Source organism: Streptomyces sp. NPDC034049 (assembly GCF_055575575.1).
The window spans coordinates 167211-281700 of record NZ_JBVISJ010000003.1 but is presented as its reverse complement, the minus strand read 5'-3'; the positions used below and the strand labels follow the sequence as shown (position 1 = coordinate 281700).

Annotated in this window: 90 protein-coding genes and 3 pseudogenes (2 of these 93 only partly in view); 39 read left to right on the top strand and 54 right to left on the bottom strand. The window is 72.6% G+C overall.

The window, feature by feature from the left end:
* A protein-coding gene (locus ACZ52C_RS10850; RefSeq protein WP_469074398.1) for a hypothetical protein crosses the window boundary here: on the bottom strand, nt 1-542 show its 5' portion. It extends 127 nt beyond the left edge of the window; only the first 542 of its 669 coding nucleotides appear in the window; the start codon lies at nt 540-542; the stop codon falls past the left edge of the window.
* Nucleotides 543-717: 175 nt separating this feature from the next.
* On the opposite strand from ACZ52C_RS10850, the gene ACZ52C_RS10845 reads away from it, so the two are divergent.
* On the top strand, nt 718-1299 hold the full coding sequence (locus ACZ52C_RS10845) for a DM13 domain-containing protein (RefSeq protein WP_469074397.1): 582 nt from the start codon (nt 718-720) through the stop codon (nt 1297-1299).
* Between the two features lie 27 nt (nt 1300-1326).
* On the opposite strand, the gene ACZ52C_RS10840 is transcribed toward ACZ52C_RS10845, so the two are convergent.
* The 3 genes from ACZ52C_RS10840 to ACZ52C_RS10830 all read right to left on the bottom strand — a co-directional run bounded on the left by ACZ52C_RS10840 (nt 1327) and on the right by ACZ52C_RS10830 (nt 5359).
* Nucleotides 1327-2718, bottom strand: a complete 1392-nt coding sequence (locus ACZ52C_RS10840; protein ID WP_469074396.1) for a glycoside hydrolase family 43 protein — start codon at nt 2716-2718, stop codon at nt 1327-1329.
* Entirely contained in the window at nt 2715-4715 is a 2001-nt protein-coding gene (locus tag ACZ52C_RS10835) for an RICIN domain-containing protein (protein ID WP_469074395.1), read from the bottom strand. The genes ACZ52C_RS10840 and ACZ52C_RS10835 overlap by 4 nt, the downstream gene beginning before the upstream one ends.
* Before the next feature lie 305 nt (nt 4716-5020).
* Nucleotides 5021-5359 (bottom strand): winged helix-turn-helix transcriptional regulator, encoded by a 339-nt coding sequence (locus ACZ52C_RS10830; RefSeq protein ID WP_469074394.1) that lies wholly within the window; start codon nt 5357-5359, stop codon nt 5021-5023.
* Between the two features lie 98 nt (nt 5360-5457).
* Between ACZ52C_RS10830 and ACZ52C_RS10825 the strand changes: the two genes are divergently transcribed.
* Nucleotides 5458-6339: an NAD(P)-dependent oxidoreductase gene (locus tag ACZ52C_RS10825; protein ID WP_469074393.1), complete on the top strand. Its 882-nt coding sequence runs from the start codon at nt 5458-5460 to the stop codon at nt 6337-6339.
* A gap of 106 nt (nt 6340-6445) precedes the next feature.
* On the opposite strand, the gene ACZ52C_RS10820 is transcribed toward ACZ52C_RS10825, so the two are convergent.
* Nucleotides 6446-10429, bottom strand: coding sequence for a glycoside hydrolase family 2 TIM barrel-domain containing protein (locus tag ACZ52C_RS10820; protein ID WP_469074392.1), 3984 nt, complete (start codon nt 10427-10429; stop codon nt 6446-6448).
* A 297-nt stretch (nt 10430-10726) separates the two neighbouring features.
* Here ACZ52C_RS10820 and ACZ52C_RS10815 point away from each other — a divergent pair, with 297 nt between their 5' ends.
* The 5 genes from ACZ52C_RS10815 (at nt 10727) to argG (ending at nt 15800) form a co-directional block, all read left to right on the top strand.
* The gene (locus tag ACZ52C_RS10815; protein WP_469074391.1) at nt 10727-11662 is read left to right on the top strand and encodes a hypothetical protein; all 936 of its coding nucleotides are present in this window, start codon (nt 10727-10729) and stop codon (nt 11660-11662) included.
* Nucleotides 11663-11837: 175 nt separating this feature from the next.
* Nucleotides 11838-13166 (top strand): serine hydrolase domain-containing protein, encoded by a 1329-nt coding sequence (locus ACZ52C_RS10810; RefSeq protein ID WP_469074390.1) that lies wholly within the window; start codon nt 11838-11840, stop codon nt 13164-13166.
* Nucleotides 13167-13196: 30 nt separating this feature from the next.
* Entirely contained in the window at nt 13197-13793 is a 597-nt protein-coding gene (locus ACZ52C_RS10805; protein ID WP_469074389.1) for an exonuclease domain-containing protein, read from the top strand.
* 54 nt (nt 13794-13847) lie between these two features.
* Complete coding sequence (locus ACZ52C_RS10800) at nt 13848-14255, top strand: VOC family protein (RefSeq protein WP_469074388.1); 408 nt, start codon at nt 13848-13850, stop codon at nt 14253-14255.
* A 90-nt stretch (nt 14256-14345) separates the two neighbouring features.
* Complete coding sequence (gene argG, locus ACZ52C_RS10795; protein WP_469074387.1) at nt 14346-15800, top strand: argininosuccinate synthase; 1455 nt, start codon at nt 14346-14348, stop codon at nt 15798-15800.
* Nucleotides 15801-15864: 64 nt separating this feature from the next.
* Here the strand turns inward: argG and ACZ52C_RS10790 are convergent, their stop codons facing one another.
* The 3 genes from ACZ52C_RS10790 to ACZ52C_RS10780 form a co-directional block, all read right to left on the bottom strand.
* The gene (locus tag ACZ52C_RS10790; protein WP_469074386.1) at nt 15865-17571 is read right to left on the bottom strand and encodes a HEAT repeat domain-containing protein; all 1707 of its coding nucleotides are present in this window, start codon (nt 17569-17571) and stop codon (nt 15865-15867) included.
* A 63-nt stretch (nt 17572-17634) separates the two neighbouring features.
* On the bottom strand, nt 17635-17829 hold the full coding sequence (locus ACZ52C_RS10785) for a hypothetical protein (RefSeq protein WP_086804419.1): 195 nt from the start codon (nt 17827-17829) through the stop codon (nt 17635-17637).
* Between the two features lie 150 nt (nt 17830-17979).
* Nucleotides 17980-18168, bottom strand: coding sequence for a hypothetical protein (locus tag ACZ52C_RS10780; protein WP_469074385.1), 189 nt, complete (start codon nt 18166-18168; stop codon nt 17980-17982).
* Nucleotides 18169-18315: 147 nt separating this feature from the next.
* On the opposite strand from ACZ52C_RS10780, the gene ACZ52C_RS10775 reads away from it, so the two are divergent.
* The 4 genes from ACZ52C_RS10775 (at nt 18316) to ACZ52C_RS10760 (ending at nt 22550) form a co-directional block, all read left to right on the top strand.
* Nucleotides 18316-18960: a hypothetical protein gene (locus ACZ52C_RS10775; RefSeq protein ID WP_469074384.1), complete on the top strand. Its 645-nt coding sequence runs from the start codon at nt 18316-18318 to the stop codon at nt 18958-18960.
* 218 nt (nt 18961-19178) lie between these two features.
* A complete protein-coding gene (locus ACZ52C_RS10770; RefSeq protein ID WP_469074383.1) occupies nt 19179-19442 on the top strand; it encodes a hypothetical protein in 264 nt (87 codons plus the stop codon).
* Nucleotides 19443-19692: 250 nt separating this feature from the next.
* Nucleotides 19693-21780: a TerD family protein gene (locus tag ACZ52C_RS10765; protein WP_469074382.1), complete on the top strand. Its 2088-nt coding sequence runs from the start codon at nt 19693-19695 to the stop codon at nt 21778-21780.
* Between the two features lie 74 nt (nt 21781-21854).
* Nucleotides 21855-22550 carry a TetR/AcrR family transcriptional regulator gene (locus tag ACZ52C_RS10760; RefSeq protein WP_469074381.1) on the top strand — a complete coding sequence of 232 codons (696 nt, stop codon included), beginning with the start codon at nt 21855-21857 and terminating at the stop codon, nt 22548-22550.
* A 16-nt stretch (nt 22551-22566) separates the two neighbouring features.
* Here the strand turns inward: ACZ52C_RS10760 and ACZ52C_RS10755 are convergent, their stop codons facing one another.
* Nucleotides 22567-22767 (bottom strand): ferredoxin, encoded by a 201-nt coding sequence (locus ACZ52C_RS10755; protein ID WP_469074380.1) that lies wholly within the window; start codon nt 22765-22767, stop codon nt 22567-22569.
* A gap of 28 nt (nt 22768-22795) precedes the next feature.
* Nucleotides 22796-24100 (bottom strand): cytochrome P450, encoded by a 1305-nt coding sequence (locus tag ACZ52C_RS10750; RefSeq protein WP_469074379.1) that lies wholly within the window; start codon nt 24098-24100, stop codon nt 22796-22798.
* 157 nt (nt 24101-24257) lie between these two features.
* Here ACZ52C_RS10750 and ACZ52C_RS10745 point away from each other — a divergent pair, with 157 nt between their 5' ends.
* Nucleotides 24258-24731, top strand: coding sequence for a MarR family winged helix-turn-helix transcriptional regulator (locus ACZ52C_RS10745; protein ID WP_469074378.1), 474 nt, complete (start codon nt 24258-24260; stop codon nt 24729-24731).
* 128 nt (nt 24732-24859) lie between these two features.
* Here ACZ52C_RS10745 and ACZ52C_RS10740 read toward each other — a convergent pair whose 3' ends face one another.
* Nucleotides 24860-25984, bottom strand: coding sequence for an SCO2400 family protein (locus tag ACZ52C_RS10740; protein WP_469074377.1), 1125 nt, complete (start codon nt 25982-25984; stop codon nt 24860-24862).
* A gap of 417 nt (nt 25985-26401) precedes the next feature.
* Between ACZ52C_RS10740 and ACZ52C_RS10735 the strand changes: the two genes are divergently transcribed.
* Complete coding sequence (locus tag ACZ52C_RS10735; RefSeq protein ID WP_469074376.1) at nt 26402-28204, top strand: lysyl oxidase family protein; 1803 nt, start codon at nt 26402-26404, stop codon at nt 28202-28204.
* A gap of 114 nt (nt 28205-28318) precedes the next feature.
* Here ACZ52C_RS10735 and ACZ52C_RS10730 read toward each other — a convergent pair whose 3' ends face one another.
* From ACZ52C_RS10730 to ACZ52C_RS10710, 5 genes are all read right to left on the bottom strand, one after another.
* Nucleotides 28319-29812 carry an MFS transporter gene (locus tag ACZ52C_RS10730; RefSeq protein ID WP_469074375.1) on the bottom strand — a complete coding sequence of 498 codons (1494 nt, stop codon included), beginning with the start codon at nt 29810-29812 and terminating at the stop codon, nt 28319-28321.
* Between the two features lie 110 nt (nt 29813-29922).
* A complete protein-coding gene (locus ACZ52C_RS10725; RefSeq protein ID WP_469074374.1) occupies nt 29923-31209 on the bottom strand; it encodes a sensor histidine kinase in 1287 nt (428 codons plus the stop codon).
* 360 nt (nt 31210-31569) lie between these two features.
* Nucleotides 31570-44460: an amino acid adenylation domain-containing protein gene (locus ACZ52C_RS10720; protein WP_469074373.1), complete on the bottom strand. Its 12891-nt coding sequence runs from the start codon at nt 44458-44460 to the stop codon at nt 31570-31572.
* 144 nt (nt 44461-44604) lie between these two features.
* Complete coding sequence (locus ACZ52C_RS10715) at nt 44605-45177, bottom strand: AMIN-like domain-containing (lipo)protein (protein WP_469074372.1); 573 nt, start codon at nt 45175-45177, stop codon at nt 44605-44607.
* Between the two features lie 134 nt (nt 45178-45311).
* Nucleotides 45312-46052 carry a hypothetical protein gene (locus ACZ52C_RS10710; protein ID WP_469074371.1) on the bottom strand — a complete coding sequence of 247 codons (741 nt, stop codon included), beginning with the start codon at nt 46050-46052 and terminating at the stop codon, nt 45312-45314.
* Between the two features lie 251 nt (nt 46053-46303).
* Here ACZ52C_RS10710 and ACZ52C_RS10705 point away from each other — a divergent pair, with 251 nt between their 5' ends.
* Nucleotides 46304-49252 (top strand): SpoIIE family protein phosphatase, encoded by a 2949-nt coding sequence (locus tag ACZ52C_RS10705; RefSeq protein WP_469074370.1) that lies wholly within the window; start codon nt 46304-46306, stop codon nt 49250-49252.
* Nucleotides 49253-49383: 131 nt separating this feature from the next.
* Here ACZ52C_RS10705 and ACZ52C_RS10700 read toward each other — a convergent pair whose 3' ends face one another.
* Both ACZ52C_RS10700 and ACZ52C_RS10695 read right to left on the bottom strand, forming a co-directional pair.
* The gene (locus tag ACZ52C_RS10700) at nt 49384-49989 is read right to left on the bottom strand and encodes an ArsR/SmtB family transcription factor (protein WP_469074369.1); all 606 of its coding nucleotides are present in this window, start codon (nt 49987-49989) and stop codon (nt 49384-49386) included.
* Nucleotides 49990-50160: 171 nt separating this feature from the next.
* Complete coding sequence (locus tag ACZ52C_RS10695) at nt 50161-51819, bottom strand: alpha/beta hydrolase (protein ID WP_469074368.1); 1659 nt, start codon at nt 51817-51819, stop codon at nt 50161-50163.
* Between the two features lie 255 nt (nt 51820-52074).
* Between ACZ52C_RS10695 and ACZ52C_RS10690 the strand changes: the two genes are divergently transcribed.
* The 4 genes from ACZ52C_RS10690 to ACZ52C_RS10675 all read left to right on the top strand — a co-directional run bounded on the left by ACZ52C_RS10690 (nt 52075) and on the right by ACZ52C_RS10675 (nt 54703).
* The gene (locus ACZ52C_RS10690) at nt 52075-52575 is read left to right on the top strand and encodes a signal peptide protein (RefSeq protein WP_469074367.1); all 501 of its coding nucleotides are present in this window, start codon (nt 52075-52077) and stop codon (nt 52573-52575) included.
* Between the two features lie 163 nt (nt 52576-52738).
* Nucleotides 52739-53272 carry an RNA polymerase sigma factor gene (locus ACZ52C_RS10685; protein WP_469074366.1) on the top strand — a complete coding sequence of 178 codons (534 nt, stop codon included), beginning with the start codon at nt 52739-52741 and terminating at the stop codon, nt 53270-53272.
* A gap of 25 nt (nt 53273-53297) precedes the next feature.
* On the top strand, nt 53298-54116 hold the full coding sequence (locus tag ACZ52C_RS10680; protein ID WP_469074365.1) for a hypothetical protein: 819 nt from the start codon (nt 53298-53300) through the stop codon (nt 54114-54116).
* A 113-nt stretch (nt 54117-54229) separates the two neighbouring features.
* Entirely contained in the window at nt 54230-54703 is a 474-nt protein-coding gene (locus ACZ52C_RS10675; protein ID WP_469074364.1) for a carboxymuconolactone decarboxylase family protein, read from the top strand.
* Between the two features lie 97 nt (nt 54704-54800).
* On the opposite strand, the gene ACZ52C_RS10670 is transcribed toward ACZ52C_RS10675, so the two are convergent.
* From ACZ52C_RS10670 to ACZ52C_RS10635, 8 genes and pseudogenes are all read right to left on the bottom strand, one after another.
* Nucleotides 54801-54995, bottom strand: coding sequence for a hypothetical protein (locus tag ACZ52C_RS10670; protein ID WP_469074814.1), 195 nt, complete (start codon nt 54993-54995; stop codon nt 54801-54803).
* A 62-nt stretch (nt 54996-55057) separates the two neighbouring features.
* Nucleotides 55058-56600: pseudogene (locus ACZ52C_RS10665) on the bottom strand (nuclease/transposase family protein).
* A gap of 196 nt (nt 56601-56796) precedes the next feature.
* Nucleotides 56797-57002 (bottom strand): annotated as a pseudogene (locus tag ACZ52C_RS10660) (hypothetical protein); the annotation flags it as partial.
* Nucleotides 57002-57352, bottom strand: a complete 351-nt coding sequence (locus tag ACZ52C_RS10655; protein ID WP_469074363.1) for a hypothetical protein — start codon at nt 57350-57352, stop codon at nt 57002-57004. The gene ACZ52C_RS10655 and the pseudogene ACZ52C_RS10660, both read right to left, overlap by 1 nt.
* Nucleotides 57353-57381: 29 nt before the next feature.
* On the bottom strand, nt 57382-58419 hold the full coding sequence (locus ACZ52C_RS10650; protein WP_469074362.1) for a Rieske 2Fe-2S domain-containing protein: 1038 nt from the start codon (nt 58417-58419) through the stop codon (nt 57382-57384).
* 189 nt (nt 58420-58608) lie between these two features.
* Nucleotides 58609-59862, bottom strand: a complete 1254-nt coding sequence (locus ACZ52C_RS10645) for a serine hydrolase domain-containing protein (RefSeq protein WP_469074361.1) — start codon at nt 59860-59862, stop codon at nt 58609-58611.
* Between the two features lie 90 nt (nt 59863-59952).
* Nucleotides 59953-60840 carry a response regulator gene (locus tag ACZ52C_RS10640; RefSeq protein ID WP_469074360.1) on the bottom strand — a complete coding sequence of 296 codons (888 nt, stop codon included), beginning with the start codon at nt 60838-60840 and terminating at the stop codon, nt 59953-59955.
* Nucleotides 60837-62129: a sensor histidine kinase gene (locus ACZ52C_RS10635; RefSeq protein WP_469074359.1), complete on the bottom strand. Its 1293-nt coding sequence runs from the start codon at nt 62127-62129 to the stop codon at nt 60837-60839. Before ACZ52C_RS10635 ends, ACZ52C_RS10640 begins: the two co-directional genes overlap by 4 nt.
* 203 nt (nt 62130-62332) lie before the next feature.
* On the opposite strand from ACZ52C_RS10635, the gene ACZ52C_RS10630 reads away from it, so the two are divergent.
* Nucleotides 62333-62566 carry a hypothetical protein gene (locus ACZ52C_RS10630; protein WP_469074358.1) on the top strand — a complete coding sequence of 78 codons (234 nt, stop codon included), beginning with the start codon at nt 62333-62335 and terminating at the stop codon, nt 62564-62566.
* 4 nt (nt 62567-62570) lie between these two features.
* Here the strand turns inward: ACZ52C_RS10630 and ACZ52C_RS10625 are convergent, their stop codons facing one another.
* Nucleotides 62571-63602 (bottom strand): LacI family DNA-binding transcriptional regulator, encoded by a 1032-nt coding sequence (locus ACZ52C_RS10625; RefSeq protein WP_469074357.1) that lies wholly within the window; start codon nt 63600-63602, stop codon nt 62571-62573.
* Between the two features lie 402 nt (nt 63603-64004).
* On the opposite strand from ACZ52C_RS10625, the gene ACZ52C_RS10620 reads away from it, so the two are divergent.
* Nucleotides 64005-66065, top strand: a complete 2061-nt coding sequence (locus tag ACZ52C_RS10620; protein WP_469074356.1) for an RICIN domain-containing protein — start codon at nt 64005-64007, stop codon at nt 66063-66065.
* A gap of 380 nt (nt 66066-66445) precedes the next feature.
* Here ACZ52C_RS10620 and ACZ52C_RS10615 read toward each other — a convergent pair whose 3' ends face one another.
* Nucleotides 66446-66937: a DUF5990 family protein gene (locus ACZ52C_RS10615; RefSeq protein ID WP_469074790.1), complete on the bottom strand. Its 492-nt coding sequence runs from the start codon at nt 66935-66937 to the stop codon at nt 66446-66448.
* A 175-nt stretch (nt 66938-67112) separates the two neighbouring features.
* Between ACZ52C_RS10615 and ACZ52C_RS10610 the strand changes: the two genes are divergently transcribed.
* The 6 genes and pseudogenes from ACZ52C_RS10610 to ACZ52C_RS10585 all read left to right on the top strand — a co-directional run bounded on the left by ACZ52C_RS10610 (nt 67113) and on the right by ACZ52C_RS10585 (nt 71239).
* Nucleotides 67113-67604: a DUF2975 domain-containing protein gene (locus ACZ52C_RS10610; RefSeq protein WP_045558686.1), complete on the top strand. Its 492-nt coding sequence runs from the start codon at nt 67113-67115 to the stop codon at nt 67602-67604.
* The gene (locus ACZ52C_RS10605; RefSeq protein WP_469074355.1) at nt 67604-67825 is read left to right on the top strand and encodes a helix-turn-helix domain-containing protein; all 222 of its coding nucleotides are present in this window, start codon (nt 67604-67606) and stop codon (nt 67823-67825) included. Before ACZ52C_RS10610 ends, ACZ52C_RS10605 begins: the two co-directional genes overlap by 1 nt.
* A 184-nt stretch (nt 67826-68009) precedes the next feature.
* Nucleotides 68010-68159 (top strand): annotated as a pseudogene (locus tag ACZ52C_RS10600) (GntR family transcriptional regulator); the annotation flags it as partial.
* A gap of 434 nt (nt 68160-68593) precedes the next feature.
* Entirely contained in the window at nt 68594-69139 is a 546-nt protein-coding gene (locus ACZ52C_RS10595) for a hypothetical protein (RefSeq protein WP_469074354.1), read from the top strand.
* A gap of 155 nt (nt 69140-69294) precedes the next feature.
* Complete coding sequence (locus ACZ52C_RS10590; RefSeq protein WP_469074353.1) at nt 69295-70605, top strand: helix-turn-helix domain-containing protein; 1311 nt, start codon at nt 69295-69297, stop codon at nt 70603-70605.
* A gap of 31 nt (nt 70606-70636) precedes the next feature.
* The gene (locus ACZ52C_RS10585; RefSeq protein WP_469074352.1) at nt 70637-71239 is read left to right on the top strand and encodes a hypothetical protein; all 603 of its coding nucleotides are present in this window, start codon (nt 70637-70639) and stop codon (nt 71237-71239) included.
* A 9-nt stretch (nt 71240-71248) separates the two neighbouring features.
* Here the strand turns inward: ACZ52C_RS10585 and helR are convergent, their stop codons facing one another.
* Together helR and ACZ52C_RS10575 are read right to left on the bottom strand one after the other, a co-directional pair.
* Nucleotides 71249-73555 carry an RNA polymerase recycling motor ATPase HelR gene (helR, locus tag ACZ52C_RS10580; RefSeq protein WP_469074351.1) on the bottom strand — a complete coding sequence of 769 codons (2307 nt, stop codon included), beginning with the start codon at nt 73553-73555 and terminating at the stop codon, nt 71249-71251.
* A gap of 176 nt (nt 73556-73731) precedes the next feature.
* Entirely contained in the window at nt 73732-74445 is a 714-nt protein-coding gene (locus ACZ52C_RS10575) for a nucleotide disphospho-sugar-binding domain-containing protein (RefSeq protein ID WP_469074350.1), read from the bottom strand.
* A gap of 710 nt (nt 74446-75155) precedes the next feature.
* On the opposite strand from ACZ52C_RS10575, the gene ACZ52C_RS10570 reads away from it, so the two are divergent.
* A complete protein-coding gene (locus tag ACZ52C_RS10570) occupies nt 75156-76712 on the top strand; it encodes a carbohydrate-binding protein (RefSeq protein ID WP_469074789.1) in 1557 nt (518 codons plus the stop codon).
* Here ACZ52C_RS10570 and ACZ52C_RS10565 read toward each other — a convergent pair.
* Together ACZ52C_RS10565 and ACZ52C_RS10560 are read right to left on the bottom strand one after the other, a co-directional pair.
* Nucleotides 76699-77544, bottom strand: coding sequence for an alpha/beta fold hydrolase (locus ACZ52C_RS10565; RefSeq protein WP_469074349.1), 846 nt, complete (start codon nt 77542-77544; stop codon nt 76699-76701). The genes ACZ52C_RS10570 and ACZ52C_RS10565 overlap by 14 nt on opposite strands.
* 123 nt (nt 77545-77667) lie before the next feature.
* Entirely contained in the window at nt 77668-78081 is a 414-nt protein-coding gene (locus tag ACZ52C_RS10560; protein WP_469074348.1) for a VOC family protein, read from the bottom strand.
* 601 nt (nt 78082-78682) lie between these two features.
* Between ACZ52C_RS10560 and ACZ52C_RS10555 the strand changes: the two genes are divergently transcribed.
* The 3 genes from ACZ52C_RS10555 to ACZ52C_RS10545 are packed head-to-tail and all read left to right on the top strand — an operon-like array spanning nt 78683 to nt 82195.
* On the top strand, nt 78683-81124 hold the full coding sequence (locus ACZ52C_RS10555) for a sensor histidine kinase (protein WP_469074788.1): 2442 nt from the start codon (nt 78683-78685) through the stop codon (nt 81122-81124).
* Nucleotides 81121-81804, top strand: a complete 684-nt coding sequence (locus ACZ52C_RS10550) for a response regulator (protein WP_469074347.1) — start codon at nt 81121-81123, stop codon at nt 81802-81804. The genes ACZ52C_RS10555 and ACZ52C_RS10550 overlap by 4 nt, the downstream gene beginning before the upstream one ends.
* A gap of 49 nt (nt 81805-81853) precedes the next feature.
* Nucleotides 81854-82195, top strand: coding sequence for an SCO4225 family membrane protein (locus ACZ52C_RS10545; RefSeq protein WP_469074346.1), 342 nt, complete (start codon nt 81854-81856; stop codon nt 82193-82195).
* An 18-nt stretch (nt 82196-82213) separates the two neighbouring features.
* Here the strand turns inward: ACZ52C_RS10545 and ACZ52C_RS10540 are convergent, their stop codons facing one another.
* The 4 genes from ACZ52C_RS10540 to ACZ52C_RS10525 form a co-directional block, all read right to left on the bottom strand.
* Nucleotides 82214-82810, bottom strand: coding sequence for a tellurite resistance TerB family protein (locus ACZ52C_RS10540; protein ID WP_469074345.1), 597 nt, complete (start codon nt 82808-82810; stop codon nt 82214-82216).
* Between the two features lie 134 nt (nt 82811-82944).
* Nucleotides 82945-84663: a DEAD/DEAH box helicase gene (locus tag ACZ52C_RS10535; RefSeq protein WP_469074344.1), complete on the bottom strand. Its 1719-nt coding sequence runs from the start codon at nt 84661-84663 to the stop codon at nt 82945-82947.
* A gap of 96 nt (nt 84664-84759) precedes the next feature.
* Complete coding sequence (locus ACZ52C_RS10530; protein ID WP_005483357.1) at nt 84760-84963, bottom strand: cold-shock protein; 204 nt, start codon at nt 84961-84963, stop codon at nt 84760-84762.
* 318 nt (nt 84964-85281) lie between these two features.
* Nucleotides 85282-86070, bottom strand: coding sequence for a hypothetical protein (locus ACZ52C_RS10525; RefSeq protein ID WP_469074343.1), 789 nt, complete (start codon nt 86068-86070; stop codon nt 85282-85284).
* A 165-nt stretch (nt 86071-86235) separates the two neighbouring features.
* Here ACZ52C_RS10525 and ACZ52C_RS10520 point away from each other — a divergent pair, with 165 nt between their 5' ends.
* Nucleotides 86236-87183, top strand: coding sequence for a hypothetical protein (locus ACZ52C_RS10520; RefSeq protein WP_469074342.1), 948 nt, complete (start codon nt 86236-86238; stop codon nt 87181-87183).
* A 184-nt stretch (nt 87184-87367) separates the two neighbouring features.
* On the opposite strand, the gene ACZ52C_RS10515 is transcribed toward ACZ52C_RS10520, so the two are convergent.
* The 3 genes from ACZ52C_RS10515 to ACZ52C_RS10505 all read right to left on the bottom strand — a co-directional run bounded on the left by ACZ52C_RS10515 (nt 87368) and on the right by ACZ52C_RS10505 (nt 89920).
* A complete protein-coding gene (locus tag ACZ52C_RS10515; RefSeq protein WP_469074787.1) occupies nt 87368-88804 on the bottom strand; it encodes an APC family permease in 1437 nt (478 codons plus the stop codon).
* A 247-nt stretch (nt 88805-89051) separates the two neighbouring features.
* Entirely contained in the window at nt 89052-89342 is a 291-nt protein-coding gene (locus ACZ52C_RS10510; protein ID WP_469074341.1) for a hypothetical protein, read from the bottom strand.
* 62 nt (nt 89343-89404) lie between these two features.
* A complete protein-coding gene (locus ACZ52C_RS10505) occupies nt 89405-89920 on the bottom strand; it encodes a TetR/AcrR family transcriptional regulator (protein ID WP_469074786.1) in 516 nt (171 codons plus the stop codon).
* A 257-nt stretch (nt 89921-90177) separates the two neighbouring features.
* Between ACZ52C_RS10505 and ACZ52C_RS10500 the strand changes: the two genes are divergently transcribed.
* Both ACZ52C_RS10500 and ACZ52C_RS10495 read left to right on the top strand, forming a co-directional pair.
* Nucleotides 90178-91200, top strand: coding sequence for an aldo/keto reductase (locus ACZ52C_RS10500; RefSeq protein ID WP_469074340.1), 1023 nt, complete (start codon nt 90178-90180; stop codon nt 91198-91200).
* Nucleotides 91201-91354: 154 nt separating this feature from the next.
* Nucleotides 91355-93934, top strand: a complete 2580-nt coding sequence (locus tag ACZ52C_RS10495; protein ID WP_469074339.1) for a SpoIIE family protein phosphatase — start codon at nt 91355-91357, stop codon at nt 93932-93934.
* Between the two features lie 35 nt (nt 93935-93969).
* On the opposite strand, the gene ACZ52C_RS10490 is transcribed toward ACZ52C_RS10495, so the two are convergent.
* Nucleotides 93970-94632, bottom strand: coding sequence for a DUF2637 domain-containing protein (locus ACZ52C_RS10490; RefSeq protein ID WP_469074338.1), 663 nt, complete (start codon nt 94630-94632; stop codon nt 93970-93972).
* A 285-nt stretch (nt 94633-94917) separates the two neighbouring features.
* Between ACZ52C_RS10490 and ACZ52C_RS10485 the strand changes: the two genes are divergently transcribed.
* The 4 genes from ACZ52C_RS10485 to ACZ52C_RS10470 all read left to right on the top strand — a co-directional run bounded on the left by ACZ52C_RS10485 (nt 94918) and on the right by ACZ52C_RS10470 (nt 99699).
* Nucleotides 94918-96168, top strand: coding sequence for a serine hydrolase domain-containing protein (locus ACZ52C_RS10485; protein ID WP_469074337.1), 1251 nt, complete (start codon nt 94918-94920; stop codon nt 96166-96168).
* A gap of 56 nt (nt 96169-96224) precedes the next feature.
* The gene (locus tag ACZ52C_RS10480) at nt 96225-97397 is read left to right on the top strand and encodes a YihY/virulence factor BrkB family protein (RefSeq protein ID WP_469074336.1); all 1173 of its coding nucleotides are present in this window, start codon (nt 96225-96227) and stop codon (nt 97395-97397) included.
* A gap of 85 nt (nt 97398-97482) precedes the next feature.
* Nucleotides 97483-98547: a right-handed parallel beta-helix repeat-containing protein gene (locus ACZ52C_RS10475; protein ID WP_469074335.1), complete on the top strand. Its 1065-nt coding sequence runs from the start codon at nt 97483-97485 to the stop codon at nt 98545-98547.
* Nucleotides 98548-98589: 42 nt separating this feature from the next.
* On the top strand, nt 98590-99699 hold the full coding sequence (locus ACZ52C_RS10470; RefSeq protein WP_469074334.1) for a methyltransferase: 1110 nt from the start codon (nt 98590-98592) through the stop codon (nt 99697-99699).
* A gap of 67 nt (nt 99700-99766) precedes the next feature.
* On the opposite strand, the gene ACZ52C_RS10465 is transcribed toward ACZ52C_RS10470, so the two are convergent.
* The 9 genes from ACZ52C_RS10465 to ACZ52C_RS10425 form a co-directional block, all read right to left on the bottom strand.
* Complete coding sequence (locus ACZ52C_RS10465; RefSeq protein WP_469074333.1) at nt 99767-100099, bottom strand: TcmI family type II polyketide cyclase; 333 nt, start codon at nt 100097-100099, stop codon at nt 99767-99769.
* Nucleotides 100100-100118: 19 nt separating this feature from the next.
* Nucleotides 100119-100598, bottom strand: coding sequence for an SRPBCC family protein (locus ACZ52C_RS10460; protein WP_469074332.1), 480 nt, complete (start codon nt 100596-100598; stop codon nt 100119-100121).
* 1 nt (nt 100599) lies between these two features.
* Nucleotides 100600-100857 carry an acyl carrier protein gene (locus ACZ52C_RS10455; protein WP_469074331.1) on the bottom strand — a complete coding sequence of 86 codons (258 nt, stop codon included), beginning with the start codon at nt 100855-100857 and terminating at the stop codon, nt 100600-100602.
* A gap of 95 nt (nt 100858-100952) precedes the next feature.
* The gene (locus ACZ52C_RS10450; RefSeq protein ID WP_469074330.1) at nt 100953-102212 is read right to left on the bottom strand and encodes a beta-ketoacyl synthase N-terminal-like domain-containing protein; all 1260 of its coding nucleotides are present in this window, start codon (nt 102210-102212) and stop codon (nt 100953-100955) included.
* Nucleotides 102209-103477, bottom strand: coding sequence for a beta-ketoacyl-[acyl-carrier-protein] synthase family protein (locus tag ACZ52C_RS10445; protein WP_193379421.1), 1269 nt, complete (start codon nt 103475-103477; stop codon nt 102209-102211). The genes ACZ52C_RS10450 and ACZ52C_RS10445 overlap by 4 nt, the downstream gene beginning before the upstream one ends.
* Entirely contained in the window at nt 103474-103929 is a 456-nt protein-coding gene (locus ACZ52C_RS10440; protein ID WP_086803349.1) for a cupin domain-containing protein, read from the bottom strand. Before ACZ52C_RS10440 ends, ACZ52C_RS10445 begins: the two co-directional genes overlap by 4 nt.
* Before the next feature lie 41 nt (nt 103930-103970).
* Nucleotides 103971-105125 carry a SchA/CurD-like domain-containing protein gene (locus ACZ52C_RS10435; protein WP_045558721.1) on the bottom strand — a complete coding sequence of 385 codons (1155 nt, stop codon included), beginning with the start codon at nt 105123-105125 and terminating at the stop codon, nt 103971-103973.
* 259 nt (nt 105126-105384) lie between these two features.
* On the bottom strand, nt 105385-105798 hold the full coding sequence (locus ACZ52C_RS10430; protein WP_469074329.1) for a hypothetical protein: 414 nt from the start codon (nt 105796-105798) through the stop codon (nt 105385-105387).
* A 216-nt stretch (nt 105799-106014) separates the two neighbouring features.
* A complete protein-coding gene (locus tag ACZ52C_RS10425; protein WP_469074328.1) occupies nt 106015-107712 on the bottom strand; it encodes an FAD-dependent oxidoreductase in 1698 nt (565 codons plus the stop codon).
* Nucleotides 107713-108021: 309 nt separating this feature from the next.
* Here ACZ52C_RS10425 and ACZ52C_RS10420 point away from each other — a divergent pair, with 309 nt between their 5' ends.
* On the top strand, nt 108022-108444 hold the full coding sequence (locus ACZ52C_RS10420) for a hypothetical protein (RefSeq protein WP_469074327.1): 423 nt from the start codon (nt 108022-108024) through the stop codon (nt 108442-108444).
* On the opposite strand, the gene ACZ52C_RS10415 is transcribed toward ACZ52C_RS10420, so the two are convergent.
* A complete protein-coding gene (locus tag ACZ52C_RS10415) occupies nt 108417-110015 on the bottom strand; it encodes a flavin-containing monooxygenase (protein ID WP_469074326.1) in 1599 nt (532 codons plus the stop codon). The genes ACZ52C_RS10420 and ACZ52C_RS10415 overlap by 28 nt on opposite strands.
* Nucleotide 110016: 1 nt before the next feature.
* On the bottom strand, nt 110017-111093 hold the full coding sequence (locus ACZ52C_RS10410; RefSeq protein WP_469074325.1) for a patatin-like phospholipase family protein: 1077 nt from the start codon (nt 111091-111093) through the stop codon (nt 110017-110019).
* A gap of 142 nt (nt 111094-111235) precedes the next feature.
* On the opposite strand from ACZ52C_RS10410, the gene ACZ52C_RS10405 reads away from it, so the two are divergent.
* A complete protein-coding gene (locus ACZ52C_RS10405; RefSeq protein ID WP_469074324.1) occupies nt 111236-111841 on the top strand; it encodes a TetR/AcrR family transcriptional regulator in 606 nt (201 codons plus the stop codon).
* An 80-nt stretch (nt 111842-111921) separates the two neighbouring features.
* On the opposite strand, the gene ACZ52C_RS10400 is transcribed toward ACZ52C_RS10405, so the two are convergent.
* The 3 genes from ACZ52C_RS10400 to ACZ52C_RS10390 form a co-directional block, all read right to left on the bottom strand.
* Nucleotides 111922-113199: a sugar ABC transporter permease gene (locus ACZ52C_RS10400; RefSeq protein WP_469074323.1), complete on the bottom strand. Its 1278-nt coding sequence runs from the start codon at nt 113197-113199 to the stop codon at nt 111922-111924.
* On the bottom strand, nt 113190-113966 hold the full coding sequence (locus tag ACZ52C_RS10395; RefSeq protein WP_469074322.1) for an ATP-binding cassette domain-containing protein: 777 nt from the start codon (nt 113964-113966) through the stop codon (nt 113190-113192). Before ACZ52C_RS10395 ends, ACZ52C_RS10400 begins: the two co-directional genes overlap by 10 nt.
* Nucleotides 113967-114048: 82 nt before the next feature.
* A protein-coding gene (locus ACZ52C_RS10390; RefSeq protein WP_469074321.1) for a sugar ABC transporter substrate-binding protein crosses the window boundary here: on the bottom strand, nt 114049-114490 show its end. It continues 680 nt past the right edge of the window; the window shows 442 of its 1122 coding nt (coding positions 681-1122); its start codon lies off the right edge, out of view; its stop codon occupies nt 114049-114051.

The following is a 114490-nucleotide window of genomic DNA, read 5'->3' as shown; positions in this document are numbered from 1 at the left end:
CCGTCCAGGCCGACCTCGCGCAGGGCGAAGGTGCCGTCCCAGCGGCTCATGTCCTCGCTGACGCGGTCGAGGAGGGCGTTGAGGTCCTTCTCGTTGATGTCGCGGTCGTGGAGGCGCACGGTCACGCCCTGCTCGGCGGCTTCGCAGACGGCCTTGTCGAAGGGCGGCGAGGGGATGCGGTAGACGTCCAGGGAGGTCGAGTCCTCGTCCACGGCCATGCCCGTGTAGATCGAGGCGTGGCGGCCGGTGGCCAGTTCGTCCACGTAGCTCAGGGTGCGTTCGAGCGGCGTGTCCTCAGGGACGCCGTACCTCGCGTGACCGGCGAGGCTGCCCTTCGGCTGGGTGCCGTGGCAGGTCCTCGACGGATTCGACACGGCCTCCACCGTCTGGGCGCCGGCCGCCGATCCCTGGATGCCGCCGAGCACGACGACGGCGCCCAGCACGGCTGCGGCGGCTCCGCCACGGGTACGGGTGCCCGAGCCGCTCCAGGTCCTGGTCCACGTCCAGGTCCGGGTCCACCCGCGCTTGTCCGGCTCCCCCATGAGACCCTCCGCCTTCCGCTCGTCCGACCGCACGATCGCACGATCGCACGATCGGTACTGAGACGCAGGGGCCCGCCTGAACGTTCGATCCGCCCCCTTCGGTCCGCTGGTTTCGCCTTCTCCCCGTACCGGAGTTGAATCGAGGCCGACGAAGACCGACGAGGAGGACCGGGCCATGGGGCGACTGCGGCGGACACTGACCAAGCCGGTGGTGATCGCGATCCTGGTGGTGGGAGTCGTGGTGGCCGGCCTCGGGCTCTACTGGTTCCAGCCGTGGAAGCTGTGGACGGACGAGACCGTGCGAGAAACGCTGCCGTCGGCATCGCCAACGGTGTCGGTCTCGGCGTCCGCACCACCGTCCGCGCAACAGACGGAGACAGGGACAGGGACAGAGACACAGACCGTCGCCCGCGGTGAGTTCCTCAGCCACGAGCACGCGACCTCCGGGGACATCCGGCTGTTGCGGCTCGCGGACGGGTCGTACGTCGTTCGGCTGGAGGACTTCGACACCAGCAACGGGCCCGATCTGCGGGTGTGGCTGAGCGACGCGCCGGTGAAGGAGGGGAAGGACGGCTGGCATCTCTTCGACGACGACGCGTACGACCACGTCAGCCTCGGCGGGCTGAAGGGCAACAAGGGGGACCAGAACTACCGGGTGCCCGGCGGTGTCGATCCCGGTGACTTCGGCAGCGTCACCATCTGGTGCGACCGCTTCAACGTGTCGTTCGGTGCGGCCGAGCTGGTCCGGGGCCGCTGAGGCTCCGGACCAGCCGGGGCATGGGTGTCAGTAGCCCACCCGGAACGTCGCGTCCGCCCGCTCCGTCGCCGTCGAGATCGGGTCGATGCGGAGCAGGTAGTCGCTGTGCCGGATGTAGCGGGTCGGGTTGTTGTACGAGCGGAACGAGGACCATGTCGAGTCGGCGAGGCCGGCGACGCGGGTGAACGTGGCGTCCGCGGCGAACGTCGACGTGCCGTCGTTCGCGTCGAGGCGGAGCGCGTAGTTGTAGTGGCGCAGGTAGCGGGTCGGGAAGTTCACGGACTGGAAGGAGACCGCCGAGGAGTCCGCCAGGCCCGGGACCAGCTTCCACTGGGAGTCGGTGAACGGGTCGAAGGGGTACTCGTCGATACGGCCCACGTAGGAGCTGTGGCGGACGTAGCGCGACGGGAAGTTGTACGACTTCAGGCGGTTCCAGGTGGGGGCGCCCCACTTGGCCAGCAGGTTGGTGTACTCCGTCGACGTGATCGGGTGGATGCCGCAGTGCTTGGAGTTGAGCGGCTGGGTGTAGAGCTTCTGGTCGAGGGCCGTCCAGGTGCCGGAGGCGAGGTCGCCCGACTGCCAGACGTAGAAGACGCCGTTGGGGGTGTAGGTGTCCCCCCAGAGGTACCAGGCGGAGGACGTCAGGGACTTCACCACCGTGGGGGCTTCGGTGCCGCCGTGCGCGACGCCCGTGCTGAACGGGGTGAAGCTGCCCGGGTTGAGGGTGGTGGAGCGGGCGCCGACCAGGGTCTGGTTGACCTTGTAGTAGAGGTAGTTGACGCCGTTGACGCCGACCGTGAGGTTGCCGTCGATGATGTCGTAGCCCGGGTCGAAGAAGACCTGGGGGTTGGTCGACGTGACGAAGTCCGTGGTGTAGCTGACCATGATCACGTTGTGGCCGCTGCTGTTCACGGAGGAGTAGAGGATGCCGTACTGGCCGCGTGAGGCGTCCCAGTAGGCCTCCGGCGCCCAGCTGTGGGTGCTGGTCATGTCGTGGAGCTTCAGCCGCCGGTAGCCGGTGAAGGTCCGCAGGTCCGTGGAGTCCCAGACATGGATGTACGTGCTGTTGTAGTTCCAGTCGGTGCCCTTGAGGTCCGTCGCCAGGACGACGAACGTGCCGTCCTGCTTGCGCATCAGGAACGGGTCGCGCAGGCCGCCGGCGCCCTGGGTCGGGGTGACCAGGGGGGCGTTCTGGTTCAGCGGGGTCCAGTTCAGGCCGTCCTGGCTGACGGCCAGATGCAGGCCGTAGTCGGCCTCCAGCATCGTGTTCGACTCGGTGAAGTAGACCATCGCGTACGCGGAGTCGGCGGCGTGGGCCGTGCCGGCGCCGAGGGTGAGCACTCCGGTGGCGGCCAGCGGCACGGTCGCCGCCGTGCCGAGGAACATGCGGCGGGAGAGGCCGCTGGTCATGTCGCTCATGCCCGGCTCCACTTCTGGTTGTTCTGGCCGTTGCAGGACCACAGGACGAGCTTCGTGCCGTTGGTGGTCGCGGCGTTGTAGGCGTCCAGGCAGAGGCCGGAGTTGACGTTGACGATCGTGCCGTCGGCGTTCACGTTCCACTGCTGGTTGGTGCCGCCGTGGCAGTCCCAGATGACGACGCGGGTGCCGTTGGAGGTGCCGCGGTCCCAGGCGTCGAGGCACTTGTTGCCGTACACGACGAGTTCCTTGCGGGAGGTGTACTGCCAGACCTGGTTCTGCCCGCCGGAGCAGTCCCACAGCTGGGCGTCGGTGCCGTTGGTGATCGTGTTGTCGTTGATGTCGGCGCAGCGGCCGGAGCCCGTGCCGGTGAGCACGGTGCCGTTGGTGCCCGGCAGCGGCCGTACGACGATGCCTTCGAGGGTCGGGGCGCCGGAGAAGGTGATCGTGTTCGCGCTGCCCTTGGTGAGCGACATGGCGACGGAGATGGTGCCGGGGGAGGAGCCGGTCGGCGGGAAGGAGACCTTCGTGGAGGTCTGGCCGTTGACGGTGAGGGTGCCGACGCGGGCCGTGGAGGTGTTGTTGGTGTAGGAGACGTCGACCGTCTTCAGGCCGGTGTTCCCGGCGACCACGCCGGAGAAGCTCGACGTGCCGGTGTACGTGCTCGACGCCTGCTCGGTGCCGTCCTTGACCGTGAGCATCACGGAGGCGCCGGCCGGGACGCTGGTGGTGTAACTCGTGCCGGGCGTACCGACGTCGGTACGGCTCCACAGGTCACGGACGGTCGCGGAGGCGTTCGTCAGACCGAGGTCGGACCAGCGGACGGTCATGTTCTGCGTGGTGGAGGTGCGGTTGAGCAGGACGACCGCGCGGTTGCCGCTGCCGGAGAGGACCTTGCCGTACACCTGGAGACCGGTGGTGTCCTCGGCGACCTTGACGCCCTGGAGGCCGCGGGGGTCCTGGTCGACGGCGATGACCTCGGGGTTCTTGAGGATGTTCGCCGTGGCGGCGGTCATGGTCGAGAGGTCGTTGCCGGCGAGCAGCGGGGCGCCGGAGATCGCCCACAGGTTCATGTGGGTGCGGTCCTGGGCGGCGGTGAGGCCCATGCCGATCATCAGCATGTCGGGGTCGTTGTAGTAGCCGGTGTGCTGGGCCGTGGGGTGCACGTTCCGGTCGTAGTTGGTCAGCATGCCCGCGTACGTCAGGCCCTGGCCGTGGTAGAAGATGTCCGTGTTCGTCCGCCACATCGGGCCCATGCCCGGCGCCCAGTTCCAGGGGTTGGAGTAGCCCCAGTTGCACAGGGAGAGGGTGAGGGGGCGGCCGGTGGTGGCGGTCGCGGTGGCGACGGCGTCGCTGATCGCCTGGTAGGTCGTCTTCGGGTCGAGGCCCTCGGCGTCGCCGCCGCACCAGTCGACCTTCACGAAGTCGAAGCCCCACTTCGAGAACTGCGTCATGTCCTGGACGTAGTGGCCCTCGCTGCCGCTGCCGGGAGCGGCCGGGCGGCCGGTGGGGAAGTAGTAGCCGCAGCCGTCCTTGCCGGCGTCGGTGTAGATGCCCGCCTTCAGGCCCTTGCTGTGGATGTAGTCGGCGATGGCCTTCATGCCGCCGGGCCACTCGGCCTCGTCGATGGTGATGTTGCCCGCGCTGTCGCGCGTGCCCTGCCACCAGCCCTCGTCGATGTTGATGTACTCGTAGCCGGCCTCGGGCAGCCCGGCCGCGACGAACGCGTCGACCTGCTGCTTGATCACGTTGTAGTCGACCTTCGCGGCGAAGGCGTTCCAGGAGGCCCAGCCCATCGGGGCTTCGGGCACAGGTATCTGACGGTCCGTCACCGCTACGGTAGCGGCGTCGAGTTCGGTGACGGGTGACGCCGGCGCGGTCGTCGGCTGGGCGAAGAGCAGGGCGGCCGTCGCGGTCGTCGCCAGGGCGAGGGCGCGTACGGCGGCGGATCTGCAGCGGCGCCCGAGCGTGGCGGAGTCGGTGCGGGGAGGGGGGTACATGCGGCTCCTTCGATGGATATCGCCGTCGATATCTCGAACAAGGATCGGCTCGCCGAACGTATCGGCTGGCCGAAACTAGAGCCGGAGGGGGCGGAAGTCAACGGGTGTGACACGGGCGGTTTTTGAACCGGTCACATCGCCCCGGCGCCGAGGGGCAGACGGGGGTCAGCCCCTGCGGCCCGTCACCTTCCCACCCGTTCACGCGTGGGTGGCATCACGATCACGTTCCTGCGCCCGACGGCCCTGAGCTTCGCCGACGCACAGCGGTTCACAGGGACGCGCGGGCGCGCGAGGCGCCGGGTCACCTACCGCGTCGACCGCTCCCGGACCCAGGAGGCCAGCGGTTCGAGCGCGGTGTTGAGGCGCGTCCCGTCCTCGGTCAGCGAGTACTCGACGCGGGGCGGCACCTCGTCGTAGGAGACGCGACGCACGATCCCGTCCGTCTCCATCTCGCGCAGATGGGAGGCCAGCACCTTCTCGCTGACGCCCGGAAGCAGCCGGCGCAGCTCACCGAACCGGCGACTGGGCTGCTCGTGCAGCGCCCACAGGATCAGGACCTTCCACCTGCCGCCGATCACCTCCATCGCGGTGTCGATCCCGCAGATGTGCCCGTCCGGTGCGCCCGGCCGGTTCAGCGTCGCCATGTCCCCCACCCCTCCGACGTGCATGCTCACCTCAGGGTAACCACCCACTCCGAAGTACGTACTTGATCGATCTCGCGCCCGTGACCAGCCTGTTCGGCATGACACAGAACCCTTCCGAGAAGACCGCCGTCACCTTGCTGGGCCTCGGCGCGATGGGCACGGCGCTGGCCCGCGCGTGGCTGGCCGCCGGCCATCCGCTCACCGTCTGGAACCGCACCCCGGCCCGTTCCGCGGTGCTCGCCGCCGAGGGCGCGACGGTCGCGGACAGCGCCGCCGAGGCGGTCGCGGCGAACAGCCTCGTCGTCGTCTGCCTGTTGGACGACGCCTCGGTGGACAAGACACTGGCCGATGTCGACCTCACCGGCCGCGACCTGGTGAACCTGACCACCAGCACTCCTGCCGAGGCTCGCGCCCGCGCCGAGTGGGCCCATGGTCGGGGCGCCCGTTACCTGGACGGCGGCATCATGGCCGTCCCTCCGATGGTCGGCGTCCCCGAGGCCGGTGGCTACGTTTTCTACAGCGGCTCGCGGCAGCTGTTCGAGCGGCACAGGGCGACCCTGGGCGTCCCGGTCGGCACCACCTACGTCGGCGAGGACGCGGGCTTCGCGGCCCTGCACGACGTGGCCCTGCTCAGTGCGATGTATGGCATGTTCGCCGGGGCCGAGCACGCCTTCGCCCTGATCCGGAAGGAGGACATCGACCCGGCGTCGTTCGCGCCGCTGCTCGCGGACTGGCTCGTCGCGATGGCCCCCGCCGTGCACCGGACCGCCGAGCAATTGCGCGGCGGCGACCACACCACGGGCGCCGACTCCAGCCTGGCCATGCAGGTGGCCGGCATACCGACCTTCCTGGCCACCGCCGAACAGCAGGGCGTCAGCCCCGAGTTGCTCGCCCCCTACTTCGCGCTGATGCGCCGCACCCTGGCCGAGGGCGACGGCGAGGAGGGCCCGACGGGGATGATCGACCTGCTGGTGCGATGACCGGCGCACGGGGGCGGGGAGCGAACGGCGCCAGGGAGGGACGACCGGACGCTCGGCCGGGAGGGCCCGGTCGAACGTCCGGTCGTGTCGGCGGCCGCGTCAGGGGTCACTCCGTCGCCGTCGGCCTCCTCGACAGCTTGGTGGCGAGGTCCACGTCCGTCAGCGGGCGCAGGCGGTACGTGTACGCGTAGTCGCGGTTGGCGAAGAGCTTGTACTCGTCGTGGGTGTGGGCGCCCCAGCTGTTGTCGCCGCCGACGCCCATCTGGCGGTGGTTGACGCGCAGGACGACCGTGTCGCGGGGGGTGAGGTGGTAGTCGTGGCGGAGGCCCGTCGAGAGGTCCTCCGGGGTGAAGAAGGAGGCGTTGACCTCGATCAGGGAGTCGCCCGAGATCAGGAGGCCCTCGCCGTCGCGGTCGGTCAGGGCGGCCCAGCGGACGTCGGTCTTGTTGCCGTTCTCCTGGGGGCGGATGTACCCGGACCACTGCTCGGCGACGCTGCCCGAGTAGAGGCCCACGTCGGTGCCGTTGTTGCGGTCCCAGTGGTTCTCCTCGGGGCCCCGGCCGTAGTAGTGCAGCCGGTCGAGGCGGCGGGGGAGGTGCAGGAGGGTGCCCACCTCCGGGATGTACGGGAGGGAGGCCGCACCCGGGTGCAGGGTGTTGTCGACCTTGATCTCGCCGTTTCCGAAGACCGTGTAGGTGGTGGTGTACGACGACTCGGTCGTCGTCGGCAGGGTGCCGGTGATCTTGATCTCCACCGCCCGGCCGTCACCCAGGGCCCGCACGGTCACCTCGGTCACCTTGCGGTTGGCGCCCGCGTCCCGCCAGGTCTGGTTACGGGTGTGCTGCCCGTTGCCGTGGTCGTTGTCGGTGGGGGCCCGCCAGAAGTTGGGGGCCGGGCCGGAGGTGATCAGCCGGGTGCCGGCCGCCTTGTAGGAGGTGAGGACGCCGCTCCTCCGGTCGACGGTGACGGAGAAGCCACGCCCCTGCACACCCTTGCCGGTGACCGTGATCTCCTTCGGGCCGTCCGTGTAGGTCAGCTTCGGGACGGTCGCCAGCGGGGCCGGCGCCACCGCCGGGCTGCCCGCGTCCACCGGCAGTTGCTGCCGGGCCACCTCGAAGCCGGACCTGGCCCAGGGGGTGCGCTCCTTGGTGGTGAAGGAGAGTTCGAGGAAGTACTCGGTGCCGGGCGCGGGGGAGGAGGGCAGCCGGAAGGGGACGGTGATGTCCTTGGTGGAGAGGGGGGCGAGGTCCAGTTGGGCGCGGGTGAGGCGGCCGTGCTGGATCTCCTTGCCGTCGGCCACCAGGGTCCAACTGCCGTCGAACTCACGGAGGTTGGTGAAGAGATACTCGTTGGTGAGGGTGATCTTCTTCGAGGTCGGGGCATCGGTCGCGGCGCCGGAGGCCGGGGTCGCGTGGATCGCCTGGTAGATGCGCTTGACCTCGGCCGCCTTGCCGGTGTGGCCCCGGTCGGCCTTGACGATGCCGTCCGCGACGAAGGCCCCGTCGTTGGGGTTGTCGCCCCAGTCACCGCCGTACGCGAAAAACGAACGTTCCTTCGCGAAGCCCTCGCGCTTGCGCTCCCCCACCTCGACCGTCGCCGCGTCGAACCAGAACCGCACCCCGTCGTCCCCGGGCCCACGCCCCCCGGATGCCAGCTCGGCCCCGCTCAGGGCGCGCGCGTATACCCCGGCCCGCCGGATCGTGCCGCTGAACTCGCGCGTCGGGTTGTCCGTGTCCGTGCCGAGGGCGAGCGGCGCGGTGTTGACGCTCGGGCGGCGGGTGGTGGTGCGGGTGGCCTTCGCCTCGCCGTCGACGTAGAGGGTGAGGGACCCGGCCTCGGCGTCGAAGACACCGGCGACATGGTGTTCGCGGCCGGTCCAGCCGTCGGCCGGGAGGCCCCAGCTCACGCTGACCCACTGGCCGCCGCCGTAGATGAAGAACTCGACGCTGCGGTCGGTCTGCTTCAGCGCGTACTGGGTGTCGCCCTTGGCGACGATCGGCTGGTGGCCGCCGGTGACGTGCGGGGTGATCCACGCCTCCAGGGTCAGCGAGCCGGTGAGGTCGAGGGCCGGGTCGCGGGTGAAGCCGGTGGCGCCGGAGAGCCCCTTGCTGCGGCTGAACGTTCCTGCGGCGGTGAGCAGTTGGCCCTTCAGCCCGCTCGGACCGGCATCCGTGAACACCCTCAGCTTCGGCACCGGCCAGGTCAGCGACTGGTCGACGAAGTCCCAGATCCAGCCGCCCTGGAGGACCGGGTAGCGGCGGATGAGGTCCCAGTACTTCTTGAAGTTGCCGGTCGAGTTCCCCATGGAGTGCGAGTACTCGATCATCACGTACGGCCGGGTGTCGGAGGTGTCCTTGGCCCGCTGCTCGACCCGCTGCGGGCTGTCGTACATCTCCGAGCGGATCTGGCTGATCGTCGGCCGGTCGTCGCCCTCGTACTGGATGACGCGGGTCTTGTCGTACGACTCGATCCAGTCGCGCATGGCGACGAAGGTGGAGCCGCCGCCCGCCTCGTTGCCGAGGGACCAGATGACGACGGAGGCGTGGTTCTTGTCGCGGTGGACCATGGCCCGGGCGCGGGCCACGCAGGCCGTCGTCCACTCCGCGTGGTTGCCGGGGTAGCGGTCGCGGATGCCGTGGGTCTCCAGGTTCGTCTCGTCGACGAGATAGAGGCCGTACTCGTCCGCCAGCTCGTACCAGAGCGGGTTGTTGGGGTAGTGCGAGGTGCGGACGGTGTTCATGTTGAGCCGCTTGATGATCCCCATGTCCTTGACCATGTCGGCGCGGGTGAGCGCCATGCCCCGGTCGGGGTGCATCTCGTGGCGGTTGGTGCCCCGGAGGGAGACCGGCTTGCCGTTGATCCGCATCAGCCCGTCCCTGAGCGCGAACTCGCGCAGGCCGACGCGGTGGGAGAGGGTCTCGACGACCTTGCCGCGCGGGTCGCGCAGCCGGAGCACGGCCGTGTAGAGGGTGGGGTGTTCGGCGGACCACAGCTCGGGCGAGGGCACGGACTTCTTCGCCTGGACGGTCACGTCGCTGCCGACATCACCGGCTCCCCCGCCGACGGCGACGGACTGCACCAGCGGCCGTGACCAGACGGCGTGCCCCCGGGCGTCGTAGAGCTGCGTCTCGACCGAGTACGCCCCCGCGTGCCCGGCCGCGTAGGCGCGCACGCTCGCCGTGACCGACAGTTCGGCGGCCGTGTAGCCGTCGCTGAGCGGGGTGTCCAGCTTGAAGTCGCGCAGGTGCACGGCGGGCGTGGAGTAGAGGTAGACCGAGCGGAAGATACCGCTCAGCCGGATCATGTCCTGGTCCTCCAGCCAGTCGCCGTCCGAGTAGCGGTAGACCTCGACGGCTATCCGGTTCTTCCCCGGCTTGAGGTGCGGGGTGATGTCGTACTCGGCCGGGTCGTACGAGTCCTCGTGGTAGCCGACGAGTTCGCCGTTGATCCACACGTAGTGGGCCGACTTGACGCCCTCGAAGTGCAGGAAGGTGCGGCGGTCGCCGGCCGTCCAGTCCTTGGGGAGGTGGAAGGTGCGCCGGTACTGGCCGACGGGGTTGTAGCGGGTCGGCGCGGTCGGCGGCTGGGCCTCCTCGCCGAGGCCGTTGGGCCCCCACCACGGGTAGGTGATGTTGATGTAGATGGGGAAGTCGTAGCCGTGCAGCTGCCAGTTGGAGGGCACCGGGATGGTGTCCCAGCCGCTGTCGTCGAGGTCGGTCCGGTAGAAGTCCTCGTCCCGGTCGCCCGGGCGGTCGACGTACGCGAACTTCCATGTCCCGTCGAGGCTCAGCCGGTACGGGGAGCGGGTGCGGTCGCCTGCGAGGGCCTGTCTGACGTCCGCGTACGGCATGAGGGTGGTGTGCGGCGGCTCCGCCCCGACCTGGAAGAGCGCCATGTTGCCGGACCACTCGGGGCTGTCGGCGTCCGCCGTCCCGGCGCGGGGGGCGGCGTACGCGTCGCCGCCGGAGAGAGCGAGGGCGCCGAGGAGCGCGGCACCGCCCTCCAGCAGCCGGCGGCGGCTCACGACGGGGCGGACTGCGGGGGTGCCGGTGTGCGGCTGCGGAGGGGGTTGCGGGTGCGGGTGCTGCATTGCCGGGGCCTTCCTCGCGGTGACAGGGGGGTGCACGTACGGAGTGACGTGTGGGACGAGGAGCGTCGGATGCTGTCCGATTTTTGTCTGATGTTGTTGAAAACCGGGCCCACACTAGGACTTCGAACAGAAGCGGATCAATAACTCTGTCGGACTTTGTGCGGTCGTGAGGGTGGGAGTGTGACCTCACCGGGCGGGCGCCCACTTGGTTCGAAGGGGCAACCTTCTTGGGTGCCGGCGGCGACGGAAGGGTGAACTGAAGGCACGTGAAATCCCGACCCCACAGGGGAGTTCACCATGCACACCAAGCGCACCCGCATCGCAAGACTGCTCACCGTGCTCGTCGCGGTCCTGGCCGTGCTGCTCGCACCCGGTCTGACCACCCCGTCCGTCGCGCAGGCGGCGAACGACCGGGCCGACCGGGCACAGGCACAGGACAGGGCGGTGGCGGCCGCGGTCGCCACCGCCGCCGCACCCGCCGCCTGGAACCCGCCCTCGAACCTGGTCCAGCCCCTGAACGAGGTCTGGAGCCACGTCGAGTCCACGTACGGCGACCTCTACGGCTTCCGCAACTACGGCTGGGACCAGATCATGGCCAACCGGGGAAGCGTCAACTACTGCGTCCGCTGGGAGTCGGACCAGCCGGTCAGCGTGGCCCTGCGCGACCAGATCCACGCCGCGCTGAAGAAGCAGTTCGGCAAGTGGATGGCGGCGATGGTCGACAACGGCGTCGGCCACAACGCCTGGCCGTACACCAGCGTCCCCGTCAACGTCGTCGGCTGGGCGGTGAAGAACCGCTCGACCCTCCAGTGGAGCGACAACTCCGTCGACATCTACACCAACATGCTGGACGGCGGCGGAGCGCCGCAGTGCAACCCCGACTGCGGCCGCTTCTTCCACCAGGACGGCAACTACTCCCGCTGTCCCGGCGGCGCCGCCCGCCACTACGACCAGTCCCTCTGGCTCACCGAGGGCTTCGGCGGCGGCGCCGGCGGTGACTGGGGCCAGCGCGTGGGCCGCTCCTACTTCACCGGCGCCCTGAACCAGGAGAACATCCACATCTATCTGCACGAGGTCGGCCACACCTTCGGCCTCGACGACTTCTACGACTGGACCCCGACCGGCCAGTGCTGCTTCCTCATGAAGGCGGGCAGCGCCACCCAGATCACCGAGTTCGACAAGTGGATGTTCCGGGACTTCTGGCGCCATATGAAGTCCCGGTACGGCCTCTGACACGCTTCGTCCGGTGATGTGCGCGGGACCATGACGGATGTCATGGTCCCGCTGTGAGAGTGATCATCCATGGGAAGGATGTAGTGCGCACCGGTTGGTCGTGACAATTGCCTGACAGAGCGCCGGAGTTGACCGTCCGGGGCCGTCGGAACGTCAGGATCTAGGGGGACACGTCGTGCGTATGCAACGTCTCGTCGGGACCGTGCTGGGGACCACACTTCTACTGGGCGCGGCGGTACCCGCCGCCGAGGCGGCCGACCCGGCGGCGCCGGGGGAACGGCTGGACCGGGCCGAGTTGCGTGAGACGCTCGACGCCGTCCACGAGGCCGGGATGTACGGCACGTACGCGTCCGTGCGGGACGGCCGGGAACGCTGGACCGGCGCGGCCGGGCTGGCCGACGTGGACACGGGCCGTGAGGTCACCCCGAACATGCGGCACCGCGTCGGCAGCATCAGCAAGACGTTCACGGCCGTGGCGATCCTGCAGCAGGTGGAGCGGGGCCGGATCCGCCTCGACGCCCCGGTCACGGACTACGTCCCCGAGCTGTTCGAGGGCACCGGCACCGACGGGGACGCCCGGGAGCGCGGGGACGCCGTCACCGTACGGATGCTCCTCAACCACACCAGCCACATAGGTGACTACGTCGTCGGCGCGTTCCCCTCCCTCGCCCAGAACTCCACCGCCAGCCTCGACGAGAACCGCTTCCGCTCGATCAGCCCGCGGGAGCTCGTGCGGCTGGGCCTCGCGGCCCCGGCCACCGGCCGCTCCGGCGCGCAGCCGGGCAGGTACTCCAACACCAACTACGTGCTGGCCGGCCTGATCCTGGAGAAGGTGACCGGCCAGAAGGCGTCGACGTACATCACCCGCAACGTGATCGACCGCGCCGGGCTGCGCCACACCTCGTACCCGCGCACCGCGTACATCAAGGGCCCGCACTCCCGGATGTACGAGTCGTTCTACGGGCTCATCGACCCGCCCCGCGACTACAGCGTCTACGACATGTCCTGGGCTTACACGGCCGGCGCGATCGTCTCCACGACGGACGACCTCAACCGGTTCTACCGGAAGCTGCTCACCGGTGACCTGCTCCGCCGCTCGTCGCTCGCCGAGATGCGGCGCACGGTCCCGGTGGAGGTCGGCCCGGGTGCCTCGATCGACTACGGCCTCGGCATCTACGCCCTCGACGTGCCCGGCTGCGGGCGCTTCTGGGGTCACGACGGCGCGGTCTTCGGCGCGGGCACCGTCAGCCTCACCAGCGCGGACGGCGACCGTCAGCTCTCCATGGGCTGGAACCTGATGAAGTACCAGCGCCTCAACGCGGACGGCACCGCGCTGGAGCCGAGCCCGATCGACGACGCGATCAACGAACACATCATCGAGTCGCTGTGCCCGACGCCGGAGGGCCCGGGGGCGGGTTCGGGGGCCGGGGCGAAGTCGCGGTTGGCGGCGGGGGACACGTGGCGGTTCCTGCCGGACGGTCTGCTGGGTAGGACGCTTCCGTAGCCGTCCTCGCACACCAGGGAGCGCAGCGCCTTGTCCACCTTCGTCATCTTCGACCTGGAGTTCACGACCTGGCCGGGGGCCATGGAGCAGGACTGGTCGGCCCCCGGCCAACTGCGGGAGATCGTGCAGATCGGCGCGGTGCGGGTGAACGAGGAGTACTCCGTCGTGGAGGAGTACGAGACGCTGGTCCGCCCGGTGGTGAACCCCCGGCTCTCGCCGTTCTTCACCACCCTCACCGGTATCGACCAGCGCGACGTGGACCGGGACGGCCTCCCGCCGGCCCGGGCCCTGGGCGACTTCCTCGCCTTCTGCCGGGGCGGGGCGGTCCTCTCCTACGGCAACGACATGCTCGTCCTCGGCGAGAACGTCGGCTGGGCCCGGGCCCGGGGCGAGACGATCGAGCACCGCGTGTTCGCCCCGGGCTTCCTCAACGTCCGGCCGTGGCTGAACGCCGTCGCCCCGGCGACGACCGGCGTCAACTCGGGCCGCCTCTGGCAGGCCCTGGGGCTCGCCCGGCCCGCCACCCCGGGCGACGAACACTCGGCCCTCTTCGACTGCCACTCCATCGCGGCGGCCCTGCGGCACCTTGCGGGGACGGGGATCGCCCTGCCGGAGGGCCTCGTCTAGCCGCCCGGCCGTTCCCGCGTTCCGTCCCGACCCCGAAGTCATCCAGGAGCTGTCATGTCCGACGAAGCCACCCCCGTCCGCGAACTCCGGCTGGTCGTCACCGCCGCCGACTACGACGCCGCGCTGCACTTCTACCGTGATGTGCTGGGGCTGCCCGAGCGGGCGGCGTTCTCGTCCGACGGGGGGCGGGTGTCGATCCTCGAAGCGGGGCGGGCGACGCTGGAGATCACCGACCCGAAGCACGCGGAGTTCATCGACGAGGTGGAGGTCGGCCGCCGGGTGGCCGGCCACATCCGGGTCGCCTTCGAGGTGGACGACTCGACCGCGACCACGGCGAAGCTGGCGGCGGCCGGTGCCGAGGTGATCGCCGAGCCGACCCGCACTCCCTGGAACTCCCTGAACTCCCGCCTCGAAGCTCCCGGCGCACTCCAGCTGACCCTCTTCACCGAACTCGACGCGTGAGGGGGCCGGCGGACGCATCGGGTCGGGCGTGAGGGCCGTCACCGGACGGCCGCTTTGCATGATCATGCATTGCCATGCATAATAATTTCTATGTCCAAGGTCCTCACCTCTCTTCCGGCCGGCGAGCGCGTCGGCATCGCCTTCTCGGGCGGGCTCGACACCTCGGTCGCCGTCGCGTGGATGCGTGACAAGGGTGCCGTCCCCTGCACCTACACGGCTGACATCGGCCAGTACGACGAGCCCGACATCGCCTCGGTGCCCGGCCGCGCGAAGACCTACGGTGCCGAGATCGCGCGCCTGGTCGACTGCCGGGCCGCGCTGGTCGAGGAGGGCCTGGCCGCGCTGACCTGCGGCGCGTTCCACATCCGCTCGGGCGGGCGGGCGTACTTCAACACCACCCCCCTCGGCCGTGCCGTCACCGGCACGCTGCTGGTCCGGGCGATGCTGGAGGACGACGTCCAGATCTGGGGCGACGGCTCGACCTTCAAGGGCAACGACATCGAGCGGTTCTACCGCTACGGTCTGCTCGCCAACCCGCACCTCAGGATCTACAAGCCCTGGCTGGACGCCGCCTTCGTCACCGAACTGGGTGGCCGCAAGGAGATGTCCGAGTGGCTGGTCGCGCACCAGCTGCCGTACCGGGACTCGACGGAGAAGGCGTACTCCACCGACGCCAACATCTGGGGCGCCACCCACGAGGCGAAGACCCTGGAGCACCTGGACACCGGCGTCGAGACGGTCCAGCCGATCATGGGCGTCCGGTTCTGGGACCCCGAGGTCGAGATCGCCACCGAGGACGTGACGATCGGCTTCGACCAGGGCCGTCCGGTCACCATCAACGGCAAGGAGTTCGCCTCCGCCGTCGACCTGGTGATGGAGGCCAACGCCATCGGCGGCCGCCACGGCCTCGGCATGTCCGACCAGATCGAGAACCGCATCATCGAGGCCAAGAGCCGCGGCATCTACGAGGCCCCCGGCATGGCCCTCCTGCACGCCGCGTACGAGCGCCTCGTCAACGCCATCCACAACGAGGACACCCTCGCCCAGTACCACACCGAGGGCCGCCGTCTCGGCCGCCTCATGTACGAGGGCCGCTGGCTGGACCCGCAGGCGCTGATGATCCGGGAGTCCCTCCAGCGCTGGGTCGGCGCTGCCGTCACCGGCGAGGTCACCCTCCGCCTGCGGCGCGGCGAGGACTACTCGATCCTCGACACCACGGGCCCGGCGTTCTCGTACCACCCGGACAAGCTGTCCATGGAGCGCACCGAGGACTCGGCCTTCGGCCCGGTCGACCGGATCGGCCAGCTCACCATGCGCAACCTCGACATCGCCGACTCCCGCGCCAAGCTGGAGCAGTACGTGGGCCTCGGCCTGATCGGCACCGGCAGCCCCACGATCGGCGCCTCCCAGGCCGCCGCGACCGGGCTGATCGGCACCATGCCGGAGCTGCCGCAGGGCGGCGCCGAGGCCATCGCCTCGCGCGGCGAGGTCTCCGAGCAGGACGCGCTGCTGGACCGCGCCGCGATGGAGTCCGGCACGGACTGACCGCCGGCGCACGGCGAAGGATGTGACAGAGGCCGGCTCGACGGGGTACGTCGAGCCGGCCTCCTCACGTCAGTCTGCCGAGGACCCGGTTCGCCGCGTAGCGGATGTGGCGGGGGGAGGGCGGCTGCGCGAGCGCGGTGATCACCGTGAGCGGGTCTTCAGGGGCATCAGGGGCCACTGGGTGCTCACCCGCTTGGGGCAGCTCGCCGTACGCGTCGACGTAGCGGTCGATCCCCCACAGGGCCTGGTGGCGGGCTGACTCGTGCGGGTCGTGGAGGTGGGCGAGGAACAGGGCGACGTCGGCGTCGTCGTCCTCGTCCAGGAGCCGCAGCACGGTCGCCCTGACCTCGCCGGACGGGTGGTCGATCAGCCGGCGTACGGCGGGGAGGGTCTCCGGATACCCGGCGAGCGCGCTGCCGGTGTGCCAGAGGACCGGCTCGTCGGTGGTGAGGAGCCCCAGCAGGGCTGCGGCCGCCGCCTGCCGCTCCCGGTCCGGCAGCCCCCGCCGGCCCAACTGCCCCAGCCCGTCCACCGCCCCGATACGTACGCGCCGGTCCGGCTCGCGCAGGAGCGGCAGCAGCGACTCGACGGCGTCCGGAGGCGCCAGCCTGCCGTACGCGGTGGCCGCGGCCGCGCGGACGGACGGGTCCCCGAGTCCCGGCCCCGGGTCGGGGCCGGGCGCGGAGACGAACACGGCCCTGATCCAGCGGACCGCCGTCGGCGTCCCGATCTCGGCGAGCGCGTGGACGGCGCTGCCGCCCGCATCCGGGTGGTCCAGCCACCGCACGGCCGGGGGCACGGCACGGACGTCCCCCCACCGCCCGAGCACGCCGAGGAGCCGGGCGGCGACGTCCGCGTCGGTCTCGGCCTTCAGCGCCGCGAGGAGCGCGTCGGCCGTCGCGGACGGCCGCAGCGACGGCAGGAGCGCCAGCAGCGGCTCCGCCGCCCCGGAGCGCCGTAGCGCGGAGAAGAGCGAGTCGACCGCGCCGGACAGTCCCAGCGGCGACAGCAGTGCCTCGGCGGGGCCGCCGAGATCCCTGGCGAGCAGCCCGGCCGACACGTGCCGGACCTCGGGGCACGCGTCGCGCAGACCGTCGAGGAGCGAGTCGCGCAGGTCGCGGGTGTGCCGCTCGGGCAGCATCTCCAACGCCCGTGCGCGGGCGAGCCCATGACCCTGCCGGGCGGTGCGTCTCACCTCGTCCAGTACGCGCTGCCGGCCCAGGGAGGCGTGGAGGGCCATCCGCGCGTGCCCCCAGACGTGCGACTCGGGGTCCCCCAACAGCCGTACGAGCACCGCCGGTTCGATGTCGCCGTCCCGGCCGCGCACCCTCAGCAGCCCGTTGAGCCGCAGATGCCGGTCGGCGTCGTCCAGCAGCCGCCGGAACGCCTCCGTGACGTCCGGACCGGTCAGGTCCAGCCGTTCGGCCGCGAGGGAGGCCCGCCGCCGTACGCGCGTGTCCGCGTCCCCCATCAACGCGACGACCACACGGCCGGCGTCGTCACCGCCGAGCGGCCCCAGCCACCCGAGCGCGTCCGCCACCGCGGCCCGCACCAGGGCGTCGGTATCCCCGGCCGCGCCGAGGACGGCCGGACCCACCCCGGCGACGATGTCCCCGTGCTCGGCGGAGGCCCACCGGCCCACCCGCCCGAGGCCCTTCACGGCGGCGGCCCTGCGTCCGGGCTCCCCCGCCGCCAACTCCCGTAGGAAATGGGCGATCTGATGCGCCGCACCGCTCGCACCCCCGCCCCGGACACCCCGAAGACCACGCACGCGCTCCCCCTTCGCATCCCTCGGGGAGAACGACTCCTCGGACGTCCGGGGAGTTGTGCGGCCTCAGTCGTTGTCCACGGAGTTCTGGGAGCCGGACCTGTTGGACTTGCTGGCGCTGAGCAGGATGCCGCTCGCGACATCGGTCGTCCTGGCCACACCGCGTGCCCAGCGGGGGGCGTCGCCTCGCGCCGTCCAGTACACGCAGACGACGCCACCGAGCGCGAGGAGGAGGACGACGGACAGGATGAGGATGAGCACGGTCTTTGCTCGCTCTCTGTGGTGGGAGCCGAGGACGGCGTTTCTGCGCGACGGACGCGACGAAGGGGACGCCTGCGAGCGGGTATTGGTTGCGTCGAGCGGAGTGCGACGGTGCGACGGTGCGCCGGTCCGCCGGAGTGCCCGTGGTGGTCAGGCGCGCTGCCGGTGTTCCCGTCCGCGCAGCAGGCTGATGCCCGCGCCGAGCGAGACGACGCCCATGCCGACGGCGGTGGCCAGGCCCTGCGCGCCGTCGACGGCGAAGGGGGCGGCCGCGGCGACGAGGAGGTTGAACAGGAACAGGAACCACAGGACGGGCTTCGAGCCGAGCAGGGCCTTCATGGGGAGTCTCCTTTTTCGCGGGGTCCGGTTGACCTCTGCTTCGACGATCCCGTCCGGCGGGCCGCGCCACGAGGGAGCGTCCTCCCGGATCGGGGGTGTAGCCCGCTACACCCCCGGCTGTCAGTGGGGCGCAGTACGTTCCGGGCCATGGGCATCTACCTGGTGAGCGTCGACGCGGAGGACTGGTTCAGCGCGGACGAGGAGGAAGGGCGCACCCGTGCCGCCACCGCGCTGAACGACGAGCTGGGGCGGCGCGGTCTGCCGCCCTACCCGTCGGTGCCCGGGCGGAAGGCGTTCGTCCGGGGCTCCGGGCCGGGCCCCGAGACGGGGTCCGAGCCGGGCTTCGAGCTGGGCTCCGGGCTGACCTTCGAGGAGAAGCTGGTCCCGCCGATGGACGGGTTCGCCAGGCTGTGCGAGGCCCACCTCAGCCGAGAGGAGACGGAGACCCTGTGCGGCTGGACCCTCCTGGTGCCGGTGTCGCTGGAGGAGGACATCCGGCTCGACGACATCGAGTCCGCCTACACGGACTCGACCATGGTCGCGGGCGCCCCGCAGGTGCTGGCGCTCGCCGAGCGGCTCGCGGCGGCCGTCGAGCTGCCGACGGCCGAGGTCCCGGCGATGTGCGACAACCTCGACCTGACCATGTGGTTCCTGGACGGAGCGGCGGAGGAACTGGCGGCGACCCGCCCTGGCCCCTGGGCCGACGACCTCGACACGGCCTTCTACGTCGCCCTGTACCTGCGCGCCGCCCAGCACTCGATACGCCGCGGCTGCCCGATCGTCTACACCTGAGACTCCTGCCGGCGCTCCACACCTGAGACTCCTGCCGGGCGTCTACGCCGGAGACTTCTGCCGGCCCTCTACGCCGGAGACTTCCGCCGGTGCCCTGACGCTCGCCCCGGCTACGGCGTCAGCGTCGCGAACGCCTCGTCCAGGAGGGCGACCAGGTCGAGGGCGCCGTCGGACGCCGTCCAGTGGTCCAGTGCGACCACGCGGCGGCCAAGGCGGAGGTGACCCGTCTGCTCGATGTGCTCGGCTACGACACGGTCGACATCGGCATCCTCGCCGACAGCTGGCGCAGCGAGCCCCGTACGCCGGTCTACGTTCAGACGTACCTGGCGGAACGCCCTCCCGCGCTCGGACAGGAGGAGGCGCGGCGCTGGTTCTTCGAGACCCCGGGTGCGCCGGTCCCGGCCGCCCGGGTGGGGGAACCGGTCGCCTCGGCCACCCGGGCAGAGCCGGGCGGCGCCCGCATGGTCCTCGCCGACGACTGAGCAGAAGTCGGCCCACCACCCCGGGGCTCGCCACCGACGGGCCTCCGCACCGCGCCAACTCGCCCTACGGACAAGGAGCGCGGGGAGACCGACGGGGCCTCGGGAAGGGCCGGTTTCCGACGGATCGGCGTATGTCGGCGCGTGGCGCACTAGAGTTTCGCCTGCGCTGAATGTGCGGCATGTCACATGGGGAGTGGGTGACGGGCGCAGGGGGCCCGGCATGCCCGTGTGCGGGGATTGGGGGGTTTCGATGCACGAGATGGTCAAGGGCGCCAACGTGGGGTTGGCGGCGTTGAGCGACCACGTCGACTCGGTGAGCGTGACGCTGGGATGGGCCAGTTCGACCGGTGAGGGCGACGCGGACGTCTCGGTGATGCTGTTGGGCGGGCACGGAAAGGTGCGCGGCGACGGCGACTTCTACTTCTACAACAACCCGGTGGCCGCCGACGGCAGCGTGCAGCTCCTGGGCAAGAAGCCCGCCGGGGAGGGCAGCGAGGACCAGATCGTCTTCGACCTCACGGCCATCCCGGACGACGTCGAGCGCATCGTCGTCGCCGCGAGCCGGTACGAGGACGCCCACTTCGGTGAACTCGACGACCTGCGCATGACGTTGGCCGACGGCTCCGGCGAGGGACTGCTCCGGTTCGCGATCGACGACGCCGGATCGGTGAGCGCGTTCATCTTCGGCGAGCTGTACCGGCGGGCGGGGGAGTGGAAGTTCAGGGCCGTCGGGCAGGGCTACGACACCGGTCTGGCCGGGCTCGCGACGGACTTCGGCGTCGACATCGACGACGACGCGGGTGCCGACGACACGGGTGACGACCTCGCGGCCGGGGCGGAAGCGGTGGGGACGACGCCCTCGGCCGTGGCGGTGGAGCGGGAACCGCAGGCAGCCGCCCACTCCGCCCTTCCCGCCGTCCCCGCACCGCGGCAGCCGGGCGGGGACACCGCCCCGGCGGAGCCGTCGGCGCCGACGACATCGGCAGCGCCCCCCGAACCCAAGAAGGCGTCCGCGCGGCCCCGTACGGCCAAGAAGAAGGTCACGCTGCCCAAGGTGGTGCGCAAGTCCCTCGCGGAGAACGAGTCCTGGAAGGAGGCCCGGCTCTTCCCGGTCTCCGCGCTGAAGAGCGACCGTGACCGCGAGATGCGGGCCACCTCGGTGCTGCTGTCGGTGATGGCGCAGGTGCCGGAGTTCGGCCGGAGGCTGACCGCCGCGTTCGGGGCCCCGGCGGGCCGGACGGAGACGTTCACCGAGGTCTCGCTGCCGCACGGGGAGACGCCGAGGCGCCCGGACGGGGTGATCCGGGTCGAGCGGGCCGGCAAGCTGTGGACGGCGCTGGTGGAGACCAAGACCAACGGCAACGCCCTGAGGCCCGAACAGGTGCAGGCGTACATGGACATCGCCGCGCGTCGCGGCTACGAGGCCGTGATCACGCTGTCCAACGATGTCGCCCTGGAGGGCAGTCCGCTCGTCGACGTCAAGGTCGACGGCCGGCGCAAGCACAAGGTGGCCCTCTGGCATCTGTCTTGGGCCGAGGTCACCCACCAGGCGCAGATGCTCATCCGGCACGAGGGTGTCGGCAACAGCGCGCACGCCTGGCTCCTCCAGGAACTCCTCCACTACCTCCAGCACGAGAACTCCGGCTGCCACGGCTTCCAGAACATGGGCGCGGCCTGGGTCCCCGTACGCAACGGCATCGACGACGAGACGCTCTGCCAGGGCGACCCGCGCAGCCTGGAGGTCGTCGAGAGTTGGGAGCGGCTGATCCGGCAGGTCTGCCTGGGGCTCGGCGGTGAACTCGGGCAGAAGGTGCTCCCCGTGCGCCGGGCCAGGCGTGGCACCGATCCGGCGGCCCGGCGCGCGCAGATGGCCGACGAGCTGTGCCTCCGGGGGACGTTGCGGTCGGAGCTGCGGATCGAGGGCACACCGGGTGTCCTCGCGCTCAGTGCCGATCTGCGGACGGGCAAGCTGCGTACGTCCATCGAGATCCCGGCGCCCGAGCAGGGCTACCCGCTGAACTGGGTCAAACGCCTGGTCAAGCGGCTGGCCGAGGCACCGGCGGACCTCCATGTGGAGACCCTCGTCGAGGGCGAGACCGGTGGCCGCCGGGGCACGCTGGAACGGCTTCGCCCCGAACCGGCGGACCTGCTCCCGGTGAACGGCGCGCAGATCACCGGCTTCCGGCTGTCCCTGTTCAAGGGCATGGGCAGCACCCGGGGCAACGCCGAGTCCGGTTTCATCCGCAGTGTCGACGACGCCGTGCACCGCTTCTACGCCTCCGTCGTGGTCCACCTGGACCACCCCGCTCCCCGCAGGGCGTCGTCCCCCGCCGCGTAGCGGCTGCTGCCCCGCCCGGCGACAGGCCCTAGCATCGTGGACGCGGAGTGGCGGGTTCTGGGTGGAGGAGCGGGATGGGCGTCGGTGCGGAACGTGGGGCGCCGCCGCCTCGGCGGCGGGATGCGCGGCGGAACCGGGAGTCGCTGGTGGCCGCGGCCCATGAGGTGTTCACCGAGCAGGGGCTGGAAGCGCCGCTGGATGTGATCGCCCGCCGGGCCGGGGTGGGCAACGCCACGCTGTACCGGCACTTCCCGACCCGCGCCGCCCTCATCGACGCCGTCTTCCACGATCAGCTGGCCGGCACGATGGCGGTGGGGGACCGGGTGCGCGACGCGCCGGACGCCTGGACCGGGCTGACCGAGTACCTCGGCGCGGTCTTCGACACGCTGGCCGCCGACCGGGGCACGAACGACCTCATGACCACGCGGGTGCGGGGGGTGGACGTTCTGGAGGGCGTCCACGAGCACAATCGGCGGACCGTGGAGCTCCTGCTGCGGCGCGGTCGTGAGGAGGGCACGGTGCGGGCCGATGTCACCACCGAGGACGTCCTCTTCGCCCTCGCGGCCCTCGGCCGCGCCGTTCCCGCCCTCACCGCCGTCACCACCGCCGACGCCTGGCGCCGCCCCCTCACCCTCCTCCTCGCCGGCCTCCGCCCCTCCGTCTCCCCGCCGGCCCCGCAGCCACCCCTGCCCGGGCCCGCCCTCACTGCCGAGCAACTCCACGCCGTACTGGGGGAGTTGGGGCCGCACCGGGCTGCTGCTAGGGGGTAGTCCCTGCTCGGTCCCTTCACTCCGCCTCGTCGAGGGTGATCGCCGCCGTCGGGCAGACCGCCGCCGCCTCGCGGACGGCCGGACCGTGCGGTGGGGAGGGCGCCCGGTCGAGGAGTACGACGATGCCGTCCTCGTCACGTTGGTCGAACACGTCGGGGGCGAGGAGGACGCACTGGCCCGCCCCACAGCATTTCGTCTCGTCCACATGGACCTTCATCGGGACACCACCTCCTGGGGAGAACCCGTCACCAGCGGACCGGAACCTCGCGCAGACCGCCGACCAGCAGTCCCTCGACCTTGCGCAACCCGGCTGCGGGCACGGCCAGTTCGAGGGTGGGGAGTCTGCGGAGTAGGACCTCGAGGACGACCTGCAACTCGGTGCGCGCGAGGGCCTGGCCGAGGCAGGAGTGGGGCCCCGCGCCGAACGTCAGGTGCGGATTGGGGCTGCGGGTCAGGTCCATCTCGTCGGGCGCGGCGAAGACCCGGTCGTCCCGGTTGGCGGAGGACATCCCGCAGAACACGGTGGTGCCGCCCGGCAGCAGCTCCCCGTCCAGCTCCACGTCCTCGCTCAGATAGCGCCGCATGCCGAACGCGCCGAGGTTCGCGTCGAAGCGCAGTACCTCCTCCACCGCCGTACGCACGAGGGAGGGGTCGGCGAGCAACTGTTCCCAGCGGCCGCGGTCGGCCAGCAGCAGCGCGACCATCTTGCCGATCATGTTCGCGGTGGTCTCGTGGCCGGCCACCAGCAACCCCATGCCGGTGGCGAGGAGTTCGGCGGCGGTGAGCCGTTCCTCCTCCGGCAGCGCGGCGCTCTCCACGATCAGCGTGCTGAGCAGATCCTCGCCCGGCGCGGCACGCTTGGCCTCGACCAGGGCGGACATGTAGCCGGTGAACTCGGTGAACGCCGTCCGGGTCTCCTCCTTCGTGAAGCGGCTGACGTTCAGGAACGCGTCCGACCAGTGCGAGAAGCGGTCGCGGTCGTCGGCCGGCGCGCCGAGCAGGTCGCAGATGACGTAGACCGGGAGCGGGAAGCCGAGGGCCGCCTTCAGGTCGGCGGGTTCACCGGGCTCGGCGCGCGCGATCATCTCGTCGAGCAGGGACTCCGCGATCCGCGCCATGCCGGGGCGCAGGGCCGCCATGCGTTTCGCGGTGAAGTACCGGCCCACCTGGCGTCGCCAGCGCAGGTGCTGCTCGCCGTGCTCGGGGATCGACAGCGTGTACTCGGGGCTCGCGTCGGCCGCGACACCGCCGGAGCCGTCGGCGGAGAGCCGCGCCGCGTCGTCGCCGGCGCGCGGGCGCGAGAAGCGGGGGTCGGAGAGGAGGGCGCGGACGTCGTCGTAGCGGCTCACGAACTTCGCCCGGTCGCCGCTCGGGAGTTCGACCGTGGCCACGGGGCACCGGGCGCGCAGCCGCTCCCATGCGGCGGGCGGGTCCAGCGGTCCGTCGGCGCGCATCGGCAGCCGGACCACCTCGCCGTCGTCACCGCCCGTCCCGGCCGTGTGCGTCCCGGCGTCGCCCGTGCCCGTGTCGCCTGTATCGGCCTTGTTCATCTCGGCATCTCCTAGTGGGGGGAGGGAGGGAGATGGACATGCACGCTACACAGGTAGTGCATCGTGCATCAATGGTGCATCATGCACTCTCCATGCATGGCGCAATCTCGACGTAGGGTGAGGGGCCCATGGAGGCCAGAGAGGCAGGAGGAGACCGGTGGATGCCCGAGAGGCGGGGGAGCGCATCGAGCGGGAGCTGCTGATCCTGACGCGGAACCGCGAGACGTCGACGCCCCGCGGCGTCCGTGACGGCGGTGCCCTGGACCGCAGCGCCTACGTCCTGCTCACCAGACTGGAGGCCCAAGGGCCCATGTCCATCCCGGACTTCGTGGAGGCGTTCGGGTTCAACGCGTCCACGTTCACCCGGCAGACCTCGGCGCTCCTGCGGGAGGGCCTGGTGGAGCGGACCCTCGACCCCGACGGGGGAGTGGCCCGCAAGTTCCGGATCACCGACAGGGGTTCGGCGCGCCTCGCCGCGCAGCGCGAGGAGTTCGTCACCGGTCTCACCGGCGTCATCGCCGACTGGCCCGCCGAACGCCTTCGGCGCTTCGTCGCGGACCTGGAGCAGTTCAACACCGACATCGAAAGGGTCAGCGGACGTTCTTGGCCACGCCCGATGGCCGAGGGCTGACCGCCGAGCGCCTGACGGCGGTCGACGGCCGGCCCTGCGATGCGCGCGTACACGCATGAACGCGCGCATCACACGCATCACCTACGGCCACGCATCACCTACGGCCATGCATCACATACAGCCGTGCGTCAGTTCACGCACACGATCCCGAGCAGGCAGAGCCCTGAGGGGGACGTCGTCGCCGTGTCGGAGCTGGAGCCGTCGGATGCGCCCGTGTCCGAGCCGGAGCCGGAGCCCGATCCCGTGTCCCCGCCCGAGCCGCTGCCCGCTGCCGAGCCGGTGTCCGCGCCGGAGCCCGATCCCGTGCCGGTGCCCGCGTCCGACGAGGCGCCGGGGTCGTCGGCGGCCGGCGGCGTGGTCGTCCCGTCCGACGGGGTGGCGGCGGTGTCGTCGGCGGCCGACCTGCCGGCGCCGGAGGACCCGGTCCGCGCCTCCTGGACGGACGGCGTGGCCGAGTCCGTACGGGGGGAATTGGGCTGCTCCGCGCGGGAGTTCGACCGGTTCGCGGCGACGCGGTCGCGTGCGGGGTCGCCGGACGGGGTCCATGAGGGGGAGTCGTCCGGGGTGCGCCGGGCGTCGTCGGTCTCCGTCGCCGACGTACGGCCGCGCTGCGAGCCCTGTTGCTCGACGGAGCCGAGGCTCTCGGCGTCCGGGGCCGTGGCCGCCTGGGTGCGGTCGGTGGACTGCCGGTCCATGCCCATGACGGTCAGCCCGCCGCCGACCAGTGCCACGGCGGTCGCGACGACGGCCCGGCGCTGGTTCTTCTTCCACCGGGCCATCTGACGCCGCCGCGCGGCCCGCCCCCGCGGCGCCGCCGGGACGCCCTCGACGTCCATGTCGGGGGCGTCGTCCACATCGCGGGCGTCGTGCATGTCGGCGGTTCGGTCGACACCGTCGTAGTCATCCACGACATCCACGACATCCACGCCGTCGATGCCGTCCATGCCGGACGCTCGTGCGAACGGGGCCGTGCTGTCCAGCGCCTCGTCCGTCGCGAATCCACCTGCCGGCGCCCCGCCGGGCCACCCCTCGTCCGTCGCCCCGTACTCCCACGTCGGCGCGGGCAGCACCGGCGCCGCCGGTGTCGTCTGCGGCATGGGGATCATCAGCGGCGCGGTCGTCGTCCCGGCGGGCCCGGACGGGGCGACACGGCTGTCGATCGCGGCCGGGGCTATGTCGGGCGCGTAGGCGCCGCAACCGGGGCACACGAGAGCGCCGTTGAGATGTCGGCGACATGAGGAGCAGTAGTCCATCGAGGTCTTCCTGTGTTGGCATGCCGTCGACCCGCCGGGCCGCGGCCCGGTACCTCACGTTCGCACGTGGGATCGAGCAGATCGAGCGGTCAGCAACGCTAACGAGCCATTCTCAGGGCTGTGTGCAGGCTGTGTGACGCTCCTGCGCGGATTCCCCGGGGACTTGGAGCCGGTTCCGCAGGGATGTGCGGGCGTGTGTTTGAGCCGTGCTCATCACCCGTTTCGTGGATTTCCGTCCCAACAGGCAACCCGGGCGCGGCATTTACCAATCTCTCAGGTTGCTCACAGGATGAGCGACCGAGCCCGGTCGGCCGATGCGTGGGGGTGCATCCACAGGACCGGGCGGGGGATCGGCCGTTCGTCCGTGGGCTGTCCAGTCCGATGCCCCTGACCAGGGCACTCGCAGACGAGGAACCGATGACCAGCCAGATGACCAGCTCCTCCAGCCCGACCGACGGGACCGCTCCGGCGGGCTCGACCGGCGCGACCGGTGGCACGGACCGCCGCCGGCGCCTGAAGCGTCCGGGCCTCGCCGCCCTGGCGTCGCTCACCGTGGTCGCCGCCGTGGCCGGGGCCGCCCCCGGCGCCGGTGCCGCGCCCGCCGCGAAGCCCGGGACGCCGCAGATCAAGCTGATCGCCGCGTCGAACTCCGTGACGCTCACCCGCTCCGAGTGGATGGGCGGCGTCAGCCTTCAGCTCGGGACCTACCTGTCGGTCGACAACGCGCCCCTGGAACTCCAGGTGACGCGGAAGTCGTACAAGGACCCCGTCGTCGTCAAGCAGTTCCTGCGCGACGGCAAGACCACGAAGACGAAGACGCTGCCGAAGGGCGTCGTCGACGACTTCTCCGGGCTCAAGGGCTTCCTGGAGATGTCGATCAAGAACGCGGCGGGCGAGGAGGTCCTGAAGAGCGAGAGCACCTTCTGCCCGAACAACGCCTCGGGCCGCATCCGTCCGGACGCTCCCGACCTCAACCACTATCCGCAGAGCTGCTCCACCAACCCGTGGACGCTGGGCTCGGTGTGGGGTATCGAGAAGGGCTGGGCCACCAACACCACCCAGTTCGACTACGACAGGGGGGTGGACCTGCCGGCCGGCGAGTACACCGCCCAGGTCGGGGTCGCGAAGAAGTACCGCGACCTGTTCGGCATCCCCGACGACCGGCCGACCATCAAGGTGACGGTGCGGGAGGCGCCCCCCGAGGAGGGCGGCGGGGAAGGCGGCGTGGGCCTGGCCCCGTCGAAGTCGTCGTCCTCCGCCCACCACGGCGGCGGGCACGGCGCAGGTCACGGCGGTCACGACGCGCAGTCCGCCCCGGCCGGACAGCCGGCCCCGGACAACCACCACTACGGCCCGCGCGGCGCCGACGCACCGACGCCGCCCGAGCTGTCCTACGCCCTTCAGGACCGGGGCCTGGCCAACCACCTGGGCGACGGCAAGGGCCACACCGACGGCTCCCGCATCGCGCCCGCGCTGCAGGCCGCGCCCAAGCGTCCCACCGGCAAGGCGGGCGCCCCGGCGAACACCCCCAAGCCGGATCTGCGCTCGCTGCCCGCCTGGGACATCGCCATCACCGACGGCGAGGACGGCGACGCACCCGGCAAGGACTACCTCGCCTTCAGCGCCAACGTCTGGAACGCCGGCCCCGCGCCGCTCGTCGTCGACGGCTTCCGCAAGCCGGGCGCGGACCTGATGGACTCGTACCAGTACTTCTACGACGCCAAGGGCAAGCAGGTCGGCTACGCGCCCGCCGGCACCATGGAGTGGGACCCGCGCGAGGGCCACGAGCACTGGCACTTCACCGACTTCGCCAGCTACCGCCTGCTCAGCGAGGACCAGACCAAGGAGGTGCGCTCCGGCAAGGAGGCGTTCTGCCTGGCCAACACCGACGCCATCGACTACACGGTGAAGAACGCCAACTGGCACCCGGAGAACACCGACCTGTCCACCGCGTGCGGTTCCGAGGACGCCATCAACGTCCGTGAGGTCCTCGACGTCGGCTCCGGCGACACGTACACCCAGTACCGCCCCGGCCAGTCCTTCGACATCACGGGCCTGCCGAACGGCACGTACTACATCCAGGTCGTCGCCAACCCGGAGAACCGTCTCCAGGAGTCCAACCACAAGAACAACATCGCGCTCCGCAAGGTGATCCTCGGCGGCACGGAGGGCGCCCGCACGGTCCAGGTCCCGCCGCACGACCTGATCGACGCCAAGTGACAGCGGTCTGATCCGCCCCCGGCGGCAACGAACCCCCAGGCCCAGGGCCTGGGGGTTTCGCCGTATGCGGAGGGTGAGTGGGGGGTGTTGGTGTGCGGTGGCGGGACGGGGGCGTCACGCCTTCGCCGCGGCCACCTGCCCCTCCGCCTCTACCGATGACGCGGGGCCCTGGGCGTCCGGTGCCGGGACGGCCGCGCGGCGCTTCGGGATGAAGGAGGCGAGGAGGAAGGCGAGGAGGGCGGCGCCCGCGCCGATGGCCATGACGACCTTGAAGCCGTTCTCGGAGGGCAGCGCGTAGCCGCCGAAGTCGGTGGTCATCTGGGCGAGGATGACGCCGGCGAGGGCGCTGGCGAACGACGTGCCGAGCGAACGCATCAGCGTGTTCAGGCTGTTGGCGGCGGCCGTCTCGGACTCCGGCACGGCACCCATGATCAGCGCCGGCATCGCGCCGTAGGTGAAGCCGACACCGCCGCCGATGACGCAGGAGACCAGCACGAGGTGCCAGACCTCGCTCATCAGCACGATGTTGAGCCCGTAACCGGCGGCGACGATCAGCGCGCCGATCATCAGCGTCACCTTCGGGCCCTTGGCCTTGGTGAGCCCCGCGGACACGGCGGACATCACCATCATGACCAGACCCTGCGGGGCCAGCACCAGACCCACGGTCATCATGGACTTGCCGAGGCCGTAGCCGGTCTGCTCCGGCAGCTGGAGCAGCTGCGGCAGGACCAGCGACATCGCGAACATCGAGAACCCGAGCGCCACCGAGGCCAGGTTGGTGAACAGCACCTGGGGGCGGGCCGTGGTCCGCAGATCGACCAGCGGCTGCTTCGCCCGCAGCTCGTAGAGGCCCCACGACGCGAGGACCACGACGGCCGCGGCGAACAGCCCCAGCGTCGTCCCGCTCGTCCAGCCCCAGTCGGCGCCCTTGGAGACGGCCAGCAGCAGCGAGACCAGCCCGGCGGACAGCCCGAGCGAGCCGACCAGGTCGAAACGGCCGCCGGTGCGCACCTTCGACTCCGGTACGACGGTCAGGACCAGCAGGAACGACAGGGCGCCCAGGGCGGCGGAGGTCCAGAACAGCAGGTGCCAGTTCCAGTTGTCGGCGATGAACGCGGCGGCGGGCAGTCCGAGCGCGCCGCCGACGCCCAGCGAGGCACTCATCAGCGCGGTGGACCCGGCGAGCCGTTCGGCGGGCAGTACGTCCCGCATGATGCTGATGCCGAGCGGGATCACGGCGGCGGCCAGCCCCTGCAGACCCCGGCCGATGATCATCGGGACGAGCGAGTCGGCCAGTCCGCAGACCACCGAGCCGGACACCAGCAGCACGATGCTGAGCAGCAGCATCCGCCGCTTGCCGAACATGTCGCCGAGCCGTCCCACGACCGGCGTGGCCACGGCCGCGGCGAGCAGGGTGGCGGTCACCGCCCAGGCGGTGTCGGACGCCGGCGCGTCCAGCAGTTTCGGCAGCTCCGGAACGATCGGGATGACCAGCGTCTGCATCAGCGCGACGACGATCCCGGCCAGCGCCAGCACCGCCACCACGGCGTTCGGCCGCGAAGGGGTACCGGCCCCCGCGACGGCGGGTCGGGGATGGGCGTGGGACATGGCGGGGCCTTTCGTGGGAGGAGAACAGGGCGGGGAACGGGGAAGGTGGCGCCAAGCTGGGATTTTGCTTGACTTAGTCAACCGTATGTCTATTGCTTGACTTACGCAAGTTAAATCTCGTGGCCCGGGTCAGGGCCGGGGAGCGGCAGTTCGGCGACCACCTCGAAGCCGCCGCCGGGACGGGGCCCGACGCGGAGCTGCCCGCCGGCGGAGCGGGCGCGCTCCCGCATGCCGAGGAGGCCGTATCCGCCGGGTCCGGGGGAGGAGGGTCGGAGGGTTGCCGTGCCCGGGTCGCGGGCCCCGCTGTCGCTGTCGCTGTCGCTGTCGCTGTCGTTGGAGACGGTGAGGCGGAGGTGCGTCGAGGTGTAGGCGAGGTGGACGTCCGCGGTGCGGGTGGACGCGTGTTTCGTGACGTTGGTGAGGGCCTCCTGGGCGATGCGGTACGCGGTGAGATCCGCGCCGGCGGACAGCGGCCGGTGCTCGCCCTCGCCGGTGACGGTCACCGTGAGGCCGGCGTGCGCGAACGAGGCGGCCAGTTCGGGGAGCCGGGTGAGTCCCGGTGTGGTGTCGGGGTCCTTGTCCTCCTCCCCTTCCGCCCGCAACAGCCCGACGGTGGCCTTGAGTTCGCGCATCGCCGAGGCGGTGGTGCCGGAGAGTTCGGAGACGAGCCGCTCGGCCTCCTCGGGCCGGGTCCGTACGAGCCGGCCCACCGTCGTGGCCTGGAGGTTGGCCAGGACGAGGTGATGGGCGACCACGTCGTGCAGATCCCGGGCGATCCGCATCCGCTCCTCGGCGACCCGCCGCTTGGCTTCCTCGTCCCGGGTCCGTTCGGCGTGCTCGGCCCGCGCCCGCACCGCCTCCAGATACGCGCGCCGCAGCCGGGTCGCCGTGCCCAGCGAGGTCGGCAGCAGCAGCCAGGCCGCGGGTCCGAGCAGCTTCAGCACCAGGGGTTCGCCGGCCGGCCCGGCGATCAGACCGGTCAGGACCAGGGCCGCGACACCGGTGAGCGTGAAGGAGTTGGCGGTCCTGCGGTTCGACCGCACCGCCAACGCGTACAGCGCGACCATCGACGGCGCCAGCAGCAGCACGGTGGGCAGATAACCGAGCGCGCACGCGGCGACGGCGCACGCGAGCGTCGCCGCCACCGTCGTACGGGGGCGAGTGCGCCGCCCGAGCAGGGCGAGGCAGGACGCGCCCGCCAGCAGCACTCCCGGCCACCAGGGCGCCTCCAGCCCCTGGCCGGGCAGCGTGATCAGGCTGCCGGAGAGGAAGCAGGCGAAGAGCGTGGGTGTGAGGGCCGCGTCGGCGGCACGACGGAGGGTTTCGGGGGCCATGGGGGAGGACTTGAGGGCGGGGTCGGTGGTGCTGAGGGTGAGGGTGGTTCTGGAGGGATCCATGGGTGGGGTCCTGTCCGGGGCGACTGGGTGCCTGGGCCGGCGTCGAGGAGTGGGGGAGGGAGAGGGGGAGGGCGGCGTACCGGTGGCCCGGCGGTGGAACGGGGGGAGGGTTCCGGCCGCCGGGCCGCCGATCGCGCCGTGCCCCGTCCCCACGGGTTCGGCGCGCTGGGGTCGCTCTCCGCTTCGGGCGACCCCGGTCCCAGGGCTCCTGATTACTTGACTTAGGCAATCATAGGGACTTACTTAAGTCAAGCAATCTTTCCCGAGGGTCGGGCAGGGGCCGGGGCCGAGGCCAGGGACCGGATGGCCGTGGCCGGGCCGTCGGCGTCTGCCTCGGCCCGCCCGGTCAGCGTCCTGTACCTACCCGGCGTCCCCGCCCGCGTCGGCCGCCCCGCCCGGTCGGCGAACGTTCCCACGCCGTGACGGTGGCGGCGGCAGGGCCGCCGGCGCCTCCGCGGGGACGGTGTGGTCGAGGAGGTGGAGGGGCGCCGGTCGGACTCCGGCGGCCTCGGCGGCGTGCCAGTGGGCGAGGGCGCGCGGGAGGTCGACGAGGCCGTGGATCAGGGGGAGTTCGGTACGGGTGCCCGAGCCGCCGTCGGGGGCGGAGTCGGTGAGATGGGCGTGGAGGAGGGACTCCAGGCGGCAGGAGGCGAGGGTGCCGGGGAGGTGGAGGGCGAGGTGGTGCTGGGTGCGGGCGGTGGCGTGGCCGGTGAGGGCGGCGGCCGGGAGATCCGGCGACAGGTGGGTCTCGGTGGAGTCGAGGGCCAGCAGGCCGCCTCCCACGATCAGTACGTCCCGCTCGCGCCTCATCCGCTCCAGGGCCCGCGCGGTGTCGAAACAGTGCGGGAAGGAGTCGTCCACGACGATCGTGCCGGGGCGCAGCCGGTCCACGTCCAGCAGGGCCGTGGAGCCGCCGCTGACCGCCGTGACGATGAGGTCGGACGACTCGTAGACCTCGGTGGGGAGGGTGCGGGGGTCGGTGGACTCGACGACCCGTACGGCCGTCGTGGGGTGGTCGGCCGACAGTTCCGCCGCCAGGCGGTGCAGGCGCGGGGCGCTGCCGGGGACGTCGCAGAGCAGGAGGCTGGTCGGCGGGTGGGGGCTGAGGGCGAGCAGCAGGCGCAAGGACGACGTGCCGATCGAACCGAGGCCGACGACGGTGAGCGTCAGCTCGGCCAGGTCGCGGCGGGTCGCCCGGAGGGCGGCGCGGACGGTCTTCACCACGGCGACCGTGGTGGCCGCGTGGCCGGTGGTGAGGGTGGGGCGGGCGGACGGCGTGGGTGGAGTGGCCGGGGTGGGTGGAGTGGCTGGGGTGGCGGAGAGTTCCCGGAGGACGTCGTAGCCGTAGCCGGTGAGGGACGGGATCATGCCGGCCAGGGAGACGCAGCGGGCGCCGAGGGACGCGGCGTGGTCCACGGCGCGGGCGGTCAGGGCGGCCAGTGTGCTCGGCGTGGGCGGAGCGGACGGCGTGGACGGGGCCGGGGGGAGGTCGGTGGGGAGTGGGCCGGTCAGTTCGTCCGCGAAGAGGGGGAGGGAGACGAAGCCGGATCTTCCGAGGGGGGTGGTGATGCTCTCCAGGACTCGGGGGCGGCCGTCCGGGAAGAGGAGCGCGCGGAGCTGGGCACGGCTCGGGACCGCGTGGGCGGGGAGCCCGGCGAAGGCGGCCAGGTGGTGGGGGGCCGGGAGGTAGCCGATGAGGGCCGCGTCGAGGGCGTGGTCGCGGCGGAGGGATCCCGTCAGTTCTTCTTGCAACTGCCGTGCGAAATGGGCGAGTTGATCGGCGGTCACGGCCTTCGACGACGCGCGCGCGGTGATGCTCAGGCCCTCGCCGTCCGGGGAGGGGCGTACGGCCAGGAAGACGTCGGTGCCCACCGGCGGCGGGGCGAGTGCGGTGTCGCCGTCGTCGGCCCGGAGCGACAGCGTGGTCTCGGGTGGTGCGCCGAGGGAGCTGAAGTCGAGGAACGTGAAGAAGAACTGCGCGGTACGGGGCAGGCCTTGGGCCGTACGGAGGTTCAGGGGGCCGGCGGCGCGGGCCGCGATCGTCTCGGCGGCGATACGGCGGAGATCCTCCTCGAAGCGCGGGGCGGGGCGGTCGCCGTCGGACGGTGGCACCGGGCGCAGCGCCACCGCCTCGGCGAACGGGCCGAAGACGCGGTGGGCGTCGTCGACGGTCTCGTCCCTGCCGGTCACGGCCAGGCCGAGGACCAGGTCGCGGTGGCCGGTGAGGGTGGCGAGGGCGCGGTAGTACGCGGTGAGGACGGGCGCGTGGAGCGTGGTGCCCGCCGTCCGGGCGAGGTGGCGCAGGGCCTCGGTGCGGTCGGCGTCCAGGGTGAGGGTGGTGGTGTGGAAGGCGGCCGTGTCCCCGCCGGGGTGGGCGTGGAGGGCGGGTGGGGTGTACGGGGCGTGGTGGCGGGCGCGGTAGTCCTCGTCCGTCCGTGAGCCCGGGGCCGGTGTCCGGGCGGCGGTGGTTCGGCGCAGGACGTGGTCGCGGAAGGTGGCGGTCAGGGGTTCCAGGCCGTGGGGGAGGCCGCGCTCGAAACGGCCGTACACGGTGAGGAGTTCGCGGGTGAGGAGGGCCGCGCTGTAGCCGTCGCCGATGAGGTGGTGGGCGTGGACGAGGAGGACGTGTTCGTCCGGGGCGAGCGTGAAGAGGCGCAGGCGCACCAGGGGCCAGGCCCAGGGCTCGAAGCGGCGGTTCGCCTCCTCGGCCGTCCGTTCCTCCAACAGGTCGGGGTGGGCGAGGGTCTCCGTCAGGACGGGAAGCCGTAGCGAGACGGGGAGTTCCTGCTGCACGGCTGGGCGCGCGCCGGACGGGAAGACCGTGCGGAGCATGGGGTGCCGGGCCATGAGGACGTCGACGGCCCGTTGGAACAGGTCCGGGTCCAGGCTGCCGTGGATACGGAAGCGGGCCAGCCAGGCGGGGTTGGGGCCGACGCCGGAGGCGAGGGTGTCGGCGAGGAGGAAGCCCTGTTGGGAGGGGGTGAGGGGGTAGGGAGTGGGGGCGAGGGCGGTGTGGGGATCGGTGTGGTGTGCCTCGGCCGGAGCCTCAGCGTCGGTCGCGGTGGTGTCGATGGCTGTGGCCAGGGCGGTCAGGGTGCGGTGGGTGTAGAGGGCGGTCGGGCGTGGCAGGGCGGGGCGTTCGGGGCGCAGGCGCGCGAACAGTTCCAGCACGGTGATGGAGTCGCCGCCGAGGGTGAAGAAGTCGTCCTCGCGGCTGATCTCGGACGCCGGCAGGTCCAGCAGCGCCGACCAGGTGCGCGCCAGCAACTGTTCGGTGGGGGTCGTGGGCGGTGTGCGCCGGGGGTCGGGGAGCGCGGTCGCGCCACGGGGAGCGAGACGGTTGCGGTCGATCTTGCCCGTGCCGGTCAGCGGGAGGGCCGGGAGGGAGTGGACGCGGGCCGGGAGCATGTACGGGGGGAGGGTGCGGGAGAGGAAGCCGCGCACCTCTCTGGGGTCGAGGGCGCGGGGGTCCACGGCGGCGTGCGGGGCGCTGGTGTCGGGGGTGTGCGGGGCGCCGGTGTTGGGGGTGTGCGGGGTGCTGGTTCTGGGCTCCACGTACGCCTCCAGGCGGCCGTCGCGCAGCAGTACGGCCGCGCGGGACACGCCCGGGTGGGTGAGCAGGGCCGCCTCGATCTCGCCGAGTTCGACGCGGTGACCGCGCACCTTGACCTGGTCGTCGAGCCGGCCCAGGAACTCCAGTACCCCGTCGGCCGTACGGCGGACGCGGTCGCCGCTGCGGTACCAGCGGCGGCCGTCCCGTTCGGTGAAGGCGGCGGCGGTGAGGTGGGGGTCGCCCAGGTAGCCGGGGGTGAGGCCGGTCCCGGCGATGAGGAGTTCGCCGGGTTCGCCGGTGGCGCACTCGTGGCCGTCCTCGCCGACGACGGTCAGTTCCGTACCGGTGAGCGGGCGGCCGATGGGGAGGTGGCGGACGTCGTCCGCCGGGCGGGTGTCGATGATGTGGCAGGTGGCGTTGATGGTGGCCTCGGTGGGGCCGTAGAGGTTGGCGATCCGGCCGCCGGTGCCCGTGAGGTCGAACCAGCGGCGGACATGGGCGGCGGGCAGGGCCTCGCCGCCCACGTGGATCCAGCGCAGGGCGGAGAGGTCGGGGGCGGTGCCGCCGTTGCGGCGGGCGTGTTCCTCGGCGGCCGTGAGCAGGCGTTCCCACAGGGTGGGGACGGAGCTCCAGACCGTGATCCGGTCCGCCACGACCCGGTCGAGCAGTGCCTCGGGGTCGCGCAGCAGGTCGCGGGAGAGGGTGTGCACGGTGGCGCCGACCAGCAGGGGCGCCAGCAACTGCCGTACGGAGGCGTCGAAACAGGCCGATGCGGTCTGCGCGAGCCGGTCGCCGGGGCCGTAGCCGAACGTGGTCAGTGACCAGTCGAGGTAGTTCGCCATCGACCGGTGGGTGATGGGGACGGCTTTGGGGCGGCCCGTCGAGCCGGACGTGAAGATGACGTAGGCGATGGCGTCGGGATCGGGATCGGGATCGGGATCAGGGGCGGGTTCGGGGGCCGGGGCCGGTTCGGCGGCTGTGGCGGGTTCGGGGGCCCGAGGGGAGTCGGGGTCGGGGTCGGGGTCGGGGACCGGGACGAGGGTGATGTCGTCCAGGGCGGTGGCCGTGGCACGGGTCGTCGGGGCGCAGACCAGTACGCGAACTCCCGTACGGGACAGCTGATCCCGGTGTCGGGCGGTGGGGTGGGTGGGGTCCAGCGGCACCCAGCCGGCGCCGGCCCGCAGGATGCCGACGACTCCGGTGACCGTGGCCGTCCCGCCCGGTTCGGTGAGGAGCCCGACCAGGTCGCCGGGGCGTACGCCGTGCGCGCGCAGCCGGGTGGCGAGGGCGGCGGAGGCGGCGTCGAGGGCCGCGTAGGTGAGGGTGGTCCCGTCGTCGGCGGTGACGGCGAGGGAACCGGGGGTGGCGTGGAACTGGGCGCGGAGACGGTCCACGATCCCGCCGCGGCCGCCGCGCTCTGTGTCGGCCGGCGTGGTGGAGGCCGGGGCGGCCGCGGCGGGGGGTGTCGCGGTGGCGGCCGCCCGCAGTTCCGTGACGTACTCCTCGGCGAGGCGTCGTACGGTCTCCGGGCGGAACAGGCGGGCCGGGTGGTTCCACGACAGGCGCAGGGCGGCGTCGGCCTCCCAGCAGAGGAGGCCGAGACGGGTCGCGGCGGAGGCGGTGGCCGCGGCCGTGGGTGTGACGGTGACGGGCCAGTCCGGGCCGTGGACCACCGGGAAGCGGGCGAAGCTGAAGCCCGCCTCGGCGACCGTGCGCGGTGCGGGGCCCGTGGTGGGGCGCACCTCGGACAGCAGTCGGGCGAAGTCCGTGCTGCTCAGGGTCGCGTGGGCCTCGGCCTCCCGCCATGTCCGGCTCAGCCGGTCGGCGAGCGCGGTGACCGGTTCGGTGGGGTCGACGTCCACGAACACCGGCAGGGTGTCGGCCAGCGGCCCCACCAGACGGTCGATGCCGACGAGCGGCACCTCCCGTCGTGCCCGGGCCACATTGACCGCGACGGCTCGCCGCCCGCTCCACCGGGCCAGACAACGGCCGTACACCGCCAGCATCAGGTGGAACAGCGAGACCTCGTGCCGTGCGGCCGTCTCGCGGAGCGCGGCAGTCAGTTGTTCGTCGATCTCCGTGCGGTGGTGGGTGAGGGGTGGGGCGGGGGGTGCCTCGGGGTCGCCGTCGTACGGGAGGGAGGGGAGGGACGGCGGGTGTGCGGCCAGGTGGGTGCGCCAGTGGTCGAGGTCCCGCGCGTACGCCGGGGACTGGCGTTCGGCGGTGAGGGTGGCGGCGTAGTCGGTGAACTCGGTTGTGGGTGGGGGTGGTTGAGCGGCCGCTTCGTCGTGGCCGTAGGTCAACGCCGTGTAGAGCGACCAGAGTTCCTCGGCCATGAGCTTGAGGCTGTAACCGTCCGCTGCGGCGTGGTGGACGACGAGGAGCAGGTGGGTGAGGTGGGTTGTTTCGTGGTCGTGGACGTGGACGACGACGGCTCGTACCGGGTCCTCCGTTCTCAGGTCGAACGGGCGGTTGCAGAGGTCGTGTTCGAGCTGGTGCAGGTTGTGCGGGGGGAGGTGGTCCTGGATCTCGTACCAGCTCGGTGCCGTGTCGAGAGGGCCCGCAGGGGCGGCGTACTGGCTCGGGCGGGCGGTTCCGTCGTCCGTGATCCGCATACGCAGCATGGGGTGGCGGGCGGAGAGATGGGCGAAGGCCCGGCCGAGGAGGGCCGTGTCGAGGGGGCCGCTGATGCTCTGCCGTACGTAGCCGTAGGCGGTGAGGCCCTCGTGGAGGGTTTCGGTGGTGTGGAAGGCGAGTTGGAGGGGGGTGAGGGGCGTCAGGGGGGTGAGGGGGGACTCGGTGGCGGGTGTGGGGGGCGGCTGTGGGGCCGGGTGTGGGGTCGGCTGTGCGGGTGTGGCCAGGTGGGTGGCCAGTTCGGCGATCGTGCGGTGTTCGAAGAGGAGGGTGGCGGGGAGGGGGCGGTCGAGTTCGCGTTCCAGGCGGCGGGCGAGGTCGACGGCGCTGAGGGAGTCCAGGCCGAGGGTGAGGAACGGTTCGTCGTCGCCGATCTCCTGCGGGGGGCGGTGCAGGGCGTCTCCGAGAAGGCGGCGTATCACGGTGGTGATGTGGGGGGAGCCGGGTGTTCGCGGCTGCGGGATCGTGGTGGCTGGTCGCGCGGTTCCCCGCGCCCCTATGGGGCCTGCGGCCTCCATGAGGCCTGTGGCCGTCGTGGGGACTGTGGCCTTCGTGGGGTCCGTGGCCCTCGTTGCTTCTGGGGTCCCTGCCGGGGGTGTTGTCGGCTCGGCTGTGATCAGGACGTGAGGGGCGTCCAGGGTGAGTGCCCTGTGCAGGCCCGTCAGGGCATCCCGGGCGGTCATGGCCGTGAGCGGGGGCGGGGCGGTTCCGCCGGCCAGGCCCGTGTCGGTGACGGGGCCGAAGGCGATGCTCTGCCAGGGGCGGCCGGCGGCGCGTTCGGCGCTGGCGAAGGCGTCCAGGAAGGCGTTGGCGGCGGCGTAGTCACCGAGGGCGCCGGCCAGGCCGGGCAGTACGGCGGAGACGGACGAGAACGCGACGCGGACCGCGTCCTCCTGGCCGTGCCGTCGCAGCGCCTCGGCGAGCAGCCGCGTTCCGCGCACCTTCGCGCCGAGTACGGCCTCGATCTCGTCGTCCGGCTTGCCCCGCAGGCTGCCGGGGCGGGCCGTGCCCGCCGCGTGGAACACGGCGTCCAGGGGCGGCAGTCCGGCCACGAGTTCGTCGACGGCGTCCGCGTCGGTGACGTCGGTCGCCTGGTAGCGGGCGAGGGCGCCCAGCGCGCGGAGTTCGGTGAGCAGGGCGCGGGGCGGGGTGGGGGTGCGGCCCGTGAGGACGAGGGTGGGCGTGCCGCGTTCGGCGAGGTCACGGGCGAGCGCGGAGCCGAGGCCGCCCGCGCCACCGGTGATCAGGTAGGTGCCGTTCGGGGGGAGAGGGGTGGGGGCGGGAGGAGGGGCGGGGGTGCCGGTGGTCGTCGCCGTCGTACGGGTGAGACGGCGGCCGGTCCTCCAGGCGACGGTGCCGGTCGTGTTCGCGTCGGCGGTTATGTCTGCCCACAACTCGCTGTGCAGTGCGTCGAGTTGGGCGTCCCGTCCGTCTCCGGCCGACACGTCGACGCTCAGGGAGATGAGGCCCGGATGTTCCTGGGCCAGGGCCAGGGCGAAGCCGTGCAGGAGGGCTTGTTCGGGGCGGGCGTGGGGGGAGGGGGCGCCTGAGCCCGTGCTGTACGCGTCCTCCGTGACGAGCAGCAGGCGGGTGGGCCGGGTCAGGGGTGTGTCGAGCGCGGCCAGCACCTCGCGCAGGGCGGAGACGGCCGTGCGGGTCTCCGACCCCGGCGACTCCGGGCTCGTACTGCCGTCGGTGCCGTCGGTGCCGCCGGCGAACCACAGCACGGTCTCCGGGGCGATCGTCCGCGCCGGGTTCTCCATGGTCACCCCGCGCTCCGTGAGCCGCTCGGCGAGGGAGCGGCGCAGCGGGGTGTCGGCGCCGGTGAGGCGTACGGCACGGGGGCCGGGAGCGGCGGTGAGCGGGGCGTCGCGCCAGAGGAGGGGCTGGGGGGTGGGCGGCTCAGAGGGTGCGAGTGCGGGTTCCGGCGCGGGTGTGGCTGCGGATCCCGGTGCTGGTGCCGGTGCCGGCGTGGTGTCGAGGCGGTGCGGCCAGTGGTGGTCGCGCTGGAAGGGGTACGTGGGGACGGGGACCCGGCGCCGTGTCGTGGTGCGGGCCGGGGATGCCGGGGACAGCGGGGCGCCACGGGTCCAGAGCCGTCCGACGGTTTCGAGCAGGGCGCCCGCTCCCTGGGCCGTACCTTCGCCGGCCCCCGACGCGGACAGGACGGTCAGCTCGGCGGAGGCCACGGCGGGGTGGGCGGCGGCGACCGCGTGGATCGGAGCGGCGAGGGTGGCGCCGGGGCCCAGTTCGACGAACGTGTCGTAGCCCTCGTCCAGCAGCCGGGCGACGGCCGGGCCGAAGCGGACGGGGCGGACGGCGTGGTCGCGCCAGTAGCCGGAGCCGGGGGTCAGGTCGGGGGCCCAGTGGCCGGTGACCGTGCTCAGCATCGGCACGGTGGCCGGGTGCACGGTCAGGGCCTTCGCCGCGCTGTGGAGGGGGTCGAGTACGGGGTTCAGCAAGGGGGAGTGGAAGGCGTGGGAGACGCGGAGGCGCCGGGCGGCCACGCCACGGGCGGTGAGCGCCGCGACCGCTCGCTCGACGGCCTCGGCCTCGCCCGACAGCACGACCTGCGTGGGTGAGTTGACGGCGGCCACGGTGAGGGTGCCGTCGGAGTCGGCGACCAGGGCGGCGACGGTCTCCTCGTCTCCCCGTACGGCCGCCATCGCGCCCGGCGTGGTGAGTCCGCCCATCAGACGTCCGCGTTCGGCGGCGAAGCCGACCGCCTCGGCCAGGGGCAGGGCGCCCGCGACGCACGCGGCGGTGAGTTCGCCGACGCTGTGCCCCACGACCGCGTCCGGCTCCACACCCCACGCGGCCAACTGTCCGGCCAACGCCACGCCGAACGCGACCAGCAGGGGCTGCGCCACCTCCGTCCGGGCCAGGGAGTCGGGCTCGACGCCCTCGTCCAGACACCAGGCGGCCAAGCTCCGCCCCAGCACGGGACCCGTGAGGGAGGAGGCCTCCTCCAGAAGGTCCCGGAAGACGGGCGCCGAACGCCACAACTCCCGGGCGAGCGCGACCCGTTGGGCTCCCTGGCCGGGCATGACGAACACGGTCTGCGCCCGCCCCCGGACGAGCCCGGCGGCGGCCCGGCCCGGCCGACCCGGACGGCCCGGACGCCCCGCGCCGCCCTCGCCACCCGCGCTGCCCTCGCCACCCGCGCTGCCCGCGCTGCCCTCGCCACCCGCGCTGCCCTCGCTGCCCGCGCTGCCCTCGCCACCCGCGCTGCCCTCGCTGCCCTCGCTGCCCTCGCTGCCCGCGCTGCCCGCGCTGCCCGCGCTGCCCGCGCTGCCCGCGCTGCCCTCGCCACCCGCGCTGCCCGCGCTGCCCTCGCCACCCGCGCTGCCCGCGCTGCCCGCGCCGCCCTCGCCACCCGCGCTGCCCTCGCGGTCGTGGCCCCACGCCTGCCCTGCCGCCTCGAGTCGCTCCGCGAGGTCCCCCTCCGCCACCACGGCCAGCCGGTGCGGCCCCTCGTCGCGGGCGGTGTTGACGGTGGCGCACACGTCGCCCTCGTCCAGTTCGGGGTGGGCCCGCAGATGCGCGGCCAGCTCGGAGGCGGCCACGCGCAGCGCGTCCTCGGTCCGGGCGGAGAGGGTCAGCAGGTGCGGCCCGTCGGCGACGGGCGCCGCCGTCTCGTCCCGTGGCGCCTCCTCCAGGATCGCGTGGGCGTTGGTGCCGCCGAAGCCGAAGCTGTTGACGCCGGCGGTCAGGGGGCGGCCGTCCGGGCTGGTCCACTCCTCCTGGTCGGTGACGAGACGGAAGCCCGGCGCGGTGTCGGCGAGGAACGGCGCGGGCGTGACCGCGTGCGGCGACGGCGGGAGCGTGCGGTGCGCGAGGGCGAGGGCGACCTTCACCAGCGCGGGCATCCCGGCCGCGTTGAGCAGGTGCCCGACGTTCGTCTTCACCGAGCCGAGCCCCCGCGCGACCCCGTCCGCGCGGGGCGGAAACGCCTGCCCGAGCGACCGCGCCTCGACCGGGTCACCGATCGGCGTACCCGTGCCGTGCGCCTCCACGTAGGACACGTCGGCCGGATCGACACCGCACTCCGCGTACGCCCGGTCGATCACCTCGCGCTGCCCGCGTGGGGTCGGCGCGAGGAGGCCGAGCGAGCGGCCGTCGTTGTTCACCGCCGTCCCGCGTACGAGAGCGAGGACCGGGTCGCCGGCGGTGCGGGCGTCGTCGAGGCGGGCGAGGACCAGCGCGCCACCGCCCTCCCCCGGCACGAAGCCGTCCGCGTCGACGCCGAACGCACGGCAGCGGCCGGTCGGCGACAACGCGCCCGTCGCCGCGAGGAGACGCCGGCCGGTCGGCGTCAGGCCCAGGTTGACGCCGCCGACCACGGCGAGGTCGCACTCGCCGGACAGCAGGCTGCGCCGGGCCAGGTGCAGGGCGACGAGGGCGGAGGAGCAGGCCGTGTCGACGGCCAGGGCGGGGCCGTCGAGGTCCAGCAGCTGGGAGACACGGGCGGCGATCAGGTTCGGCAGGTTGCCGGTGAGGGCGGCCGGGTGGCGGGCGAGGTCCCCGTCGGCGGCCTCGGCGAGAACCTCCCGGTACCCGCTGTCGCCGGCCGCCGCGAACACCCCGACCCTGCGGGCGGCCCGCCGGGGTCCGGCGTACCCGGCGCGTTCCAGCGCCTCGTGCGCCAGTTCCAGGAATATCCGCGCCTGTGGATCGGTCGCCCGCGCCTCCGCGTCGTCCATCCCGAAGAAGCGGGCGTCGAAGGCCCCGGGATCGGCCAGACGGCCGACGGCGTCCCCGCCGGACACGAGCAGCTCCCAGAAGTCCTCGGGCGTCTCGCCGCCGGGAAACCGGCAGGCGACGGAGAGCACGGCGAGGGCGCGGTCGTCGACGCCGTCGCCCCCCGGGCTGGCCACCGCGCCGCCGGCCGTGCGGGGAGTCCCGCGACCGGCCACCCCGTCATGGCCGTCGCCGTCGCTCTCGCCCGACCCCCCACCTTCACCCTGGCCGTGGCCCCCACCCCGGCCCTCGTCCTCCGCCAGCAACCCCCACACATGCCCGGCCAGCGCCACCACCGTGTCGTGGTCCCGCAGCGCGCCCGGCTCCACCGTCACCGCGAACACGTCCTCCAGCCCGGCGAGCACGGCCATCGCCTTGAGCGAGGAACCGCCGAGGTCGAAGAACCGCTCCCGCAGCCCCACCTCGGACACGGGCACGTCCAACACCCGCGCCCACACCGCCCGCACGGCCTCCCGGACCTCCCGCGACGAACGGGGAACGCCCCGGTGCCCCCTGCCCTCAGCCCTGCCCCCGTCCTTCGCGGCGCCGACCGCCTCCCACGCGCCGGTGGTGGACCAACGCCCCTCCACCGCCGCGTACTTCCCGGCCTCGAACCGCTCCCGCAGCACCCCCCGCCGCAGCTTCCCGCTGGTGGTCCGCGTGAACGCCCCCGGCGGCAACGGCAGCACCCGTACGTCGTCGTGCCCGAGGACCTCCCGCAGCCGGCCGGCGGCGGCACGGAGCACCGGCGCCGCGGCCGCGCGCCCGGGCCGGGCCCACTGCACGAACGCGACGACCCGCTCGCCGCCGCCGTCCGGATCGGTGGACCCCACGACGGCCACGGCCCCCGGCGGCAGCCCCGGCGTCGCGGCGACCGTCTCCTCCAGGTCGGACGCGTGGAACGTACGGCCGTTGACGAACACGACGTCCTTGTGGCGCCCGGTGACGCACAACCGCCCGCCCCGCAGGAACCCCAGGTCGCCCGTGCGCAGCCAGCCGTCGGCCCCGAACGCCGCCGCGCTCGCCTCGGGCGCCCGGTGGTACCCGCGTCCCAGCTGCGGGCCCCGCACCTCCACATGTCCGACCCGCGACTCGCCCACCGGGGCCCCGGTGTCATCGGTGATACGGATCTCGCATCCCGCCACCGGTCGCCCGAGGTCCATCAACTCCACGGCGTGCGAGCCGGGTCGTGTGTCCACCACTCGCCCCGCACCGAGCGCGGCCCGGTCCAGCACCAGCGGCGTGGCGGTCTCGCCCAGCGGCGGTACGGTCACCGCGAGGGTCGCCTCCGCCAGGCCGTACACCGGCAGCGGGGCGCGCGGGTCGAGGCCCGCCGGGATCGTGTGAGCCGTGAACTCCCGCCAGACACGCGGCGCGATGGGCTCCGCGCCGACGAGCATCAGGCGTACGCAGCCGAGGTCGAGCCCGGCGAGCGCGGTGGCCGGGACGCGGCGTACGGCGAGGGCGAGGGCGAAGTTCGCGGCCGAGAGGAGCGTCGCGCGGTGGCGGTCCACGGCCTCGAACCACAGGGCGGGCCGCTTCGCGAAGGACAGCGGCTCGATCCGTATCTGCTTCACCCGCGCGGCCATGGGGACCAGGTGGGTGCCGATGAGGCCCATGTCGTGGAAGTACGGCATCCAGGTCGCGATCACGTCGTCCGAGGTGATCGCCATGGCGGTACGGATCTGACGGAGGTTGGCGAGGACCCCGGCGTGCGTCAGCTCCACGCCCTTCGGGGCGCCCGTGCTGCCGGAGGAGAACTGGAGGAAGGCGATGTCGTGGGGGGCGGGGCGGGCGAGACGCCGGGGCGGACGGCCCTGCCGCAGGTCGTCCAGCCGCAACACGCGTAGAGAGCGGGCCGGTTGGTCCGCGGCCCGCTCATCCCCGACCGCCCCGTCGTCGGTCACGGCGGTCACGGCGGTCACGGCGGTCAGGGCGGTCAGGACCGTGGGCGTCGACTCGGCGTCCGCCAACACGGGCGGTCTGCCGAGGAGTTCCCAGACCGGGCCGACCCGGCGGGGCTCCGGGGCGAGCGGGACGGGTACGGCGCCCGCCGCCAACGCGCCCCAGAACAGGGGCTGGAAGGTGTCGCCCCGGTCGGCGACCAGGGGCAGCGGGGTGCCCGGCGTCACGCCCGCCGCGAGCAGACCGCCTGCCACGCGCAGTGCCTCGTCGCGGAGTTCGGCGAAGGTGACCGTGTGTTCGCCGCCGTCTCCTCGGACGTGCACGACGGTCTGGTCGGGAGTCTCCCGCGCGGCGTCGAGCAACACGTCCAGCAGAGTCGAGTCCGCCCCGCCGTACACACCTTCATTCGATCTCTCCACCGTGCGGACCCTACAAGCCGTTTTCGTTCGGTGGCAGGCGGAGGAAGTGGTGGGGAGCCGGTGGCGCTGCCGGACCGTCTCGCCGGCCTCCCGCACCCGGAGGTGCGGGAGGCCGTACGGGAGGGGGCGCGCCCCCGCCGACACTTACGTCCAGCTGTGGGCCACGTCCACCACCAGCCGGTCGGAGAGCTGGAGCACCCGGAAGGGCAGTCGGCCGCGGACGCCGACGCCGATCTGGGTCTCGCCCTCGAAGCTGCCGGCGAAGCGGGTGTCACGGAAGGTGCGGTAGCCGGTCAGGTTCACACCGGGCAGCGGTTCGGCCACGTCGCCCGGGTAGACGACCCCGCCCGTCTCGGGGTCGTAGCTCGGCGCGGCGACCCGTATCTCCAGGATGGCCCCGCCCTTCACGGGTATGGGGTCGCCGGAGCCGACCTGGTGCAGCCGGTCGACGTACTGGACGTAGTAGCCGACGTGGGCGCCGCCGGCGGGCACGTCGAACACGATGCGGTCGAAGCAGTCGTGCCGTCCCGTCCTGATGTCCGACAGGGGCGCGGCGCCGCTGTCGGGGCTGCCCTTGACGCCGCTGCCCCAGCCCGTCGGGCAGGCCGCCGCGGTACGCGCGGCCCCGCCGGGCGCGGCACTCGCGGTGGCCGCCGCCGTCCCGATCGCGGTCCCCGCGAGCGCGAGCGCCAGAACCGCTGCTCCGATTCGTCGCATGTCGTCCCCCCTTGTTCCCACAACGCTGCGGTAGCGCTGATATCGGATGAGACGACCGGGTATGGCGGAAGGTTGTACTCCGATCCCCACGGACGTGTCCCGGTATCGGAACAGCGGGAAAAGGGAACGGCGCGCTACTTCTTCCCCACCGGCGAACCGTTGCGTTCCGGGTGGCGGCGGCGGGGGGTCGGGGGCGGGGAGGGGACCTTGTGGAGGAGGGGGGCGGGGGTGGCGCGGCCGGGTCCCGGCGGGCGGCTCACGTACTGGCTGTGCAGGCTGTCGTCGATCCGCCAGAGGATGCCGGTGGTACGACCGGTGGGGGCCGCCGCGTCGAGCTTGGCGGTGAAGGAGGCCAGCCGGTCGTAGAGGGTCCGGGCGCGCGCTCCGGTGGCGGTGAGTTCCGAGGTGGTGGCCTCGTGGAGGGCGTCGAGGAGGTGGACCAGGTTGTGCCCGGAGAGCTGGACGTCCTGCATGCCGCCGTCCGCCTTGGTGATGCGTCCCGGCGGCAGGTTGGGGTCCGCGGTGAAGTGGGCCGCCTTGGTCGCGGTCGGGCCGACGCGGTCGTACGGGTCGCGGGTGCTCTGCGTCCAGGCGGGCTCCCAGACACCGAACGCCGTGCGGGCCAGGAAGGTCCAGGTGTCCTCGTGGCAGCGCAGGGTGAGGTAGGAGACGCCGGCCGCCCGGCGGAGGGTGTCGTTGTGCTGTTCGAGGGCCACCCGGTTCGCCGCGAGGGCGGCCCGCAGGACCACCCGGTCCTCCTCCCGCCAGCGCCGCTCCTGCTCACCACGCTGTGCCAGCAGATCCCGTTTGAGCTGCTGGTTCCTCGCGTACTGCTCGACGAACGTCGTGATCAACGTCTTGACTGCCTGGAACATCTCGAACATGGCGCCTGCTGGGGTCGGGCCGGACATCCTGGGGTTGCAGCGGCCCAACGACGTTCATCAGATCTTGGTCACGGCGGCCGGTGCGGTCCCGTCCTGTCGGCGGCGCGCTGATGGTCCGTCAAGGACATTGCCGGACACGGCTGTTGAGGGTCACGCGCGTCCCGGGAACGGCGTCGGGGAGTGACTGTGGAATTCCTGTGGCGGACTGCCTTACGTGTGAGTAGAACGTTAGGGTCTGCCGTATGAACGCACGGCTGGCCCTGCTCAGCACGGTGGATCCCGGTGTCGCGGAGAGCGAGGTCTTCCGGCTGGCGCTCCAGCACGCGGTCGGCGAACTCGGCGCTCTCGGGGCGATGTTCCATCTCAGAGGCCCCATGTCGGCCCTGCGTCTGGTGTCGGTCACCGGCCTCCCGCCCGCCCTGACCCGCCCCTGGGAGATCATCGACCAGGAGGGCCCGCTGCCCCCGGCCCGCGCCCTGCACCAGGGCAGGGGCGTGTGGTCCCCGCTCGGCTCCATGGCCCTCGCCTGGCCCGGCACCGGCCTCGCCGCGTTACCCGTCTCCGGCCGCGAGCGCACGGTCGGCGCGCTCACCGTCCTCACCGGCGACCGGGGCGAACCCACCGGTCTGCAATGGGACTTCCTGCGTGCCGTCGTCGACTGGACCGAGGACCGCATGGCCCGGGCCGCCCCGCCGCCCGGCCCCGCCCCCGCCGAACCGGACGCCGAGCGGCTGCGGCAGGCGCTGAAGGAGGTCAGCGTCGGCTCCTGGGACTGGGACATCCGCAGCGGCGACCTGATCTGGGACGAGGCCGCCCTCCAGCTCTACGGCACCCGGCCCGCCGAGTTCACCGGCAAGATCGAGAACTGGATGCGGATCGTCCACCCCGACGACCTCCCGCCCACCCTGGCCGCCGCCGAGCGGGCGATCCGCGATCACACCGTCTACGAGGCGGAGTACCGCGTACGGCGCTTCGACGGCACCTGGGGCTGGACCCGGGCGCGCGGCCGGGCCACCTACGACGAGGACGGCGCACCCGACCGGATGATCGGCGTCGGCTGGGAGAGCGACGAGGCGCGCTCCGCCCGGGACGCGGTCGGCCGGGCGCTGCGGCACATGAGCGACGGCTTCCTCGCCGTCGACGACGACTGGCGGATCACCTTCGTCAACCTGGTCGCGGAACGCACCCTCGGTCTCTGTGAGGAGGAGCTGCGCGGGCGGCACCTGTGGGACCTGCCGTCGGTGCGCGAGACGCCGTGCCTGGAGAGCCGCTGCCGGGCGGCCGCCGCCGAGGAGAAGCCCGCCGGGTTCGACGTCCATGTGCCGGACCGCGACCGCGTCTACCATCTGCGGCTGGTCCCCGGGCCCGACGGCCGGACCATCTACTTCACCGATGTCACCGAGCGACGGCGGCACGAGGAGGAGCGCCGCGAGGCCGAGCGCGCGGCCTCCGAACGGGCCCACCGCATCGCCGCGTTGACCGCCGCGCTCGCCAAGGCGACCACCTCGCAGGACGTCGTCGACGCGGTCGCCTCGCGGGTGCTGCCGCCGTTCGGCGCGAGCGGTCTGCTCGTCCAGACCGTCGAGAACGGCCGGCTCCACAACGTCGGCGCCGTCGGCTACGCGCCCGACTTCATCGACTTCGTCAACCACCGCCCCCGGACGCCGTACGGCCCGGTGTGGGACACCGTCACCACCGGCACCCCGATCTTCCTCTCCTCCCCGGCGGAGTTCGCCGCCCATGTGCCCCAGCACGCCGACCTGCCCGCCCGCTCGGGCAAACAGGCCTGGGCCTTCCTGCCGTTGACCGCGTCCGACCACACCTTCGGCGTGTGCGTCGTCTCCTTCGACCGGCCGCGCCGCCTCACCGACGAGGAACGCACCCTCCTGACGGCGATCAGCGCCCTCCTCGCACAGTCCCTGGAACGCGCCCGCCTCTACGACCTCGAACACACCCGGTCCCGCGAACTCCAGCGCGCCCTGCTCCCACAGGACCTGCCGGCCCTCGCCGCCTGCGAGTCGGCGGCCCGCTATCTGCCGGCCGGGCAGGGCATGGACGTCGGCGGCGACTGGTACGACGTCATCCCGCTCTCCAGCGGCCAGGTCGTCCTCGTCGTCGGCGACGTCATGGGCCACGGCCTGTCCGAGGCCGCCACCATGGGCCGCCTCCGCACGGCCGTGCACACCCTCGCCGACCTCGAACTGCCCCCCGACGAGATCATGGGCCACCTCAACGACATCGTCGGCTCCATGGGCGAGGACTCGTACGCCACCTGCCTGTACGCCCTCTACGACTCCACCACCCAGGTCTGTTCCCTCGTCCGGGCCGGGCATCCGCCCCCGGCCGTGGTCCTCCCCGACGGCACCGTGCGCTTTCCCGAGTGGACCGCCGACCCGCCGCTCGGCGCGGCCGAACCACCCTTCGAGACCGTGGAGTTGAGCGTGCCCGAGGGCAGTCTGCTGGTGCTCTACACCGACGGGCTGGTCGAGTCGGCGAGACGCGGCATCGACGAGGGCATGGCCGACCTGGCACGGCTGCTGCGCACGGCCCACCGGGACGGCACCGCCGCGGACCTGGAACGCCTCTGCGACACCCTCACCCACGGCCTGCTGCCCGCCGAGCACGCGGCGGCCGACGACGCGGCCTTCCTGGTCGCCCGGCTGCACGCGCTCACCGACGACCGGATGGCCTGCTGGTCCCTCCTCGACGACCCGAGGGCCGCCGCGCAGGCCCGCCGCCACGTCCGCGAACAGCTCGCGGTCTGGGGCCTGGACGAGCTGGCGCCCACCACCGAACTGCTCGCCAGCGAACTCGTCGGCAATGTCGTCCGCCACGCCAAGGGCCCGGTCCGGCTGCGTCTCCTGCACGGCCCCGCGCTGGTCTGCGAGGTCTTCGACGGCAGCCTCACCATGCCCCGCATACGCAGGGCCGGCGACACCGACGAGGGCGGGCGGGGCCTACAGCTGGTCACCGCGCTCTCCCAGCGCTGGGGCACCCGCTACACGGCCACCGGCAAGTGCATCTGGACCGAACAGTCCCTCACCGGCCCCGACCCCCGGCCCGCCGCGCCGTCCGGGCCGCCGGAGCGGCAGCTCCTGGTCCCCGCCGACTTCGACGGAGACCTGGACTCGCTGCCGTTCGGCGACCCGGAGGTCGAGAACTTGCTCGATCAACAGTTGCGGAGGGAGTAGACGGGGCCCAGTTGACGGCGTACACCCCACCCGTGCCGCCACCTCGCTCGTGGTGCGGCCGCCGGTCTTCGGCCGGGTGCGGGCACGTCGGATCGCGTGGGGCCCGGGGCCGCCGCGCCGCATGATCACCGTCATCGTTCGGCGCGTGCCACGGCTTTCGAGGGTGGTCGAATGCCGCAGGTCGTGCCGCCTTCGAGGAGGTCGGCACCGAGGACGGTGACGGTGTGCAGCACGGCACCGCCGATCCGCCGGCTGGTCAGCAGCCCCGACTCCCGGAGCACGGCCACATGGTGGCTGACGGTCGCCGGACTGCACCCCACCTGGGCCGCCACCTCGCTCGTGGTGCGGCCGTCGGCCACCTCCTCCAGCACGGCGGCCCGCGCCGGTCCGGCCCAGCCCGGCAGGGGACGGGCGAGGGACAGCTCCGTCAGGTCGGTCCGCAGCCGGGCGCGGGGCGTGGCGAGCATCGCGTCGAGGCTCGCCTCCAGGCATCCGGCCGCCCCAGCGGGGGTCAGGAAGTCCGCCGAGTAGCCGCGCGGCGGGGCGAGGTGGCGCAGCCTCGGCAGCTCCGGGTCGAAGAGGCCGCGCGACGCCCGGCGCCAGCGGCCGAAGACGAGGGCGCCGTCCCGGTTCTGCGGCAGGTGCAGGCTGAGCAGCCCCTCCCACAGCGGGTCGGGTTCCTCGGCCAGGACCACCCTGGCCAGGTCGTCGTACGTGAAGTGGATCCGCAGCCCCACCGGCCCGCTCCCCCCAGATCCGTGCGGCTCGCCGTGCCGCGGACGAGTCGCAGACATGGGGGAACCCCGGGGCGCCCGCCGTGAGTGGAGGGGCGGGCGCCCCGGGGTCCGTGTCGGTCGGTCAGCCCATGGAGCCGTGGGCCCATGGGGTCGAGCGGTGCGCCGAGCCGGTCAGCTCACGGCGTCGATGCGCTCGACGCGCTCGTTGACGCCGTTGCGCAGTTCGCCCAGGGTCGTGCCGGGCGGGGCCGTCTTCGGGGTCGAGGACGGCGGCTGGGTCTCGTCGGCGCAGGTGGTGCCGGAGGCCGGGACCTTCAGGTCGACGAGGTAGTCGATGACGGCGTCCGTCGCGCAGCGGCTGCGGCCGAACGCGGTGTGGCCCTCGGCGTCGAACGTCACCAGCGCGGCGTTGTCCAGCTGCCGGGACAGCGCGACCGCGTCCTGGTACGGGGTGTCCGGGTCACCGGTGGTGCCGAGGACCAGGATCGGGGCCGAGCCCTTGGCCCGGAAGGAGCCTTCGTAGCGGCTGACCTTCTCGGCGGGCCACTGGACGCACGCGGTGGCGTGCTGGTGGTCGTAGGTCGGCGGGCCGAACGCCATGGCCGGGCCCAGCAGCGGCGCGTCCTTCGCGTTGGCCGTGACGTTCCGCTCCAGCTTGCGCAGGCTCTTCGGGTACTCCTTGTCGACGCACTCCACGACCACGTTCGGGCCGAGGAAGTCGAAGCTCGCCGGGGACGGCGGCCGCAGCAGGAACGAGGTGTTGTCCCGCGCCTGCGCCTTCTTCAGCGCCGCGCCGAGCGAGGGCCAGATGACCTTGCCCTCGTTGATGTTGAACATCAGCCGGTAGACCAGGGTGTAGCCGTTGGCCTTGCCGCCGCTCGCCGTGGTGACGGGGTTGGCGTCGAGGTCCTTCTTCAGCTGCTCGAACGCGCCGCGCGGGTCGCCGTCGCCGAAGCCGCAGATCGCCGGGTCGGAGGCGCACCAGTCGAGGAAGCGGCTCATCGAACCGTCCAGCGCCTGGTACTGGGCCCGGTCGTACGCGTAGGGGCGGTAGGCGTACTTGTACGGGTCGTAGGCCCCGTCGAGGGTCAGCGCCCGCACCCGCTTCGGGAACATCGCCGCGTAGACGGTGCCGATGTACGAGCCGAACGACCGCCCGTAGTACGTCAGTTGCTCCTCACCGAGGGCCTGGCGCAGCAGGTCGATGTCACGGGCGACGTACTCCGTGCCGACGTACGGCAGCAGGTCGCCGGAGTTGTCGAGGCACGCCTGGTCGAACTCGGCCGCCTCGCGCAGCGCCGGGCCGAAGGCGTCCGGTCCGGGGACGCCCTTGGCGTCGGTGACGGCCTTGGTGTAGCGGGCGTCGTCGAAGCAGGTGAGCGCCGAACTGCGGCCCACACCACGGACGTCGTAGCCGAAGACGTCGAAGGACTCACGCAGGGCGGCCGGGAGGCCGGCGTAGTTGTTGCGGACGAAGTCCACGCCGGAGTTGCCGGGGCCGCCGGGCTGCATGAAGAGCGTGCCCTTGCGCTTGGCCGGGTCGGCGGCCTTCTTGCGGACGACCGCGAGCGTGATCTTCCTGCCCTCGGGCGCCCGGTAGTCCAGCGGCACCTGCGCGTCGGCGCACTCGTACCCGCCCTGGCAGTCGGCCCAGGCGAGGGTGGGCACGGGCGGCGGCGGGGTCTTCCCCGATCCCGCCTCCTGCGTGGTGCTCTGCGCGGCCATCGCCTGGGTCGCCGTACCCGTCGCGGCGAGGACGAGCGCGGTCACGGCGGCGCCGACGAGTCTGAGCCGGGAGTGACGTCTCGATGGGGACCGATAAGTGGTCATGGATGTGTTTCCCCCCTGGGAAATCCGTGCTTTCGGCAACCCACTGGTCGATGTGGGGCCGGAGCATGTCTAACGGAGAAGAGGGGAAAAGCGCCAGAGAGGTGCCGCTGTGGCCGACCTTCCGCGCAATCTCTCCAATACCCGGCGGTAGTTACCGTCGGAGGCGATCACTTCGTACTGTGGGTGACGTCCCTGGCCGGTGATCCAGTGCTGGGCCCGGCCGGAACCCCCCACGATCACGAAGGATCCGCGCACGTGTCAGTCAAGAACAGCCGTCTCAGGGTCGCCCTCCTCGCCGTGGCGGTCGCGGCCGCCGGTCTCGCCCTCGCGGGGCCCGCCGCGGCGGCGACGCCCGGTACCACCCCCGTCTCCTCGGCCCCGCAGACGTCGTCCATACCCGTCGACTTCGTCGACCTCGCCACCAGCCCGCTCGCGGCGGACGGCGCGAGCCACGAGGTCACCGTCACCTACCGCAACGACTCGGCGGCCGACCGGACCGTCGCCCCGCAGCTCCTGGTGGAGTCGCCGGACGCCGGCCCCTTCCTCGACCCGGCGGACGTCCGGGTCGAGCGCCGCACCGCCGGCGGCTGCTGGCAGGCCGTGGGCCTCGGCAGCCAGACCGGCACCCTCTTCACCGACCTGAGCACCGCCCGGCGCACGCTCCCGGCGGGCGCCGGCCTCACCGAGGTCTACCGCGTCACCGTCACCGACCCGGCGGCCGAGGGCACGGTCCACCCGAGGATCGCGCTCTACTGACCGACCGCCGCACCGCCCGCGACCAGGGCCGGACCCAGCTCCCCGGAGCGGGCCCGGCCCTTTCGCGTGGGGCCGTACAGGCACTCCACGAACATTCTCCGTCGCACCTGTTGCACCTCGGGCCCTCCTGGACACGTACGGGCAGAAGCCACGGAAGGAAGTCATGCCCATCACCACAGCGGCCCAGTTCACGGACGTGTACCGGGCGCACTACGAGGACGTGCTGAGGTTCGTCCGTCGTCGCGCCCATCCCATGAACGTCGACGACATCGTCGGCGAGACGTTCCTCGCGGCCTGGCGCAGGCGCCATGAACTCCCCGACGACCCGCGGCCCTGGCTGTTCGGCACCGCCCGCAAGGTGATGCTCAACGACAGCCGGGGCATGCGCCGGCACACCGCGCTGGCCGTCCGCGTCCAACGGGCCGTCGAGACCGGCGGCAGTACCCGGGCCGCCGACCCGGCCGCGCTGGTGGGCGGCCGGATGGACCTCGCCGCCGCCTGGCAGGCGCTGACTCCGGCCGACCAGGAGGTCCTGGCCCTCCAGGCGTGGGAGCAGCTCTCCGCCAAGGACGCGGCCAAGGTCCTCGGCTGCACCCGCGCCGCGTACGCCATGCGCCTGACCCGGGCCAAACGCCGCCTCGCCGCCCGCCTCGGCACCGCCGACGCGACGACGCCCGCCCTTGCCACGACGTTCTGAGCCTTCCGGACAGGAGCCCCGAGACATGAACGAGAACACGCACACCACCGCCCCGCAGGACACCCTGCTCGCCCGCCTCGCACCCCTCGACGCCGCCCCCCGCACCGAGTGGACCGCCGCCGAGATCGACCGCGAGGAGACGCTGCTGCGCGCGATCCTCCTCGACACCGAGCCCGCGAGCCGTTCGGTCCGCCCCGCCCCCCGCCGGCCCCTCGTCCGCCGCCTCTCCTTCACCGCGGCCGGCGCGCTCGTGGCCGGCCTCGCCGTGCTGACCGCCACGGGCGGACTCTCCGGCCTGCCGGGCATCGGCGACCAAGGCCCGCTGCCCACGGCCGAGTTGGCGAGCTGGACCGGCACCCCCAGCAGCCTGGACTCGGCCGGCGCGGAGGGCGCGGCGGCCGAGAAGATCTGCCTGGACCTGACCGAGGACTACGGCTCCGGCCCCGTCGGCGTCAGCAACGCGGACATCCGGGGCAGCGTGGCCTCGATGGTGGTCAGCCGGGGCGGCGACGCGGTCTACTGCCTGGCCGGCTCGGACGGCGCGGGGGTCACGATGGCCGTCGACCGGGTGCTCGACCTCCCCGCCGACGGCATCGAACTGGACACCTACGGCGCCCGGGGCGAGGGTTCCGCCCTGGTGAACTACGCCGTCGGATCCGTCGGCGCGGACGTCGAGAAGGTCACCCTCCGGGACCGGGGCCACACCGTCCGGGCCACCCTCCAGGACGGCCGCTGGACCGCCTGGTGGCCCGAGGGCGACCCCGACGGCCTGCTCACCGGCACGGTCACCCTCACCTTCACCGACGGCACGACCCGCACGATCCAGAGCCCGGACCTGCCGTAGCCGTGACACGGCGGCCGGGTGTGTGACGGGCATCACATGCGCCGATGTCACATCCGCCCGGGGCCGGTCCGTCCTTGTGTCGTCACCGCATACGACGACACGAGGAGCCCGTCATGGAAGCCCGTCTGAACCTGCTCGGCAACCCCGTCGCCGGCAAGCTGGTCAAGCACCTCGTCGGGGCCGACAAGGTGATCAATGAGACCCAACTGCCCAGCTCCCTCCAGGAGTTGGTGAAGATCCGGGCCAGCCAGATCAACGGCTGCGGGTACTGCCTCGACATGCACACCAAGGAGGCCGCGCACGCCGGGGAGACCGCCCAGCGGCTGCACATGGTGGCCGGCTGGCGGGAGGCCAAGGTCTTCACCGACGCCGAGCGCGCCGCGCTGGAGCTGACCGAGCAGGGCACCCGGATCGCCGACGCGGCCGGCGGCGTCCCCGACGAGGTCTGGGAGAACGCGGCCAAGCACTTCGACGAGGACCAGCTCCTCGCCCTGGTGGCGCTGATCGCCCTCATCAACACCTTCAACCGGCTGAACGTCATGGTGCAGCAGCCGGCGGGCGACTACCAGGTGGGCATGTTCGGCTGATCTCTCACCGAGCATGGGCGAACCCCCGGGCCGTTCCACGCGAACGGCCCGGGGGTTCTGTGCCGCGGGAGGTCAGTCGCGGCGCCGTCTGCCCAGGTCAGCTCCGGCGGCACCTGCCCACGTCGATCCGCACGATCTGCGGGTCGTGGTCGCTCGCCTGGTCGGCGAACTCGGCGTTGATGTGCACCACGTCGTAGTCGAAGTGCGTGACGGCCGGGCTGGTCAGGATGTGGTCCAGGGTCTGCGAGTTGCCCGCGACCGCCACGGCCGGGTCCGCCGACCCTGTGTACACGAAGACACCTTCACCGATACGGGGCGCCGTCGGGCCTGCGGGTCCTGGATCCAGTACCGTCCCTAAAGGCTGAGCGGGAGTGAGTCCTGTTGCCAGGTCTCGTGCTCGGCCGAACGCCCCGGACGGTGTTGGGCGTTCTGGTTGCCCGCGTTCGCTCCGCGTCCGGGCGGCACGGATCGTGTCCGTGGTCCGGGGATGCGGGGGCGGGTTTCCTCACGCCCGGGAAGACCTGGTCGGGCCTGGACGGTCCGATGCCCCGCACGATCACTCCGGTCGTGTGGGGGCGGTGCCGTCCGTCGCCGGACCGGGTGTCCCTGGGCGCGCCTTCCGATCGCCACGGCAGCAGCCTCATGGCGAGTCGTCTTACGGGTTGCCGTGGTGAGGGGCTTCTGCCAGTGCTGGGCACCCCAGCGGCTGGTATAGGCAGGGTCGACGGCGATGACTGCGATACCTGTCTGGTCGGCCATCGAGGCCAGCCGGGCGCGGAGTCTGCCGGTGGGCATGCTGGCAACCAGCTGGCGGAAGCGTGTGCGGCGGCCGTGCTTCTCCCGGGTCTTCTCGGTGGCGAAGTCCAGGTCCTCGACCGCGATCGCCTGCGCACCGCAGGTCTTCGCCCAGTACAGGAGGCGGGTGAGGGCGTGGCGGACCTGGGCGTCACGGTGTCCCGTGGGGCCGGTCAGGTCGTAGGAGAAGCGGCGCGGGCTGCCGGCCGGGTTGCCGTGAGCATCGAGGCGCCAGGCGGCGGTGGGGGTCCCCCCGCGCGAGCGAAGCCGAGCGTGGGGGAGGTCGGCGTTCATGTCGATGCCGATCACGCTGTGGGCGAGCGCCGCCTCGATCGGGACGGTGGGGGTGGGCGGGATCTGCCAGGACGCGGTCAGATACCAGCGGCCCCGGCCGGTGTCGTAGTGGATGCGGTAGGCGATCGCCCGGCCTCGCCGTCGGGGCTGACGCGGATGGTCTCGTTGCCGTGACGCTTGCCGGACTCCCCGTCCGCCTGGCAGAACCAGCGCTCCGCCTCCCACCGCCCACGCCACACGGATTCCGTGAGCTGGGCCTCGTCGAGGTGGTGGCGGGTGCGGGCCAGGCGTCTGCCGCCGCGCACGACGTGCACGATGCCGGCCTCCCAATCGGCTCGCACGGCGGCCAGCCGGTCCTGAAGCACCCGCAGCCGCCGCGCCTTCGCATGCCACTTCCGCCGCGACCGGTAACCCTCCGGCGCCTTCCGCTCCCCCTCTGCCCGACCGGCAGCGCCAGCCGAGCCTCGATCGTGCGGATCCCCGCTTCCAGGCTCTGCAGGTGCGCCGACTGGCAGCGGCGGGCCAGCGCCCACTGGTCATGCGTGGCCTTGGTGATACTGCCCGCCCAGCGTGATGACGAGGCGGGTGTCAGCTCCCGTTTGCGGACCGCCCACGCCTGGGCGGAGCGCTCCATGCCGTCCCGGCAGCGCGCCTTGAGATCCCGCGAAGCCAGCGACCCCAGATGCGCCCCCACCAGACGCAGCACCTTCTCATCGCCCGGCGCCAGGTGCTTGAGCCGGGTCCGGACGGCCACACCGGACGGCCCGGACACGACGAACGGCGCTGCGATGCTCCTCAGCTCACCCACCTCGTCACCCCCACCCGAAGATCTGGTCGCCATGGGAAACGAGCACCGCCCATGAAGGTCACACACTCGATGAGAGAACGCCAGTTCCCCACCGAACACCAGCACCACAACCAACGAGCGCGGCACGACACAGACCATCCACACTCACCCCCGCTCACCAGAACGCTCTTGAACGCACTCCAACGCCAGCAGCTCCAAACCCCTTCGAGCCGGACTTCAGTACGCCGGTCACGATGCCGGGGACACGGGTGACGTCTGCCCGGTGAGAGGCGAGAGCCGGGTGGTGTCCTGGATGTCGTGGACGCGGACGGGGCCGGGCTCGGTGGAGCCGCCGTCGCCGCCCCCGTCCCCGCCGCCAGAACCGGGCGTCTGACCGGCCGAGTTGACCGGGAACGAACTCCCTACTCCCCGTCCCGCTGGGCCAACTGGAGGGACAGCGCCCGCAGGACGTCGGCCGCCGTCATGTCGGTCCGCCCCTCGTCGTGCACCTCGGCGAGATGGACGAAGGCGTAGGAGAAGCAGTTGGCCAGGGCCACGATCGCCGGCGCCAGGGCCTCGGTGACGATGTGCGCGGCCTCCTGGGGTGAGGCGTCGGCGGGCAGCTCGATCTTGGGCAGGGTCTCCACGAGCAGCGCGGAGACGGCCCCCGTCAACGCCACCTCGACACCGGGGTTCTCGCGGGTCTGCCGCCGCACCTCGACCGCCTCGGTGAGAATCCCGACGACGCGCTGCATGATCTCGGATCGCTCCATGCCGGGAGCCTAGGACCTGGCCGGTGCGCCTAAACCTCCGACAGACCTCCGACCACCTCCGACCGGGCCGCCTCGGCCGGGTCGTTCGCCCCACCCTCCCCACCCACCCCGGACCGGGCGGCCCCGCCGGGAGGCGCCGGATAGAACTGCGCGTACCACCGCCGCAGCGCCCTGATCCCCTTCTCGTGCGGCAGCAGCACCGGCCGGGCCTGATGGATCTTGTGGTCCCAGATCCGCACCTCCTCCCGCACCTCGCCCAGCGCCTCCGCCCGGAAGACGAGCTTCAACAGCGGGGTGAGGAAGGGGAGCCGGCGGGGCTTGCGGAGGTAGTACAGCATCCGCAGCTCACTCGTGCGGTCGTCGACGGGCGTGCTCAGCGCGACGGCGGTCACCGACAGCACCGGCCCGTGGGCCCGGACCACCATCACGCCCGGCCCGTACATGAACGCGTCGAACGTGTTGTGGATGTCCCGGCCGAACACCCGCCGGCTGATCGTCCCGCGCGCCTCGGCGAACGGCCCGTCCTCCCGCCACTCCTGGACCGGCGGCTCGCTCTGCCCATGGATGAAGTGGAAGTGGGACTCGTCGACGATGTTCTCGCGCATCTCCTGAATGTGGATGCGCGCGCGGCAGGTGTCGTCGATGGGCGAGGCGAACCGCCGCGACCCCGCCTCCTCGATCTCCGGCACCTCCCACGCGGGTTCGCCCGCCCCGCCCACTCCGCCCGGCCCGACGTACACGAGGACGAGCCCGCTGTGCTCGCGCACCGGGAAGCCGCCGATCGACACCTTGGGCGTCCGGACGGCGAACGGCGCCTCCACGCACCGCCCGTCCGCCCCGAACCGCCACCCGTGGAACGGGCACTGCACCGTCCCGTCCACGACCTTCCCGCCGACGCCCAGATGCGCGCCGTAGTGCGGACAGTGCGCGTCCCGCACGGCGGCCCGCCCGTCCGCCCCGCGGAAGGCGATCAGCGCCCGCCCGAAGTAGTGCAGACCGACGACCTTCCCCGCCGGCAACTCCGCACTGCGCAGCACGGCGTACCACCCGTACGGCACGCTCGGCATCGGACAGGTGTCGGCGCGGGGATCCCGGTCCTGGTCCCGGCCCAGGTCCCGAGTGGCCCGCTTCCGAGCTGCCCGGTCCCGGCTGTCATGGCTCCGACACATACGCATGCCGCTGATGCTAATGGCCCGAACCGGACCGGTGCCCTCAACTAGCGTGCGAAACAAGCAAGTTGATGGTCCGCTTGCTCGTCACGACGGCATCCCGTACGCCGCCACCATCACGTTCATGGCCACCTTGTTCATGGTGCTGCCCTTGGCGTCGGTGGAGTTGACGCTGTAGACGAGGGTGCGGGAGCCGTCGCGGGTGGAGGCGATGGCGCTGTTGTAGCCCCAGCGGCCCCCGGTCTTGCCCCACACCTCACGCCCACCGAGCACCTTCCGTGCCAGCCCCACGGCGTAGTCGGCCGGCCGGCCCGTCGTGTGGTCCGGCACCTCCGGCACGGTGAACATCTCCTCCAGCACCGGCCCGCGCGGCACGATCCGCCCCCGGAACAGCGCCTTGGTGAACCGCTCCAGATCGGCCGTGGTCGAGACGAGGTCCCCGGCCGCCCACGCGTCCGTCGCACCCCACACGGTCACGTCCCGCAGCCCGGTCGTCCCGTCGTCGAGCGTCATCCGCTGGTACCCGTGGTTGTGCGGGCCGACGATGCGCGGATCGGCCCCCGGGACGTACGTGTCCCGCAGCCCGAGCGGCCGCAGCACGCGCCCCGCGAGCTGGTCCTCGTACGTGTCCCCGGTCACCCGCTCGACGATCAGCGCGGCGACCGTGTACCCGATGTTGAGGTAGTGCTGCTCGTCCCCCGGCGCGAACTCCGGCTCCTTCGCGGTCGCCGACCGCACCATCTCCTCGGGGTCGTGGACCACGAAGCGGTTCGCGTACGCCCCCTCGACGGTCGTCCACGGGAAGTCGGGCGCCGGGATGCCGTGCGTGTGGTCGAGCAACTGCCGGACGGTGACACCGGCGTACGACGCCGGAATCAGCTCCGGCAGATACGAGCGGGCGCTCCGGTCGAGGTCGACCCTCCCCTCGGCGGCCAGTTGCAGCACCACGGCCGCCGTGAACACCTTGGTCACCGACCCGGCCCGGAAACGGCCCTGCGGATCGGCCGCCCGGCCGCTGGTGAGGTCGCGCACGCCCGAGCTGCCGCGCCACACCCCCTCGCTCCCCCCGACCCGCACGAGCGCGGCGGTGGCGTCGGCGGAGGGCAGCTGGGCGATGGCGGCCTCCATGGCGGCGGCGAGGCCGGGATCCGTCCGCGCCGGTGAACGCGACCATGTGGGAGCGGTGGGGGAGGCCGCGGTCGCCGTGGTGGCCGGCAGCACCGTGGGCCCCGCGGCCACCCCCAGGAGGAGGGCGGCGGCGAGCAGCGCACGGGTGGTGCCCCTGGCGCTCTGCGTGCCCTTGTTGCTCTTCGTGCTCTCCGTGCTCTCCGTGCTCGGCATGGTCAACTCCTCGGACGCGGGCCGGTGTTGTGGTCGTGGCCCATATCCTTCCGACCGGCGGCTTCGCGCGGATCGCCCGAGCGAGCGGTCCTAGCGGCGCCTTTTCCTCGCCGACGCGGGGGAGGACCAGGGCCGGGAGACTCCCCCGGACGGGGGACTCCCGGCCCCGCGCGGGGGAACCGCGTCCTGGGGCTCGGCGTCCGTGGCCGCGCCGAGTGAGGTGCCGTCGGCCCCGAGCGACGCCTCGCCCGCCGAGATCAGCCCGGTCTCGTAGGCGCAGATGACCGCCTGGATACGGTCGCGCAGGCCGAGCTTGGCGAGCACGTTGCCGACATGGGTCTTGACCGTGTGATCGCTGACGAACAGTTCGGCGGCGATCTCGGCGTTGGAGAGCCCTCGCGCCAGCAGCAACAGGGTCTGCCGCTCCCGCCCGGTCAGCACGTCGAGCCGGGGGTCGGGCCGCCGCGCCCGCGCGACGGTGGGGGAGGGCCGGGTGTACTGCTCCACCAGCCGCCGGGCGACGGACGGCGCGAGCAGCGAGTCCCCGCGCGCGACCACGCGCACGGCGTGCACGAGATCGTCCCGCCGGACGTCCTTGAGCAGGAACCCGCTCGCCCCCGCGTGCAGGGCCTCGTACACGTACTCGTCGGAGTCGAAGGTCGTCAGCATGACCACCCGACATCCACCACGCCCACCGTCGGGGCCGGCCTCGCCGCTGCCCGTGCCGCCCCTTGCAACTGCGCGGTCCGCACCGGTCGTGAGGGCCCGACACGCCTCGATCCCGTCCATCCGTGGCATGCGGATGTCCAGCAGGGCCACGTCGGCGCCGTGCCGCCGCACGGCCTCGACGGCCGAGGCCCCGTCCCCCACCTCCGCGACCACCTCGATGTCCGGCTGCACGTCGAGGATCAACGCGAACCCGCTCCGCACCAGCTCCTGGTCGTCGGCCACGACCACCCGGATCGGCTGACCGGTCAACGCCCCACCCCCTCCGTCGCCACCACGGCCGGCACGGGTATCCGCACCCGCACCTCGAACCCGCGCCCGCCGGGCCCGGCCCCGACTTCCGCCGTACCCCCGTGCGCGGCGGCCCGCTCCCGCACCCCGACGAGCCCGTGCCCACCGCCGCCGGACCCCGCCCGGGGCCCACGCCCGTCATCGAGCACCCGTATTCCCAAGTCGGCGTCACCGTAAGTGAGTCGAACGTCGACCGTACGGGCCCCCGCATGCCTGACCGTGTTCGTCAGCGCCTCCTGGACGACCCGGAAGACGGTCGCGCCGACGGCCCCCGGGAGCCCCCGCTCCGCCCCCACCACCTCGTACCGGACCACGAGCCCACTGCCCAGCACCCGCTCGAACAGCGCGGGCAGCTCCCCGACCCCGGGCTGCGGCGCACGGGGCGCGAGCCCCGACGCGTACCCCGCACGCTCCTCCCCCTCGTCGCGGCCTCCCCCTCCGCCGCCTCCGCCTTCGCTGTCGCGCAGGAGGCCCAGCATCCGCCGCAGCTGGACCATGGCGTCGCGCCCGGTCTCGGAGATCGCGTCGAAGGCGGCCTCGGCCCGCTCCGGCGCCGTACGCACCGCCACGGGACCGGCCTCCGCCTGCACGATCATCAGGCTGACGGCGTGGGAGAGGATGTCGTGCATCTCCCGTGCGATACGGGCCCGTTCACGCGCGGCGGCCTGTTCGGCCTCGACCCGATGGGCGCGCTGACGGGCGTCGGTGAGCCGCCCGAGGACGTAGGCCGCCGCGAACACGAAGGCGGAGAAGGTCAGTTCACGCGCCGACCGGGTGTTGAGCCACACTCCGACGGGCACGGCGACCAGCACGAGCACCCCGCTGACCAGCCGCTTCCAGGGCGGCGAAAGGACGGCGACGGTGTAGACGATCACCAGCCCGTTGTACGGCAGGGGCTGCCCGGGTCCGTCGAGCGTGAGCTTGTAGACCATGCTGGCCACCAGAATCCCCAGCAGCACGGCGAGCGGAGCCCGCCGCCGCCACACCAGCGGCACCACGGTGAGCGTGGTCAGCCCGTACGCGGCCCAGGTCGCCGGCGCGAGCCCGGCCGCCCGAGGCACCACGAACGGCATCGTCATGGCCCCCTGCACCAACAGCGCGACCCCGACATCGACCACCCAAGGCCACCGCTCCGCGACCCCCCGCCCCCACACCCACCATCCCCGAGCCCCCCGCCCGCCCCCACACCCACCCCGTATGCCACTCACGACAGCACACCGTAACGGGCGACCCGCACAGGGACGGGTCATCCGCGTGCTGCGGGGGGCGAGTTGGACCGACGCGCGCGGCCAGGCGCACCGGAAGAAAAACCGAGCGTTTGTGAAGATACGTGGCGCAGCCGTCGTCGGCCCTCGCGGTGCCGTCGTCCCGGAGGCATCATGGCGAGGCAGAGGCCGGGGGGCCGTGCGGGGGATCGCGCCGAGTGCCGGTCCAGGGCAGGGGAGGGCACATCATGGCCGAACACGACGCACCGCACAACGAGCCGTACACAGCCATCCTGTTCAAGTTCGTCGTCCTGGTCGGCCTGTTGTACATGCCGGTGCTCGTCTTCCACCTGGGCACCTGGTTCCCGTTCGCCGGAGCCAGCGGCTACCTCCTCTGGGAACTCGGCCGCCTGCACAGGGCGTTCGGCACCAGGGACGAGCCGCGGCCCGACCGGCGTCAGGGGACGACGAGCGGCGGCTGAGCGCTCAGCCGCCGGCACCCGGCGGCGGTGCCGTACTCCGTCGCCGTACGAGCCGGGTGGGCACGAGAGTCGTCCCGTGCTCCTCGCCGCCCTGCCCCGGCACCCCCGGTTCTCCCTGTCCGCCCTCCCGCATCTTGCGCAGCACCCCCTCCACACACAGCCGCCCCACCTCCGCGAAGTCCTGGTGGACGGTGGTCAGCGGCGGCAGGAAGGACGCGGCCTCGGGAATGTCGTCGAACCCGACCACGCTCACGTCCTCGGGCACCCGGCGCCCCCGCTCGTCCAGCGCCCGCAGCAACCCCAGCGCCATCTGATCGTTCGCGACGAACACGGCCGTGCAGTCCGCCTCCTCGGCGATCCGCAGCCCGGCCCGGTACCCGGACTCGGCCGACCAGTCGCCCCGTACGAGCGGCGGCGCGTCCGCCACGCCCGCCTCGGCGAGCGTGGCCCGCCACGCGTTCGCCCGCCGCTGCGCCGCGAAGGAGTCCTCGGGCCCGGCCAGGTGCCACACGGTCCCGTGCCCCAGCTCCAGCAGATGCCGTACGGCGTCCCGCGCGCCCCCCGCCTGGTCGGTGTCGACGACGGTGTACCGGTCCCCGGCGTCGGAGTCGGCGACCACGACCTGCACCCCGGGCGGCACGGACACGGTCGCCGCGTCCAGCAGATGCACCTCCATGATCACGATCACGGCGTCCACGGCCAGTTCCCCGAGCCGCGAGAACGCCCCGTTCACCTCGTCCTGCGTCGGCACGGCGACGGGCAGCAGCGTGACGGCGTACCCCTCCCGCGCGGCGGACGTGGCGATCGCGTCGAGCGTGCGGATGTTGCCGAGGGTGGAGAGGGAGAAGGTGATCACCCCGAGCGTCCGGAACTCCCCGCGCCTGAGCGCCCGCGCCGCGCTGTTGGGCCGGTACCCCAGCTCGCGCATCGCGGCGAGCACCTGGCGCCGGGTGTCCTCGTTGACGCCGGCGAACCCGTTGGAGACCCGGGAGACGGTCTGGGCCGAGACCCCGGCGACCCGCGCGACATCGCCCATGGAGGGCCCTTGGCGGGGCCGCCCCGTGCGTCTCCTCGTACGACTGTCGGTCGTGTCCACCTGGGTTCCCCCGACTCTTCCGCCTCGCCGCGACAAACGGGTTGATCCATCGATCTTTGACGGATCCTTGACCGCCGAGATTCGCACAGTGTAGACATCCGCCTCAGTGAATGTTTACGTAAACATTCACCGCGACAAATCATACGAGAGCGCACCAAAAGGCACCAGAAGCTCTCACCCGGAGCCTCAAGAGCCCCAGCAGGGAGCACCACCAAGAGCCCCACGGGACTCCTGGAGCCCCACCCGCAGCCCCACCAGAAGCACCCCGCCGAACCGCACCACGCGGGCCCCGATCTCTATGTTCCGCCGGGACGCGGCACACGGAAGAGTTGGAGTACTCGAATGGCACACCGCACCCGTACGAGACGGCTCCTCGGGGCCATCGGCATCACAGCCCTGGCCACGGGCACGGCCATGGCCACGACCTCCCTGCCGATGGCGCACGCCGACACCGCGGCCGCGTCGGTGACGGTCAGCCCCGACCCCTCCTACAAGGGCCAGAGCTTCGAGGGCTGGGGCACCAGCCTGGTCTGGTTCGCCAACGCGACCGGCGACTACCCGCCCGCGATCCGCGAGAAGCTGGCCAAGCTCCTCTTCGGCGAGGACGGCCTCAACCTCAACATCGCCCGCTACAACATCGGCGGCGGCAACGCCCCCGACGTCAAGGACTACCTGCGGGCCGGCGGCGCGGTCGAGGGCTGGTGGAAGGCCCCGGCGGGCACCACCCGCGAGGACGTCGACTGGTGGAGCGCCGACGACAAGAAGGACTGGAACAAGAACGCCGACGCCACCCAGCGCTGGTGGGTCGACCGCATCAAGAAGGACATCACGCACTGGGAGGCCTTCAGCAACTCCCCGCCGTGGTTCATGACGGAGAGCGGCTACGTCTCCGGCGGCTTCGACGCGTCGAAGGACCAGCTGAAGGAGGAGTCGGTCGAGGACTTCGCCAAGTACCTGGTCGGCGCCACCGAGCGCCTGGAGAAGGCGCACGGCATCAAGGTCGACACCCTCGACCCGTTCAACGAGCCCAACACCAACTACTGGGGCACCAAGCTCGGCGCCGACGGCCAGCCGACCGGAGGCCGCCAGGAGGGCGCCCACATAGGCCCCGAGCTACAGCAGAAGGTCATCAAGGCGCTCGGCCCGGTCCTGGACGACTCCCGCAGCCACGCGACGATCTCCGCGATGGACGAGACGAACCCCGGCACCTTCGCCACGAACTGGAACTCCTACCCCCAGGAGGTCCGCGACCTCGTCGACCAGATGAACGTCCACACCTACGGCACCAGCCAGCGCACCACGGTCCGCGACCTCGCCAAGGCCGCCGACAAGCCGCTGTGGATGAGCGAGGTCGAGGGCGACTGGGGCGACGGCCAGAGCTTCACCGACATGCGCCCCGGCCTGGGCCTGGCGCAGCGCATCGTCGACGACCTGCGTGAACTGGAGCCCCAGGCCTGGGTCTTCTGGCAGCCGGTCGAGGACTACGACAACATGAAGCCGGGCGGCGAGTCCGCCAAGGGCGGCAACTGGGGCTCGATCCAGCTCTCGTTCTCCTGCGGGAAGAAGGACACCCTCAAGAGCTGCCCGATCTACACGAACACCAAGTTCGACACGGCCCGTAACTTCACGCACTACATCAAGCCGGGCGACCGTCTGATCAAGACCAACGACGAGTCGAGCACGGCCGCGGTCGCGAAGAAGGGCGACAAGGCGACGGTCGTCCACGTCAACAGCACCACCGAGTCGCGTGCGGTGACGGTCGACCTGTCGAAGTTCGGCAAGGTCGCCAAGACGGCGACGATCACCCCGGTGGTCACGGACGCGGCCGGCAAGCTGATCCGCAAGAAGGCCGTCAAGGTCACCGGCAAGAAGGCGACGATCACGGTTCCGGCGCAGTCGGTGACGTCGTTCCTGGTGAAGGGTGTCTCGGGGGTGGCGGCGTCGAAGGCCGAACTCCAGGACAACCACACCTACACCTTCACGGGCGTCCAGAGCAGCAAGAACCTGTCCGTCGGCCCCGACGGCAAGAGCCTGGTCATCAAGACGCCGAGCACCGCGGCCGGCAACACCCAGCAGTGGACCCTGGACCGCATCGGCAAGGGCGCGACCGACAACCGCACCCGCTACGCCCTGACGGAGACGACGTCGCACAAGCGCCTGGCCATCCGCTTCGGCTCCCTGGCGGCGGAACGCGACACGGCCACCCGTGACGAGGCCGCCCAGTGGATCCTGTCCTCGACGGGCGACGGCACCTGGACCCTGGTCAACGTGGCCACCGGCGAACTCCCGGACGTCTACGGCCAGTCGACGACGGACGGCGCGGGCGTCGGAGTCTGGACCCCGAACTCGGGCCTGAACCAGCGCTGGAAGCTGACGGACGTGACGGCGGCCCCGGCTTCGTAGAACCGCCGCCCGCCACGCCACCACAACCGGACATCGGGGGACCATGACGTCCCACGGGGAGCCCCGGGTCGAGCAGGATCGACCCGGGGCTCCTTCATGGACTCGTGCGGAGCCAGGCCGACTTCGCTGGGTGATCACTGGGCGGACTCGGGTCTGGAGGAGGTGACGCTGCCGCAGGGCGCGTACCGGACGGCGGGCGGCGACGCCACCATCGGCACGTCCGACCTGCTGGTGTGCCGCCCCGAGCTGTCCCGCACTGTGACCGACGCGCTCGCCCGTCTTCTGGTGCCCCGCGCCACCGCGCTCGCCCCCGGCAACGCCGTCGGCACCCAGTTCCTCGATGTCCGCGGCCACTCGCTCAGGACTCGCTCAGGACTCGCTCAGGACAGGCCCTGGCCGGCGGCCTCGGCGGTCCAGGTGATGTGCGGGGGCGTGACGCGTGCGTACAGGGGGTTGCCGTGCGGATCGGTCAGGCCGAGGCGTCCGACCAGCAGGCCGTCGCGTGCGGCGGCGGCGAGTGTGTCGGCGGGGACGGCGTCGAGCATGAGCTTGGCGCGGCGGAACATGGTGAAGGCGCCCGAGGCGTCGACCGTGCCCCAGGACAGGTAGATGAACCGGTGGCCGAAGCGGTCCTGTATGTACGGGCCTTTCACCTCGGTGCCGGTCGGCGAGGCGGTCGCGTTGCACTCCAGGGTCCAGGTGGCGGACGCGGCGTCACCGGGCTGCGGATCCAGGAGTTCGGCCGGACGGCCGCGGCGCTGCACCGCGACGTGGACGTTGCCGTAGGCGGGGACGTTACTGTCGGCGGGGGCCGGGCAGGTGCGGCCGGGCAGGTCGACGGCGTCGATACGGATGCGCATACCTGCCATCATCCGCTGCTCCGGCCGGGTAGCGGTGACGAGCAGTTCGTCCTCGGACAGGTGAGGTCGACCCTCGCCGCCGCCATGAGCAGCAGGCATCGTCGCTGCCCCTTCCCCTCCTCCCACCCCTTGCCTCATCTATCGAATCTCGATAGATTCCCATCGTGCTTCGATGGGATGGTGGGTCATGGGAAAGCTGACCGTGCGTGCGCTGCGCGCCGTGCTCGCGGTGGTGCTCGTCGGCACCGTGTTCGTGCAGGCCTTGATGGTGTGGACACTGGTCAGCGGGAACGACCCGGAGGACGGCTCGCTCCCGCTGACCGCGCTACGGGTGATCACGGCCCTGGGCATGCTGTCGGCCCAGGTCGCCCTGATCTGCGTATGGCGGCTGGTGACGATGGTGCGACGCGGAACCGTCTTCTCCCACGCCGCCTTCCGGTACGTGGACGGCGTGATCGGCGCGATCGTCGGGGCTGCCCTCCTGTGGTTCGTGGTCACGGCCGTCAACGCGCCGGGCCAGCGGGACGACCCGGGCGTCACCGTCATCATGGGCGGGGTCGGCGTGGCCATCCTGGGGGTCGCGCTCATCGTCCTCGTACTGCGGATGCTGCTCGCCCAGGCCGTCGCACGCGACGTCGAGGCGTCACAGATGCAGGCCGAGCTGGACGAGGTGATCTGATGCCGATCGCCGTCGACATCGACGTGATGCTGGCCAGGAGGAAGATGTCGGTGGGCGAGCTCGCGGACCGCGTCGGCATCACCCCCGCCAACCTGGCGGTACTCAAGAACGGCCGAGCCAAGGCGGTGCGCTTCGCGACGCTCGCCGCGCTCTGCGAGGTGCTCCAGTGCCAGCCGGGCGACCTGCTGCGCTGGGAGGCGGAGGACGCCGCGGACGCATGACCATGGTTCCGCACCTCGCGCCTCTCGCTTCCTCCCTCCTCCCCGGCAGACGGCAGCGAGGCATGCCGGGAGGGAGGAGGGCCCGACGGGCCACCGACCGAGCAGGTACTGCCTACGCGCGCCCGATGATGTGTGCCGCCCCGGGTGAGGCCTGGACCGGTCGGCGGCAGTCCGGGGCGGTCGCCTCGGAGTCAGTGTCGGTGAGCTGCTGACCCGTATCGAGCGCACCTACTACGACCGCGACGGACGCCCCGTCGAGACGGCGGACATCACCGTGCCGGACGTGCGGTGGGAGATCGCCTACGAGATCTCGGTCGAGCACCCCGCGAGTTGAGCACACGCTGCTCGCCCGCGATCGGACGGCTCGGCGGCTGAGCGAACATGGGGGCACATGGTCGTGGATCCGGTGATCGCCATCGTCCAGCGCACTGAGCATCCTCGACAGCACCGGGGTGGCCATTCCCAGCGCAGGGGATTCCTCGACGGTCGGCTGAGCCCCGCGAGCCCCCTAGCCCTCAAGCCCCATGAGCCCATGAGCCCGTGAGGGGAACGGGCGCGCGCCAGGCGGCGTCCCAGGTATCCCCGAGCATTCCCAAGACCCCTTTCTCCGCAGGTCAACAAGGGTGGGACCGTTCTGCCGCCGGGAACGGGGCGGCAGCTGTTGTGGTGGTCTCCGGCGTCCCCGAAGCTCTGGGTGTCGCCCCGGCCGGAACTGTCCGAACGCCGGGCGAACCCCTTACCGATCAGAGTCAGAGAAGGAAGACGCACATGAACAGGAAGTCCCCCGCACGCCGCCGTTCGAGCACCCTCCGCGCGGCCGCCGCCGGTCTCGTCCTGGCTGTCGGACTCGGTGTGTCGGCGCAGGGGCCGGCGCAGGCGTCCGTCCAGGCCGTCGCGACGGCACCCGCCACCGCCTCGACGACGGCCGTCGCCGCGCCGAAGTCCGTCACCGGCACGCCCGGCAACGTGGTGACCCGCGTCGCCGACTTCTACGGCGCGTACATCGACGCGAAGGGCGACTACGCCGACCCGGACGCCGCGCTGGCCAAGGCGCTCCGCAAGCACTACCTGACGCCCGACTTCGCCAAGCGGCTGGCCGCCTGGGAGAAGAAGAACGGGGCGGACGGCGTCCTGCGGGCCCAGAACATCCCGGCGCGGTGGACGGTGACCGACAACGGCAGCATGGGGCACGCGCACGAGGTCACCGTCACGCTCACCTTCGGCAGTGGGAAGACCATGAAGAAGAGCAAGCTCTACGTGCTCGTCGAGCGGTACAACCACGTCTCCGACATCGCCACCAAGAGCGCCCACTGACGGCCGAGCACACCCCGCCCGGCCGGTTCCCCTGCCCTCCGCCCGTCCGGTTCCCCTGCCGTCCGCCCGGCCCTGACGGAACCATCCCCGCTCACCCGACGTGCAGTGATATCAGGGCCTGGGATGCGGAATCGCGGGCGGACGACAGGGGAACGATGTCGATTCGGGACGATGCGGAGGAGTTCGCGGCGGAGCTGCGCCGGCTCAAGGACACCACCGACCTGAGTTACGGCGCGCTCGCCCGCCAACTCGACATGAACGTCTCCACGCTGCACCGGTACTGCGCGGGCGAGGGCGTGCCGAAGGACTTCGCGCCCGTCGAGCGGCTCGCGACCTTCTGCGGGGCGACCCCCGAGGAGCGGCTCGAACTGCACCGGCTCTGGCTGTCGGCGGTGGCGGCCCGCCAGCGGGTGCGTACGGCGGCCTCACCGACGGGAGCGGAAGCAGTGGAGGCCGTGCCGCCAACGCCGTCAGTACAGGCAGTGCCGTCAGTGCCGTCAGTACAGGCCGTGCAGGCCGTGCAGGAAGGGCTTCCCACACCCACACCGGACACGGCCGGAGACGGGGACGGAGACGGGGATTGGGACGGCGACCGCCAGGCCGCCGACCGCCATCCCCTTCGGCGCCGTCACCGCCGCGTCCTGGCGTCCGCCGCCGCCTGCGCCCTGCTCGTCATCACCGGCGCGAGTCTGTCCGCCCTGTCGGACGACAACTCCTCCGAGGCGGACGCCTCCCGCTCCGCCGGCCCTCGGACCACCGCCCCCGGCGCCCCCGGCCGCTCGACGAAACCGCCGGCCACACAGCCGTCGGAGACGGCGTCCGCCGACCTGCCCCTCACCTGGAACGTCGACGGCCTCGTCTGGGACAAGGGCTGCGACCACGACTACGTCATCGACAAGCCGACCGCGCAGGTGCCTCCGCCGCCGCTCCAGCAGGACGCCGAGGCGTGGGCGTCGTCGCAGGGCGCGGTGCACGGGCGGCAGACGAAGGTGCGGATCTCGGTGCAGGGGCGGTCGTCCGCGGCGGTGGTCCTGGAGGCGCTCCACGTCCGTGTCGTCAGCCGTGGCACGCCCGTCGACGGGAACGCCTACTCCATGGGCCAGGGCTGCGGCAGCGATCTCACGCCCCGCCGCTTCACCGTGGACCTCGACGAGGACCGCCCGGACGCCCGGCCGAAGGACGGCGCGAACGGTGCCGACGGCGGGCGCGTCATCCCGGCCGTACGCTTCCCCCTCCGCGTCTCCGCCGAGGACCCGGAGGTGCTGGACGTCGACGCGACGACCCAGACCTACGACGCCCGCTGGTACCTCGAACTCGACTGGTCCTCCCAGGGCCGCGCGGGCACCATCCGCATCGACGACGACGGCCGCCCGTTCCGTACCACCGGCATCAAGGGCCTGCCGCACTACTGGTACGGCACGAACGATGCGGGAGAGCGGGCCTGGGTGCCGCTCGACGGCCAATAGATCCACCGTACGAGGGAGGCGTGATCGTTTCATGACCATCTCCAGGGGCGTCCCGGTCTCGCGACGGCGGACAGCCATCGCGGTGACCGGGCATCTGGATCTGACCGAGCACACCGTCCCACTGGTGCGTCGGGCCCTGGCCGAGCTGCTCGGACCGTACGCCGCGGACGCCGGCCAGAACGGCTCCGGTGACTCCGCTGGCTCGGGCGGCCAGAACGGCTCCGCCGGCTCCAATGGCCCCGGCGGCCCCCTCGTCGGGGTGTCCTGCATCGCCAAGGGGGCCGACACGCTCTTCGCCGAGGCCGTGCTCGGTCTCGGCGGGCGGCTGATCGTCGTCGTGCCCTCGCGCGACTACCGCCGGCGCACGGTCGAGCCCGAGCACGGGGCCTCGTACGACCGGCTCATCGAGGCCGCCGAGGAGGTCGTCCGGCTGCCCTACGAGACGGCCGCCCGCCCGGCCTACGAGGCCGCCAACACCGTACTGATCGAACGGGCCGACCGCCTCGTGGCCGTCTGGGACGGTACGCCGCCCACCGGCAAGGGCGGTGGCACCGCCGATGCCGTGCTGGAGGCGCGGGCGGCCGGGATCCCCGTGGACGTCGTCTGGCCGGAGGGGGCCGCCCGCGGCGGATGAACCTCGGGCTCAGGCGGTCGTGAGGATCACCAGCCGTTGCGTCGCCCGGGTCATGGCCACGTAGTGGTCCACCGCTCCCTCGACGCCCTCGCCGAAGGTCTCCGGGTCGACGAGGACCACGAGGTCGAATTCGAGGCCCTTCGACAGTTCGGGAGTGAGGTGGCGGACTCGGGGGGTTCGGGGGACGGGCGTCGCCCCGGGGCCGGGCGTCGGGCGGACGCGCGTCGCGGAGTCCGGCGCGGTGATCACGCACGCGGTTCCGTCCGGGTCGGCGGACAGCCAGGTGTCCAGGACGGAGCCGAGTGCCGTCTCCACGTCGGACGTGCGGGTGCGTTCGACCGGGATGCCGTTGCTGCGGATGGACGTCGGGACGTTCGCGTCGGGGAGCGCGGCTCGGATGACCGGTTCCGCCTCCGTCATGATCTCTTCCGGGGTGCGGTAGTTGATGGTGAGGGAGGACTGTGTGATGCGGTCCAGGCCCACCCGGTTCAGGCGCTCCTGCCAGGACTCCGTGAAGCCGTGCCGGGCCTGGGCGCGGTCGCCGACGATCGTGAAGCTGCGGGACGGGCAGCGGCGCAGCAGCATCTGCCACTCCGCGTCCGTCAGTTCCTGCGCCTCGTCCACGACGATGTGGGCGAACGGGCCCGCCAGCAGGTCCGGGTCCGCGGTGACGAGTTCGGAGTTGTCGACCAGGCTCACCTGGGCGTCCTCGCCGCGCAGCATCGTCACCAGGCCCTCTCCGTCGTCACCGTCGGCGCCGGAGTTGGCGACCGCCTCGACGAGGTTGTCCACGACCTGGGTCATCCGCTCGCGCTGGGCGGCGAGGGTGGCCTCGTGGCGGCGCTTGCGGCGGGCCGTCTCCGGGTCGCCGAGGCGCCCGCGGGCGGCGTCGAGGAGGGGGAGGTCGGAGGTCGTCCAGGCCCGCGGGTCCTCGCGCTGGAGGCGCCGCACCTCGTCACGGGTCAGCCAGGGGGCGCACAGCCGCAGATACGCCGGCACCGTCCACAGGTCTCCCACCAGGTCCGCCGCCTCCAGGAGCGGCCAGGCCCGGTTGAAGGTCGTGACCAGGTCCCTGTTCTGGAGGAGCGCCTTGCGCAGGAGGGCGGGCGGTACGGCCGTGTCGGCATCGGGGTCCCCGGCGGGGCGGGCGGCGGCTTCCGCCTCGTGCTTGTCCGTCAGGATCGTGAGCAGCTCCTCCCAGACCTGGTGGCGGGCCTCGTTGTGCGGGGTGCCCGGTTCCGCCGCGTCGAAGGCCGCCGTCCAGTCGGCGGGGCTCAGCCGGATGTCGGACCAGGGCGTCGTGACCGTCATGCCCTCGGTCGGCGGTTCCTCGTAGAAGCGGACGGCCTTCTCGATCCCGCCCACCAGCGCCGCGGACGACTTCAGACGGGCCACCTCCGGGTCGGGCTCGACGGCCGCCGCCGCCCCCTCCTCGACCAGGTCCCGCAGGATGCACGTCTGTACGCCCTCCTCGCCGAGGCTGGGCAGCACGTCGGCGACGTAGGAGAGGTACGGGCGGTGCGGGCCGACGAAGAGGACGCCGCCCCGGCGGTGGCCCAGCCGGGGGTCGGAGTGGAGGAGGTACGCCGAGCGGTGCAGGGCGACGACCGTCTTGCCGGTGCCGGGGCCGCCGTCCACGACCAGCGCGCCCCGGGAACTCGCGCGGATGATGGCGTCCTGGTCGGCCTGGATGGTGCCGAGGACGTCCCGCATGCGCTCCGACCTGTTGGCGCCCAGGCTGGCGATGAACGCGGACTGGTCGTCGAGGGCGGCGTTGTGGCGGTGGCCGTCGGTGAGGCTGTCGAGTGCGGACGAGGAGAAGATCTCGTCCCAGTAGTCGCTGATACGGCCGTTCGTCCAGCGGTAGCGGCGGCGGCTGGTGAGGCCCATCGGGTTGGCGTGGGTCGCGCCGAAGAAGGGTTCGGCGGCGGGGGAGCGCCAGTCGACCAGCAGGCGGCGGCCCGTGGTGCTGTCGGTGAGGCCGAGGCGGCCGATGTAGACGGGGGTCTCCGGGTCGTCCTCCGTCACCATGCGGCCGAGGCACAGGTCCAGGCCGAAGCGGCGCAGCGTGCGCAGACGGGCGGTCAGGCGGTGGATCTCGGTGTCGCGGTCCATGGCGTGCCGGCCCAGGCCGCCGGGGGCCCGCCGTGCGGCGTCGAGCTGGGTGGAGACCTCGGCGATCGACTGGGCGAGACAGGTGGCGAGCGCCGCGAAGTGCCGCTCGTCGGTGGCGACGAGGGCGGGGTCGGCTTTCGCGGCGAGCCGGTCGGGGAGGCGGAACGCGCTGGGGTCGGTGTGGGTGGTCGGGGGGGTCATCTCATGGACTCCGAACGTCATGTCCGCGTGCTGCGAGAGGGGAGGGAGAAGAGGGGAGTGGAGGGGAGGGCGGGCAAGGTGGGCCGGGCCGGGCCGGGGCGGGGTCGAGGTGGGGCGGGGTCGGGGTGAGGCGGTGGAGTGTGGGGCGCTCGCCGTCACCGCCCTCCCCCTCCCCCTCAGTACGTGTCGAGCAGCCGTCGTGCCGCCCGTCTCGCCCCGTCGAGCAGGACCATCCCGGCCGCCTCCGCCGCCCGTGTCGCCGTCTCCGGCGCCAGGGCCATCTTCAGCGCGCTCGACAGGGACTCGGACGTCGGGGTCGGGCCGTCGTGGGCCACGCCGATGCCGAGGGCGGCCACCCGGGAGGCGAAGCACGGCTGGTCCGCGCCCTGGGGCACCACCACCTGGGGCGTGCCCGCCCAGGTCGCCGTCGTCGTCGTACCCGCACCGCCGTGGTGCACGACGGCGGCGACGCGGCGGAAGAGCGCGTGGGACGACGGCAACGATACGGACTGGAAGCTCGCGTACACGTACGGGCCGCCCAGCCTGTCGGCCACCGACCGCACACCCGCCGCGTCCGGGAGCGGCCCCGTCGCCACCAGCACGTCGCAGCCCTCGGCCGCCTCGACGACCGCGCCGAACTCCGCGAGCAGCTCGGCCGCACGCCGGGGCACGCCGTCCGGCGTCGGCGGCGCCGCCGCGGTCATCAGCGCGCGTACGGGGCGGCCGAACGGCACCAGCGGTACGCCGACACCGGCCAGCCGCCGCGTGAACTCCTCGTCCGGCGGCGCGCACCCCCGCGCCTGCGCGCCGAGGCCGCGCAGCCGGACCGTGAGTCCCACCAGCGGCTCGACGCCTCCGCGCGAGTCGTGGTTCGCCAACAGCACACGCATCCAAGCGCCCCCGGTTTTCGTCGCATCAGGCTCAGGCCGGAGATTCTGCGGCACCACGGGGGCCTTGCCGCAAGCCCCCTGGTGCGCTATACGTTGAGAGTGGCAAGGAGTGCATGACCTCCTTGCCTTTGTCGTGTCCGGCCCGCGGCCCCCTGGTTCAGCTGTCCGCGGCACCGGTCGTCCGCCTCGGCGGTCGTCCCCGTCGGCGGGTCGGCGGTCGTCCGCGCCACCAGCCGTCCCCGCCGGCGGCGTCCCCGCCACCGGCCGTCCCCGCCGACGGCGTCCCCGCCACCGGCCGTCCCCGCCGGCGGCGTCCCCGCCACCGGCCGTCCCCGCCACCGGCCGTCCCCGCCGGCGGCTGTCCCCGCCCTTTCCGCTGTCACCGCCGCCCGCCCGGCCCCCTCCGAAAAAATCCCGGAAAAGCGAGCGGACCGGCCGCGCCGCCACCCCCGGCTCGCTCAGCGAATTCACATGCTCGGACGATCACTGCTCCCTGAGGCGGCTACGCGCAGGTCAAGACGTTCCGCAGCGTTCTCGTCGTCCACCTCAAGTTCATCCATGTGAACAAAAGTCTGCGCGTTCTATTGACGTGCTCAGTTCACCCCCGGACACTCCCTCCAGGGAAAGCGCTTTCTGCATGCACTTCGGACCACATTCTGGATCTCATCCCTGGAGACCGAACGATGCAATCGACGCACGTGAGAACCGTCATGGCGACGGCGAGCGCAGGCCTGGTGGCAGGGCTGCTGGTCGCGCTGTCCGGCACGGCGGCGCAGGCCGCGACCACCCGGTACGAGGCGGAGTCGGCACCCGCCGTCTGCACCGGGACCATCGACTCCGACTGGGCCGGATACTCGGGCAGCGGATTCTGCAACGGCACCAACGCCGCCGGCGCCTACGCACAGTTCACCGTGACCGCACCCGCATCGGGCACGGCGACCCTGTCCGTCCGGTTCGCCAACGGCACCACGGCCGTACGGGCCGCGAGCGTCACCGTCAACGGGACGACCGCCGCGACCACGTCCTTCGAGAGCACCGGCACCTGGACGGCGTGGACCACCAAGACGCTGACCGTGCCGGTCGCATCGGGCAGCAACGTCATCCGGATCAACCCGACGTCCGCCACCGGGCTCCCCAACCTCGACTACCTCGACGCGAACGTGCCCGAGGGCGGCGGCACCACCACCCCGCCGCCGTCGAGTTCCGCCCTCTACGTCTCGCCGACGGGGACCGACAGCGCGGCCGGCACCGTCTCCGCCCCCACCACCCTCACCTCGGCCATCAGCCGGATCACGGCCGGCGGGACGATCTACCTGCGCGGCGGCACCTACGCCCAGGCGTCGACCGTCACGATCCCGGTCGGCAGCTCCGGCACCTCCGCCGCCCGGACCACCCTGACCGCCTACCCGGGTGAGACGCCGGTCCTCAACTTCTCGGCGCAGAGCGAGAGTTCGTCGAACCGGGGGCTCCAGCTCAACGCCTCGTACTGGCACGTCAAGGGCCTCGTCGTCGAGCGGGCCGGGGACAACGGCATCTACGTCGGTGGCAGCAACAACGTCATCGAGCGCACCGTGACCCGCTTCAACCGTGACACGGGCCTCCAGCTCGGCCGTATCGCCTCCACCTCGCCCAGCAGCGAGTGGCCCGCCAACAACCTCATCCTGAGCGCCGAGTCGCACGACAACGCCGACTCCGACGGCGAGGACGCGGACGGGTTCGCGGCGAAGCTGACGACCGGGCCCGGGAACGTGTTCCGGTACGCCGTCGCCCACAACAACATCGACGACGGCTGGGACCTCTACACCAAGACCGACACCGGGCCCATCGGGCCGGTGACCATCGAGGACTCCCTCGCCTACGAGAACGGCACGCTCAGCGACGGCTCGCAGGCCGGCAACGGCGACCGCAACGGCTACAAGCTCGGCGGCGACGACATCGCGGTCAACCACATCGTCCGGCGCAGCATCGCCTACGACAACGGCAAGCACGGTTTCACGTGGAACAGCAACCCGGGCTCCATGGCGGTCTCGGGCAACGTGAGCATCGACAACACCGAGCGGAACTTCAACTTCGACGGCGGTACGTCGGTGTTCCGCGACAACACCTCGTGCCGGAGCGGGAGCGGCACGAACGACCGGATCATCGGCAGCTCCGACAGCTCCAACCAGTTCTGGTCCGGGACGAACGGCTCCCGGTGCTCCTCGTACTCCGGCGGGCTGCACTGGTCCTTCGGCAGCGACGGCAAGCTGAACGTCAGCTTCGGCTGAGGGACGCGCGTGCCGTGCCGGTCGTCTCGACGAAGGCCGTCACGGCACGCGCGTACGCCTCCGGGTGGGTCACCTGGGGGATGTGGCCCGCGCCGTGGAAGGTGTGGGTGACCGCCTGCGGAAGGGCCTCGGCGAGTCGCGCGGTCACCTCGGCGAACCACGACGGGCCGGTCGTGCCGCCGGTGAGGAGGACCGGGCCCGTGAACGCGGAGAGCCGGGGGAGGTCCAGGTCGGCCCGGTGCGGGTCGCCGTGCTCGTCGAGGAAGGTGGGGGCGTTGGCCAGGAAGGTCTGCCGGACCATGGGAGGGAGCCGGTCCCAGGTGCCGGGGCCGACGGCGATCTCGTCCGTGAACTGACGGGCCGCCGCGAGGCGTTCGTCGGCGCGGAGGTGGGCGAGGACCGACGCGAGCCTCTCGGCGACGTCCTTCGGCGGCGACGGGGCGGCGGCGGGCCCGTCGGACACGATGCCCGTCAGCGGCGGGTCGTGGGCGATCAGGCCCCGGAAGAGACCGGGGCGGCGGGCGGCCAGCCCCAGGGCGGTCGAGGCCCCGAAGGAGTGGCCCGCGACGTACGCCGGGGCGAGGTCCAGGGTCTCCATCAGGGCGGCGAGGTCCTCCTCGTCCTCACGTCGGCTCCCCTGTCCCGGTGGCCGTTCGCTGCGGCTGTGGCCGCGGCGGTCGTAGACCAGGACACGGAAGCGTTCGGTGAGGGCGGGGAGGACCGGGAGCCAGGTGTGGTGGTCGCCCCAGGAGCCGTGCACCAGGACCAACGGGTCGCCGGACCCGGCCAGTTCGTAGAAGAGCTCGACGCCGTTCGCCTCGACCCTGGGCACCTTCGGTCTCCTCGTCCGTCGGGTCCGCGTGCTCCACCGGACGGTGGTGCCGTGGACTCAACGAGACGCCGCAGCCGTGGGTTGTGCGCGCGGGCGCGCTCAGCTCCCGCGGCCCGCCGGCGCTCAGCCCTGCGGCTCGCTGATGTTGACCATCCATGGGACGCCGAAGCGGTCCGTACACATGCCGAAGACGTCGCCCCACATCTGCTTGTCGAGCGGGACGGAGACGGTGCCGCCCGCGGAGAGCTTCTCCCAGTAGCCGCGCAGCTCGGTCTCGTCCTCGCCGCTGAGGCTGACGGAGAAGCCGCCGCCGCCCTGGTACTCCATGCCGGGCGGGGTGTCGGCGCCCATCAGGGTGAAGCCGTTCGGCGCCTCCAGCATGCCGTGCATGATCTTGTCGGACTCCGGGGCGTCGGGCTGGCCGAAGCTGCCGAAGGTGTGCAGCGTCAGCTCGCCGCCGAAGACCTCCTTGTAGAACTCCATCGCCTGCCGGGCGTCGCCGTCGAAACTGAGGTAGGGGTTGAGCCGCGAGACCATGAGGACCTCCCTGAAACGGACAAACGGGCATACGGTCGGTTGTCCGGAGACTAGCCCCCGGCACTGACAACGGCATGCCGGGAGCGGGGTCGCGGACGTCTCGGGAGGGGTGGTGCGGAAGCCTCGGGCGCGATGGCGGAGGAGCCCCGGTCGCGGCCAGACCTTCGTCGGTTCCGGGTCCGTGCCGGCGATCCGGGCGGCCGGCTTCGGGCGGACCGATGCCGCCGGAGAGGAACTGGAGTTTGGTGAACCTGCCGGCGGCGAACGGCGGCTGTTCGGCCTGGGTGGCGGCGGTGATCACACCTCGCGGTCCACTGACCGCCGCCCGCGACTCCCCTGCCCACGCGAGCAGTTGAGGCCGCCGCCACGGCAGGACCCGCACCGACCGCGCGCCGGGCACGGCACCCGCCACCACACGTGGGCCACGACATCCGTCGCGCGCGGCCACGGCACGCGGCATCCGTCCACAGCCTGTGGACAAAGCCCGGCACCCGCACACCCCAGGCACCCCGATCCCGCCTATAACCCAGGTACGACGCGGACCTCGGTCCTCAGCCGGACTCGGGGCGGGCGGGGTCCGGCCTAGCCTGGTGGGGCCATGATGCGGACAGAGGACGACCGGCTGCTCCCGGTCCTGCTGATCGTCGCCCAGGCCGTGGTGTGGCCCGGGGCGGCACTGGTGCGCGGGGCCGTCCCGAACGGGTCGGACCTGCTGGTGGCGACCCTGGTCGTCGGAGTCGTGACGGCCGCGCTGACGCTGCGCCGCAGCCGCCCGGCGGTCGCGCTCGTCGTGGTCGCCGTCGCGTGCGCGCTGGGCGCCGGTCCGCTGCCCGTCGGCGCGACGGCCGTGCTCGGCACGGCGGGCGTCGCGCTGGCCCTGTTCACCGTGGCGGCCGAACGCGACACGTTCACCGCCGTGTTGTGTGTGGTGGCGCTGGCCGCCTGGCAGTTCCTGCAGCAGATCAGCCTGCACGGCCTCAGCGAACCCGACGGCCTCGACCTCGTCCTCACCGCCCTGCTGTACGCCACCGCCTGCGGCGCCGGTCTCCTCGTACGACGGTCCCGGCGCGCGCGGTGGGCGGCCGAACAGCGGCTGAAGCGCGCCGAGTCGGAGCGGCACCGGCTGCCGGCGGTCGAACGGCGGCGTATGGAGCGGGAGTTGCACGACGTCAGCGCCCACCACCTGACGGCGGTCGTCGTCACGGCGGGCGCCGCGCTCGGTCTGCGCGCACAGCGGCCCGAACTGGCCGGAGAGGCGCTGGAGTTCGCCGTCGAGACGGGACAGGAGGTCACCCGCGCGCTCGGTGCCGTACGGGCACCGGCGCCCTCCCGGGAGGACCTGCCGTCGCCGGAGGAACGGCTGCTGGACCTGGTCGCCGGGTTCCGCCGCCTGGACCAGCGGATCGACTGCGAGATCGACCCCCTGCCGGACGGTGCCGTCGCGGACGCGACGTACGGCATCGTGCGCGAGGGCCTGACCAACGTGGCCCGGCACGCGCCGGGCGCGCACACCCGGGTGCGGGTGCGCTACGGCGACAGCCGGACGGACGTCGTGGTCACGAGCGCGGCCCCGCCCGCCGGGACGACGGCCCACGCCTCGGGCCTCGGGGGCGGACGCGGCCAGGGTTTCCTGCGCTCCCGGGCGCGCGAGGCGGGCGGCACGCTGACCAGCGGGCCGACGGGGGAGGGCGGTTGGGAGATCCGCGCGGCGCTGCCCGGCCGGACCGCCGCGCCGGTGGAGGCGACGTTCCCGCGCGGCTATCGGGTGGCGCAGCTGGTGGCCGCGGTCGGCCTCGTCCTGCAACCCCTGCTCCCGGCGCTGGTCATCCGCCCGGACACCGTGACACCCTCCTCGCAGGCCTCTCCCGGCACCCTCTTCGCCCTGCTCGCCGCGGCCCAGGCGCTCACCCTGCTCTGGCTGCCCCGCGCTCCCCGGACGGCCCTCGCCACCCTCCTCGCCCTGCCCCTCCTGTGGCCCCTGGCCATGACCACGGCCCACTACACCGGCCCCGCCCTCCTCCCGCCGGCCCTGAGCCTCCTCGCCACCTGCGCGGCCCTCACGACCCGAACGGCCCGCAGGGTCGCGGAGGCCGGGGACTTCGCGGGGGACCACGGGGCGCCTACGGCGGCACCTGCGGCCACGAACGCGGCGGACGGGACGGGCCCGGAGGGCCGGAGGGTGCGGCGGCCCCTGGACTGGACGCGTGAGTCGGTGGTGCTCCCGGTCGCGGCCGTCCTCGTGCACAGCCTCGCCGGGGTCGTCGCCGTGCTCGGGCGGGGAACGGCGGTCTCCGGGTGGGCGGTCGGGGCCGGGGTGAGCGCCGGGGCGGCGTTGGTGGTGGCGGCCGCCGTCCGGGGCGGGGTGCTGCGCGGACGGCGGGAGAGGGGCGACCGGGGGCTGCGGGACGAGCGCGTCGCCGTGTGGACCGAGGAGGCCGTACGGGACGCGTGGGCCGAGCGGCGGCGGATCGCGGCGGGGCTGGAGACGACCGTGCTGTCCCGGACCGCCGACATGGTCGTGGAGGCACGGGCGGGCAGGCTCGACGCGGTCGCGGACCGTGCCCGTGAGGCCCTCGCCGCGATGCGCGCCCTGCTCGACACCGTCCGCGACGGCGAACACGACGCGGGCCCCGGACGCCGTCCGCAGCCGACCCTCCAGGCCCTCGACCTGCTCGCCCACCAGTCCCGGGCCACCGGCCGCGACGTGAGGATCCGGCTGACCGACCGGGTGCCCGAACGTCTGCCCACCGCCGTCGATCTGGCCGCCTACCACGCTGCCGAGACGATCCTCGCCGTCGGCGGCGACCACCCCGCGATGCTCGAATTCGACGCGGACGACGGTACGTTGACGCTCACCGCCACCGGGGTGCCGCGCGCAGCGCGCACCGCCGTACGGGAGCGGCTGACGGCCCGCGTCGCGCCGCTCGGCGGCACCCTGACCACCGGCGGCCCGGACACGGTCCACCTCCGGCTGCCGCTCGCGGCGGCACCGGTTCCGCAGCAGGGCGACGCGACAGAGGACGAAGAGGGAAGTGACGGATGAGCCTCAGGGTGCTGGTCGTCGACGACCAGGGCATCGTACGGGCGGGGTTCGCCGCCGTGATCGACGCGGAGGAGGACATGACGGTCGTCGGTGAGGCCGCCGACGGCGCCGAAGCGGTGCGGCTCGCCGAGGAGTTGGCACCGGACGTCGTCGTCATGGACGTACGGATGCCGCAGCTGGACGGCATCGCCGCGACCCGCATCATCACCGGCCGGGACGACGCGCCCCGCGTCCTGGTCCTGACCACCTTCGACCTCGACGCGTACGTCTTCGACGCCCTGCGGGCGGGCGCCTCCGGCTTCCTCCTGAAGGACGTGCACGCCGCCGAACTGCTGGCCGGCATCCGGGTGGTGGCCGCCGGCGAGAGCGTGCTCGCCCCGTCCGCGACGCGTCGCCTCATCGGCCACTACGCCTCCGGCACCGCGCCGGGGACGACGGACAGCGGCGCCCTCCGCGCCCTCGACGCCCTCACCGGCAGCCAGCGGGGCGTCCTCGCCCTGCTCGCCACCGGGCTCACCAACGCGGAGATCGCCGAGGAACTCGGCATCACCGTCGGCACCGTGAAGTCCCACGTCAACGCCCTGCTCCGCAAACTCGGCCTGCGCGACCGCGTCCAGGCCACGATCCTCGCCTACGACCTGGGCCTGGCCCGCCCGAACCCCCCGGGCCCCCACATCTGAGGCCCGCCGCCCCGAGACAACCGGCCCCGAGACGACCAGGACCCGCCCCATGACCACCGAGGAAACCACCCCTCCCGCACCGCGGCGGGCCGCACCGCCCCGCCGCCGCCCCGGCCCCGGCGATCTCCTCGCCCTCGCCTACCTGGTGCTCTGCGTGGGCCTGCTGGTCTGGGCGATCGTGGAGAGCTCCGCCGACGGCTCGGGCGGGTCCATGGCGATGGTCGTCCCCGTCCTGGCCACGGCCCCGGTGAGCTTCGTGTGGCTCGCGCTGCCGGACGGGGCCGCGATGGCCGTCGGCGCGGTCCTGCTCGGCGCGTCGGCCAACGCGGCCGTCATCGTCTGGTGCGGCCGCGCTCTGCGCCGGGGCAGGCAGCAGGACCCGCTGCGCTGAGCCACCGGGCCGCCGGTGTCAGAGGCCGAACTCCTGCGGGGACAGGCCGAGCGTGGCGCAGGCCTCGCGCAGGACCTGCTCCTCGGTCTGGGCGATGTACCCGTCGGCGCCCGCCACCACGAAGCCGGTCTGGACGACGGCCCGCGCCTCCGTGGGCTTCTTCGCGGCCTTGGCGATCTCCGTGAGGGCCTCGGCCTTGCCCTGCTGGAAGTTGCGGGAGAGCTGGTCGACGTGCCGGTTGAAGCGCTGCCGCAGCTGGTCCGCGGGGAAGTTCTGCAGGACGTCGTTGTTCAGGATCAGCGACTCCACGTGCTGCCGCTCGGCCGGGTCCACGTTCCCGTCGGCGGCGGCGACCAGGGCGCACATGGCCATGCTGGCGTCCCGGTAGGCACCGCTCTTCAGCTCCGTCTTCAGGGAGGTGAGCTGGGACTTGAGCGCGCTCACCAGCTGGGCCTTGGAGCCGCCGGAGGACCGCCCGGATCCATGGGACCCGGTGGCTCCCGCGGGACCCATGGGGCCCGCCCCCGGCTGCCCGTGCCCGCTGCCGCCCCGCGCGCCCTGCGCCTGCTGCTGCAGACCCTTGGCCTGGTCCTTGATCCGATCCCACATCGCCATGCGTGCCACCTCGGCTTAGCCCGTGTCGTGCCGGTCGTTCCGGTCGTCCGCGTGCGTTCCGCACGTCTCCCTGTGAACGCCCGTCACCCCCGTCGGAGTTCCTCGCCGCGGGACATCGCGCCGTACCGGCAGGCTCAGCGGCCGTTCCCCTTCGCCGGGGCGCGGCGGCGCCCCTGCGAAGGGCGGCTACGACGGCCGCGTGACGACGAGGAGGGGCGGGCGGGCGGCTGCTGGGCGACCGGCGGGGTGAGGACGACCGGGACGCCGGAGGGGGCCTGCGCGCCGGTGATGCGGTTCAGTTCGGCACCGCCCGAGCGGACCGTCGTGGTCGTCGGGGTGATGCCGGCGACCGCCATCAGCCGGGTGACGTCACGGCGCTGGTGCGGCAGGACGAGCGTGACGACCGTGCCGGACTCGCCCGCGCGGGCCGTACGGCCGCCCCGGTGCAGATAGTCCTTGTGGTCGCCCGGCGGGTCGACGTTGACGACGAGGTCGAGGTCGTCGACGTGGATGCCGCGCGCCGCGACGTTCGTGGCGACCAGGGCGGTCACGTCCCCGTCCTTGAACTGGCTCAGGGCCCGGTTGCGCTGCGACTGGGACTTGCCGCCATGCAGGGCGGCGGCCCGCACGCCGACCGCCAGGAGCTTCTTCACCAGCCGGTCCGTCGCGTGCTTGCTGTCCAGGAACATGATCACGCGCCCCTCGCGGGCGGCGATCTCGGTCGTGGTGGCGTGCTTGTCGTCGTCCTCGATGTGCAGCACGTGGTGGTCCATCGTGGTGACCGCGCCCGCGGACGGGTCGACGGAGTGGACGACGGGGTCGCTCAGGTAGTCGCGGACCAGCCGGTCGACGTTGCGGTCCAGGGTGGCGGAGAACAGCATCCGCTGTCCGTCGGGGCGCACCTGGTCGAGCAGCGCGGTGACCTGCGGCATGAAGCCCATGTCGGCCATCTGGTCGGCCTCGTCCAGGACGGTGATCGCCACCTGGTCGAGCCGGCAGTCGCCGCGGTCTATGAGGTCCTTGAGCCGGCCGGGGGTCGCGACGACCACCTCGGCGCCGCCGCGCAGCACGCTCGCCTGCCGTCCGAGGGACATGCCGCCGACCACGGTGGCGAGCCGCAGCCTGAGTGCGCGGGCGTACGGGGTGAGGGCGTCGGTGACCTGCTGGGCCAGTTCGCGGGTGGGGACGAGGACGAGGGCCAGCGGCTGCCGGGGCTCGGCGCGCTGTCCGGCCGTACGGGCCAGCAGGGCGAGGCCGAAGGCGAGGGTCTTGCCGGAGCCGGTGCGTCCCCGGCCGAGAACGTCACGGCCGGCCAGCGAGTTCGGCAGCGTCGCGGCCTGGATGGGGAACGGCTCGGTCACCCCTTCGGTCCGCAGCGCCTCCAACACCTGTGCGGGAAGGCCCAGTTCGGCGAAGGTCTCGACCGCGGGCAACGCGGGCGTGACCGTGACGGGCAGCGCGAACTCGCCACCGGCGGGGGCCGTGACGGTCCGCCCGCCACCCCGGCGACCACGGCCGCTCTTCGCCGCACCGGACCTGGCGGAGCCGTTTCGGCCCGCGCCGCCCTTGCCCGTGCCGCCCTTGCTCGCGCCGCCCCTGCCCGTGCCGCCCTTGCTCGCGCCGCCCCTGCCCTGGCCGCCCTTGGCGGCGTCCCCACGGCTCGCGGTGTTCTTCGCGGCCTCGCCACGGCTCGTGGTCTTCTTCGCGGCGTCCCCACGGGAAGGGGTCCCCTGGTCGCCTGCTCCCGTGCCCTGCGCGCGTGCGCGGTTGCCCCGGGGCGCGCCCGTGCGGGCGGAGCCCTCCGTACGGGGACGGGAGGAAGAGCTGCTGTTCGTACGAGCCGTGCGGTTCATGGGGACCTTTTTCTCGATGCGGCGGCGCCTGTCGCACATGAGCCGGGGCCCGCACCTTTCGGGCGCGGGCCCCGGCTCATGCGTTACGCGTCAGCGTCAGGCGGGAACGATGTTCTCGGCCTGGGGGCCCTTCTGGCCCTGCGTGACGTCGAAGGTCACCTTCTGGCCCTCCTGAAGCTCACGGAAGCCGGAGGTGGCGATGTTCGAGTAGTGGGCGAAGACGTCGGGGCCGCCACCCTCCTGCTCGATGAAGCCGAAGCCCTTTTCCGAGTTGAACCACTTCACGGTGCCGGATGCCATGCTGAAACTCCCTTGATGCAGTGCCCGGAGCCGCACTGTGCGGACCCGGTGTCGCAGCAACGGTTAGACCCGACGGGAAGTTGAAAAAGTCCCGGAAAGCCCCGGAAACAACAAAGAGTGCTCGTCGACGGAAGGTCGAAGAGCACTCAGAAGCCTCTGGTAACCAAAACTGCCACTTCATGTCAAGGTAGCACAGGCGAGGGGCGCCCGCAGCGTGACACACGTCGCGTTTCCGCCGCGCCGTGTCCGCTCCGTCACGTTCCGTGGGTCTTCGTCGGGCACCGCTCGACCTGAGAGGCCGCACCCCGAGGGGGCGGGTCAGCCCTGGGGCGCCGTCGGCGGAGCCGGGGGCTGGGCCGGCGTGAACGGCTGGGCGGCGGGAGCGGCGGGAGCGCCTCCGGGCGGGGGCTGCCAGGGCTGCGGGGTCCGCGCGGGCCCGGGGTGGGCGCCGGCGGGGCGGCGGCCGGCGAGGACGGTGGTCACGGTCGCGCCGAGGGCCAGCAGGAAGGCGACGGCCAGCAGATAGAAGCCGGCGCCGAAGGTGGTGGTCCGGCCGTCCCCGTCCCACTGGGTGTCGTTGAACGCCTCCGTCAGCACCGACAGCGTCGTGCCGAGGAGCAGGACCGCGCCTCCGACGGTGAGCCCGGCGCCCAGCGGCCTGCGGCCGCGGCCGGTCAGCAGGAGCACGGCGGCGGCGACGGCGACCAGGGCACCGAGGAGCAGCAGGACCCCGGAGAACTGCGTGACCGACTCCGTCTTACCGCCGATGTCCCCGCTGGTGTACGACCACGCCTTCGCGACGGTCTCGTAGACCGGCTCCTCCTCGGCCTCGTCGACGTACTGGACCGACTTGTCCAGCGTGGCGAACGAGGAGCCGACGGCGAGGACGGCGCCGAGTATCAGCAGCGCGCCGGAGGTGCGGTCGGCGGTCGCCGCCGGGTCGCCCGGCGGCGTGGCGGGTCTGCCGTAGCCGGCGGGCGGCGTGGCCGCGTACGGGTAGGGGGCCCCTTGCTGCGGGGGCGGGGCCCAGCCGGGTGCGGGAGCCGTCGGTTGGTGCTGAGGCGTGGGCGGGCCCGTGTACGGGCCGGACTGTGTCGGTTCCGTCATCTTCCGATAGTAGGGAGCGGAGATCGTGTGCATAAGGTGAAGTGGCCCTCGACGTAAGCCAGTTGGGGCTACAGTGCTGGCCTTTCTCTGCCGGTCGGGATATCGGATCGGCATACGTCCATCTCGAATCATCACTGTGCGACCAAAATTCGTTACTCTCCGGCCATGGCTCTCCTCGGTCGCCGGCGCGGCACGATCAGAATCGCCCCCGAACTCGACGACGCGGACCTCGGGAAGGTGCGCAAGCGTCTGGTGGAGAGGGGCAGTTCGGGTGGCCGCAGTCTCGCGGTCGCCATGATCGAGCAGCTGCTGCGCGACACCGGCCGTGACTGGGACCGCAGGGCCCACCGGTTGAGCGTCCTCGCGGAGTCGGCCTCGCCCGCCCTGCAGCGTTCCTGGGCGGAGGAGCAGGCGCAGGACCCGGACGCCCAGTTGCTGTTCGCGTGGGGTGTCCTGCTGCGGGCGCGGTACGAGGAACAGCCGGTGCCGGGGGAGACCCGGGAGGCGCTCGACGCCTGCGAGCGCGCCGCCGCGCTGCGGCCGGAGGACCCCACCCCCTGGGTGGTGCGGCTGGGTCTGCTGCGGCTGTGGCGCCGGCCGAGCCAGGAGGTCTTCCCGCTCTGGGACGAGATCGTCCGGCGTGATCCCTGGCACCGCGAGGCGCACTTCCAGATGCTCGGGTATCTCTCGCCGTGGGAGTGCGGCTCGCACGCGCAGACCGTCGACTTCCTGGACCGGGTGCGCGCGGGGGCGGCGCCCACGGCGCCGACGGCGGGTCTTGAGATCGCCGCGCTCGTCGACCTCTACCAGGGCACGCTCGACCAGGGCGGCCTGGAGGCCCTCACCGCCGTGCACCTGTGGAGCCGGCCGAACGCGGTGGCGGCGCTGGGCCGGGCGATGGAGGACTGGCCGCGCGCCGGGTATCTGACCCACGCGGCGGCCGTCGCCGACCTCAACCTGCTGGCGTACGCGCTGGTGCAGGCGAAGCGGGCCGGGGAGGCGGGGGAGGTGTTCCGGGCGATCGGGGGGCTGGTGACGGCGTATCCGTGGGCGCTGGAGAGCGGGGAGCCTCTGGTGACGTTCGGGGCGTGGCAGCAGCGGGCGGTGGGGTGACCGTTTGCGTGGCGGGGTGGGGGGTGCGAGTGCGTCGGCGGGTGCGGGTCCGGTGGGGCTTCTCGCGCAGTTCCCCGCGCCCCTGAAAAGCAGGGGCTGCGCCCCGTGCTTTTCGGCCTGAGGGCCGGAGGCCCGAAAGGGGCGCGGGGAACTGCGCGACCAGCCCCCACGCACCCGCCCCCGCCTACCTGCCTCTCGGCGTTCCCGCCAGCCGCGGCATCGCCATGCCCGCCAGCAGTGCCCCCGGCACCGCCAGGGCCAGCCACACCGCCGTGGTGGTGTCGCCGCCGATCAGGGTGGTGAAGTTGGCGATGATCAGCCAGATCGCACAGGCGATGCCCCCGGCACCCAGGGCGGGGGCGATCAGCGTGTTCCAGAGCCGGGTGTCGCCGGACCGCTCGTGGCGGAAGTACACGATGACCGACACGGACGTCAGCAGGTACAGCAGCATGATCGCCAGCACGGCGAGACCGCTGAGCCAGGAGAACAGGGTGAGGACGGGGTCCTCGCCGGCCAGGGCGAAGGGGAAGACGAGCAGGGCGGCGATGCCGGTCTGCACGACACCCGCGAGCCACGGCGACTGGCGGCCGTTGAGCGTGCTCAGCCCACGCGGCAGCAGGCCCTCCCGGCCGAGGGAGAACAGGTAGCGGTTGGCGGAGTTGTGGAACGCCAGGATGCTGGCGAAGAGCGAGGTGGCCAGCAGGATCGGCAGCGCGTCGCCCGCCCACGCGCCGAGTTCGGCGGCGACCGGCGCGGCGACGAAACCGGCGCCGTCCCCGGCCTCCAGCGCCTTGCCGGCGGCGGCCGCGCTGGAGGAGGGGCCGTGCGCCGAGATCAGCATCCAGGACGTGAAGGCGAAGAACACGGTGACCAGGACGACCGCGAGGTAGGTCGCCCGGGGGACGGTGCGGTGCGGCTCGCGCGCCTCCTCGCCGTAGATCGCGGTCGCCTCGAAACCGAACATCGACGCCACGGCGAACATCAGCGCCACGCCGGGCGCGCCGTCGAGCGCCGCCGACAGGGAGAAGGAGGAGCCGGGGGCCAGCCCCTCGGGACCGCCGCCCTTGAGGAGCGTCACCACGCCGAAGACCAGCAGCAGACTGATCTCGGCGAGCACGAACACGGCGAGCACTTTGGCGCCCACGTCGACACCGGTGGCGCCGAGCCCCTGCACGATCACCATCGTGAGGAGCGCGAACAGCCACCAGGGGATGTCCGTGTCCAGGTACTGCCGCGCCAGTCCGTTCATCACGGCCCCGAACAGCCCGTACACCGCCGCCTGGATGGCGTGGTACGCCAGCAGCGCCACCCCGGCGCTCCCGGCGGCGGCCGTACCGCCGAGGCCTTTGCCGACGTACGAGTAGAAGGCGCCCGCGTCGACGACATGGCGGCCCATGGCGACGTAGCCGACGGAGAAGAGCAGAACGACCACCCCGGCCACCACGTACATCGCGGGGACCCCCGGGCCGTTGCCGATGGCTATCGCCACCGGGGCCGCTCCGGCGACACCGGTCAGCGGTGCCTGTGCGGAGAGCACGAAGAAGAGGATGCCCAGGACGCCGAGCGCGTTCTGTTTGAGGGAGCCGGTGGACGCGTAACCGTCTCCGGCCGCGTGCCGCATTCTGGACGCACTTGTAGACATGCCTCACCTGTCGTGCGGAGGGGAAGAAATTGGTTTCGGCTCAAACGAGCTGCCCCATGTTTGCCTCAACGCGCCGGGCTGGCAAGGGAGTGACACGTGTATGGCCACAGATTGTTCGGGTACGTACGACGTTCCGTGTGCGCCCGGCGGCCGCCTTGGCCGGGTGGTGCAGTCGCAGATGATCGCGGTCGACGACCTCGGCCTTCCTCCAGCTCTTCCCGTCGTCTCAGGACACCTGGAAGGACAGCTCGCGGGCGGTCCTGTTGCCGGCCGTGCCCTCGACCGTGAACGGGACGGTGAAGACCCGGCCCGCCTCGGCCGTGTTGGACGCCGACAGCTTCGGGGTGAAGCGCACCGACCCCGGCGGCAGCCACTTCGCCTCTCTGTCGGAGACATGGGCGGAGCGGAAGGTCCACTCGGCGCTCGCCCGGGTGCTGACGGCGCAGAGCGAGGCGGGGCGGGAGACGTCCGTGGTGAGCCGGTACGTCCGCTGCCCGGCGGGGAGCGTGGCGGTCACACCGACCAGGGGCGGTCGGGGAGGTCCCAACTCCGGTTGTTTATAAGGAAGTTGACAGGACGTCACTCCGCTCGCCGCAGGCCCGCCACGAGGACGGCGACCAGGCGGCCGGCGTCGTAGTCCGGATCGTTCTCGGCGCCGATGCACAGGTTGCCGACGCCCCGCATGAGTTCGAGGGCCGTGATGTCGGACCGGATCTCGCCGGACGCGACGGCGGCGTCGAGCAGCCGGGCGCAGACGGGGACGAGCCGGTCGATGAAGTGGGCGTGCAGGCTCTGGAACCCGGCTTCGTCGGACTGGAGCGCCGCGGCGAGGCCGTGCTTGGTGACCAGGAACCGCACGAAGTGGTCGATCCAGTGGCCGAGGGCGGCGTACGGCGTGGGCCCGGCCGCCAGCAGCGCGGGCCCGGCCTCGGCGCAGGCCTCCACCTGGTGCCGGTAGACGGCGACGACGAGGTCCGCGCGGGTGGGGAAGTGGCGGTAGATCGTGGCCGTGCCGACGCCCGCCCGGGCCGCGATGTCGCGCACCGGCGCCTCCACGCCGACCTCGACGAACGCGGCGGCGGCCGCGTCGAGCAGCGTCGCCTGGTTGCGCCGGGCGTCGGCCCGCTTGGGCCTGCCGGCCTGCCCGCCCTGCCGCGTGCCGCCCTCGCTGCCGTGGTACCCGGCCTTGCCGCCCTTGACGTCCCCGCTGCCGTCCGTCACTTCGCCTCCTCCGCCGTCTGGCGTGCCAAATCTACCGGGCTTGTTAAACGGGACAGTGTTCCGTATCGTCGGGCCAAGGAAGCGGGACGGCGTCCCGTTTGTCGTGGCACGCAGACGTGGAGGGAACACTCATGCAGTACCGCACCTTGGGCCGCACCGGTGTACGGGTCGGCTCGCTCGCGCTCGGCGCGATGAACTTCGGCCGGATCGGACACACCACCCAGGACGAGGCCACCGCCCTCGTCGACGCCGCCCTGGAGGCGGGGGTCAACCTCGTCGACACGGCCGACATGTACGGCGACGGGGAGTCGGAGGAGATGGTCGGCAAGGCCATCGCCGGCCGACGCGACGACATCGTGCTGGCCACGAAGGCGGGCATGCCGATGGGTGAGGAGCTCAACCACCGGGGCGGTTCCCGTCGTTGGCTGGTCAGCGCGCTCGACGACAGCCTGCGCAGGCTCGGCGTCGACCACGTCGACCTCTACCAGCTCCACCGCTGGGACCCGGACACCGACGACGAGGAGACCCTTTCGGCCCTCACCGACCTGCAACGCGCGGGAAAGATCCGCTACTTCGGCTCCTCGACCTTCCCTGCCCACCGCATCGTCCAGGCCCAGTGGTCCGCCCGCGAGCACCGCCTCGGCCGCTACGTCACCGAGCAGCCCAGCTACTCGGTCCTCCAGCGGGGCGTCGAGGCCCATGTCCTGCCCGTGGCCGAGGAGTACGGGCTCGGTGTCCTGGTGTGGAGCCCGCTGGCCTCGGGCTGGCTGTCGGGCGCGGTCCGCGAAGGCAGGGCCGTCGCCACGAGCCGGTCCGCGTTCATGCCGGACCGCTTCGACCTGACCCTCCCGTACAACCGGACGCGGCTCGCCGCAGTGGAGCGGCTCGCCGTGATCGCCGACGAGGCCGGCCTGACCCTGATCCAGCTCGCCCTCGGGTTCGTGACCGCCCACCCGGCCGTGACCGCCGCGCTCATCGGCCCCCGCACCCTGGAGCACCTGCACGCGCAGCTCGCGGCCGCCGACACGGTTCTCTCCGCCGATGTGCTCGACGCGATCGACGCCGTCGTCGCCCCCGGTGCCGACCTGGCCCCGCACGAGAAGTACGACACGCCGCCCTCGCTCCTCGACCCGTCCCTGCGCCGCCGCCGCTGACCGCCCGGGGGTCGGCGCTGATGTCCATGCCCACCCGGCGGTCACGGAATAGTGTGAAAGGGATGTAATAGGACATACCGAAGGTAGGGGTGCGGGCCTCGGTGGGGAGCGGCCTTGCCGGGTGCGGGTCTCGGTGAGAGCGAGATGAGCGGACATGGAGCGGCGTGTCGTCGACGCAGCGGGAGCGGGCCCCGGCCCGGACACCCTCGGTGAGGCGCTCACCGCGCGGGCCAGCGTCGACGAACAGGGCACCGTCACCGGCTGGAGCGCCGGCGCCGAGCGCCTCCTCGGCTACACCCCGACGCAGGTCCTGGGCCTGCCCGCGGCCTCCCTGCTCGCGGAACCCCCGGCGGTGGACCTCCCGGACCTCGCCGACCTGCCTCGCTGGCACGGCACCCTCGTCCTCAGGCACCGCGACGGCCGTCGTCTGGAGGTCAAGGTCCTGGCCCACCACCGCACCTCCTACGGCGGGGTCCGCGACTGGTTCCTGGTCTCCGCCCTGACGGGGACACGGCCCCGCCCGGGCGACGACACCCTCGCGCTGCACGGTCTCCTCGACTCCCCGTGCTGCTCGACCTCGGTGCACGACACCTCCCTGCGGTTCCGCGCGTCCAACCGGGGCTCGCGCGAAGCGCTGGGCCTGGACGACGAGGACCTGCGCGGGCTGCGTATGTCGGAGGCGCTGGACGATCCCGCCGCCGGGGAGGTCGAGCGGCTGATGCGGCTCACCCTGGAGACGGGCGAACCGCAGCACCTGGAGAACCACGCGCGGGCCCCCGGGGAGACCCGCGAGCGCGCCTGGTCGGTCGACCTCTACCGGCTGCAGGACGAGAACGGCAGGGTCCTCGGCGTGGCGACCACCGGGCACGACATGACCGAGCAGTACTGGGCCCGCAGACGCCTCCAGCTGATCGCCGAGGCGGGCCGGCGCATCGGCACCACCCTCGACGTGACGCGGACGGCCCAGGAACTGGCCGACGTCGCGGTCCCCGACCTCGCCGACTTCATCAGCGTCGACCTGCTGGCCTCCCTCGACGACGGCACCTCCCCCGTCCTCGCGGCGGCGGGGGAGTACGGCCAGGCCCCGCGGCTGCCCGCGGCGGGCCGTCCCCTGGCCCTCAGGCGGATCGCCCACCGGTCCGTCCACCCGGGGACGCCCGAGGCGGTCGTCGTGCTCGGCGAGGTCGACGAGTACCCGGACGGTTCCCCGCCGGTGGAGAGCCTGCGGTCGGGGCGCGCCGTGCTGTTCCAGGTGACCGAGCCCGCGATCGCCGGCTGGGTGGCCGAGGACCCGCAGCGGGCCGCCACCATCCGGGACTTCGGGTTCCACTCGGCGATGACCGTGCCGCTCTCCGCGCGCGGCACCACCCTGGGCGTCGCCGTCTTCGCCCGCCACCGGCACCCCGACCCCTTCGAGCAGGACGACCTCGTCCTCGCCGAGGAACTGTCGGCCCGGGCGGCGGTCAGCATCGACAACGCCCTGCGCTACACCCGCGAACGCGGCACCGCCGTCACCCTCCAGCGCAGCCTGCTGCCGCAGAGCCTGCCCGAGCAGGCCGGTGTCGAGGTCGCCTCCCGCTACCTCCCGGCCGGCGCCCGCGCCGGGGTGGGCGGCGACTGGTTCGACGTGATCCCGCTCTCCGGGGCCCGGGTCGCGCTGGTCGTCGGCGACGTCGTCGGCCACGGCATCCACGCCTCCGCGACCATGGGCCGGCTGCGCACCGCCGTCCGCACCCTCGCCGACATCGACCTGCCCCCCGACGAACTCCTCACCCACCTCGACGACCTGGTCGCCCGCCTGGCCACGGAGGCGGAGGCCGCGGAAGGGGCCGCCGGGTCGGCCGACCGCGGGCGGGGCCGGTTCACCGGGGGCGGCACGGACGGCATGACCTCCGGCATGGGCTCCGGCATGACCTCCGGCGTGGCCGGTATGACCACCGGGATCGTCGGAGCGACGTGTCTGTACGTCGTCCACGACCCCGTGTCGCGGCGGTGCACCCTCGCGCGGGCCGGGCATCCGCCGCCGGTCGTGGTGGGCCCGGACGGCACCGCCGCCCTGCTCGACCTCCCGGCGGGGCCCCCGCTGGGCCTGGGCGGGCTGCCCTTCGAGTCGCTGGAGACCGAGCTGCCCGAGGGCGCCCTGCTCGCCCTCTACACCGACGGCCTGATCGGATCCCGCAGCGGTGAGGACGACGGCGTCCGCGTCGACATCGACGACGGCATCGCCCGCCTGTGCGAGGCGCTGGACAGCCCCGCCGCCACCTCCCTGGACGCGCTGTGCGACCGGGTCCTGGGCTCCGTACTGCCCGAGCGGCCCACCGACGACGTGGCCCTGCTCCTCGCGCGCCCCCGTGCGCTGGACCCCGGCCGGGTCGCCACCTGGGACGTGGCCCCGGACCCCTCGGCCGTCGCCGAGGCCCGCAAGAACGCGCTCGGCCGGCTGGATGCCTGGGGCCTGAACGACGCGGCCTTCGTCACCGAGCTGGTCGTCAGCGAGCTGGTCACCAACGCCATCCGGCACGCCGAGCCGCCCGTCCGGCTGCGGCTCATCCACGACGAGAGCCTCATCTGCGAGGTGTCGGACGCCAGCAGCACGGCCCCCCACATGCGCCGCGCCCGCAGCTACGACGAAGGCGGCCGGGGGCTGCTCCTGGTCGCCCAGCTCACCCAGCGGTGGGGCACCCGCCCCACCGCGACGGGCAAGACGATCTGGACGGAACAGGCCCTCGGCTGACCGCGCTCGGCGACCCACCGACCACCGCCTACCGCCTAGTGCCGGCCCTGCTTGGGGGTGCCGAGGGCGTCGGCGGCGTGCCGGGGGCCGGGCGCGGACGAGAACTGGCCGACGAGTTCACGGAAGCAGACCAGCGCGGTGATCGGCGGAATACCGACGATCGCCATGGCCAGCACGGAACTCGCGGACTGGCCGATGCACAACGCCACCGCCGTGCCGGACGAGAGCAGCATCACCGCCCAGGACCGCCGGGCGGTGCGCTGTTGCACCGCGGCCCGGACAATCGACAGACCCGCCAGAAGCCACGGCCCGTACACGGTGAGCGGCCACCAGCGCGCGAGATGCTCCGACACCACCAGCAGCGCGATGTCGCGCAACTGAATGTATGAATAGGAGACCGACCAATAAAGCATGGTCAGTGCGCACACGGCGATAGTCGTAATCAAGAACGCGACGGGGACGAGCCGCGGGTTCCTGGCGAAGAACTGGGCCCCCGGGCGGGGGCGTCGCCTGCTGACCGGGCGGCGCGGCAGGTCACGGACCTCGGCGAGCCCCGGTTCGGGAGCCAGGCTGTGCGCGGCGTACGCCATCTGGAGCAGCTCGGCGTCCGGGTCCCACACGTCGGACGCGGCACGCGGGCCGGGGAGCCAGATGGGCTGCGTGTCGATCTGCTGAACCCCGTCAGGGTTTTGATCCACCGAATCATAATCGGTTCTCATTTTGAATCCTGCTCCATGGGGGGATCCGCTTTTCCGACCGGCACGAGGGAGGCCGAGCCCGATTTTTGGCATTCGGGAGAATAGCGATCGGCGATGATTTTCGCGAGGAGCGAACCGCGATGGATGGTCCCTAAAACGGTGAGGTTCCGCCCGGCTCCGAACGAGTGGAATCGCTGGAACGTGTACGGGGCAGAGGCCTTTGCCCAGAGCTCGGGCGGTGACGCTTGCCCCTTCGAGACCCTGCTCCCGTGAAGGCGCCCCGACATGCGACGCACCCCCTCCCGCCGTCCGCTCGCCGCCGCACTGCTGGTGGCGTCCGTGCTGGCCCCGATCGCGACGGCTCCCGTGACGGCCGTGCACGCGGCGGCCGACCGGTATGACGAAGACCGGTACGACAAAGGCCGGTACGACAATGACCGGTACGACAAGAACGACTGTCCGCGCGGCGGTCTCGGCCCCGAACTGACCGCCCGTCTGGACGAAGCCGTCGAGGGCGTCCGCCGGGAGGCCGGCATCCCCGGGGTCACCGTCGGCCTGTGGATGCCGGGCCGGGGCTGCTACGTCCGCTCGACCGGGGCCGCCGACACCGCCACCCGTCGGCCGATGACGCCCGACCTGTTCATGCGGATCGGCAGCGAGACGAAGACCTTCACGGCCACCGCGCTGCTCCGGCTCGTCGACGACCGCCGGGTCCGCCTGGACGACCCCATCTCCCGCTACGTCCGGGGCGTGCCGAACGGCCACCGGATCACGTTGCGTCATCTCGCGCAGATGCGCAGCGGCCTCTTCCCGTACAGCGCCGACCCGGGCTTCGTGCACGACCTGTTGAGCGACCCGAGCCGCTCGTTCACGCCCCGTGAGCTGCTCGCGTACGCCTTCCGGCACCCGAACGTCTTCGCGCCGGGTGAAGAGTTCCAGTACTCCAACACCAACTTCGTCCTGCTCGGTCTGGTGGTCGAGAAGGTCGGCGGCAAGCGCTTCGCCGACTTCCTGCGCGAGCGGGTGCTCCGCCCGGCCGGGTTGCGCCGCACGCTGTTCCCCGAGGGCTCCGGGAGCCGCGAGTTCCCCGAGCCGCACGCGCACGGTTACACCAACCAGACGCTCAGCGGTGAGATCGAGGACGCCACGGACCGGAACCCCAGCTGGGCCTGGGCGGCCGGCGCGATGATCTCGGAGCTGCGCGATCTGCGCCGCTGGGCCGAGGTCGTCGCCACGGGGACCCTGCTCAGCCCGCGGACCCAGCGCGAACGGCTGATGACGCTGCCGACGGGCTTCCCCGGCACCTCCTACGGCCTCGGCATCCTCGAGACCGGCGGCTGGATCGGGCACAACGGCTCCATCCCGGGCTACCAGAGCGTGACCGTGTATCTGCCCGCCCGGAAGGCGACCCTGGTGCTGCTGCTCAACACCGACGTGCCCCACGAGGGCCAGGAGCCGTCCTCGCTGCTCGCCCGCGCGATCACGGAGATCGTCACCCCGGACAACGTCTACGACCGCCCGGCGTCCCCACGCTGAACGATTTGCCGTGAATGCGGATGTATGAGGCGTGCCTGGCCGGTTACCCGCTCGGCATGATGCGAACGCTGAAGCGGCACAGAGGGCAGGGAAGGCACGGTGCGCCCCCCGGCGACGGCGGGCACACCGACCGGTTCGAGCGTGACGAGGAGGTCGAGCGCCAGGAGGAGGCCGGGCGCCACGGCGAGACCGACCGCCACGAGGAGGCCGGGCGCGGCGACGAGGGTGGGGCCGCGCGGGCGGCGCCGGCGGTCGGGCCGGACGAGGACGTGGAGCGGCGGGCGCCGGACAGCCCCACCGACCTGCCGCGAAGTTCCTGGTGGGCGGTGCTGAAGGGCACCCTGAAGGAGTTCAAGAGGGACGAGCTGACCGACCGGGCGGCGGCGCTGACGTACTACGGGATCCTCGCCCTGTTCCCGGCCCTGCTGGCGCTCGTCTCCCTGCTGGGGATCGTCGGGCGCTCGGCGACGCAGCAGGTGCTGGACAACATCCAGCAGCTCGCCCCCGGCGCAGCGCGGGACATCCTCACCAACGCCGTCCGGCAGATGCAGGGCAACGCCGGGCTCGGCTCGATCATGGCGATCGTGGGTCTGGCGCTGGCGGTGTGGTCGGCCTCCGGCTATGTCGCGGCGTTCATCAGGAGCGCGAACGCGGTGTACGACGTCCCCGAGGGCCGTCCGGTGTGGAAGGTGCTGCCGGTCCGGGTCGGGGTGACGGTGGTGCTGATGGTGATGGCCGTGATCAGCGCGCTGATCGTGGTGTTCACCGGCGCCCTCGCCAAGGAGGTGGGCACCGCCCTCGGTGTCGGCGACACGGCGCTGACCGTGTGGTCGATCGCGAAGTGGCCGGTGCTGGTCCTGCTGGTCACGATCATGATCGCGGTCCTGTACTGGGCCACCCCGAACGCCAAGGTGCGCGGCTTCCGCTGGATCACCCCGGGCAGTCTGCTCGCCCTGCTGATCTGGCTGGTGGCCTCGGCCGGCTTCGCGTTCTACGTGGCCAACTTCGGCTCGTACAACCGGACCTACGGCGCCATCGCCGGTGTGATCATCTTCCTGGTGTGGCTGTGGATCACCAATCTGGCGATCCTCCTCGGCCTGGAGTTCGACGCCGAACTGGCCCGTCAGCGCGCCCTGGCCGGTGGTCACCCGCCGCACGAGGAGCCGTACGTCGAACCGCGCGACACCCGTGCGTGGGACGAGGAGGACCGACGGCGCCTCGGCGGCTGAGAGGGGCCGGCGGGCGCGGCGGAGACACGCCGTCGGATGGGCCAACGGACCGGTTTGCACGGTTCATGGTCATATCTTGCGGAATATGAAGAAATGGCATATTGGTCATCTGGCATGCGTCGCGGCGGTCATCGGGGTGGGGCTCGGGGCCGCCCCGCAGGCCGCCGCCCACCACCCGACCCATGTGGTCTTCCCCGGCGAGTCCATCCAGCAGGCGGTCGACGCGGCGGCGCCCGGGGACACGGTGCTCGTGGCCTCCGGCACCTACCGCGAGAGCGTCAAGGTCAGCACCCACGGCATCACCCTGCGCGGCATGGGCCCGCGTACCGTCGTCGAACCGGCCGTGACGAAGGCCGCCGACGGGTGCGGCGACGCCGGCAACGGCATCTGTGTGATCGGGACGAAGGACCACAAGGTCGAGGACGTCACCGTCGCCAACCTGACCGTGACCGGGTTCACCGGCTCCGGGGTCTTCGCGCAGGACACCGACCGGCTGACCGTGCGGCACGTGACCGCCGTGAAGAACGGTGTGTGGGGCATCGCCCAGGAGCGCTCGGTGCGCGGCGTGTTCCGCAAGAACACCGCACGGGACAACGGCGACGCCGGACTGTTCCTCGCGAACACCGTCAAGGCCGAGCAGGGCGCCACGGACAGCGGCGGCGCCGTCGTCGCCCACAACCGCCTGGAGGGCAACCGGATCGGCCTGACCGTCCGGCGCCTGCGCAACCTCACCGTCGCGGACAACCACGTCACCGGCAACTGCGCGGGCGTCTTCGTCGTCGGCGACGAGAACAAGCCGAGGGCCGGCGCCCTGACCGTGCGCGACAACCTGATCGACCGCAACAACAAGTCCTGCCCGAAGACCGCGCGACTGGACGCCCTCCAGGGCACCGGCATCGTGCTGACCGGCGCCGAGGACACCCTGGTCACCCGGAACCGGATCACCGGCAACGCCGGCGCCTCCCCGCTGTCGGGCGGCATCGTCGTGTGGAAGAGCTTCGTGGGCACCACCAGCGAGCGGAACCGGATCACCGACAACGTGCTGGAGAACAACGCCCCGGCGGACATCGTCAACACGGACACCGCCGGCAAGGGCAACACCTTCTCGGGCAACACCTGCGCGGCGTCCAAGCCCGCCGGACTGTGCTGACCGGCCCAGGTCGTCCATGAACTCGACAAAGGAGGGCGTCGTATGACGACCGCTCAGACCAGACCGGCGGGGGAGCCGTCACCCCCCGCCCGCACCACGCGCACCCAGGCCGTCCACACGGTCGGCCAGGAGAGCCGGACCGCCCCGCCGCCGCCCATGCGGTTCAGGGAGCTGGTGTTCGGCGCGGCGGTCGCCGGCGCCCTGCGCGCCGCCGCCCGGCTCGGCGTCGCCGACGTCCTCGGCGACACCCCGCTGCCGGTGGAGGACCTCGCGTCCGCCGTGCGGGCCGAACCGAAGCCGCTGCGGCGTCTGTTGCGGGCCCTGTCCTGCCACGGCGTGTTCACCGAACGGCCCGACGGGACGTTCGCGCACACCGACATGTCCCGGCTGCTGCGCGAGGACGACCCGCACAGCCTGCGCGCCATCGCCCTGTGGTGCACCGAACCGTGGACCTGGGACGCCTGGCCGAAGCTGGACGAGGCCGTGCGCTCCGGCCACAACGTCGTCGAGGACCTGTACGGCAAGGAGTTCTTCGTCTACCTCAACGAGGACGCCCCGGAGTCGGCCGACGTCTTCAACCGGGCCATGACGACGTCCAGCACCCAGTCCGCGCGGGACGTCGCCGACTTCCTCGACCTGTCGGGGAGCGCGTCCGTCGCCGACATCGGCGGCGGGCAGGGCCATGTCGTGGCGAGCCTCCTGGAGAAGTACCCCTCGCTGCACGGCACCCTGCTCGACCTGCCGCGTGTGGTGGAGAACGCCGACCCCCGGCTGCGTCCGGGCGGCGCGCTCGCCGAGCGCACCCGCGTCGTCCCCGGCGACTGCCGGGAGTCCGTCCCGGTCCGGGCCGACACCTACGTCATCAAGAACATCCTGGAGTGGGACGACGACAGCACCGCCCGGCTGCTGCGCAACGTCATCGCCGCGGGCGGCCCCGGCACCCGGGTCGTCGTCATCGAGAACCTCGTCGACGACTCGCCGTCGATGCGGTTCAGCACCGCCATGGACCTGCTGCTGCTCCTCAACGTCGGCGGGGCCAAGCACACCACCGCGAGCATGACCTCCCGGCTGACGGCCGCGGGGCTGGTCATCGACGACGTACGGCCGGTCAACGCCTATCTGCACGCGTTCGACTGCCACGTGCCCGGATGACACACGGGTGAGACGGACAGGCCGCCGGGCACGCGCGACGCGCGGGCCCGGCGGCCTGTCGGTGCGGTCAGGAGCTGCTGTCCCGCTCCCAGCGGTAGAAGCAGTTCGCCATCGCGTCCTTCGGCGAGCGCCAGGTCGCCGGGTCGTACGCGCTGACGTACGCCGACAGCCGTTCGCTGATGCCCCGGAACTCGGGGTGCCCGGCCAGCTTCATGATGGCGGGAGTGGGGTCCCGCTCGGCCTCGACGAGGTGCATGTAGACGTCGTCGAACTGGAAGAGGCTGCGCCGGGAGACCCCGATGAGGTGCGGCAGCTCCCCCCGGTCGGACTCCTCGAAGATCTTGGCGATGTCCGGGGCGGCGCCCGGGGCCATCCGGGCGACGATCAGGGACTGGTGCATGGGGGGTTCTCCGTCCGGCTCAGTCGGTCAGGCCCGGCGAGGCGCCCTGTTCGGCGGCGGCCTTCTCGATGCGGTCCCGGATCAGGGCCATCTGGACCTTGGAGTTGCGGTTGATGTTGTCGGTCATCCAGTCGTCGTCGACCGGCGCGTCCGGCTTCATCGAGAAGTCCTGCGTCCAGGCCATACGGGTGCCGCCCGGGACCTTCTCGTACTCCCACAGGATGTTCATGTAGGCGAAGGGGCCGGTCTCCACGCGGCGGGCCTCCACGGTGAGCGTCTCGCGGTCCGTCTCCCGCTCCGAGACCCAGCTCCAGACCTTGCCGTTCTCGTCGGGGTGCATGGTCAGCCGGAACGTCACCCGGTCCCCCTCCTCGGAGAGGATCTCGGCGCTGGCGTACTCGCTGAACAGCCGGGGCCAGTTCGCGACGTCGTTGGTCATGTCCCAGACCAGGTCGACGGGCGCGGCGATGGTGATCTCGTTGTGCGTGTGTCCGGCCATGTCAGGCTCCTGCCATCAGCGCGCTGTTGACCTGCTCGAGGAACTGCTTCGGGCTCTTGCACTTCTCCGCGTCCGGCGGCATCGGTGTGCCGTACCGGTTCTCCAGCTCGCCGACGATGCCGAGCAGGCCGAGCGAGTCGATGCCGAGGACGTCGAAGCCGGACTCGTAGCGCTGCCGCAGCTCCTCCGGGGTGACGGTGACCCCGGCGGCCTTCTTCATCAGCTCGGACAGGTCTTCCACGGTGATGCGGTCACTCATGCGGTTCTCTCCTTGATGCGTCGGGGTGCGTTCGTGCGGGTGGTCGGGGGCGGCGGTCGGGAGGGTGGTCGTCAGGTGGGTGGTGGTCAGGGGGGTCAGGAGGTGTCGCCGGGGCCGAGCCGCAGCACCAGCGCCGAGTTCGACCCCATGAGCCCCCGGCTGAGGACCAGCGCCGTGCGCGGCTCGGCGGCGCGGGCGCGGACGGTGACGAGGTCGAGGTCGTGGCAGACGTCGAAGACGTTCGGGGTGGGCGGGATCACGCCGTGCTCCATCGCGAGCACCGCCGCCGCCACGTCCAGCACGGCCGCCGCGCCGTTGCCCCGGCCGACGGCGGTCTTCGGCGCCGTGACGGGGACCCGGGTGCCGTGCGCGCCGAGGGCGTCCGTGATCGCCAGTGCCTCGGCGCGGTCCGCCTCCGGGGTGCCGAGGGCGTCGGCGAAGACCACGTCGATCTCCTCCGGGGCGCAGCCCGCCTCCGCGAGCGCGCCCCGGATCGCCTCGGCGAGGCCCGCCCGGGACTCCGCCCAGCGGGAGGCGCCGGTGAACGTCGCCGCGTGGCCCGCCAGGTGGGCCCGGACGGCCGCGCCGCGTTCCCGGGCCGTGTCCTCGGCCTCCACGACGAGCATGGCGCCGCCCTCGGCGGGCACGAACCCGCAGGCCGCGGCGGTGAAGGGACGGTAGGCGCGCTCCGGGTCGGCCACGGTGCTCAGCTCCGGGTAGCCGAGCTGGCAGACCACCGAGTAGGGGGCGAGCGGCGCCTCCGTCGCGCCGGTCACCATCACGTCGGTGCCGCGCCGCACGGCCCGCGCCGCGTGCGCGACGGCGTCGAGACCTCCGGCCTCGTCGGAGGCGATCACCCCGCAGGGGCCCTTGAAGCCCCGGCGGATGGAGATCTGGCCGGTGCTGGCGGCGTAGAACCAGGCGATGGACTGGTAGGGGCCGACGAAGCGGCTGCCCTTGGACCACAGCTGTTGCAGCTCCCGCTGCCCGAACTCGCCGCCGCCGGAGCCGGCCGCGGTGACCACGCCCACCGAGTACGGGGCCGCGTCGGTCTCCGGCCGGTCGAGGCGGGCGTCGTCGAGCGCCTGGTCGGCGGCGGCCATCGCGAAGTGCGTGAACCGGTCGGTCTGGACGAGGTAGCGCTCCTCGACCGCCGAGGGCGGGTCGAAGTTCCGGACCTCGCCCGCCACCTTCAGCGGCAGGTGCTCGCAGCCCTCGCGGGTGACCCGGTCCAGGACGCTGATGCCTTCCCGGGTGGACTTCCAGAACGTCTCGGTGCTCGTTCCGTTGGGCGCGACCACGCCGATTCCGGTGACGGCCGCGCGCCGAGGACGCCGGTTGCTCCGTTCGCTCATCGTGTCTTCTCCCTCGGCAGGCTCATGACCACCGCGGACTGGAACCCCCCGAAACCGCTGCCCACGGAGAGCACGTTGGTCAGCTTCCGCTCGCGGGCGACGCGCGGGACGTAGTCCAGGTCGCACTCGGGGTCCGGGGTCTGGTAGTTCGCGGTGGGCGGGACGACCTGGTGGGCCAGGGCCAGCGCGCAGGCGACGACCTCGATGGCGCCGATCGCGCCCAGCGAGTGGCCCACCATGGACTTGATGGAGCTCATGGGCGTGTCGTAGGCGTGCGCGCCGAGCGTGCGTTTCACGGCGGCCGTCTCGTGCCGGTCGTTCTGCTTGGTGCCCGAGCCGTGCGCGTTGACGTAGTCGACGGCCGTGCGGTCGATCCGGGCGTGGTCGAGGGCGTCCTCGATGGCCCGCGCCATCTCCAGGCCCTCCGAGGTCAGACCGGTCATGTGGTAGGCGTTGCCGAAGGTGGCGTAGCCGCCGATCTCGCAGTACACGTGCGCGCCCCGGGCCCGGGCGTGTTCCAGCTCCTCCAGGACGAGGACGGCTCCGCCCTCGCCCATCACGAAGCCGTTGCGGTCGGCGTCGAAGGGGCGGGAGGCATGGGCCGGGTCGTCGTTGTCGGGGGAGGTGGCCTTGATCGCGTCGAAGCAGGCCATGGTGATCGGGGAGATCGGCGAGTCCGACGCCCCGGCTATGCAGATGTCGGCCCGGCCCTCCTCGATGGTGTGGAAGGCGTACCCGACGGCGTCGAGGCCGGAGGTGCAGCCGGTGGAGACGGTCTGCACCGGCCCGCGCGCCTCGAAGCGTTCGGCGACGGTGGAGGCGAGGGTGCTGGGCGCGAACGCCCGGTGCAGATGCGGACCGGCCTCCCGGTGGTCCACGTCCCAGCGCCGGCCGCTGTGGCTGACCAGCACGTAGTCGTGCTCCAGCCGGGTGGTGCCGCCGACCGCGGTGCCCAGGGACACCCCGACCCGCCAGGGGTTCTCGGCGGCGAGGTCGAGGCCGGAGTCCCGTACCGCCTCCTCGCCGGCGACCAGGGCGAACTGGATGTACCGGTCGCAGCGGGCGATCAGGTCCGCGTCCAGTCCGTGGGCCGCCGGGTCGAAGTCGCACTCGGCGGCGATCCGCGAACGCAGCCCGGACGGGTCGAAGAAGGTGATGCCGCGCGTCGCCGTACGGCCGCCCGCCAGGAGGTCCCAGAACGCCGGGACGCCGATGCCGCCGGGGGCGACGATGCCTATGCCGGTGACCGCCACGCGCCTGGTCATGAGCGGACCCGGGTGCGTTCGGCCGTCCGTGCGGCGTGTGCCGCCTCCACCGGGATCGGTACGCCGTTCGCGTCCTCGGTGTCGACGTGGCCGAGCGGAGGGCTCGGGGCCAGCGGGCCGAGGTGGAAGACCATCCGGGCCTCCACGTTGCCCACGTTGCGGAAGCGGTGGCGCATGTGGGCGGGGATCAACAGCCCCTGCTCGGGCCGGAGTTCGTGGGCCTCGCCGTCGAGGTCGACCTCCAGCTGCCCGCAGATGACGTAGATGAACTCCTCGGAGTACGGGTGGTAGTGCTCGGCGATGCGGTCGCCGGGCGCCACGATGGCCACGCCCATGAAACCGCTGGTCGAGCCGACGGTGGTGGGGGTGAGCATGGCGCGCAGATCGCCGCCGCGCCGCGTGTTGGGCTCGACCTCGCTGACATCCACGACTCTGGGATGGCGATTGATCACGACGTTCCTCCGAACGTGAGCTGCGGACTGGTGAGAGGGGGTCAGGCGTCGGGCGCCCGGCGGTCGGTGACGAGGTCCATGCGGGCGACCGTGAGCAGCCGGGCGGGGGCGCTGTCCTGCGGCGAGCCGTCCGTGCCGAGGGCGTCGCCGTCGAGGAGTGCCGTCAGCTCGGCCGCGCGGGCACGGTCGGTGAGCCCGAGCACGGGGCCGGGGTCGGCGTCGATGCCGCCGCGCACGTCGACCAGCCGCACCACGATGTCGTCGCGCTGGAAGATCGTGCTGCGCAGCACCGGGCCCCGCGGGTCGTCCGCCGCCGCCTCGTCCTGCCGGGCGAGCAGCTCGGCCAGCCGCAGCCCGCAGCCCTCACGGGCCGGGTAGTACAGCGCGTGCCGTACGGCGTCCGGGCTCTCCTGGCCGGCCGTCACATGGTGCACGGCGGGCAGCGCCGCGCGGGTGAAGAAGACCCGGGCCGAGTCGGGGTCGTCGAGGTCGCGGTCCTGCTCCAGATAGGGGTTGATGGCCTCCTCGACGGCCCGCACCTCGGGCTGCCGGGCGACGTGCCGCAGCGCGGCGAGCAGGTCGCCCCGCACCTCGACGGCGCGGACCACCCGGTTGCCGTGCATGAACAGGGAGGTGCGGCACAGCCGGGTGGTGTCGTCGACCCTCGGCTCCGGTGCGGCGTAGTCGGCGAGGATCTTGGCGACCTTCTCCTCGCTGCCCGGCTTGACCGTGAAGGTGAGCGCGTGCCGGATCAGGCCGTCGCCGATCCGCGGCGAGGTCTGCAGCCGGCGCTCGCCCGCCTCGGCCTCCACCGCCGGGCCGCCGGTCTCGCGGACGATGTGGAAGCGCAGCGAGCGGGTGTCCCGGACGCAGTCGTGCAGCGGCCGCACCATCTGCACGTGTTCCTCGCTGTTGACCCAGGTGAGGAAGGGCGGGGCGCTCTCCCACTCGCTGGTGATGAGCCATTGGGAGGGGTTCTCGATGGACTGGCAGAGCTGGTCGCTGACGTGCCCGGGGACGGACGCGACCTGGTTGCACAGCTGCTCGTACGCCTCCAGGAACTGCTGCTGGGCACCGTCGTAGACGTCCACGAGGAGGACGACACGGAGCCGGGAGCCGTCGAAGACGGACTGGGAGACACGCTGCGACACCTGCCGCTGCAGTGACTCGGAAACACGTTCGGACGTCGTGGTCATCCTGCGCACATCTCCTCGGTGGGGGGGCAGAGAAGGCCGTACGTCGGCCGGATCGGCGTGACGTCGGCGTGCCTCGATCCTGAGCCCGGCCCCCCGGCCGCGCGACTCGTATGCACTGCGCGGGTGACCGGTCCACCGGGCGGGTGACGGGGGTCCGGGCGAGGGAGGGGCCGCGGGTCAGGAGGGTGCTTCGGGCCGGTGACCGGCCGGGCCGTCGTGCGGCGCGGCCGGTCACGGCGGCTATCGCGCCCGGCACGGGTCAGGCCACGCCGTCGGCGGTCTTCTTGCGGCGTGCCGCGTACAGGCCGGTCCCGGCGACGGCCAGGACGGCGAGCCCGCCCGCGGTCACGGCCGGGGCGGCGAGCCCGCCACCGCCGGTGTGCATCCCGCCGCGGGGCTTCTCGTGGCCGCCGCCCCAGGACTCCTCGTCCTGTCCGCCGCTGCGGGAGCCGTCCTCCTTGCCGCTCCAGGAGTCGCCGTCCTGCTTCCCGCTCCAGGACCCCTCGTCCCGCTGGGCGTTCCCGGAGGCCGTCTTGTCCTGCCCCTGGGCGTGTTCCCCGCTGGAGGAGGAGTCCGAGCCTTCCCAGCCGCCGGACGCGTACGCGACGGGCGCGCCGAACGCGAGGAGGGCGGAGGCCGCCCCGGTGGCCATGAGCAAACGAACAGAGCGCATCTGACGATCCTTCCGTCGGCGGGGCGGGCAGCCGACGCCTCGTCAGCTGGGGTGACCCGCCCCCGACGTGATCCACCGTCAGACAGCAGCTCCGCCCCCACCACTCAAGACGATCACTCGGGTGAACCCGCCCTCCCATCGGGCGAGTTCACGGGTGGGGCGGGCTCAGGCCCTCGTCCGGGGAGCGGGCTCGGGCCTGCGTCCGAGGGGACAGGTTCAGCCCTTCGCCAGCAGGGTGGTCAGGACCTCCCGCAGCGCCGCCTCGGCGTCCGGGGCCGGGCCCGCCGCCCGCCAGGCCACGAACCCGTCGGGCCGGACGAGCACGGCGCCGCCGGGGGCCGTCCCGTGGACCGCCGCCCAGTCCGCCTCGCCCGCGGGCGTCAGATCGGCGGCGGGCCCGTCGCCGATCCGGTACGGCGTCAGGGGCACGGACAGCGTCTCGGCCAGCCGGAGGGCGGCCTCGTGCCAGCCGGCCGACGCGCCGTCCGCGCCGGCGTCGCTGAGCAGGACGAGGGAGCGCTCGTAGAGGTCCAGCGTGGAGATGTGCTCGCCCCGGTGCCGTACCTCCATGTGGGGCGCCCTGCTGCCCGGTGCGCCGGACAGGTCCAGGCGTTCGGGAACGACCGGGCACGCGGGGTCGGCGCCGAGGACCGCGCCCCGCGGATAGCGGTAGCCGAGGGCCACGTTGAGGATGCCGCGCTGCGGGCCGCCGCCCCCGCCGACGCCGGGGGGCGGGGCGAAGCCGGGGTGGCTGTGCTCCACGGACCGGGCGGCGGCACGGGCGCTGGTCGCCTCCGCCACCGGGCGGCGCTCGGCGTCGTAGGTCTCCAGCAGGCCCTCCCCGGCCCAGCCGTCGAGCACGGCCGCCAGCTTCCAGGCGAGGTTGTGGGCGTCCTGGATGCCGGTGTTGGAGCCGAAGGCCCCGGTGGGGGACATCTCGTGGGCGGAGTCGCCGGCCAGGAAGACCCGTCCCGACCGGTAGCCGCGGGCGACGCGCTGGGCGGCGTGCCAGGGGGCCTTGCCGGTGATCTCGACATCGAGATCCGGCACCCCGATCGCGCGGCGGATGTGCTCGACGCACCGCTCCTCGGTGAACTCCTCCAGGGATTCGCCGTGTTCGGGGTGCCAGGGCAGATGGAAGACCCAGTTCTCCCGGTTGTCCACGGGCAGCAGCGCCCCGTCGGCCTCGGGGTGCGTCAGGTAGCAGACGATGAAGAGGCGGTCGCCGACGACCTCGGCGAGGCCGTGGGAGCGGAAGGTGACGCTGACGTTGTGGAACAGGTCTCCGGGGCCGCTGTGGCCGATGCCGAGCTGCTCGCGGATCGGGCTGCGGGGGCCGTCGGCGGCGACCAGGTAGTCGGCGCGGACCGTGGTGTGCTCGCCGGTCTCACGGCTCTTGACGATCGCGGTGACCCCGGAGGAATCGCTCTCGAACGACAGCAGTTCGGTGTTGTAGCGCAGGTCGCCGCCGAGTCGTTCGGCGTGCTCCCGCAGTACCGGCTCCAGGTCGTTCTGGCTGCACAGGCACCAGGAACTCGGGCTGAACCGGGCGAGTCCGCCGCCCGCGTCGATCTCCTTGAAGAGCCACTCGCCCGCGTCGCCGACGAGGGTGGGCGTCTGGAGGATGCCGTGGTTGCCGGAGAGGGTGGCGGCGGCCCGGCGGATGCCCTGTTCGACACCGGCCGTCCGGAACAGCTCCATCGTGCGGACGTTGTTGCCCCGGCCGCGCGGGTGGATGGAGGTGCCGGCGTGCCGCTCCACCAGGGTGTGCGGCACCCCCAGGCGGCCCAGGAACACCGAGGTCGACAGGCCGACGAGGGAGCCCCCGACGACGAGGACCGGAACGTGGTGGGTGGGGTCGCCGGTGCCACCGGTCCGATCGGGCCGCTGCCGCGTCCCAGGGCTCTGCTTCATCGAGTTCACCGCATTCATCGCTCAACTCCAGCGCGTCGTGTCCGCCGACTCGGCCGGATGGGCCGGGGGCTTCATCCATGCCCCGCACCGGAACAACGGGACCGGGCTTCACCCGCTTAGGGCCCTTCCGGGCCGCGCGCGGTTCACCCGCTCAGGGGTCGCCGGCGGGCGGTGCGCCCGGCTCCCGACCGCGGCGGCCGGATCGCCGACGCCGACAGCACCGAGCCGGACGTCCGCGCTCAGGTACTCGGGTGCGGCTGAGTACGTGCGCCCTGTCGCGCGCGGAGGCGCGCCGGGAGGCTGGGGCGCATGAGCCAACGCCTCCCGCACCTCCTCAAGAGCCCGGCCCGGCTGCTGCCGACCCTCGTGACGGCCGTGTCCGCCCTGGCCCTCTGGGCCCTCTGGCTGGGCTGGGACCAGCATCGTGATCTGCATCCTGACGGTTCGTCGACCGGCCCGTACGAGGCGTGGCAGGTGATCGGCCTGGTGCTGACCCTGCTGGTGCCGGTGTCCTGGGCGGCGTCCCGCAGGCACCTCACGAGCGCGGTCGTCGGCACCACGGCGGGCCTGACCGCGGCGTCCTTCCTGGACTGGTCGGACGACGCCAGCGGCCTCTACGGCATCGGCGTGACGATGGTGATGCTGGGGACGATCGCGGTGACCACCGGGGTCGCGTTCCTGATCGCGGCCCTCGGGGCGCGGCCTCAGCCGCCGGCGCCCGTGGCGTCGTAGGCGGAGTGGGTGTCGTATGCGGGGCGGGTGTCGTAGGCCTCGGGATCGAAGCGGGCCAGGCGGCGGCGCATTCGGCCGGTGGACCAGGGCCAGCTGAAGCTGTTGACGCCGTTGACGTCGAGGTAGTAGCTGGAGCAGCCGCCCGCGTTGTAGACGGTGGACGGCAGGGCCTGCTGGATCTCGGCGTGGAAGGCGGCCTGCACCTCGGGCCGTACGTCCATGCTGGTCCAGCCCGCCGCGCGGCAGTGCCGCACCGCGCCCGCCACATACGCCAGTTGGGCTTCGAGGACCGCGTACGCGGAGGAGTGCCCGGTGCCGAGGTGCGGTCCGAGCAGGACGAAGGCGTTGGGGAAGCCGCTGACGGTGGTGCCGAGATAGGCGTCCGGGCTGCCCTTCCAGTGCTCGTCGAGGCTGGTGCCGTCGGCGTCGAACACGCGCTGGGCTATCGGCATGTCGAGGATGTGGAAGCCGGTGCCCAGGACGATCGTGTCGACGTCCGCGCGGCTGCCGTCGGCGCCGATGATCCGGCCGCCCTCGACGGCCCGCACCGCCGTCGCGTGCACGGTGACGTTGGGCCTGGTCAGCGCCGGATAGTAGGTGTTGGAGAGCAGGAGCCGCTTGCAGCCCAGGGTGTAGTCGGGGGTCAGTGCCCGCCGCAGTCGGGCGTCCTTGACGGTGGCCCGCAGGTGCAGCGTGCCCACCTTCTGCACGGCCCGCAGGATCGCCGGGTGGCGGAAGCCGACCCCGAGGGCCTCCAGCGCCGCGTACTCCGCCCCGCGCAGGGCCCGTTGGGCTCCGGGGACGGTCCGCAGCAGCCGGCGTTCGGCACGTGGCACCGCGTGGTCGGGCTTGGGCAGCACCCACTGCGCGGTGCGCTGGAACAGGTGCAGCCGCCCGACGCGGGGCTGGATCGCCGGCACGAACTGCACGGCCGAGGCACCGCTGCCGACGACGGCCACCCGGGCGCCGGTGAGGTCGACGTCGTGGCGCCAGCGCGAGGAGTGGAAGACCTCGCCGGGGAAGTCGGCGAGGCCGGGTATGTCGGGGAGCAGCGGTTCGTGCCAGGGGCCGGCCGCCGAGATCAGGAAGCGGGTGGTCCAGGTGCCGCGGGTCGTCTCGACGTGCCACCGGGCGGCGACCGGGTTCCACTGCGCGCGGGTGACCTCGGTGCCGTAGCGGATGAGCGGGGTGATGCCGTACGCGGCGGCCGTGTCCTGGAGGTAGGAGCGGATCTCGGGCTGGCCGGCGAAGGCCCGGGTCCATTCCGGGTTCGGTGCGAAGGAGTACGAGTAGAGGGCGGAGGGCACGTCGCAGGCGCAGCCCGGGTAGGTGTTGTCCCGCCAGGTGCCGCCGAGGTCGTCCGCCTTCTCGACGACCACCAGGTCCCGCACCCCCGCCTCGCGCAGCTTGATCGCCGCGCCGATGCCGGAGAGGCCGCTGCCGATGATCAGGGCTTCGACGTGGTGGGTTCGGCGGGTGACGGCCGCGGGCGGACGGTCGGGGGTTCCGGGGTTCGCCGGCTCGGGGTGCTCGGGGTGCTCGGGAGTTTCGGGGTTCTCCGGGTGCGGCATCTCAGGCTCCTGTCGTCCGGGCGTCGGCGGTGGGTGCGGCTTCGCGGGCGGCACCACCGGAGGCTTGGCCCTCGGCCTCGGTCCCGGTCTCGGTCCCGGTTTCGGCCTCGTCGTCGGCTTCGCGGAGCGCCTCGCGGACGTGGGCGCGGGTGGTGCGCAGGGCGGTCTCCAAAACCGTCAGGCGGCGTCGGGGGGCCATGAAGTTGCCGCCCATCACCTCCAGGTCGGCGGGGCCGGGCTCGATCCGGACGACCCGCGTGCCCGTCGCCCGCAGCGCGGCGCACTCCGCGTCGAGCGTGCGGGTCATCACCCGCCGCAGCAGCGCCTCCGCCCGGCCGAGCCCGCGGCGCGGTCCGGGGGCGCGGGAGCTCATCGGCGCGACGACGTACACCTCGTCGAGTCCGCTCGGGACGAGCAGGTCGGCGGAGGCGGTGGAGAGGATGCCGCCGTCGGCGTACCGCCGGCCCGCGACGCGCACGGGCGGGAACCAGCCCGGCACCGCCCAGGACGCCCGGAGCGCGTCCCGCAGCGCGGCCGGGCGGGTGTCGGGATGTCCGAAGACCGTACGGCGGCCCGTGTCGAAGTCGGTCGCGACCAGCCAGGTCGCCGGGTGCGGGACCCACTGCCCGGCGGGGGTGAGGGAGTCCGCGAGGGCCGCCAGCCATCGGGCGTCGCCGCGGCCCTGGGGCAGCAGTCCGGACAGCCCGGCCAGGGCGGGGGCGGTGCCGCGCAGGGCCCGGCGGGCCACCCGGGGTGATCCGAGGAAGGCCGCGGGCCGGGGCGGGAGCGCCCGGGGCGGGGTGGCGAAGTGCCGGAGGAGGTCGGGGCGGGCGTCCGGGCGGCCCAGCTGCGCGGCCAGCAGTTCCTCGACGCCCACGCCCGCGCCGAGCAGGGCCGCCACCTCGGCCCCGGCGGAGGTGCCGACCAGGACGTCGGCCTCACGCGGATCGAAGGCGGTGGCCCGCCGCAGCGCGTGCAGGGCGGCGATCGTCCAGGCCGCGCCGAGCGTGCCGCCGCAGCCCAGTACGAGTCCTCGGGTGGGACCGGAGGGGGTCGTGCGTGTGCTCGTGGCGTTCACCGCGTCCACATCCATCTACTCGGGTACTCGGGAGATCCAGATACCGACGAGATCCGGATACTACTGGTATCCGAAATCCTTGGACACCCTCCGGCAGGGATAAGATCCGGGGACTCCGAGCCACCTGGAGAGGGAGCAAGGCATGGCCCGCCTCAGCCGCGTCGAGAGTCAGGGACGGACGCGGGAGCGGCTGGTCGCCACCGCGCGGCAGCTGTTCCTCTCCCACGGCTACGCCGCCACCTCGCTCAGCGACGTCGCCGAGACGGCCGGCTACTCCAAGGGCGCCGTCTACTCCAACTTCCGCAGCAAGGACCACTTGTGCCTCGCCGCGCTGGACGACATCCGGGCCGAACAGCTGGCGCTGCTCACGGACGCGGTCATGGGCGAGGCCGGGATCGAGGACCGGCTGGCGGCCTTCGCCGCCTGGGCCGAGGCGCACATCGGCGACGAGGCCTGGACCACGCTGGAAGTCGAGTTCCTCACCAGCGCGCGCCACGACGAGGAGCTACGGCAGGAGATCACGTCCCGTGTGGCCGCGATCCGCGAGGCCCTCGCCCACCTGCTGGACGCGCTCGCGCTGGAGCTGGGCGTCGCCCCGGCGATGCCGGCCGACCGGGCCGCGATGACCCTCCTCAGCCTGGGGATAGGGCTGGGCGTCCAGCGCGTCGCCGACCCGAGCGTCCCGACGGCCGTCCTGACGGAGACGCTGCGGCTGGTGCTGCGAATGGACGAGCGGGCGGAGGGCTGACCGGGCGAAGGGCTGACCGGGGGGAGGGCTGACCAGGGGGAGGAGGTGGCCGTGCGGAGGGGTGCCGGGCGGGCGGGTGCTCAGGCCCGTCCCCGGGTCTCCGCCGCCCGGCGGGCCAGGGAGTCGAAGACGACGGCCACCAGCAGCACTCCGCCGGTGATCATGAACTGGACGGCGGGCTGGACGCCCAGCAGGGCCATGCCCGAGGCGATCGACTGGATGATCAGCACGCCCAGCAGGGCGGACCAGGTCGAGCCCCGGCCGCCGAAGAGGCTGGTGCCGCCGATGACCGCGGCGGCGATGGCGTTGATCAGCAGCATCCCGGAGCCCGGGACCTGGGTCGCCGAGGTGAGCCGGGACGCGACGAACAGACCGCCCACCGCGGCCAGCGTCCCCGACACCACGAACACGGCGATCCGTACGCGCGGCACGTCGACGCCGGACCGCCGCGCCGCCTCCACGCCGCTGCCCAGCGCGAGGACCTGACGGCCGTGGACCGTGCGGCGCAGGAAGAGGTCCGCGGCGATGATGACACCGAGGAAGATCAGCAGCGCCAGCGGCAGGCCCTCGAAACGGTCCAGGACGTAGACGGTGGCGAACGCGACCAGCGCGAGCAGCGCCGTCCGCACCCAGATCCCGCCCCCCGCCCGGTACGGCAGCCCGGCGGCGGCGCGGCGCCCGCGGTCGCGGAGGCAGAGCAGGAGATAGACGAGCGGACCGAGCGCCGCGAGGCCGTAGGTGACGGCGGCGGAGCCGAAGGAGCGGCTGGTCAGCTCGGCGACCAGGCCGTCGTCGCTGAAGCTGATGGAGCTCTCCGGCCCCAGGAGGTAGAGCATCAGGCCGTTCCAGGCCAGCAGGCCCGCGAGCGTGACGACGAACGCGGGTACGCCGATCTTGGTGAAGACGAACCCGTGGAACGCCCCGGCCGTCGCGCCGCAGGCCACCGCGACGAGCACGGCGAGCCCCTCCGGCATGCCGTGGTTGACGTTCAGTGCGGCGAACAGGGCGCCGGAGAGGCCGGCCAGCGATCCCACCGAGAGGTCGATCTCGCCGATCAGCAGCACGAAGACGACGCCCACGGCGACCAGGCCGGTGCCCACGATCTCGACGCTCAGGACGGAGAGGTTGCGCGGGGAGAGGAAGTTCTCGTTGAGGCTCTGGAAGACGATCCAGGTCACGGCGAGGGCGAGCAGCGCCGGCACCGGGCCCAGCTCGCCCTCGTGCATCCGGCGGCGCACGGCGTGGGCGTACACGCGGCGGCGCTCGCCGAACCGGCGGCGCCCGGCGTGCGAGCGGTGCGCGTCGTCCCGCGGGCCCTCGCTCCGGGGGCTCCCCTCTCCGTTCCCCCTCACGGCCATGTCTCCTCCGGGTCGGTGGGGTGGTGGCCCGCCGTGTTGTCCACCGCGCCGGTGATGGAGGAGATGATCTGTTCCTGGGAGGTCGTGCTGACGTCGAAGAGGCCGTTGTTGCGGCCGAGGCGCAGGACGGCGATCCGGTCGGCGACGGCCTTGATGTCCCCCATGTTGTGGCTGATGAGAAGCACTCCGGTGCCCCGGTCGCGCAGTTCCTCGACGAGGTCGAGGAGCTGGTTGGTCTGTTCGAGGCCCAGGGAGGCGGTGGGTTCGTCGAGCAGCAGCAGCCGGGGGGCGCTGACGAACGAGCGGGTGATCGCGACGACCTGCCGCTGCCCGCCGGACAGCGTGGCGAGCGGGACCCGTACGTCGGGGATGCGGATGGAGAGGGTGCGCAGCAGCTCGCGGGTGCGGCGCTCCATCTCCACCTCGTCGAGGACGCCGAAGCGGTGGATCTCCCGGCCGAGGAAGAGGTTGCCGACGACGTCGAGGTGGCCGCACATCGCGAGGTCCTGGTAGACGGCGGCGATCCCGAGGAGCTGGGCGTCCTGGGGGCGTCTGATCTGGACGGGTTCGCCCTCCCACTCGATGACGCCCTTGTCGGGGGGACCGACGCCCGAGATCACCTTGACCAGGGTGGACTTCCCGGCGGCGTTGTCGCCGACCAGGGCGACCACCTCACCGGCCCTGATCTCCAGTTCGACGTCCACCAGCGCGTGGACGGCGGCGAAACGCTTGGAGACGCCGCGCAACGCCAACAGGGGCTGGACCACCGGGTCACCTCCTGGACGGGGCGGACAGGACTGACGGGCTCGCTGAGGCTCATGGGCCGCTGAGGCACAGGGTCGCTGAGGCTCACGGGGTGAGTCCGGCCCTGTCGCACGCGGGCCGGAGCTTCGGGGTGCAGATCTGGTCGATGGTGTACATACCGTCCTTGACCAGAGTCTCCTCGATGTTGTCGGCCGTCACCGCGACCGAGGGCAGGAGGACCGCCGGGATGTCGTCGTCGGTGGGGCTGTCGACGGTGCCCGTGGCGATGTCGTCGACCGGCTCGCCGCGCCCCAGTGCGACGGCCATCTCGGCGGCGGCGTCGGCCGCCGGTTCGAACGGCTTGTAGACGGTCATGTGCTGGCTGCCCTGCACGATGCGCTGAATGGCCGCGAGGTCGGCGTCCTGGCCGGTGACCGGCGGCAGCGGCCGTACGGCACTGGCGTTGAGGGCGGAGACCACCGCGCCGGCGAGGCTGTCGTTGGCGGCCAGGACGCCGTCGATGTTCTCGGCGCCGAGGGCGGAGATG

Coding starts and splice junctions, on each gene's coding strand:
- ACZ52C_RS10845 (WP_469074397.1), top strand. CDS start 718: ATGGGGCGACTGCGGCGGACACTGACCAAGCCGGTGGTGATCGCGATC.
- ACZ52C_RS10840 (WP_469074396.1), bottom strand. CDS start 2,718: ATGAGCGACATGACCAGCGGCCTCTCCCGCCGCATGTTCCTCGGCACG.
- ACZ52C_RS10835 (WP_469074395.1), bottom strand. CDS start 4,715: ATGTACCCCCCTCCCCGCACCGACTCCGCCACGCTCGGGCGCCGCTGC.
- ACZ52C_RS10830 (WP_469074394.1), bottom strand. CDS start 5,359: ATGGCGACGCTGAACCGGCCGGGCGCACCGGACGGGCACATCTGCGGG.
- ACZ52C_RS10825 (WP_469074393.1), top strand. CDS start 5,458: ATGACACAGAACCCTTCCGAGAAGACCGCCGTCACCTTGCTGGGCCTC.
- ACZ52C_RS10820 (WP_469074392.1), bottom strand. CDS start 10,429: ATGCAGCACCCGCACCCGCAACCCCCTCCGCAGCCGCACACCGGCACC.
- ACZ52C_RS10815 (WP_469074391.1), top strand. CDS start 10,727: ATGCACACCAAGCGCACCCGCATCGCAAGACTGCTCACCGTGCTCGTC.
- ACZ52C_RS10800 (WP_469074388.1), top strand. CDS start 13,848: ATGTCCGACGAAGCCACCCCCGTCCGCGAACTCCGGCTGGTCGTCACC.
- argG (WP_469074387.1), top strand. CDS start 14,346: ATGTCCAAGGTCCTCACCTCTCTTCCGGCCGGCGAGCGCGTCGGCATC.
- ACZ52C_RS10780 (WP_469074385.1), bottom strand. CDS start 18,168: ATGAAGGCCCTGCTCGGCTCGAAGCCCGTCCTGTGGTTCCTGTTCCTG.
- ACZ52C_RS10775 (WP_469074384.1), top strand. CDS start 18,316: ATGGGCATCTACCTGGTGAGCGTCGACGCGGAGGACTGGTTCAGCGCG.
- ACZ52C_RS10765 (WP_469074382.1), top strand. CDS start 19,693: ATGCACGAGATGGTCAAGGGCGCCAACGTGGGGTTGGCGGCGTTGAGC.
- ACZ52C_RS10760 (WP_469074381.1), top strand. CDS start 21,855: ATGGGCGTCGGTGCGGAACGTGGGGCGCCGCCGCCTCGGCGGCGGGAT.
- ACZ52C_RS10755 (WP_469074380.1), bottom strand. CDS start 22,767: ATGAAGGTCCATGTGGACGAGACGAAATGCTGTGGGGCGGGCCAGTGC.
- ACZ52C_RS10750 (WP_469074379.1), bottom strand. CDS start 24,100: ATGAACAAGGCCGATACAGGCGACACGGGCACGGGCGACGCCGGGACG.
- ACZ52C_RS10740 (WP_469074377.1), bottom strand. CDS start 25,984: ATGGACTACTGCTCCTCATGTCGCCGACATCTCAACGGCGCTCTCGTG.
- ACZ52C_RS10735 (WP_469074376.1), top strand. CDS start 26,402: ATGACCAGCCAGATGACCAGCTCCTCCAGCCCGACCGACGGGACCGCT.
- ACZ52C_RS10730 (WP_469074375.1), bottom strand. CDS start 29,812: ATGTCCCACGCCCATCCCCGACCCGCCGTCGCGGGGGCCGGTACCCCT.
- ACZ52C_RS10725 (WP_469074374.1), bottom strand. CDS start 31,209: ATGGATCCCTCCAGAACCACCCTCACCCTCAGCACCACCGACCCCGCC.
- ACZ52C_RS10715 (WP_469074372.1), bottom strand. CDS start 45,177: ATGCGACGAATCGGAGCAGCGGTTCTGGCGCTCGCGCTCGCGGGGACC.
- ACZ52C_RS10710 (WP_469074371.1), bottom strand. CDS start 46,052: ATGTTCCAGGCAGTCAAGACGTTGATCACGACGTTCGTCGAGCAGTAC.
- ACZ52C_RS10705 (WP_469074370.1), top strand. CDS start 46,304: ATGAACGCACGGCTGGCCCTGCTCAGCACGGTGGATCCCGGTGTCGCG.
- ACZ52C_RS10695 (WP_469074368.1), bottom strand. CDS start 51,819: ATGACCACTTATCGGTCCCCATCGAGACGTCACTCCCGGCTCAGACTC.
- ACZ52C_RS10685 (WP_469074366.1), top strand. CDS start 52,739: ATGCCCATCACCACAGCGGCCCAGTTCACGGACGTGTACCGGGCGCAC.
- ACZ52C_RS10680 (WP_469074365.1), top strand. CDS start 53,298: ATGAACGAGAACACGCACACCACCGCCCCGCAGGACACCCTGCTCGCC.
- ACZ52C_RS10675 (WP_469074364.1), top strand. CDS start 54,230: ATGGAAGCCCGTCTGAACCTGCTCGGCAACCCCGTCGCCGGCAAGCTG.
- ACZ52C_RS10655 (WP_469074363.1), bottom strand. CDS start 57,352: ATGGAGCGATCCGAGATCATGCAGCGCGTCGTCGGGATTCTCACCGAG.
- ACZ52C_RS10650 (WP_469074362.1), bottom strand. CDS start 58,419: ATGCCGAGCGTGCCGTACGGGTGGTACGCCGTGCTGCGCAGTGCGGAG.
- ACZ52C_RS10645 (WP_469074361.1), bottom strand. CDS start 59,862: ATGCCGAGCACGGAGAGCACGGAGAGCACGAAGAGCAACAAGGGCACG.
- ACZ52C_RS10635 (WP_469074359.1), bottom strand. CDS start 62,129: ATGACCCGTCCCTGTGCGGGTCGCCCGTTACGGTGTGCTGTCGTGAGT.
- ACZ52C_RS10630 (WP_469074358.1), top strand. CDS start 62,333: ATGGCCGAACACGACGCACCGCACAACGAGCCGTACACAGCCATCCTG.
- ACZ52C_RS10625 (WP_469074357.1), bottom strand. CDS start 63,602: ATGGGCGATGTCGCGCGGGTCGCCGGGGTCTCGGCCCAGACCGTCTCC.
- ACZ52C_RS10620 (WP_469074356.1), top strand. CDS start 64,005: ATGGCACACCGCACCCGTACGAGACGGCTCCTCGGGGCCATCGGCATC.
- ACZ52C_RS10615 (WP_469074790.1), bottom strand. CDS start 66,937: ATGATGGCAGGTATGCGCATCCGTATCGACGCCGTCGACCTGCCCGGC.
- ACZ52C_RS10610 (WP_045558686.1), top strand. CDS start 67,113: ATGGGAAAGCTGACCGTGCGTGCGCTGCGCGCCGTGCTCGCGGTGGTG.
- ACZ52C_RS10605 (WP_469074355.1), top strand. CDS start 67,604: ATGCCGATCGCCGTCGACATCGACGTGATGCTGGCCAGGAGGAAGATG.
- ACZ52C_RS10595 (WP_469074354.1), top strand. CDS start 68,594: ATGAACAGGAAGTCCCCCGCACGCCGCCGTTCGAGCACCCTCCGCGCG.
- ACZ52C_RS10590 (WP_469074353.1), top strand. CDS start 69,295: ATGTCGATTCGGGACGATGCGGAGGAGTTCGCGGCGGAGCTGCGCCGG.
- ACZ52C_RS10585 (WP_469074352.1), top strand. CDS start 70,637: ATGACCATCTCCAGGGGCGTCCCGGTCTCGCGACGGCGGACAGCCATC.
- helR (WP_469074351.1), bottom strand. CDS start 73,555: ATGACCCCCCCGACCACCCACACCGACCCCAGCGCGTTCCGCCTCCCC.
- ACZ52C_RS10575 (WP_469074350.1), bottom strand. CDS start 74,445: ATGCGTGTGCTGTTGGCGAACCACGACTCGCGCGGAGGCGTCGAGCCG.
- ACZ52C_RS10570 (WP_469074789.1), top strand. CDS start 75,156: ATGGCGACGGCGAGCGCAGGCCTGGTGGCAGGGCTGCTGGTCGCGCTG.
- ACZ52C_RS10560 (WP_469074348.1), bottom strand. CDS start 78,081: ATGGTCTCGCGGCTCAACCCCTACCTCAGTTTCGACGGCGACGCCCGG.
- ACZ52C_RS10555 (WP_469074788.1), top strand. CDS start 78,683: ATGCGGACAGAGGACGACCGGCTGCTCCCGGTCCTGCTGATCGTCGCC.
- ACZ52C_RS10550 (WP_469074347.1), top strand. CDS start 81,121: ATGAGCCTCAGGGTGCTGGTCGTCGACGACCAGGGCATCGTACGGGCG.
- ACZ52C_RS10545 (WP_469074346.1), top strand. CDS start 81,854: ATGACCACCGAGGAAACCACCCCTCCCGCACCGCGGCGGGCCGCACCG.
- ACZ52C_RS10540 (WP_469074345.1), bottom strand. CDS start 82,810: ATGGCGATGTGGGATCGGATCAAGGACCAGGCCAAGGGTCTGCAGCAG.
- ACZ52C_RS10535 (WP_469074344.1), bottom strand. CDS start 84,663: ATGAACCGCACGGCTCGTACGAACAGCAGCTCTTCCTCCCGTCCCCGT.
- ACZ52C_RS10530 (WP_005483357.1), bottom strand. CDS start 84,963: ATGGCATCCGGCACCGTGAAGTGGTTCAACTCGGAAAAGGGCTTCGGC.
- ACZ52C_RS10525 (WP_469074343.1), bottom strand. CDS start 86,070: ATGACGGAACCGACACAGTCCGGCCCGTACACGGGCCCGCCCACGCCT.
- ACZ52C_RS10520 (WP_469074342.1), top strand. CDS start 86,236: ATGGCTCTCCTCGGTCGCCGGCGCGGCACGATCAGAATCGCCCCCGAA.
- ACZ52C_RS10515 (WP_469074787.1), bottom strand. CDS start 88,804: ATGCGGCACGCGGCCGGAGACGGTTACGCGTCCACCGGCTCCCTCAAA.
- ACZ52C_RS10500 (WP_469074340.1), top strand. CDS start 90,178: ATGCAGTACCGCACCTTGGGCCGCACCGGTGTACGGGTCGGCTCGCTC.
- ACZ52C_RS10495 (WP_469074339.1), top strand. CDS start 91,355: ATGGAGCGGCGTGTCGTCGACGCAGCGGGAGCGGGCCCCGGCCCGGAC.
- ACZ52C_RS10485 (WP_469074337.1), top strand. CDS start 94,918: ATGCGACGCACCCCCTCCCGCCGTCCGCTCGCCGCCGCACTGCTGGTG.
- ACZ52C_RS10480 (WP_469074336.1), top strand. CDS start 96,225: ATGATGCGAACGCTGAAGCGGCACAGAGGGCAGGGAAGGCACGGTGCG.
- ACZ52C_RS10475 (WP_469074335.1), top strand. CDS start 97,483: ATGAAGAAATGGCATATTGGTCATCTGGCATGCGTCGCGGCGGTCATC.
- ACZ52C_RS10470 (WP_469074334.1), top strand. CDS start 98,590: ATGACGACCGCTCAGACCAGACCGGCGGGGGAGCCGTCACCCCCCGCC.
- ACZ52C_RS10465 (WP_469074333.1), bottom strand. CDS start 100,099: ATGCACCAGTCCCTGATCGTCGCCCGGATGGCCCCGGGCGCCGCCCCG.
- ACZ52C_RS10460 (WP_469074332.1), bottom strand. CDS start 100,598: ATGGCCGGACACACGCACAACGAGATCACCATCGCCGCGCCCGTCGAC.
- ACZ52C_RS10455 (WP_469074331.1), bottom strand. CDS start 100,857: ATGAGTGACCGCATCACCGTGGAAGACCTGTCCGAGCTGATGAAGAAG.
- ACZ52C_RS10450 (WP_469074330.1), bottom strand. CDS start 102,212: ATGAGCGAACGGAGCAACCGGCGTCCTCGGCGCGCGGCCGTCACCGGA.
- ACZ52C_RS10445 (WP_193379421.1), bottom strand. CDS start 103,477: ATGACCAGGCGCGTGGCGGTCACCGGCATAGGCATCGTCGCCCCCGGC.
- ACZ52C_RS10435 (WP_045558721.1), bottom strand. CDS start 105,125: ATGACCACGACGTCCGAACGTGTTTCCGAGTCACTGCAGCGGCAGGTG.
- ACZ52C_RS10430 (WP_469074329.1), bottom strand. CDS start 105,798: ATGCGCTCTGTTCGTTTGCTCATGGCCACCGGGGCGGCCTCCGCCCTC.
- ACZ52C_RS10425 (WP_469074328.1), bottom strand. CDS start 107,712: ATGAAGCAGAGCCCTGGGACGCGGCAGCGGCCCGATCGGACCGGTGGC.
- ACZ52C_RS10420 (WP_469074327.1), top strand. CDS start 108,022: ATGAGCCAACGCCTCCCGCACCTCCTCAAGAGCCCGGCCCGGCTGCTG.
- ACZ52C_RS10415 (WP_469074326.1), bottom strand. CDS start 110,015: ATGCCGCACCCGGAGAACCCCGAAACTCCCGAGCACCCCGAGCACCCC.
- ACZ52C_RS10405 (WP_469074324.1), top strand. CDS start 111,236: ATGGCCCGCCTCAGCCGCGTCGAGAGTCAGGGACGGACGCGGGAGCGG.
- ACZ52C_RS10400 (WP_469074323.1), bottom strand. CDS start 113,199: ATGGCCGTGAGGGGGAACGGAGAGGGGAGCCCCCGGAGCGAGGGCCCG.